The 97,410-nt window shown below is 66.7% G+C and carries 85 protein-coding genes, 4 tRNA genes, 1 other RNA gene and 2 pseudogenes; 65 read left to right on the top strand and 27 right to left on the bottom strand.

Annotated features, from left to right (window positions below; all coding sequences use genetic code 11):
- From pflA to QZZ29_RS01505, 16 genes are all read left to right on the top strand, one after another.
- Window positions 1-645, top strand: a 645-nt coding sequence (gene pflA / locus QZZ29_RS01580) for a pyruvate formate-lyase-activating protein (protein ID WP_291380864.1), incomplete at its 5' end; no start/stop codon positions are given.
- Between the two features lie 54 nt (window positions 646-699).
- Window positions 700-2,286, top strand: a complete 1,587-nt coding sequence (locus tag QZZ29_RS01575) for a class I SAM-dependent DNA methyltransferase (RefSeq protein ID WP_291380862.1) — start codon at window positions 700-702, stop codon at window positions 2,284-2,286.
- Window positions 2,276-3,565 (top strand): restriction endonuclease subunit S, encoded by a 1,290-nt coding sequence (locus QZZ29_RS01570; protein WP_291380861.1) that lies wholly within the window; start codon window positions 2,276-2,278, stop codon window positions 3,563-3,565. The genes QZZ29_RS01575 and QZZ29_RS01570 overlap by 11 nt, the downstream gene beginning before the upstream one ends.
- Window positions 3,562-5,556: a DUF87 domain-containing protein gene (locus tag QZZ29_RS01565; RefSeq protein ID WP_291380859.1), complete on the top strand. Its 1,995-nt coding sequence runs from the start codon at window positions 3,562-3,564 to the stop codon at window positions 5,554-5,556. The genes QZZ29_RS01570 and QZZ29_RS01565 overlap by 4 nt, the downstream gene beginning before the upstream one ends.
- The gene (locus QZZ29_RS01560; protein ID WP_291380857.1) at window positions 5,553-6,074 is read left to right on the top strand and encodes a type I restriction endonuclease; all 522 of its coding nucleotides are present in this window, start codon (window positions 5,553-5,555) and stop codon (window positions 6,072-6,074) included. The genes QZZ29_RS01565 and QZZ29_RS01560 overlap by 4 nt, the downstream gene beginning before the upstream one ends.
- A gap of 261 nt (window positions 6,075-6,335) precedes the next feature.
- The gene (locus tag QZZ29_RS01555) at window positions 6,336-6,485 is read left to right on the top strand and encodes a hypothetical protein (RefSeq protein WP_291380855.1); all 150 of its coding nucleotides are present in this window, start codon (window positions 6,336-6,338) and stop codon (window positions 6,483-6,485) included.
- 42 nt (window positions 6,486-6,527) lie between these two features.
- Entirely contained in the window at window positions 6,528-7,727 is a 1,200-nt protein-coding gene (locus QZZ29_RS01550) for an ATP-binding protein (RefSeq protein ID WP_291380853.1), read from the top strand.
- Entirely contained in the window at window positions 7,724-7,852 is a 129-nt protein-coding gene (locus tag QZZ29_RS01545; protein WP_291380851.1) for a hypothetical protein, read from the top strand. The genes QZZ29_RS01550 and QZZ29_RS01545 overlap by 4 nt, the downstream gene beginning before the upstream one ends.
- A 176-nt stretch (window positions 7,853-8,028) precedes the next feature.
- Entirely contained in the window at window positions 8,029-9,273 is a 1,245-nt protein-coding gene (locus QZZ29_RS01540) for an ATP-binding protein (RefSeq protein ID WP_291380849.1), read from the top strand.
- Window positions 9,270-12,401, top strand: coding sequence for a type I restriction endonuclease subunit R (locus QZZ29_RS01535; RefSeq protein WP_291380847.1), 3,132 nt, complete (start codon window positions 9,270-9,272; stop codon window positions 12,399-12,401). The genes QZZ29_RS01540 and QZZ29_RS01535 overlap by 4 nt, the downstream gene beginning before the upstream one ends.
- 62 nt (window positions 12,402-12,463) lie before the next feature.
- Window positions 12,464-12,916 carry a prevent-host-death protein gene (locus QZZ29_RS01530; RefSeq protein WP_291380845.1) on the top strand — a complete coding sequence of 151 codons (453 nt, stop codon included), beginning with the start codon at window positions 12,464-12,466 and terminating at the stop codon, window positions 12,914-12,916.
- Between the two features lie 3 nt (window positions 12,917-12,919).
- Window positions 12,920-13,261 carry a hypothetical protein gene (locus QZZ29_RS01525; protein WP_291380843.1) on the top strand — a complete coding sequence of 114 codons (342 nt, stop codon included), beginning with the start codon at window positions 12,920-12,922 and terminating at the stop codon, window positions 13,259-13,261.
- Between the two features lie 216 nt (window positions 13,262-13,477).
- Complete coding sequence (locus QZZ29_RS01520) at window positions 13,478-13,882, top strand: rhodanese-like domain-containing protein (RefSeq protein WP_291380841.1); 405 nt, start codon at window positions 13,478-13,480, stop codon at window positions 13,880-13,882.
- Window positions 13,883-14,094: 212 nt separating this feature from the next.
- The gene (locus QZZ29_RS01515; RefSeq protein WP_366478830.1) at window positions 14,095-14,793 is read left to right on the top strand and encodes an iron-containing alcohol dehydrogenase; all 699 of its coding nucleotides are present in this window, start codon (window positions 14,095-14,097) and stop codon (window positions 14,791-14,793) included.
- 225 nt (window positions 14,794-15,018) lie between these two features.
- Window positions 15,019-16,119, top strand: coding sequence for a peptide chain release factor 2 (gene prfB / locus QZZ29_RS01510; protein ID WP_366478828.1), 1,101 nt, complete (start codon window positions 15,019-15,021; stop codon window positions 16,117-16,119).
- Window positions 16,120-16,168: 49 nt separating this feature from the next.
- Window positions 16,169-17,842 carry an amidohydrolase gene (locus tag QZZ29_RS01505; RefSeq protein ID WP_291380839.1) on the top strand — a complete coding sequence of 558 codons (1,674 nt, stop codon included), beginning with the start codon at window positions 16,169-16,171 and terminating at the stop codon, window positions 17,840-17,842.
- A gap of 31 nt (window positions 17,843-17,873) precedes the next feature.
- Here QZZ29_RS01505 and QZZ29_RS01500 read toward each other — a convergent pair whose 3' ends face one another.
- Window positions 17,874-19,250 (bottom strand): aspartate aminotransferase family protein, encoded by a 1,377-nt coding sequence (locus QZZ29_RS01500; protein WP_291380838.1) that lies wholly within the window; start codon window positions 19,248-19,250, stop codon window positions 17,874-17,876.
- A gap of 292 nt (window positions 19,251-19,542) precedes the next feature.
- On the opposite strand from QZZ29_RS01500, the gene QZZ29_RS01495 reads away from it, so the two are divergent.
- The 3 genes from QZZ29_RS01495 (at window position 19,543) to QZZ29_RS01485 (ending at window position 21,847) form a co-directional block, all read left to right on the top strand.
- A complete protein-coding gene (locus tag QZZ29_RS01495; RefSeq protein WP_291380836.1) occupies window positions 19,543-19,725 on the top strand; it encodes a hypothetical protein in 183 nt (60 codons plus the stop codon).
- 382 nt (window positions 19,726-20,107) lie between these two features.
- Window positions 20,108-20,347: a hypothetical protein gene (locus QZZ29_RS01490; RefSeq protein ID WP_366478825.1), complete on the top strand. Its 240-nt coding sequence runs from the start codon at window positions 20,108-20,110 to the stop codon at window positions 20,345-20,347.
- 111 nt (window positions 20,348-20,458) lie between these two features.
- Window positions 20,459-21,847, top strand: a complete 1,389-nt coding sequence (locus QZZ29_RS01485) for an FAD-dependent oxidoreductase (protein ID WP_291380834.1) — start codon at window positions 20,459-20,461, stop codon at window positions 21,845-21,847.
- A gap of 110 nt (window positions 21,848-21,957) precedes the next feature.
- Here QZZ29_RS01485 and QZZ29_RS01480 read toward each other — a convergent pair whose 3' ends face one another.
- Window positions 21,958-23,604: a PucR family transcriptional regulator ligand-binding domain-containing protein gene (locus QZZ29_RS01480; protein WP_291380832.1), complete on the bottom strand. Its 1,647-nt coding sequence runs from the start codon at window positions 23,602-23,604 to the stop codon at window positions 21,958-21,960.
- Between the two features lie 86 nt (window positions 23,605-23,690).
- Here QZZ29_RS01480 and QZZ29_RS01475 point away from each other — a divergent pair, with 86 nt between their 5' ends.
- The 9 genes from QZZ29_RS01475 (at window position 23,691) to QZZ29_RS01435 (ending at window position 34,951) form a co-directional block, all read left to right on the top strand.
- The gene (locus QZZ29_RS01475; RefSeq protein ID WP_291380869.1) at window positions 23,691-25,178 is read left to right on the top strand and encodes a CoA-acylating methylmalonate-semialdehyde dehydrogenase; all 1,488 of its coding nucleotides are present in this window, start codon (window positions 23,691-23,693) and stop codon (window positions 25,176-25,178) included.
- Window positions 25,179-25,210: 32 nt separating this feature from the next.
- Window positions 25,211-26,551, top strand: a complete 1,341-nt coding sequence (locus QZZ29_RS01470; protein ID WP_291380831.1) for an aspartate aminotransferase family protein — start codon at window positions 25,211-25,213, stop codon at window positions 26,549-26,551.
- A 51-nt stretch (window positions 26,552-26,602) separates the two neighbouring features.
- Window positions 26,603-27,958: a 4-aminobutyrate--2-oxoglutarate transaminase gene (gene gabT / locus QZZ29_RS01465; RefSeq protein WP_291380829.1), complete on the top strand. Its 1,356-nt coding sequence runs from the start codon at window positions 26,603-26,605 to the stop codon at window positions 27,956-27,958.
- A gap of 64 nt (window positions 27,959-28,022) precedes the next feature.
- Window positions 28,023-29,387, top strand: a complete 1,365-nt coding sequence (locus QZZ29_RS01460) for an NAD-dependent succinate-semialdehyde dehydrogenase (protein ID WP_291380827.1) — start codon at window positions 28,023-28,025, stop codon at window positions 29,385-29,387.
- A gap of 170 nt (window positions 29,388-29,557) precedes the next feature.
- The gene (gene ftsE / locus QZZ29_RS01455) at window positions 29,558-30,253 is read left to right on the top strand and encodes a cell division ATP-binding protein FtsE (protein WP_291380826.1); all 696 of its coding nucleotides are present in this window, start codon (window positions 29,558-29,560) and stop codon (window positions 30,251-30,253) included.
- Window positions 30,250-31,161, top strand: coding sequence for a permease-like cell division protein FtsX (gene ftsX / locus QZZ29_RS01450; protein WP_291380824.1), 912 nt, complete (start codon window positions 30,250-30,252; stop codon window positions 31,159-31,161). Before ftsE ends, ftsX begins: the two co-directional genes overlap by 4 nt.
- The gene (locus tag QZZ29_RS01445; RefSeq protein ID WP_291380822.1) at window positions 31,158-32,477 is read left to right on the top strand and encodes a M23 family metallopeptidase; all 1,320 of its coding nucleotides are present in this window, start codon (window positions 31,158-31,160) and stop codon (window positions 32,475-32,477) included. The genes ftsX and QZZ29_RS01445 overlap by 4 nt, the downstream gene beginning before the upstream one ends.
- Window positions 32,478-32,564: 87 nt before the next feature.
- Entirely contained in the window at window positions 32,565-33,029 is a 465-nt protein-coding gene (gene smpB / locus QZZ29_RS01440; protein ID WP_291380820.1) for an SsrA-binding protein SmpB, read from the top strand.
- A 62-nt stretch (window positions 33,030-33,091) separates the two neighbouring features.
- Window positions 33,092-34,951, top strand: a complete 1,860-nt coding sequence (locus QZZ29_RS01435) for a DUF2207 domain-containing protein (RefSeq protein ID WP_291380817.1) — start codon at window positions 33,092-33,094, stop codon at window positions 34,949-34,951.
- 26 nt (window positions 34,952-34,977) lie between these two features.
- On the opposite strand, the gene QZZ29_RS01430 is transcribed toward QZZ29_RS01435, so the two are convergent.
- On the bottom strand, window positions 34,978-37,497 hold the full coding sequence (locus QZZ29_RS01430; protein WP_291380815.1) for an MMPL family transporter: 2,520 nt from the start codon (window positions 37,495-37,497) through the stop codon (window positions 34,978-34,980).
- Between the two features lie 127 nt (window positions 37,498-37,624).
- On the opposite strand from QZZ29_RS01430, the gene QZZ29_RS01425 reads away from it, so the two are divergent.
- The 5 genes from QZZ29_RS01425 to QZZ29_RS01405 all read left to right on the top strand — a co-directional run bounded on the left by QZZ29_RS01425 (window position 37,625) and on the right by QZZ29_RS01405 (window position 41,879).
- Window positions 37,625-38,197 (top strand): TetR/AcrR family transcriptional regulator, encoded by a 573-nt coding sequence (locus QZZ29_RS01425; protein ID WP_291380814.1) that lies wholly within the window; start codon window positions 37,625-37,627, stop codon window positions 38,195-38,197.
- Window positions 38,198-38,310: 113 nt separating this feature from the next.
- The gene (locus tag QZZ29_RS01420; RefSeq protein WP_291380812.1) at window positions 38,311-38,568 is read left to right on the top strand and encodes a hypothetical protein; all 258 of its coding nucleotides are present in this window, start codon (window positions 38,311-38,313) and stop codon (window positions 38,566-38,568) included.
- A 49-nt stretch (window positions 38,569-38,617) separates the two neighbouring features.
- Window positions 38,618-38,986, top strand: a transfer-messenger RNA (tmRNA) gene (ssrA, locus tag QZZ29_RS01415).
- A 174-nt stretch (window positions 38,987-39,160) separates the two neighbouring features.
- A complete protein-coding gene (locus QZZ29_RS01410; protein ID WP_291380811.1) occupies window positions 39,161-40,882 on the top strand; it encodes an EAL domain-containing protein in 1,722 nt (573 codons plus the stop codon).
- Window positions 40,883-40,952: 70 nt separating this feature from the next.
- Window positions 40,953-41,879, top strand: coding sequence for an aldo/keto reductase (locus QZZ29_RS01405; protein ID WP_291380809.1), 927 nt, complete (start codon window positions 40,953-40,955; stop codon window positions 41,877-41,879).
- 11 nt (window positions 41,880-41,890) lie between these two features.
- Here the strand turns inward: QZZ29_RS01405 and QZZ29_RS01400 are convergent, their stop codons facing one another.
- From QZZ29_RS01400 to QZZ29_RS01390, 3 genes are all read right to left on the bottom strand, one after another.
- On the bottom strand, window positions 41,891-44,743 hold the full coding sequence (locus QZZ29_RS01400) for a sulfide/dihydroorotate dehydrogenase-like FAD/NAD-binding protein (protein WP_291380807.1): 2,853 nt from the start codon (window positions 44,741-44,743) through the stop codon (window positions 41,891-41,893).
- Window positions 44,740-49,779, bottom strand: a complete 5,040-nt coding sequence (locus tag QZZ29_RS01395; RefSeq protein ID WP_291380806.1) for a 2-oxoacid:acceptor oxidoreductase family protein — start codon at window positions 49,777-49,779, stop codon at window positions 44,740-44,742. Before QZZ29_RS01395 ends, QZZ29_RS01400 begins: the two co-directional genes overlap by 4 nt.
- A 225-nt stretch (window positions 49,780-50,004) precedes the next feature.
- Complete coding sequence (locus QZZ29_RS01390) at window positions 50,005-51,081, bottom strand: acyl-CoA desaturase (RefSeq protein ID WP_291380804.1); 1,077 nt, start codon at window positions 51,079-51,081, stop codon at window positions 50,005-50,007.
- 160 nt (window positions 51,082-51,241) lie between these two features.
- On the opposite strand from QZZ29_RS01390, the gene QZZ29_RS01385 reads away from it, so the two are divergent.
- From QZZ29_RS01385 to QZZ29_RS01290, 21 genes and pseudogenes are all read left to right on the top strand, one after another.
- The gene (locus tag QZZ29_RS01385; protein WP_291380802.1) at window positions 51,242-52,204 is read left to right on the top strand and encodes a calcium/sodium antiporter; all 963 of its coding nucleotides are present in this window, start codon (window positions 51,242-51,244) and stop codon (window positions 52,202-52,204) included.
- Between the two features lie 119 nt (window positions 52,205-52,323).
- Window positions 52,324-53,088, top strand: coding sequence for an ABC transporter ATP-binding protein (locus QZZ29_RS01380; RefSeq protein ID WP_291380801.1), 765 nt, complete (start codon window positions 52,324-52,326; stop codon window positions 53,086-53,088).
- Window positions 53,070-54,671, top strand: coding sequence for a hypothetical protein (locus QZZ29_RS01375; protein WP_291380800.1), 1,602 nt, complete (start codon window positions 53,070-53,072; stop codon window positions 54,669-54,671). Before QZZ29_RS01380 ends, QZZ29_RS01375 begins: the two co-directional genes overlap by 19 nt.
- A gap of 34 nt (window positions 54,672-54,705) precedes the next feature.
- Window positions 54,706-54,984 (top strand): DUF3039 domain-containing protein, encoded by a 279-nt coding sequence (locus QZZ29_RS01370; protein ID WP_291380798.1) that lies wholly within the window; start codon window positions 54,706-54,708, stop codon window positions 54,982-54,984.
- 50 nt (window positions 54,985-55,034) lie between these two features.
- The gene (gene clpS / locus QZZ29_RS01365) at window positions 55,035-55,322 is read left to right on the top strand and encodes an ATP-dependent Clp protease adapter ClpS (protein ID WP_291380797.1); all 288 of its coding nucleotides are present in this window, start codon (window positions 55,035-55,037) and stop codon (window positions 55,320-55,322) included.
- A complete protein-coding gene (locus QZZ29_RS01360) occupies window positions 55,319-55,942 on the top strand; it encodes a DUF2017 family protein (protein WP_291380795.1) in 624 nt (207 codons plus the stop codon). The genes clpS and QZZ29_RS01360 overlap by 4 nt, the downstream gene beginning before the upstream one ends.
- A complete protein-coding gene (murI, locus tag QZZ29_RS01355) occupies window positions 55,935-56,741 on the top strand; it encodes a glutamate racemase (protein WP_291380793.1) in 807 nt (268 codons plus the stop codon). The genes QZZ29_RS01360 and murI overlap by 8 nt, the downstream gene beginning before the upstream one ends.
- Window positions 56,738-57,514 (top strand): MBL fold metallo-hydrolase, encoded by a 777-nt coding sequence (locus QZZ29_RS01350; protein ID WP_291380791.1) that lies wholly within the window; start codon window positions 56,738-56,740, stop codon window positions 57,512-57,514. The genes murI and QZZ29_RS01350 overlap by 4 nt, the downstream gene beginning before the upstream one ends.
- A 20-nt stretch (window positions 57,515-57,534) precedes the next feature.
- Window positions 57,535-58,260, top strand: a complete 726-nt coding sequence (gene rph / locus QZZ29_RS01345) for a ribonuclease PH (RefSeq protein WP_291380789.1) — start codon at window positions 57,535-57,537, stop codon at window positions 58,258-58,260.
- Window positions 58,260-58,871, top strand: coding sequence for an RdgB/HAM1 family non-canonical purine NTP pyrophosphatase (gene rdgB / locus QZZ29_RS01340; protein ID WP_291380787.1), 612 nt, complete (start codon window positions 58,260-58,262; stop codon window positions 58,869-58,871). The genes rph and rdgB overlap by 1 nt, the downstream gene beginning before the upstream one ends.
- A gap of 82 nt (window positions 58,872-58,953) precedes the next feature.
- Window positions 58,954-59,388 (top strand): hypothetical protein, encoded by a 435-nt coding sequence (locus QZZ29_RS01335; protein WP_291380785.1) that lies wholly within the window; start codon window positions 58,954-58,956, stop codon window positions 59,386-59,388.
- Window positions 59,385-60,302, top strand: a complete 918-nt coding sequence (locus tag QZZ29_RS01330; RefSeq protein ID WP_291380784.1) for a hypothetical protein — start codon at window positions 59,385-59,387, stop codon at window positions 60,300-60,302. Before QZZ29_RS01335 ends, QZZ29_RS01330 begins: the two co-directional genes overlap by 4 nt.
- A 4-nt stretch (window positions 60,303-60,306) precedes the next feature.
- A complete protein-coding gene (locus QZZ29_RS01325) occupies window positions 60,307-61,581 on the top strand; it encodes a V-type ATPase 116kDa subunit family protein (RefSeq protein WP_291380782.1) in 1,275 nt (424 codons plus the stop codon).
- Entirely contained in the window at window positions 61,578-62,015 is a 438-nt protein-coding gene (locus tag QZZ29_RS01320) for an ATP synthase subunit C (protein WP_291380781.1), read from the top strand. The genes QZZ29_RS01325 and QZZ29_RS01320 overlap by 4 nt, the downstream gene beginning before the upstream one ends.
- Window positions 62,016-62,022: 7 nt before the next feature.
- The gene (locus QZZ29_RS01315) at window positions 62,023-62,256 is read left to right on the top strand and encodes a hypothetical protein (protein ID WP_291380779.1); all 234 of its coding nucleotides are present in this window, start codon (window positions 62,023-62,025) and stop codon (window positions 62,254-62,256) included.
- A complete protein-coding gene (locus QZZ29_RS01310) occupies window positions 62,253-62,777 on the top strand; it encodes a hypothetical protein (RefSeq protein WP_291380777.1) in 525 nt (174 codons plus the stop codon). Before QZZ29_RS01315 ends, QZZ29_RS01310 begins: the two co-directional genes overlap by 4 nt.
- Window positions 62,765-64,408: pseudogene (locus tag QZZ29_RS01305) on the top strand (V-type ATP synthase subunit A); the annotation flags it as partial. The gene QZZ29_RS01310 and the pseudogene QZZ29_RS01305, both read left to right, overlap by 13 nt.
- Window positions 64,341-64,505 (top strand): annotated as a pseudogene (locus QZZ29_RS12730) (hypothetical protein); the annotation flags it as partial. The pseudogenes QZZ29_RS01305 and QZZ29_RS12730, both read left to right, overlap by 68 nt.
- A 1-nt stretch (window position 64,506) precedes the next feature.
- Window positions 64,507-65,958, top strand: a complete 1,452-nt coding sequence (locus QZZ29_RS01300) for a V-type ATP synthase subunit B (protein ID WP_291380773.1) — start codon at window positions 64,507-64,509, stop codon at window positions 65,956-65,958.
- The gene (locus tag QZZ29_RS01295; RefSeq protein WP_291380771.1) at window positions 65,951-66,577 is read left to right on the top strand and encodes a V-type ATP synthase subunit D; all 627 of its coding nucleotides are present in this window, start codon (window positions 65,951-65,953) and stop codon (window positions 66,575-66,577) included. The genes QZZ29_RS01300 and QZZ29_RS01295 overlap by 8 nt, the downstream gene beginning before the upstream one ends.
- The gene (locus tag QZZ29_RS01290) at window positions 66,574-67,011 is read left to right on the top strand and encodes a universal stress protein (protein WP_291380769.1); all 438 of its coding nucleotides are present in this window, start codon (window positions 66,574-66,576) and stop codon (window positions 67,009-67,011) included. The genes QZZ29_RS01295 and QZZ29_RS01290 overlap by 4 nt, the downstream gene beginning before the upstream one ends.
- A 46-nt stretch (window positions 67,012-67,057) precedes the next feature.
- Here QZZ29_RS01290 and QZZ29_RS01285 read toward each other — a convergent pair whose 3' ends face one another.
- Window positions 67,058-67,603 (bottom strand): DUF4916 domain-containing protein, encoded by a 546-nt coding sequence (locus tag QZZ29_RS01285; RefSeq protein WP_291380767.1) that lies wholly within the window; start codon window positions 67,601-67,603, stop codon window positions 67,058-67,060.
- 178 nt (window positions 67,604-67,781) lie between these two features.
- Here QZZ29_RS01285 and trxA point away from each other — a divergent pair, with 178 nt between their 5' ends.
- Window positions 67,782-68,153 (top strand): thioredoxin, encoded by a 372-nt coding sequence (gene trxA / locus QZZ29_RS01280; protein ID WP_291380765.1) that lies wholly within the window; start codon window positions 67,782-67,784, stop codon window positions 68,151-68,153.
- A gap of 69 nt (window positions 68,154-68,222) precedes the next feature.
- On the opposite strand, the gene QZZ29_RS01275 is transcribed toward trxA, so the two are convergent.
- Window positions 68,223-68,304: transfer RNA gene (locus QZZ29_RS01275), tRNA-Leu, on the bottom strand.
- 180 nt (window positions 68,305-68,484) lie between these two features.
- On the opposite strand from QZZ29_RS01275, the gene QZZ29_RS01270 reads away from it, so the two are divergent.
- Entirely contained in the window at window positions 68,485-69,612 is a 1,128-nt protein-coding gene (locus QZZ29_RS01270) for an EAL domain-containing protein (protein WP_291380763.1), read from the top strand.
- Window positions 69,613-69,633: 21 nt separating this feature from the next.
- On the opposite strand, the gene bcp is transcribed toward QZZ29_RS01270, so the two are convergent.
- On the bottom strand, window positions 69,634-70,101 hold the full coding sequence (bcp, locus tag QZZ29_RS01265; RefSeq protein ID WP_291380762.1) for a thioredoxin-dependent thiol peroxidase: 468 nt from the start codon (window positions 70,099-70,101) through the stop codon (window positions 69,634-69,636).
- A gap of 104 nt (window positions 70,102-70,205) precedes the next feature.
- Here bcp and QZZ29_RS01260 point away from each other — a divergent pair.
- Window positions 70,206-70,281 (top strand) — tRNA-Lys (locus QZZ29_RS01260).
- Window positions 70,282-70,340: 59 nt separating this feature from the next.
- On the opposite strand, the gene QZZ29_RS01255 is transcribed toward QZZ29_RS01260, so the two are convergent.
- From QZZ29_RS01255 to QZZ29_RS01245, 3 genes are all read right to left on the bottom strand, one after another.
- The gene (locus QZZ29_RS01255; RefSeq protein WP_291380760.1) at window positions 70,341-71,345 is read right to left on the bottom strand and encodes a glycine betaine ABC transporter substrate-binding protein; all 1,005 of its coding nucleotides are present in this window, start codon (window positions 71,343-71,345) and stop codon (window positions 70,341-70,343) included.
- 111 nt (window positions 71,346-71,456) lie between these two features.
- On the bottom strand, window positions 71,457-72,188 hold the full coding sequence (locus QZZ29_RS01250) for an ABC transporter permease (RefSeq protein WP_291380758.1): 732 nt from the start codon (window positions 72,186-72,188) through the stop codon (window positions 71,457-71,459).
- A complete protein-coding gene (locus QZZ29_RS01245; RefSeq protein ID WP_291380756.1) occupies window positions 72,185-72,853 on the bottom strand; it encodes an ABC transporter permease subunit in 669 nt (222 codons plus the stop codon). The genes QZZ29_RS01250 and QZZ29_RS01245 overlap by 4 nt, the downstream gene beginning before the upstream one ends.
- 52 nt (window positions 72,854-72,905) lie before the next feature.
- On the opposite strand from QZZ29_RS01245, the gene QZZ29_RS01240 reads away from it, so the two are divergent.
- The gene (locus QZZ29_RS01240) at window positions 72,906-73,649 is read left to right on the top strand and encodes an ATP-binding cassette domain-containing protein (RefSeq protein WP_366478809.1); all 744 of its coding nucleotides are present in this window, start codon (window positions 72,906-72,908) and stop codon (window positions 73,647-73,649) included.
- A 1-nt stretch (window position 73,650) separates the two neighbouring features.
- Here QZZ29_RS01240 and QZZ29_RS01235 read toward each other — a convergent pair whose 3' ends face one another.
- The 4 genes from QZZ29_RS01235 to QZZ29_RS01220 form a co-directional block, all read right to left on the bottom strand.
- Window positions 73,651-74,460, bottom strand: a complete 810-nt coding sequence (locus QZZ29_RS01235) for a DUF4126 domain-containing protein (protein ID WP_291380754.1) — start codon at window positions 74,458-74,460, stop codon at window positions 73,651-73,653.
- Window positions 74,461-74,582: 122 nt separating this feature from the next.
- Window positions 74,583-74,655 (bottom strand) — tRNA-His (locus tag QZZ29_RS01230).
- A 76-nt stretch (window positions 74,656-74,731) separates the two neighbouring features.
- Entirely contained in the window at window positions 74,732-75,346 is a 615-nt protein-coding gene (gene orn, locus QZZ29_RS01225) for an oligoribonuclease (protein ID WP_291380752.1), read from the bottom strand.
- A 60-nt stretch (window positions 75,347-75,406) separates the two neighbouring features.
- The gene (locus tag QZZ29_RS01220) at window positions 75,407-76,480 is read right to left on the bottom strand and encodes an NADH:flavin oxidoreductase/NADH oxidase (RefSeq protein ID WP_291380750.1); all 1,074 of its coding nucleotides are present in this window, start codon (window positions 76,478-76,480) and stop codon (window positions 75,407-75,409) included.
- A 225-nt stretch (window positions 76,481-76,705) separates the two neighbouring features.
- On the opposite strand from QZZ29_RS01220, the gene QZZ29_RS01215 reads away from it, so the two are divergent.
- Window positions 76,706-77,110: a hypothetical protein gene (locus QZZ29_RS01215; protein ID WP_291380749.1), complete on the top strand. Its 405-nt coding sequence runs from the start codon at window positions 76,706-76,708 to the stop codon at window positions 77,108-77,110.
- 253 nt (window positions 77,111-77,363) lie between these two features.
- A complete protein-coding gene (locus QZZ29_RS01210) occupies window positions 77,364-78,287 on the top strand; it encodes a diguanylate cyclase (protein ID WP_291380748.1) in 924 nt (307 codons plus the stop codon).
- A gap of 30 nt (window positions 78,288-78,317) precedes the next feature.
- Here the strand turns inward: QZZ29_RS01210 and QZZ29_RS01205 are convergent.
- Window positions 78,318-78,391: transfer RNA gene (locus tag QZZ29_RS01205), tRNA-Arg, on the bottom strand.
- A gap of 103 nt (window positions 78,392-78,494) precedes the next feature.
- Between QZZ29_RS01205 and QZZ29_RS01200 the strand changes: the two genes are divergently transcribed.
- From QZZ29_RS01200 to ettA, 4 genes are all read left to right on the top strand, one after another.
- Window positions 78,495-80,078 carry a hypothetical protein gene (locus tag QZZ29_RS01200; RefSeq protein ID WP_291380747.1) on the top strand — a complete coding sequence of 528 codons (1,584 nt, stop codon included), beginning with the start codon at window positions 78,495-78,497 and terminating at the stop codon, window positions 80,076-80,078.
- The gene (locus QZZ29_RS01195) at window positions 80,075-81,382 is read left to right on the top strand and encodes a GTPase (protein WP_291380746.1); all 1,308 of its coding nucleotides are present in this window, start codon (window positions 80,075-80,077) and stop codon (window positions 81,380-81,382) included. The genes QZZ29_RS01200 and QZZ29_RS01195 overlap by 4 nt, the downstream gene beginning before the upstream one ends.
- 172 nt (window positions 81,383-81,554) lie before the next feature.
- Window positions 81,555-82,031 (top strand): single-stranded DNA-binding protein, encoded by a 477-nt coding sequence (locus QZZ29_RS01190; protein WP_291380745.1) that lies wholly within the window; start codon window positions 81,555-81,557, stop codon window positions 82,029-82,031.
- Between the two features lie 141 nt (window positions 82,032-82,172).
- Window positions 82,173-83,855, top strand: a complete 1,683-nt coding sequence (gene ettA / locus QZZ29_RS01185) for an energy-dependent translational throttle protein EttA (RefSeq protein WP_291380744.1) — start codon at window positions 82,173-82,175, stop codon at window positions 83,853-83,855.
- Window positions 83,856-83,883: 28 nt separating this feature from the next.
- Here the strand turns inward: ettA and QZZ29_RS01180 are convergent, their stop codons facing one another.
- From QZZ29_RS01180 to QZZ29_RS01140, 9 genes are all read right to left on the bottom strand, one after another.
- The gene (locus QZZ29_RS01180) at window positions 83,884-84,051 is read right to left on the bottom strand and encodes a methionine/alanine import family NSS transporter small subunit (protein WP_291380743.1); all 168 of its coding nucleotides are present in this window, start codon (window positions 84,049-84,051) and stop codon (window positions 83,884-83,886) included.
- A 1-nt stretch (window position 84,052) separates the two neighbouring features.
- Window positions 84,053-85,627: a sodium-dependent transporter gene (locus tag QZZ29_RS01175; RefSeq protein WP_291380742.1), complete on the bottom strand. Its 1,575-nt coding sequence runs from the start codon at window positions 85,625-85,627 to the stop codon at window positions 84,053-84,055.
- 203 nt (window positions 85,628-85,830) lie between these two features.
- Complete coding sequence (locus QZZ29_RS01170; RefSeq protein WP_291380741.1) at window positions 85,831-86,745, bottom strand: glycine betaine ABC transporter substrate-binding protein; 915 nt, start codon at window positions 86,743-86,745, stop codon at window positions 85,831-85,833.
- Window positions 86,746-86,868: 123 nt separating this feature from the next.
- Window positions 86,869-87,828 carry an ABC transporter permease subunit gene (locus tag QZZ29_RS01165; protein WP_291380867.1) on the bottom strand — a complete coding sequence of 320 codons (960 nt, stop codon included), beginning with the start codon at window positions 87,826-87,828 and terminating at the stop codon, window positions 86,869-86,871.
- Window positions 87,825-89,120, bottom strand: a complete 1,296-nt coding sequence (locus tag QZZ29_RS01160) for a glycine betaine/L-proline ABC transporter ATP-binding protein (RefSeq protein ID WP_291380740.1) — start codon at window positions 89,118-89,120, stop codon at window positions 87,825-87,827. Before QZZ29_RS01160 ends, QZZ29_RS01165 begins: the two co-directional genes overlap by 4 nt.
- Before the next feature lie 268 nt (window positions 89,121-89,388).
- On the bottom strand, window positions 89,389-90,273 hold the full coding sequence (locus tag QZZ29_RS01155; protein ID WP_291380739.1) for an acyl-CoA thioesterase domain-containing protein: 885 nt from the start codon (window positions 90,271-90,273) through the stop codon (window positions 89,389-89,391).
- A gap of 224 nt (window positions 90,274-90,497) precedes the next feature.
- A complete protein-coding gene (locus QZZ29_RS01150) occupies window positions 90,498-90,722 on the bottom strand; it encodes a hypothetical protein (RefSeq protein WP_291380738.1) in 225 nt (74 codons plus the stop codon).
- 96 nt (window positions 90,723-90,818) lie between these two features.
- Entirely contained in the window at window positions 90,819-91,316 is a 498-nt protein-coding gene (locus QZZ29_RS01145; protein WP_291380866.1) for a globin, read from the bottom strand.
- Between the two features lie 38 nt (window positions 91,317-91,354).
- Complete coding sequence (locus QZZ29_RS01140) at window positions 91,355-92,437, bottom strand: mechanosensitive ion channel family protein (RefSeq protein ID WP_291380737.1); 1,083 nt, start codon at window positions 92,435-92,437, stop codon at window positions 91,355-91,357.
- Window positions 92,438-92,494: 57 nt separating this feature from the next.
- Between QZZ29_RS01140 and malQ the strand changes: the two genes are divergently transcribed.
- Complete coding sequence (gene malQ, locus QZZ29_RS01135; protein WP_291380736.1) at window positions 92,495-94,636, top strand: 4-alpha-glucanotransferase; 2,142 nt, start codon at window positions 92,495-92,497, stop codon at window positions 94,634-94,636.
- Between the two features lie 30 nt (window positions 94,637-94,666).
- Here malQ and pepN read toward each other — a convergent pair whose 3' ends face one another.
- Window positions 94,667-97,246: an aminopeptidase N gene (pepN, locus tag QZZ29_RS01130; RefSeq protein ID WP_291380735.1), complete on the bottom strand. Its 2,580-nt coding sequence runs from the start codon at window positions 97,244-97,246 to the stop codon at window positions 94,667-94,669.
- Window positions 97,247-97,410 lie beyond the last annotated feature (164 nt).

The following is a 97,410-nucleotide window of genomic DNA, read 5'->3' as shown; positions in this document are numbered from 1 at the left end:
CTGCGCTGCCAGTTCTGCCAGAACCCCGACACGTGGCGCATGAAGGACGGAGTGCGTCACACCGTAGACGAGGTGATGGCGCGTGTGACCCGCTACGCCACGATCATGAAGGTCACGGGCGGCGGGCTCACCATCTCGGGTGGAGAGCCCCTGCTGCAGGCCAAGTTCGTGACGCAAATCTTCCGTCGCGCACACGACCTCAACATCCACACCGCGCTCGACACCGCCGGGTTGCTGGGATCGCGCCTCACGGACGACGACCTCAACTACATCGATCTCACGCTGCTCGACATCAAGTCGGGGATACCCGAGACGTACAAGCGCGTGACGGGCAGGCCGCTGCAGCCGACCCTCGACTTCGCAGAGCGCCTGTCGCGGCTGGGCAAGACCACCTGGATTCGGTTTGTGCTGGTACCCGGTCTGACGGACGCCGAAGAAAACGTGGACGCCATCGGCACGTTCGTGGCCACGCTCGACGGGGTTCAACGCATGGAGATCTTGCCGTTCCACCAGATGGGCAAAGCGAAGTGGGCGGCGACGGGGGAGCCGTACCTGTTGGCGGACACTCCGACACCCACGCCGGAACTCATCGCGCGCGTGAAGGCGCAACTCGAGTTGTACGGGCTGCCGGTCAAGGTGGCCTGAGCCGGGCTCGCGCGCCCCCTACCGCCACTTGTGGATATCCGACAAGATGGCCTCATGCCCGAACCCGCAAAGACTGTAGCCACGCCCAGCAAGCCCAAGCCGGGTAGTGACCTCCCCTTCGAGGCGCAGCTGTGGAAGGCCGCGGACACCCTGCGCAACAACATGGACTCTGCCGAGTACAAGCACGTGGTCCTGGGGCTGATCTTCCTGAAGTACATTTCCGATGCCTTCGACGAGCACCATGCCTTCCTCTCCTCCCCCGCACAACAGGCAGAGGGCGCCGACCCCGAGGACGAGGACGAGTACAAGGCCAAGAACATCTTCTGGGTCCCGCCCAGCGCCCGCTGGCAGCACCTCAAAGACCAGGCCCGTCAGCCCACCATCGGCCAAACAGTAGACAGCGCGATGGAGGCCATCGAGCGCGAGAACCCGTCCCTCAAGGACGTGCTCCCCAAGAACTACGGCCGCGAGGCCCTGGACAAGGTCCGCCTGGGCGCGCTCATCGACCTCATCGCCAACATCCAGATCGGCAACGCGGCCGCCCGCAGCACCGACACCCTGGGTCGCGTCTACGAGTACTTCCTCAGCATGTTCGCATCCTCCGAGGGCAAGCGTGGCGGCGAGTTCTACACCCCGCGCAGCGTGGTCAAGCTGCTGGTCGAGATGATCGAGCCCTACAACGGCCGCGTCTACGACCCGTGCTGTGGCTCGGCGGGCATGTTCGTGCAGTCGCATGAGTTCCTGCGCGAGCACGACGCTGGCAACGGCAGCAAGAACGACATCTCCATCTACGGCCAGGAGTCCAACCACACCACGTGGCGGCTGGCCAAGATGAACCTGGCGATCCGCGGCATCGGCGCCGACAACATCGCCCACGGCGACACCTTCCACCACGACCGCCACCCGGACCTCAAGGCCGACTTCATCCTCGCCAACCCGCCGTTCAACATCTCGGACTGGGGCGGCGATCGCCTGCGCGAGGACAAGCGCTGGGATTACGGCGTGCCGCCCGTGGGCAACGCGAACTTCGCGTGGGTGCAGCACATGGCGTCCAAACTGTCGCCGACGGGCGTGGCTGGCTTTGTGCTGGCCAACGGGTCGATGTCCTCCAACCAGTCGGGCGAGGGCGAGATCCGCAAGAACCTGGTGGAGCAGGGCCTGGTGGACTGCATGGTCGCGCTTCCGGGACAGTTGTTCTATTCGACGCAGATCCCGGTGTGTCTGTGGTTCCTTGCGCGCGACCGCCGCAACCACAAATTCCGCGACCGCCGCGGCGAGGTGCTCTTCATCGACGCCCGCAAGATGGGCTCGATGATCGGCCGCACTCTGCGCGAGATGACCGACGCTGACATCAAGTTGATCTCCGACACGTACCACGCGTGGCGCGGCGAGGAAGGCTTCGGTACGTACGACGACGTGGCCGGGTTCTGCAAGAGCGCGCCGTTGGACGAGGTGCGGGCTCACGGGCACGTGCTGACACCGGGGCGGTATGTGGGCGCCGAGGAAGCCGAAGCCGATGCCGAGTCCTTCGACGAGAAGATGACCCGACTGTCTGCGCAGTTGGGCGAGCAGCAAGCCGATGCGGCGCAACTCGATGCAGCTATCGCCAAGAACCTCGAGGAACTCGGCTATGGCAACTGATTGGGTCGATTGCACAATCGCCGATGCTTGCAGTTCGATCGATTACGGGCTGACTGCTTCTGCAAACAAAGTCGACTCTGGCGCGAAGTTCCTCCGGATCACCGACATCGTGTCAGGCGCGATCGACTGGAATGCCGTGCCAACGGTCGATGCAGACGCGAAGACGCTCAGGAAGTACGCACTTGAGCATGGTGACGTCGTACTTGCGCGCACTGGCGCGTCGACCGGTGCGAGCGCATACGTGAACCATCCACCTGAAAGCGTGTTCGCGTCCTACTTGGTCCGCCTCAAGGCCAAGCCGGAATTCGACTCCCGGTACCTCGCCTACTACCTTCAGTCGGAACCGTTCTTGCAGTACATCCGTGGAGTTCTCGGCGACAAATCTGCGCAGCCCAACGCGAGCGCGTCGACCATGACACGAGCACCGTTCCGAGCTCCACGGAGCCTCGATGAGCAGCGCCGGATCGCCCACATCCTCGGGACCCTCGACGACAAGATCGAACTCAACCGCCGCATGAGCCAGACCCTCGAAGAAATGGCACGCGCGCTCTTCAAGTCGTGGTTCGTGGACTTCGACCCCGTCCGCGCCAAGGCCGAGGGCCGCGACCCCGGCCTCCCCAAGCACCTTGCCGACCTCTTCCCAGACCGCCTCATCGACTCCGATCTCGGCGAGATCCCCGAGGGCTGGGAACCCGGCACGATCGCGGCCATTGCGGCGTTGAACCCAGAGTCTTGGAAAGCGAGCACACTGCCCGAGCATGTTGAGTACGTGGATCTCGCCAGCACGAAGTGGGGCGATATCGACGAAACGGCCACGTACACCCGCGAGGATGCTCCCAGCCGTGCACGCCGGGTTCTTCGCCCCGGCGACACGATTGTCGGCACGGTGCGCCCTGGTAACGGGGCATTCGCCTACATCACGACCGACGGGCTCACCGGCAGCACGGGCTTTGCTGTCTTGCGATCGTCACGCTCGGACGATCGTGCCCTCTGTTACCTTGCGGCGACTAACAAAGAGGCAATCGATGCGTTGGCGCACTTGGCGGATGGTGGCGCGTATCCGGCAGTGCGTCCGGAAGTAGTTCTGAACCTCCCGCTCGCGATCTCCCCGCTCGACGTACGCAGCGTGTTCGATCGACTCTGCTCGCCATGGATGGACGCTGCCGCGCGAAACCGCAACGAGGGAAGGGTCCTCGCCACGGTGCGAAGCCAACTCCTGCCAATGCTCCTGTCGGAGGAAGCGTCACATCAGGAGTTGTCCGAGGGGAACCCAAAATGAGAATTCGTCTCCGCCTGTGGACGCTCGTGCTCGCGTTCTTGCTGCTGGTTGGCATTGGTAGATCCGTCTCAGGAGGCTTTGGCTTCCTCATCGACGAGTTTTGGTTCACCGCGGGAGGCCTCCTTTTCCTCCTGCTCTCCCTCGTCGACCAACCGTTCTTCTCAAAGGACGCAAACATTTTCGTGAACGCCGCCACAGGATGGGTGTCGCTGCTCCTCGTGCCAGAAACGATGCGCTCGGCCATCTGGTGGGGATTTGGATTCTGGTGCATATACCTACTGATCAGCAGCTATGCGCTGATGTGGTTACGAAGCAAACCGCTTCACTCCGAGTCAGCGCTTGTCCAGACGGTGTCCAGGGTCAACCGCCAGCTCGGCCGTCCCGAGGCTCTCTTCTCAGCCTTCTTCCTTTGGGGTGTCTTCCTGCAATACGCGTCCAGGCCAGGTGCCGCGAGCGCACTGTTTCTGTTCTGGGCGGTGTTCATGATCATCAATCTCCCCGCGCTAGCTGGAGCGATCGATTCCGCCTTCGACAAACGAACTGAGAGCCGAGCCCTGGGCATTGGTCGGCTAGAGCGCACCACGAGCCCCCGAATCGCCGAAGTGCGCATGCTCTTCGATGCTCCTCAGTATCTCGTCGGACGACGAGTTGCGCTTCAGAAAGCGGGCGGTTCCCAGGCGGCAATTGGCGTGGTTTTCGATGATCGTATTGTCGCCGGGGCTCGATTTGCCCGTGTAGGCATCACGTCAGTTGAAGGAGCGTGGGGAGAAGTCGGCGACCTATCTCACGGCCCTACGGACGTGCACCTAGTGAGCGATGACGAGGCTGAGCGGGTGCCCCTGGGTGTCGTCGATTCTGGATCAGAGATCGGAACACTCGTTTTCCACATGCACCCAGATCTTGGACTCAAGGCCGGAGATGTGGTCGTGGCCAGCACCCTGTCGGCGGCTGACACCTACTTCCAGGTAGTCGCCGCAGTCGTCGATCAGCAGCCCCTTCCCGACGGCAATGCGAAGCACTCGATACGCATTTCAGCGGGGCAACTCGGCTCATGGGACCCTGAAGCCTCCAAATTTGAACCCGTGCCAGAAGTCGCACGTCCGGGAAGCCTGATCTACCTTGCTGCCGCAATGGCCGAAGGTGCCAACGTGCTTCCAGACGGCAGCGAACTCCTCGGCCATGTGCCAAACTCGGGCTTCCCAGTCCATGTCGGACTTGATGATGTAGTCACGCACAACGTGGCGTTGCTTGGAGTCACCGGAAGCGGCAAGTCGTTCCTCGCCTTTCGCCTTATTGAAGCGATGGCGAGCCGGAACATCAAGGTCTTGATCCTCGATCCGAGCAGGCAGCACGATCTGTACCTCGGCGGAGCGGGTCCGACGGCACTGCGAACCAGCGACGATGTGCGCCCATGGATCGAGGGCGCCTCGCCGATTGGCATCCATCAGTTCGGCGTCGACCAAAACGGATACCCTCGAATCACTCGTGATTTTGTCAAGGCTGTGTTCGACGAGGTTTCAAAGACGAAGTTGGTACGTGGCAAGGACATGCCTGCTCAGTTGTGCGTGGTGCTCGAGGAGGCACACTCTCTGATCCCGGAGTGGACGCAGGTAGCGCAGAAGGAAGACTCACAGCACGTGAACGCAACCGGTCGATACATCTTGCAGGGCCGCAAGTTCGGTATGGGTGTGATGGTAATTAGCCAGCGAACCGCAAACGTCACCAAGACAATCCTGAACCAGTGCAACACAATCTTTGCGCTTCAGTCGTTCGACCAGACGGGCCTTGACTTCCTGCGCAACTACATGGGGGACGGCTACTCGCAGGCAATCTCGACCTTGCCGCGCCAGCATGCCGTGCTCGTGGGGAAGGCGTCGTCGTCAGGAAGGCCAATCCTCTTCCAAATCGAAGACATGGCGGATCGCTGGTCGACCGACTCGCCCGCGCCTGCGCCTGCGACAGATAACTCGGCTCCGGACGGCAACATATGAACGGTGTCAATGAGGCTCGTGTGGAGCGCGCGGCTCTTGAGTGGCTCAAGGACGCGGGCTGGACCACGGTCTCCGGCGAGTCGATCGCCCCAGGTGAGCCCGCCGCCGAGCGCGCAGAGTTCACCCAGACCACACTCGACGCTCGCCTTCGTGGCGCTCTCGCGCGCCTCAACCCCGACCTCCCAGCATCGGCCATCGATGATGCCCACAAGCGCCTGCTCCGCACCGAAGGCCCAGACCTCGTTACCCGCAACCGCGCCACACATCGGCAACTGGTCAACGGCGTCACCGTCGAGTACCGCGCGCCCGGCGGTCAGATTCGCGGCGCCCAGGTGCGCGTCATCGACTTCGACCACCCCGGGAACAACGACCACCTGGCCGTCAACCAGTTCACCGTGGTCGAGGGCAAGGTCAACCGCAGGCCCGACGTGGTGCTGTTCGTCAACGGACTGCCACCTGCGATGGCCTCAACTGCGGCGCCTCGGCTCGCTAGATGCGATGTCGGTGCCACCCGGTAGCGTCGAAACATGGAGACTCGGGACCAGGGAGACTCGGGACCAGCAGGTGAAGCACGTGGCGCAGGGGCTCGCCCTAGGTGTTCTTGCCCACGAACCGGCGCAGATGACCGCGAGCAAGATGACCGTCGAGTTCGCGTTCAACCACGCGTGGCGCAGGTGGGGCCGGGCGTCCGAGTTTCCGAGCATCACAGGGCACGACCCTGGCAACATGATCTGGCTCGGTATGGGAAAGTCGGAGCGACGCGCGGGCGCGATTGCCGCGTGGAGCCGGAACCGCGTGTGCTCGAACCGTATGTGCTCTACGAAGGCTGGAGTATTACCGAGCGCCTCGATCTCGTCGCCGATGAGCGCGCCAACGCGCACGACTGGATGGAACTCGGCGGTCTGTTTGTCGAGGGCATGTCGCGGTAGTGCTTGCCATGCTCGCGCTATTGAGTAAAAATACTCAGTGTGATGAGTAAACCTGTGCGCGTCTACTCGCGTCCTCTGGCGCTTGAGTTGCACGCTCGCCTGGCCGAACCTCGCCGCTTCATCCATGCCGTGACGGGGCCCCGCCAGGTGGGCAAGACCACGATGGTTCAGCAGGTCACGAGCGGGCTCAAGGTGCCGGTGCGATTCGCGAGCGCGGATGAGCCCACCCTGCAAGGTTCGGCCTGGATTGCTCAACAGTGGGAGGCGGCTCGCGCGGGCGTCGGCGAGGAAGGCGCAATCCTCATCCTCGACGAGGTGCAGAAAGTGCCCAACTGGTCGGAGGCCGTCAAGCGCCTTTGGGACGAGGACACCCGCACTGGGGTTCCGCTCAAAGTGGTCCTCCTTGGCTCCGCGCCACTCCTGATCGCGCGCGGGCTCACCGAGAGCCTCGCAGGGCGATTCGAGGTGCTACATGCACCCCACTGGTCGTACTCCGAAATGCGGGACGCGTTCGGCTTCACGCTTGACGACTACATCTACTTTGGCGGTTACCCCGGAGCGGCCCGGCTCATGGGCAAGCCAGCGCGGTGGCGCCGGTACATCCTCGACTCCCTGATCGAGACCACGATTTCTCGAGACGTGCTGCTGCTGACGCGTGTCGACAAGCCCGCGCTGCTGCGGCGGCTGTTCGAGCTCGCCTGTGAGTACTCCGGTCAGATACTCAGCTACACCAAGATGACCGGGCAACTTCAGGACGCTGGCAACACCACCACGCTCGCGCACTACCTGGAACTCCTTTCCGGGGCAGGGATGGTGACTGGGCTCCAGAAGTATTCCGGGAGCGCAGTCCGCAAGCGCGGGTCAAGCCCCAAACTTCAGGTCCTGAACACCGCTCTCATGAGCGCTATTGCCGGGCTGACACCCTCTTCGGCGCGCGCCGACAAGACCTACTACGGCAGACTGGTCGAGTCGGCCATCGGCGCGCACCTCACAAACTCTGCCGCGGCGGGGGAGTGCGAGGTGCTCTACTGGCGAGACGGCAACGACGAGGTTGATTTTGTCATCAAGGCCGGAGGGCGGGTGGTCGCGATCGAGGTCAAGAGCGGCGCGCGTGCGGGCAGGTTGTCGGGCATGGACGCCTTCGTCGCCGAATACTCGCCGAGCAAGGTTCTGCTCGTCGGCGCCGACGGCATCCCCATCGAGGATTTTCTCGCCATGCCCGTGGCGTTCTGGATCAAATGATGATTCTTTCAGACTTCACGGTGGACTTCCTGGGCGAGGCGGTCGCGGGAGATCTTGAGGGATTTCGGTATCGGACGGGCCCGGCGCTTGTGAAGTCGAGCCGGCTGGGAAGCCAGCGCGGCTGACTGCTCGTTGAGTAGGCTGGCTCAATGCGCTGAGCAGTTGCGGTGGTTGGATATCGATCTTCCGTCTCACCGGGCAATCGTCCGCCCTTGCACCGGGCAATCGTCTGTTCGTCTAACGGTCAATCGTCCTGCCGTGCTACCGGGCAAATGTCCTACACCTCGGGTAGGGTGAGGTCATGGCCGCCACCAGCTACCCGCGCTTCCTTGAGGCGCGCCTGCTCGAGTCCGTGGCAGATACCCCTGCCACTCTCATTCATGGCCCGCGTCAATGTGGCAAGACAACCTTTGTGAAAGCGTTCGCCGCTGCGCACAACTACCGGTACGTCACCTTTGACGACAACGACCAAGTGCAAGCGGCGCTCGACGACCCCATCGGCTACGTAGACAGGCTTGGCACGCTCGTCGTCCTTGACGAAGTTCAGCGAGTGCCACACCTCTTCACCACGCTCAAAGCAGCCATAGACAATGACAGAACACCCGGCCGTTACGTCATGACAGGCTCCGCGAACGTCCTCATGGTGCCCACCCTCGCCGACTCCCTCGCCGGACGCCTGGGAACCCTACGCATGTACCCCCTCGCCCAATCGGAAATTCGCGGCACCACGCCACAGTTCCTGCACCAACTCTTCACCGGCGCCTTCACACCTCAACCCGCCGAGCGCCTCGGCCTCGACCTTGTCGCAAGAGTCGCTCGCGGCGGCTACCCCGAAGCGCTCGCGCGTTCACCACACCGGGCCGCAGAGTTTTTACGCGACCACATCGACACCCAGATCCAACGAGACGTTCGCTCCCTCGCCCAAGTTCGCTCGCTCAAGACCACGCCGGCGATACTTCGGCAGGTGGCCGCCTACACCGCCGAGTTCGCCAATGTGTCGCGACTCGCCAGCGACGTCGGGGTCAAGCGGGAAACGGTTGACGAGCACCTCGCGTTGCTCGAACACATCTTCGTGATCGACCGCCTGCCCGCATGGAGCCGCAGCGAAGCCAAGCGGGCAGCCAAGACACCCAAACTTCACATCGCAGACACCGGTATGGGGGCCGCGCTACTGGAACGAGATGTCGAAGACCTCAGCAGCGACCGCACCTACTTTGGCCACCTGCTCGAGAGTTTTGTCCTCGCCGAACTCCGAGCTCAAGCAAGCTGGCACGATCGTCGCACATCGTTCCATCACTTTCGTGACGCCAATCAAAATGAAGTAGACATCGTGCTCGAACGCGGGCCCAACAGAATCGCGGGCATCGAAGTAAAGGCCGCTTCGGTGGTAGGTCCCAAAGACTTCCGCGGACTGCGTAAGCTTCGCGACATCACCGGCGACTCATTCAAAGGTGGCGCCGTGCTCTACGACGGCACCGTCGGGTACCGTCACGACGACAATCTGTGGGCGCTACCCATCTCGATGCTATGGGGGGCGAGCGAATGAGAAAGTTCACCGAATCGGCAGTCGAACAGGCCGCGCTCGAGTGGCTTGAGGCCGCCGGGTGGGCCACGGTCTACGGCGAGTCCATCGCGCCCGGCGAGCCCGCTGCGGAGCGCACCGAGTTCACACAAACCACACTCGACGCGCGCCTCTTTTCAACCCTCACGCGCCTCAACCCCGACCTCCCCGCATCGGCCATCGAGGACGCCCTGAAGCGTTTGCTCCGCGCGGAGGGCCCGGACCTTGTGACCCGGAACCGCGCCACGCACCGGCACCTAGTCAACGGCGTCACCGTCGAGTACCGCGCGCCAGACGGCCAGATTCGCGGCGCGCAGGTGCGCGTCATCGACTTCGACCACCCCGAGAACAACGACTTCCTGGCCGTCAACCAGTTCACCGTGGTCGAGGGCAAGGTCAACCGCAGGCCCGACGTGGTGCTGTTCGTCAACGGACTGCCCCTCGTGGTGTTCGAGCTCAAGAACGCCGTCAGCGGCACCGCCGACGTCTGGGAGGCCTATGCCCAACTCCAGACCTACAAGGAGCAGATCCCCACGCTTTTCCACGCCAACGCCCTGCTGGTCATCTCGGACGGAGTCAGCGCGCGCGTCGGAAGCCTCACCGCGGGCAAGGAGTGGTTCAAGGCATGGCACGCCGACGCCGCCGACCGGCTCGAGGTGGGTGGCGCCTCCGAGTTGCAGACGGTGATCGAGGACCTGTGCGCGCCGCCGCGCCTGCTGGACCTGATCCGCGACTTCATCGTGTTCGAGGACGACGGCGCGGGCGCGCCCATCAAGAAGATCGCCGGCTACCACCAATACCACGCCGTGCAGCGCGCGGTCGGGCAGACGCTGCGCGCCGCCACTGCTCCGCACCATTCCGAGGGCAACGAGACCGACGCTGGCGACCAGCGCGTCGGCGTCGTGTGGCACACGCAGGGCTCGGGCAAGTCGCTCACCATGGCGTTCTACGCCGGGCGCATCATCCGCGAGCCGCTCATGGGCAATCCCACCTTGGTGGTGCTCACTGACCGCAATGACCTGGACCAGCAACTCTTCGCCACCTTTTCCCGCTGCCACGAGCTACTACGCCAGCAGCCCGTCCAGGCCGACTCCCGCGCGCAAATGCGCGAGCTACTCACCCGCGAATCCGGCGGCGTCATCTTCACCACCCTCCAGAAGTTCTTCCCCGAGGAGAAGGGCGGCAGGCTCGAGGCGCTGAGCGGGAGGCGCAACATGGTCGTCATCGCCGACGAGGCCCACCGCAGCCAGTACGACCTCATCGACGGCTACGCCCGCCACCTGCGCGACGCCCTGCCCAACGCATCGTTCATCGGCTTCACCGGCACGCCGATCGAGCAGGCCGATGCGAACACGCGCGCCATCTTTGGCGACTACATCGACGTCTATGACATCCAGAAGGCCGTCGAGGATGGCGCAACGGTCCCCATTTACTACGAGCAGCGCCTCGCCAAGCTCCACCTGGACGACGACCAACGCCTATCCATCGACCCCGAGTTCGACGCGGCCACCGAGACCGAGGAGGCCGAAGGGCGCGAGAAACTCAAGTCCAAGTGGGCGCAGTTGGCCGCCGTGGTGGGTGCGCCCGAGCGGGTCAAGGCCGTGGCCGCGGACATCGTGGAGCACTTCGAGTCTCGCCTCACCAACGCCATGGACGGCAAGGGCATGATCGTGACCATGTCTCGGCCCATCGCCGTGGCGCTGTACGACGAGATCGTGGCGCTGCGCCCCGCGTGGCAGGGCGAGGGAGAAGACGACGGGTTCGTCAACGTCATCATGACCGGCTCCGCGAGCGACGGGCCCGAGTGGCAGCGACACATCCGCTCCAAGTCACGGCGCGGGGAGATGGCCACCAAGTTCCGCGACCCGGACGACCCCTTCAAGTTGGTCATCGTGCGCGACATGTGGCTTACCGGCTTCGACGCGCCATCGCTGCACACGATGTACGTCGACAAGCCGATGCGCGGTCACGGGCTCATGCAGGCCATCGCGCGCGTGAACCGCGTGTTCCGCGACAAGCCTGGCGGGCTGGTGGTGGACTACATCGGCATTGCTGCGGAACTTAAGGAGGCGTTGCACACCTACCGGGCCGAGGGCGGGAAGGGAGCGCCCAGTCTTGATATTGCGGAGGCGATCGCGGAAATGCTGCGGCGCTACGAGACCGTCGGCGACTTCTTCCTCAACCAGACCACATCGCGCGGTGTTGAGCCCGGGTTCGACTACGGGCCGTTCCTGACCGGCAAGCCGAGCGAGCGGCTTGCGTGCATCGGCAATGGGCTGAACTACATCCTGGGCCTGCCCGACGGTAAGCAGCGGTACATGGATGAGTTCCGCGAGTTCAAGAAGGCATACGCGCTGGCGGCGGCGACGCCCGAGGCCGAGAAGATCCGCGAGGAGATCGCGTTCTTCGAGGCTGTCAATGTGCAGTTGGGGAAGCGTTCGCTTGTGGAGCATCGGCGCGACGACGCGGAGATGGCGATCCGGCAGATCGTGTCGCGGTCGGTGCTCTCGGAGGGCGTGGTGGACATCTTCCAAGCGGCGGGGCTTTCACGGCCGGCGATCTCGCTGCTGTCCGAGGAGTTCCTGGCCGAGATGCAGCACATGCCGCAGCGGAACCTGGCGGTGGAGATGCTAGAGCGCCTACTGCTTGACGAAATCAAGGTGCGCGGGCGTCGCAATGTGGTGTTGGAGCGGCGCTTCTCGCAACTGCTCGAGGCGACCGTGATCAAGTACCGCAACCGGGCGATCGACTCCGCGATGGTCATCCAGGAGTTGGTGGACCTGGCGCGCGAACTGCGCGAGGCGGGCGAGCGCGGCGAGAAGCTGGGGCTCAACGAGGACGAGTTCGCGTTCTACGAGGCGCTCGATGCAAACGGCGACGTTGCTGGAGTGATGGGCGACGCTCAATTGGCCGTGATTGCGCGGGAACTGGTCGACAAGGTGCGCGCGAACGCGGCGATCGACTGGACACTGCGGGAGAGTGTGCGGGCGCAGATGCGCGTGATGGTGAAGCGAATCCTCAAGAAGTACGGGTATCCGCCGGACCTTGCGGAAGGCGCCGTGGCTACTGTGTTGGAGCAGGCTGAGGCTTTGAGCGGGAGCTGGGGCACATAGGCGCCCGGACGCACTCGCGGCCCACTTGATTCAGAACATATTCAGAACTATGATGGCGAGTCATGAGCACCCTGATGCATCCGCAGTCTTTCCAGTCGTCGGAACTGTCACGCAACCCGAAGGCCGTTTTCGACGCTGTCGAGCATGGTGCGGTGTCGATCACCCGTCGCGACGGCTCGCCCCTGTTGCTGATGCGCCAGGACGACGCTGATGGTCGCGACCGGCTGCTGGCATTGGCCGGCCAACTCATCGCCGCCTCGCTGGCTGGCCCCGACCACTTCGCTAGTCATCTTGCCGACAGGTTCCCGTGGATGCTCGCGCTGTCAGAGACTGAGCGCGAACAGTGCGCACAGGAGGTGCTTACTGCGGCGCGTGCGTCATTTGACACTCAGCAGCCGCATCTGGCGATCGCGGAGCTCACCGCATGGCAGGGCACGGCGGAGGCGATTGCCGCCGGACTTGGCGGCGAAACCGTCGAGTGGCTTGACGAGGACGTCCCAGTGGAGCGCCCCTGACCCATGGCTACGTCTCAACCGGTGCCGCGGCCGCGCAAGAGGGCCGAGCATCAGATCGTGTTCGCATCCCGTGGTGCGGAGAGGGGTTGGCGGGACCTGTGCGCCACTCAGCGCAATGCGATGGCCGACGCCTGGGACTTCCTCACGCGGACACCCACGGCAGTCACCGCGACCAACTACAGGCTCAAGGGCTCTCTCGCGATCGTGACCCGGGCCAACGCTGACCATGACCGCTGGCAGCACAGACCCACCCTGAAGGGCAGCGCGCGGATCTGGTTCTACGTCGAGGACGGCACGGTGTATCTCGAGCGAGTGGACACCAGCCACCCGAACGGGACCAAGTAGACCGGCCTGCCGAAAGCATCGGTGACAACGTGCTCGCGGTGACGTGGGCCCGCCCACCAGCGCGCACAGACCCGTCCTCACGCTGTGGCGCGTGCTCGGTGGGAATCAGGTAGCAGTGCCGGAGGACGTCCGCGGCTGTGCCGCGCAAAGCCTTCTCACCAGCGGCCATTGCCTGCTCACTTTCACAATACATACCCATGGGGGTATGGTTTCGGCATGATTGCTCGCCTTTTTCGTTCCGTCGTCCTCGCCGCAGTGGCGGCCGTCGCTCTCGCAGCTTGCTCGTCGGGCTCGGCCGAACCCCCCGCCTTCGACGGCTCGCACGTGAGCGCGAGCGCGTTCGCGCTGGCCGTCGATCAGCCCGGCGTCACCGTTGTCGACGTCCGCACTCCCGCCGAATTTACCGAGGGCCACTTGCCGGGGGCCGTCAACATCAACGTGGAGGACCCGGCGTTTCCGGACGCCATTGCCGCGCTCGATCCCGCCGCCGACTACGCCGTCTACTGCCGATCGGGCAACCGGTCGCGCGTGGCGGTGGACTACATGACCCAGGCGGGCGTGACACGCACGGTGGGCCTGGAGGGCGGCATCGGCGCGTGGAAGGGCGACGTCGTCCGCTAACTCTCCTCGGCTCGCAAGAGCCCGCCACCCACGCCCACAACGCGCCTGTCACGACTCGAGCACCGCGTTGCCAAAGCGCGGGCCGCCACAGCGCCACGAGCGGAAAAGCCTCAGTCGCATCTCCAGGACGGCCGGCACCTCTTATCGAGACGGTTCGCGACGCCCCGCTCGCAGTGGCGGGCGGCAGGATGTTTTGGGCCCCGGGTCCGGCAGTGACGGCGCTCACTGAAATTCCTCAGTTCTTCACCGACGGTCTGTGCCTCCAGGCCATTCGCCTGGTATTCGAGAATATCGAAGAGTCGGTCACCGTGGGCGGCACGGCAGTGAAGGCTCGCGAGAGGATGCACAACGCCGCCACGATCGCCGGCATGGCGTTCGGCAACGCGTTCCTCGGACTCGTGCACGCCATGAGCCACGTCACCGGTTCGATGTACCACGTGGCGCACGGTCGCACCAATGCGATCTACCTGCCGCACGTGATCCGCTACAACGGCACGGTTCCCACCAAGCCGACGTCGTGGCCTAAGCAGGACTCCTACGTGGCGCCCGAGCGCTTCCAGGAGATCGCCAAGATGCTGGGCCTCGCACACGAGACACCCGAGATCGCAGTGGAGGCGTACGCCACGGCCGTCGAGGAACTCCGTGCCAAGCTGGGCATTGAGCCCTCCTTCCAGGCCGTCGGCGTGGACGAGACCGACTTCATGTCGAGTCTTGACACCCTCGCGATGCAGGCCTACGAGGACCAGTGCGCGCCCGCGAACCCGCGCCTGCCCATGATCGACGACATGAAGATCATGATGGAGGCCGCGTACTACGGCGTCACCTGGGACGAGGTCAAGAACCGGTCGGTCAACGAACTCCCGTCGGACTCGAAGACCGCGTCGAAGTCCTCGAAGAAGTCATCAAAATAGTTCCTGTTCATCGCTGAAAGCACGACTGTTCGGGACCCAGGTCCCGAACAGTCGTTGCATTTGGGGGGCATGCTTTTTCGTGGGGAGACGTTGGGAGGGGACACCCAACGCCTCAAGGGGCCGGCGCAATGGGGAGCCGGCCCCTTTCCTCATGTCCGGACACTTTTGTGGCCCTCGCGGGATCCCCTCAAGGGGTCCGGAGCGACGGCACTAGACTCGGTGATCGTGGCTATCGACTTTCCCGCTGAGATCGCGGCACTGCGCAGTACGTTCGACCAGATCGAGGCGGTACTCGACCCCGCCGCGCTGAGAGCGAAGATCTCCGACCTGGAAGCCAAGGCATCGGCCCCGGACCTGTGGGACGACCAGGACAACGCGCAAGCCGTCACGAGCGCCCTGAGCGGTGCCACAGCGGAGCTGGAGCGCATCGGCGGATTCGAGCGGCGGCTCGACGACCTTGAGGTGCTGGTCGAGATGGCCATCGAGGCCGACGACGCGGAGGTGCTGGCCGAGGCCGAGCGCGACCTGAACAAGCTTCGCAAGAACTTGGCCGTCATGGAGGTGCGCACCCTTATGACGGGGGAGTGGGACGAGCGTGACGCGGTGGTCACCATCCGCTCCGGCGCGGGCGGCGTGGATGCCGCAGACTTCGCGGCGATGCTGCTGCGCATGTACCTGCGGTGGGCGGAGCGGCACCAGTACTCGGCCAAGGTGCTCGACACGTCCTACGCGGAAGAGGCCGGCATCAAGTCCGCCACGTTCGAGATCAGCGCCCCGTATGCCTTCGGCACGCTATCCGTCGAGGCGGGAACGCACCGCCTGGTGCGCATCAGCCCGTTCGACAACCAGGGGCGCCGCCAGACCTCGTTCGCCGCGGTCGAGGTGATCCCCCTCATCGAAGGCACAGACCACATCGAGGTTCCCGAAACGGACATCAAGGTGGACGTATTCCGGTCCTCGGGCCCCGGTGGCCAATCGGTGAACACGACGGACTCCGCGGTCCGGATCACGCACCTGCCGTCCGGCATCGTGGTGTCGATGCAGGATGAGAAGAGTCAGATCCAGAACCGGGCCGCTGCCATGCGGGTGCTGCAGTCGCGCCTGCTACTCCTGAAGAAGGAGGAGGAGGCCGCCCAGAAGAAGGAACTCGCCGGCGACATCAAGGCGTCGTGGGGCGACCAGATGCGCTCCTACGTGCTGCACCCCTACCAAATGGTGAAGGACCTTCGCACCGAGCACGAGACCAGCCAGACGGACAAGGTCTTTGACGGGGACATCGACGACTTCATCGATGCCGGAATTCGCTGGCGCCGTTCCCGCAACTAGGGCGGCACGGTAGCCTCGCCCGGACAGTGCTCCCAGGAAGGATCCCGCCATGCCGGATGTGCATCGCGCCGACGCGGTCTTTACCGGCGGTCTTGCCTACAGCGCCGGGTGGGGTGTGCCGCGCGCCGTAGGAGTAGCGGTCCGCGACGGCGCGATCGTTGCGGTCGCGCCCGACGCCGAGGTGAACGGGCTTGTGGGACCCTCCACGCGCGTCGTCGACCTGGGCGGCAGGCTCCTGATGCCCGGCTTCATTGACGCGCACGCCCACCCCGTTCAGGGCGGGCTCGAGCTACTTCAGTGCAACTTGACCGAGGCCCGGGACGGCGCCGAGTGTGTGGCCGCGGTCGCCGCCTATGCGGAAGGTCACCCCGAGCGCGCCTGGATCACCGGCGGCGGCTGGGCCATGTTCCACTTCCCGGGAGGGATACCGACGGCGGCGGCGCTCGACGCCATCGTGCCTGACAGGCCCGTGTTCCTCATGAACCGCGACCATCACGGCGCGTGGGTGAACTCCGCCGCGCTACGCCTGGCGGGCATCGACCGCGACACCCCCGATCCCGCCGGTGGCCGCATCGAACGCGACGCCGCAGGCAACCCCACCGGCACTCTTCACGAGGAAGCGGTCAACCTGGTGCAGCACCTGATCCCGTTCGTGACGCTCGACGAGGGCGTCGCGGCTGTGGTGCGAGGGCAAGAGGAGCTGTTCCGCTTTGGCGTCACCGGCTGGGCCGATGCCTGGGTGGGCAAGACCGGCGGCATGGAGTCGATCCTCGACGCCTACATGGGGGCGCTCGACCGCGGCGTGCTCCGAGCCCGGGTGACCGCCGCGTTGTGGTGGGAGCGTGGGGCTGGCCTCGAGCAGGTCGAGACCTTCGTGCGGCTGCGGGAGGTTGCGGTCGCGCGCGGTCGGGCGGACCTCTTCAGGGCCGATGCCGCCAAGATCATGGTCGACGGCGTCGCCGAGAACTTCTCGGCGGCCATGTCACTGCCGTACAGGGACTCTCACGGCCACCCCACCGAGAATCTGGGCCACATGTTCCTCACACCCGAGGCGCTGGTCGAGGCGTCGATCGCCGTAGACGCTGCGGGATTTCAGCTGCACTTCCACACCCTCGGCGACAGGGCGGTCACGCTGGGCCTCGACGCGATCGAAGCGGTCAAGCGTGCCAACGGGCCCGATGCGGCCGCGCGCGCCACGCTGGCGCACCTTCAGGTGGTGGGGCAGCGCGACGTGGAGCGCTTCGCGCCGCTCGGCGCGATCGCGAACCTGCAGATGCTGTGGGCGGCCGTCGATGAGCAGCTCGCCGACCTCACGTTCCCGTTCCTCGACCCCAGCCTCGTGGCGCGCCACTATCCATTCGGGGATCTGTCGCGCGCGGGTGCGCGGCTTGCCTGTGGCAGCGACTGGCCCGTGACGACGCCCAATCCGTGGGAGGCGATTGCCGTCGGCCTGACGCGCGCCGAGCAGGGCAAGGAGGCCGACCCGCGTATCGGCCTGCACCAGCGGCTCGACCTCACCACGATGCTTGACGGCTACACCGCGGGCTCGGCCTTCTCGAACGGGCGCGGCGCGGACACGGGACGCCTCGAGCCGGGCTTCGCGGCCGATCTGGCGGTGCTCGACGAAGACCCATTCACGCTCGCACCCGAGCGTCTGGCCCACGTGAATGTGGGCCAGACCTGGGTCAATGGCGAGCTGGTGGCGGGAGACGCCAGCGTCTAGCAGGGCATGGCACCCCGCCAGGCGTGACGCCCTAGTCGGACGTGATCGCGGCGGCGAACCCGTCGAACACCTCGATGTACTTGTCCACCGAATCGAAGCTGTGCACCACGGACATGGTCCACTCCTCTTCGCGGCCGGGCGTCATGAAGATGCCGTTATTCATGTTCCACAGCCATGCGAGCTCGCACAGTGCGGGGAACTGGTTCTCCTTGAAGGATTCGTAGTCCACGATCTTCGCCGAGGAGAACGTGACGCAGCCCTTGGAGCCGATGCCGACGGCGTAGCCGGGAAGGTCGTACTTGTCGATGATCTCTTGGCAGCCCTTGACGATGCGGTCGTTGAGCGCACCGAGGTGTTCGTACGCCTCGGGTGTGAGTACCTCGAACAGCGAGGCGCGCGCGGCGGCCATGGACAGCGGGTTGCCGTTGTAGGTGCCCACTTGGTAGACGGTGCCGTCCTCGACCACGGCCATGACCTCTTCGGTGCCGCCGATGGCGCCGGTCGGCAGTCCGCCGCCGAGCGCCTTGGCGAGCGTCACCATGTCGGGCCTCACGCCGAACTTCTCCACGGCGCCGCCAGCGGCGATCGTGAGGCCGGTCTTGACCTCGTCGAAGATGAGGACGATGCCGTGGCGGGCGGTGATCTCGCGCACCGCCTCGAGGTAGCCGGGCTCGGGGAGGACGACGCCCAGGTTCATCATGGCGGGTTCCATGATGACGCACGCGGGCTTGCGACCCTCGGCGTCGAGGCGTTCGATGCGGCGCTCCATGGCGGGGGCGTCGTTGAACGGCACGGCGATGGTCATGTCGACGGTCGCTTGCGGGATGCCCGCGCCGTAGGGCAGCGATGCGAGGTTCTCGCGGTCGCCGATCTTGTCGTACTCGACGCCGATCGACACCATGACGGTGTCGTGGTGGCCGTGGTAGGAGCCGAAGATCTTCATGACGGTGTCGCGGCCCGTGAAGGCGCGAGCGATGCGGATGGCGTCCATCGTCGCCTCGGAGCCCGAGTTGGTGAAGCGCCACTTGGGCAGGCCCCACCTGCGGGCCAACTCGTCGGCGACGACGACCGAGTCCTCGGTCATCGCGGCAAAGTGCGTGCCGAGCGGGTAGCGGGCGGCGACGGCCTTGCCGATCGCGGGGTGTCCGTGGCCCTGGACCATCGAGCCGAAGCCGTTGTGGAAGTCGTAGTACTCGTTGCCGTCAACGTCGACGATCTTGTCGCCCTTGCCGGACTCGATGTAGATGGGCCACGGGTCGCGGCCCTGGTAGCTGGATGCGACGCCGCCGCTCAGGTGCTCGCGGGCGTGCTCGTACATCGCCTTGGAGGCCTGGGTGCGCGCGTTGAGCGCGTCGGTCTGCTCGGCGATGAGCGTCGCAATGCGCTCGGGGTTCAGTTCAATAGCCATGATTACTCCACCCGTCCGGCCTGGCGACGGGTCCTGGGAGCTTGTCTGAGATCAACCGCCGGCCTGGCGCATGGCGATCTCGGCACTGCCTGCGCCTTTGACTGCGCGGTGTGCTATCTCGATGGTAGCCCAAAGGGGCATCGGTGCCCAGGGTCCGACTTTCGCGAGCATCTTGACATGAGGCACTACGGGGTCCTCCGCGACAACAGCCCTGAAACGCAGGGTGATCCCGCGGTAGTCGACGGGAACGCCCACTGTCGCACGTAACTTGGGCTCGGTACGATGGTACGAAGTGCTGCAACGGCAGGAGGTGATCGCGGTGACAAAGGGCCCTGTGGACCAGGCCGCCATCGCGCGCGCCTCCGCGCGGTCGACCAAGGCGTCTGCTCGACTCGAGGGCCGTGCAGTTCCCGACGGGCGTCCCCGGGCCGTGGGCGTTCAGCGTGTTCTCGATGCCAGAGAGAAGCGGTCCTGACACCGTTCGCGGCTGAATACGGTGACACCCCTCTCACGCCTGACGAGGAGGACGCTCTCCTCCCCGGCGTGCGCGCGGAGCTCGGCGCAACGGTGCTCAAGTCGGATGTCTACGATCTCGAGCAGGCCATTGGCGAAGAGGTTCAGAGGGACCTTCTCGCGGCCGTCATTGCAGCGAGTCTCAACGTGGCGGAGTTGCTCTCTGACACGTTCCTGTACGAACTTCACAGGATGCTCTACGGTGACATTTGGCAGTGGGCGGGGCTGCGTAGCAAACGGGAACGCAACATCGTAGTCGCCCAGAACGCATCGCTGTCGAGCTTCGGTCCTCGCTGGAGAACATCATCTATCGCTGGGATCACACCGATGATTGGGATGCTCGCTTGCTCGGACTTGTTGCGCACGCGGAGACCGTGCGCATCCACCCATGCGTGGACGGGAATGGCCGGGCGACGCGCTCGCTCGCGGAACTCGTATTCGTCGCGGCGCAAGACGGGCCAGATCTGTGGGCTTATGACTGGAACATCGACAAGGCCGCATACATCCAAGCCTTGCGTCAATATGACCTCGCGCGGGACGCATCGGGATTGGTCAGCCTCGTGCCGATCCTTCCGCTGGACTAACCCACCCTGGACCTTCGCCGTTGCGCCTCGAGCCCCTCATAGGCTTTGATGCGAGCAAGACACCGATGCGGCCCACGACGGGTAGTCGGGCGAGATGGAGCAGTGATATCCGTGGGCACCACGGTCTTTGAGCGTCAACCCACCCACCGGGACATCGTCGTTGCGTCCCTCGCGGACAGCGTCCTGAAGCCGTTCTGGCTCGACGACATCGAGGCCACCGAGCGGCCCGCTCTGCAAGGCGACATCGAGGCCGACCTGGCCATCGTCGGCGGCGGCTACACCGGCCTCTGGACTGCGGTGCAGGCAAAGGAGAGAAACCCCAAGCGACGGGTGGTCGTGGTCGAGGCGCGCACCGTCGGCTGGGCCGCCTCCGGCCGCAATGGAGGCTTCTGCGAGCCGAGCCTCACCCACGGCTACGAGAACGGCGCGAGGAGGTGGCCCGACGAGATGGACGAGCTTGAGCGCCTGGGCACCCAGAACATCGACGAGATCGAGCAGACGATCGCGCGCTACGGCATGGACGTGAACTTCGAACGCAACGGGTTGCTCACCGTCGCCGTCGAACCCCACCAGGTCGCCGACCTCACGGGCGACGATGTCATGGACGCGGCCGCGATTCAGGCGCGGGTGAAGTCGCCCACCTACCTCGCCGGAGAGTCGGACGGAGGCGCCACCGCGCTCGTGCACCCTGCGAAACTCGCGTACGAACTCGCCCGCGTCGCCACCGAACTGGGCGTCACCATCTACGAGAATTCGCCCGTGCTCGGCCTCGCCGCAGGACCCGTGGTGCGCACCGCGAAGGGCGCAGTGAAGGCCAACAAGGTGGTCCTCGCGACCAACGCCTTCCCCTCACTGCTGCGCCGCAATGCGCTCATGACGGTGCCCGTGTACGACTACGCACTCGTGACGGAGCCGCTGACGGACGCCCAGCTCGAGTCGATCGGTTGGAGGGGTCGAGAGGCCATCGCGGATATGGGTAATCAGTTCCACTACTACCGGCTGACGCCCGACAACCGGATCCTCTTTGGCGGCTACGACGCGATCTATCACGCTGGCGGCAAGATCAGGAAGCGTTACGAGGACAGGCCCGAGTCGTTCGAGAAGCTTGCGGGACACTTCTTCACGACCTTCCCCCAGCTTGAGGGGCTGCGCTTCACGCATCGTTGGGCCGGGGTCATCGACTCCAGTTCTCGCTTCTGTGCGTTCTTTGGCATGGCGCGGGCGGGGACGGTCGCCTATGCGGTGGGATTCACGGGCCTAGGAGTGGGCGCCACGCGCTTTGCCGCCGCGGTGATGCTCGACCTGCTCGCGGGCGAGGAGACCGAACGCACGCGCCTGAAGATGGTCAAGGACAGGCCGCTCCCGTTCCCGCCGGAGCCCATCGCCACGGTGGGGGTCAACATGGTTCGCTGGTCCATGAACCGTGCCGACCACAACGGTGGCAAGCGCAATGTCCTCCTCAAGACACTCGACGCGATGGGCATGGGTTTCGACTCGTGAACGTCCCTCTCGAGCCAGGCCCCGACGATCTGGTGCGGCTTGCCGCTGGCATGCGGACCGTGTGGACCGTGACCCAGACGTTGCGCAAGGTCTACATCGCCTCAGGAGAGTCAGCCGCGACGGCCCCTTCGCGCGAGGAGCGCGATGTGGAGTGCCGTCTGGGTCTCGCCGTCGTCGAGATCCGCATCAAGGAGCGCGGCGATGATCGCGAGGCGCTGGTAGAACACGGATCGCGACAAGTGCGAAGCCTTCGCGGCTGCCGTGCGGTTGCTGGGATAGGCGAGCATCGCCGCGAGCACGACTTCGAGGTCTCCGCCCGCCCTGGCGTCGTGCTCAATGAGAGGAGCGAGCATGCGCTCGCCGTGGTCGAGCAGCCGGTGATCGCCGCGCAGGCTGTTGAGCAAGTGGGCGAGCGGACGCTCGTCGGCCCAGCGCACCCTTCCGCCCCTGCCGCTGGCGCCGTTCGAGTCGACATCCGCCGAGTGGTCGATCGCGTCCCGCATCGACGCGAGCGCCTCGTCGATGCCGGTCGCGGCCCTCCCGATCGTCATGGTGGCGCGGGGCCCGCCGTCGATCGCCTTGAGCAGCGCCTGGGCCGAATCCTGGTCGAGTCCATGCGCGGCGGGCATGGAGAGCAGCGCGACGGTCACGACCGGTTGAGGTGCGTCGAGCGGCAGTGCTAGTGCCACACCTCCGATCGCGCGGGCCGCCGCTTCGACATCGGCCACCGACGCGCTACCGCCCGCCACGGCAATTCCATACAGGCGCTGGCCGCCGACGGGAAGCCCCGCCGCCTCGAGCCTGGCCGCGGCGTCGGCCGTGGTGGCGAAGCGACCCTCGAGGAGGCCCTCCAGGAGTCCCCGCCGCGCGATCCTGTTCCATTCTTCCGCTCCGCCCGCCGCGAGGCAGCCGATGGCGAGGGCGATCGCGCCTTGCTCGAGGACGCTGAGCCGGCCAGCGGGATGCGGGGCACCGGGCAGCGCCACGAGGTTCCCCCACCGCGTGCCCCTCGCATCGACGGGGACGATCAGCCAGTCGGTCTCGCCGGGGGACAGCGAGCCAGCCGCGCGCGATCGGCGTTCCCACTCGACCAGCAGGTCGGCGTCGGCTCCGTCGATCATGTCGGCGGCGACAACCTCGTGGGCGAGGTTCTCGAGGACGACGGGAGACGCGAGGGTGCGCGCCAAGTGGGCGACCACGTGGTCGGCCGGAGCGCCCCTGAGTGCGAGGGCGGTGAAGCGCTCGCGGACCTCGGCGTGCGCCTCGAGCGCTTCCATCTGGCTGCCGATGATGCGGCGGTGGACCGCGGCGGTGAGGTTGACGAACTTGACCTCGCGGCGCAAGACGGCGAACGGAAGGCCCCACCGGGCCGCGGCCGTGCGCGCTGCAACCGGCGCCTCCGCGTAGCGAGAACCCAGCTCAAGCACGAGCGCGGCCAGGCCCGCGGAATGCAACTGCTCGATGAAGGCCTTGAGCGCATCGTCCTCGGATGGCCACGCCGAGCCCGTCGACAGCAGCATCTCGCCGCCCTCGAGCAGCCGGGCGACATCCGCGCTGTCCGAGGTGTGCACCCAGCGCACCTTGGTCTGCAGCCGGTCGTGGCCCTCGAGGACCTCGGGATGGCCCGCCCGGAACGCGGGCTCGTCGAGCGCCTCGGCGACGGTCGGCAAGGCATCGAGCCCCAGGCGGTCCGGGCCCGCCGCGTCCGGACGGAATGTCCGAACGCTACGCACTTCGCGACGGTCGGAGGCGGTCATGGCCCGATTCTATGTGCGATTCTGAGCAGATACGCATCTCGCTGGTATCGGGCAATGTGTCCGGTCTGTTTCGTGAAGGGAAAGCCATGGGCGTACTTCGCCATCACGTCGCCGGCCAGGAGTTCGGGTCAACCGAACGCACCGGCACCATCTCCAACCCCGCGACCGGCGCGGTGGTGGGCGAGGTTGCCTACGCCTCGACGGCCGAGGCCGATGCCGTGATCGCCGCGGCCAAGGCGGCAATGCCCGCGTGGAAGGAAACCGGACTCATCAAGCGCGCCGATGTGTTCTTCCGCATGCGCAAGCTCTTGGTCGAACGCCAGGATGAGCTCGCCGCGATCGTCACGCGCGAACACGGCAAGGTCTTCGCGGACGCGAAGGGCGAGATCAGTCGGGGTCTTGAGAACATCGAGTTCGCGGCTGGCCTCGTGCACTTGCTCAAGGGCGAGTTCTCCGAGCAGGTCTCGCGCGGCGTCGACGTCCACTCGGTCAAGCAGCCGGTGGGCGTGGTCGCGTGCATTACCCCGTTCAACTTTCCGGTGATGGTGCCGCTGTGGATGACCGCCTCGGCGATCGCGTGCGGCAACACCGTGGTGCTCAAGCCGAGCGAGAAGGACCCTGGCGCGTCCGACTTCCTCGTCAAGCTCTTCGAAGAGGCAGGTCTGCCGGAGGGGGTCCTCAATGTTCTCCACGGGGACAAGGTCGCTGTCGATGCTCTTCTCGATTCGGCCGACGTCTCGGCCGTCAGCTTTGTCGGCTCCACCCCCGTGGCGCGGTCCATCTACGCACGCGGCACGGCCGCCGGTAAGCGCGTTCAGGCGCTCGGCGGTGCCAAGAACCACATGGTCGTCATGCCTGACGCCGACATCGACGGGGCGGCCGATGCGGCGGTCTCCGCGGCCTATGGCTCGGCGGGGGAGCGCTGCATGGCGATTTCTGTCCTGGTGGCGGTGGGCGACGCGACGGCCGACGCACTGGTGGCGAAGGTCAGCGAGCGCATGGCCAAGCTCGTCATCGGCGATGGCACCGACCCGGCCTCCGACATGGGTCCGCTGATCACGCGAGAGCACCGTGACAGGGTCGCGTCGTACGTGACGGGCGCGGCCGCCGATGGCGCGACCGTCGTGGTCGACGGCACCGCCAAGCACTTCGATGGCGACGGCTTCTTCATCGGCGTCAGCCTGGTGGACCACGTGCGCCCAGGCATGAAGGTGTACGACGACGAGATCTTTGGCCCCGTCCTGTCCGTGGTCCGTGTCGAGACGTACGACGAGGCGGTGGCGCTGATCAATGCCAACTCCTTCGCTAACGGCACCGCGATCTTCACCCGCGACGGCGGCACCGCACGGCGCTTCGAGGTTGACGCGGAGGTGGGCATGGTGGGAATCAACGTGCCGATACCGGTGCCCGTGGGCGCGTACTCGTTCGGTGGGTGGCGCAATTCGCTCTTTGGCGACTCGCACATCTACGGACCGGAGTCCGTGCACTTCTACACGCGCAGCAAGGTGGTGACCTCCCGCTGGCCCGAACCCAGCGAGTCGCAAGTCGACCTCGGCTTCCCTAGCAATCACTGACCCTTGAGATGAGCACACAGGGAGGTACCCCCATGACCCCAGACGAGGCCCTGGTCAGGACCAACGACCGCAGCCATGTCTTCCACTCCTGGAGCGTCCAGGGCGCCATCAACCCGATGCCGGTCGCTGGCGGGCTCGGAGCGGAGTTCTGGGACTACGACGGGAACAGGTACCTCGACTTTGGTTCCCAGTTGGTGAATCTCAATTTGGGACATCAGCACCCCGACCTCATCGCTGCGATCCAGCACCAAGCCGGGCGTCTTGCGACCATCCAGCCGGCGCTGGCCAACGACGTGCGCGGCGAGCTCGCACGCCTGGTGACGCAGGCGGCGGGGGAGTCCTTCGCCAAGGTGTTCTTCACCAACGGCGGCGCCGACGCCAACGAGAACGCGGTCCGCATGGCGCGGCTGTTCACGGGCAAGCGCAAGGTCATGGCCATGTACCGCAGCTATCACGGCAGCACGTCGACGGCGATCACGCTGACCGGAGACCCGCGCCGTTGGGCGAACGAACCCTCGGACGCCTCCGTGGTGCACTTCCACGGCCCCTATCTGTATCGCTCGCCGTTCTACTCCGTGAGCCCCGAACAGGAGACGGAGCGCGCGCTCGAACACCTCGAGCAGACCATCGTGCTCGAGGGCGCGTCGACCATCGGCGCCATCATCCTCGAGACGATCGTGGGCACCAACGGCGTGCTGATGCCCCCGCCCGGCTACCTCAAGGGCGTGCGCGCGCTGTGCGACAAGTACGGCATCCTCTACATCGCCGACGAGGTGATGGTTGGCTTTGGCCGCGTCGGCGAGTGGTTCGCGTACCAGGCGCATGACGTGGTTCCGGACCTGGTGACGTTTGCCAAGGGCATCAACTCGGGTTACGTCCCGCTCGGTGGCGTCATCATCTCCGCGACCGTCTCGGAGTTCTTCGACGACCGCATGTTCCCGGGTGGACTGACGTATTCGGGCCACCCGCTCGCGTGCGCCGTGGGCCTGGCGACCTTCGAGGTGTTCGAGCGCGACGGGATCCTTGCCCACGTGAGGGACCTCGGCGATCGCGTCATCGAGCCCATTGTCACCAGCTGGCTTGAGAAGCACCCGTGCGTGGGTGACGTGCGGGGCACCGGGCTGTTCTGGGCGATCGAACTGGTCAAGGACAAGTCCACGCGGGAGCCTTTGGTCCCGTTCAACGCATCGGGCGCCGACGCCGCACCGATGGCGGCCTTCGTGGCGGCATGCAAGGCATCGGGACTGTGGCCGTTCGCTCACTTCAACCGCACCCACGTGTGCCCCCCGCTGGTCATCACCGAGGAAGAGCTACGCAGGGGTCTCGCGATCATCGACGCCGCCTTGACCTCCGTAGACGCGGCGATCGCTTGAGCCTCACTCACCCCCTTTCACTGCACCCCCAACCGGAATAGGCTCACGCGCATGACCACAATCGATTCGATACCCGTCGTGGTGGGTGGGCCCTCCCTTCCCCAAGAGCGCAGGCTGGTCACCGCGATCCCCGGTCCGCGCTCCCAGGAACTGATGGACCGTAAGGCCGCCGCCGTTGCCGCGGGCGTGGGGCACACCGCGCCGATCAGTGCCGTGGCGGCGGGTGGCGGAGTCGTTGTCGACGCCGACGGCAACTCGTTCATCGACCTCGGGTCCGGAATTGCGGTGACGGGCGTGGGCAACTCCCACCCCGCCGTGGTGGCCGCGATTCAGGATCAGGCCGCGCGTTTCACCCACACGTGCTTCATGGTCTCTCCCTACGAGGGCTACGTGGCGGTGGCAGAGGCCCTCAACCGGGTGACGCCCGGCGACTTCCCCAAGAAGTCCGCGCTGTTCAACTCCGGTGCCGAGGCGGTCGAGAACGCGGTCAAGATCGCGCGCAAGTTCACGGGCAAATCCGCCGTGGTCGCCTTCGACCACGCGTATCACGGGCGCACCAACCTCACCATGGCGCTGACCGCCAAGTCGATGCCGTACAAGAGCGGCTTCGGACCGTTCGCTGCCGAAATCTACAGGGCGCCGATGTCGTACCCCTACCGCGACGGGCTCAGTGGAGCGGACGCCGCGGCGAAGGCGATCTCCGTGATCGAGAAGCAGGTGGGCGCGGCCAACTTGGCCGCCGTGCTGATCGAGCCGATCCAGGGCGAGGGCGGATTCATCGTTCCCGCCGAGGGCTTCCTGGAGGCCATCTCCGCGTGGTGCACCGCAAGCGGCGTCGTGTTCATCGCCGACGAGATCCAGACGGGTTTTGCGCGCACGGGCGCGATGTTCGCGAGCGAGGTGTTGGGAATCGTCCCCGACCTGATCACCACCGCGAAGGGAATCGCGGGCGGGCTGCCCCTGGCCGCGGTGACCGGTCGGGCGGAGATCATGGACGCGACACACGTCGGCGGCCTTGGCGGCACGTACGGAGGCAATCCCATCGCGTGCGCCGCCGCGCTCGCCGCGATCGATGCGTTTGAACATGACGGACTGGTCGAGCGGGCCCGCGAGATCGGTGACCTGGTGCTCAGGCGTCTCGCGGCGATGCAGGCGGCCGACCCCCGCGTCGGAGACGTGCGCGGCAAGGGCGCCATGGTGGCGATCGAGTTGGTCGAACCCGCGACAGGAGAGCCCGACGCGGCCCTGGCTGGCGCGGTCGCCAAGAGCGCGATCGCTCAGGGAGTTATCGTGCTCACGTGCGGCACCTACGGCAATGTGATCCGGTTCCTGCCTCCGCTGTCGATAGGCGACGATCTGCTGAACGAAGGCCTCGACGTAGTCGCCGCCGCTCTCGCGGGGGCATAGATACACACCTGTCAACCAAGTACACGATGATTCCTGCCGAGCGAGTGGGACGACAAGGAGAACCATGAGTGCATATGCGGTGGTCAACCCGGCGACGGGCGAAACCGAAGCCAACTATCCGACGATGGAGGACTCGGCCGTCGATGTCGCGATCGGCGCCGCCGATGCGGCCTATCGCGGGTGGGCATCAACCGGTCCTCAAGAACGCGCCGAGTTGGTCCGCAGGCTCGCCCAACTGCACAGGGAGCGCCGGGACGAGCTGGCCGCGATCATCGTGCGCGAGATGGGCAAGCCGCTTGCCGCGGCACTGGGTGAAGTGGACTTCGCCGCCGACATCACGGAATACTACGCGGACAACTGGGACAAGATCACGGGGGACACGCCCCTGGACATCCTGGCCGAGGGCACGGCGGTCATTCGCCGGTCTCCGTTGGGTGTCCTGCTCGGCGTGATGCCCTGGAACTTCCCGTACTACCAGGTGGCACGTTTCTCCGCGCCCAACCTGGTGGTCGGCAACACGATCCTGCTCAAGCACGCGTCACAATGCCCCGAATCGTCGGCCGCCATTGCCGCGATGCACCGCGACGCGGGCTTCCCCGAGGGCGCCTTCCAGAACCTCTACGCGTCAAAGGACCAGATCGCACAGATCATCGCCGACCCGCGCGTCCGCGGCGTCTCCGTGACGGGCTCGGAGCGCGCGGGTGCCGCGGTGGCGGAGCTCGCGGGCCGCAACCTCAAGAAGGTCGCACTCGAGCTGGGCGGCTCCGACCCGTTCATCGTGCTGTCCACCCATGACATGGACGCCACCGTCGAGGGCGCCGTCGAGGCTCGCATGGACAACAACGGTCAGTCGTGCAACGCGCCCAAGAGGTTCATCATCATCGATGAGTTGTACGACGAGTTCGTCGAGAAGTTCACGGCGGCCATGACGGCGTGCACGATGGGCGATCCCTTTGCCGACGACACCGTGCTGGGACCGTTGTGCTCGGTGGCCGCGGCTGAGGGCCTCGAGCAGCAGGTCAAGTCCGCTATCGCTCAGGGCGCGACCCTGGTGGCGGGCGGAAACCGCGACGGGGCGTACTACGAGCCGACGGTACTGACGGGCGTCACCAAGGACATGGACGTCTTTGGCGAGGAGCTGTTCGGCCCGGCCGCAGTGGTCTACAAGGTGTCGAGCGAAGACGAGGCGGTGGAGCTGGCGAACGCCACCAATTTCGGCTTGGGGTCGTATCTGTACACCACGGACCCCGCACAGGCCGATCGTGTGGCGGACAAGATCGAGGCCGGCATGGTCTACGTCAACCTGGTGCTCGCGGACAGCCCCGAGCTTCCGTTCGGCGGGGTCAAGCGCTCCGGCACGTCCCGCGAGATGGGGCTGCTGGCCGCCGACGAGTTCGTCAACAAGAAGCTCATTCGCGTCGCACCGTAACACCCGCGCGGGGTCGTGGGACCGTCGCTCACCGCATCGGGCCGGGGCGTGTTCGCTGGGGAGGGTGCCCGTGCACGACACGACCCGGCGGCGCGCCCTCCCCGGATCGCGCAGATTGCATACTTACGATGCGAGAGGCGTGGGTAAGACCCCCCATGCCCAAGGCTGCCGTGATCCGACTCGATAACGTCTCCAAGGTCTACGCCCGAGGAGCCCGCCCCGCGCTCGACGACATCTCCGTCGAGATTGAGCGCGGTGACTTCGTGTTCCTTGTGGGGTCTTCAGGCTCGGGAAAGTCGACGTTCCTCAAGTTGATCCTGCGCGAGGAGCGGCCCACCTCGGGCGACGTCCACGTGGCCGGCCGCCACCTCAACAAGCTGTCGAACTGGCGCGTGCCTCACCTGCGGCGCGAGATCGGAGCCGTGTTCCAGGACTTCCGCCTGCTACCCAACAAGACCGTTTTCGACAACGTCGCCTTTGGCCTGGAGGTGATCGGCAAGAAGCGCCACCATGTGCACTCGATGGTGCCCGAGACCCTGGAGCTCGTGGGCCTCGCGGGCAAGGAGAAGCGCATGCCTCACGAGCTGTCGGGTGGCGAGCAGCAGCGTGTGGCCATTGCCCGCGCTGTGGTGAACCACCCCCCGATCTTGCTGTGCGACGAGCCCACGGGAAACCTTGACCCGGGCACGTCCGTCGGCATCATGCGGCTGCTGGACCGCATCAACCGGACAGGCACGACGGTGCTGATGGCGACGCACGATGACGAGATCGTGGACCAGATGCGCAAGCGCGTGATCGAACTCAAGGGCGGACAGCTCATTCGGGACCAGGACCGCGGCGTGTACGGGGCGGAGACCTCCGTATGAGACTGAGATTCATCTTTGGTGAGGTCTTCAACGGCTTGCGTCGCAACGGCACGATGGCCCTGTCGGTGGTGCTCGTGACGTTCGTGTCCCTCACGTTTGTGGGCGCCGCCGCGCTCACCCAGATGCAGGTCGACAAGCTCAAGGACGATTGGTACGGCAAGGTCGAGGTCTCGGTCTTCCTGTGTCCGGAGCAGTCGCGACACGTGCAGTGCGCGGCGGGCCGCGCCACCACCGCGCAGGAGCAGTCGATTCGGAGCGTCCTCACCGAAGGTTCGGTCGCCCCCTTGGTGGAGAAGGTCACGTACGAATCGCGCGAGCAGGCCTTTGCGAAGCTGCGGTCGCGCGACACCGATAACCGCTTCGCACTCCTGACGGCCGACGGCATGCAGGCAAGTTTCCGGGTGAAGCTCGCCGACCCCGAGCAATTCGAGGTGGTCGCCGACGCCGTGAAGGGCCTGCCTGGAGTCGACGAGGTACAGGACCAACGCGAGATCTTCAAGGGGCTTTTCAGCCTGCTCAACGCCGCCACCTTCATCGCCGCGGGCCTCGCCGCCGTGATGTTGCTTGCGGCGGTGTTGCTCATCACCACCACGATTCGTTTGAGCGCGCTCAGTCGACGCCGGGAGACGAATATCATGAGGATGGTGGGCGCCTCCCGGGGCCTGATTCAGATGCCCTTTATGCTTGAGGGCGCGGTAGCCGCAACAGTGGGGGCCGTGATCGCGGCCTCGGGTCTGTGGCTGTCCGTGCGATACCTGGTCGAAGACTGGCTCAGGGGATCGGTAACTTTTGTCGATTACATCAGTGGAGACGACGTTCTGACCGTCGCGCCGTGGCTCCTTGCTATTGCGGTGGCGTTGGCGGCCGTGGCGTCGCTGGCCACCCTGGGGAGGTACACACGCGCATGATGACGTCATTGTGGCGTGCACGCCACGCCAGGCTCGCGGCAGCGCTCCTGCTCGCGGCGATCCTCGGCGCGAGCGTCGGCACCATCGCCCAGGCCGAAGGCTCCGTGCCCGGTTGGTCCAGCTACGACGACGAGATTGCGCAAGCGAACAAGGACAAGGCCAGGAAAGAGCAAGAGGCCAAGAGTCTCGCCCACGACTTGAGCGAGACCAACCAGGCGATCGGCGACGCCACGGTCAAATTGACTGCGCTCAACGAGCGTCTTCCGGTGGTGCAAGAGGAATACCGGCTTGCCCAGCAGCGGGTCGATGCCGCGGTGCTCCAGCAAAGCATCGTCGCCGGCAAACTTGAGGCCGCCCTGGCCCAGGACGCCGCGCTCACCACGCAAATCGAGGCGGATGACGTCAAGATCGCCGACTTGCGTGACGTGCTCGCCGAGATCGCGCGCGCTGAGTATCAGGGTTCACGTGAGGACGCGAGTCTGAGCATTTTCTTTGGCGCCCAGACATCGACCGAGTTTGTGGATGACTACGCGTATCGCGAGACCACCTCTCGGGTGCAGTCCAACACGCTGGCACAGATGGAAGAACTCGCGGCCGTCAACCGCAACCGCAAGGCTCGTCAAGAGGCGGTGCGGGCGTACATCGAGGAGCTCAAGGTCCAGGCCGACGCCCTTGTGGTGGAGACGCAGACGGCCCGCGACGCCGCCGCTCAGAAGAAGGCCGAGGTCGAGCAGTTGCTCAAGGAGGCCCAGAATCTGAAGGCCTACCTGGAGTCTCAGCGCGCCGCGTACTTGGCCCAGCAGGCCGAGGCCGAGGCCCAGGCCGCGGCGCTCAAGGCCGAGCTCGATGTGTTGTGGAAGAAGAAACTGGCCGAAGAGTCGGTGAACGGCACCGGGTCGCTCGTGAAAGGCTTCCTCAGCCCGCCCACGGAGGTGCCGTACATCACGTCGTCGTACGGCATGCGATTCCACCCGATCTACCAGGTGTGGAGGCTGCACGCCGGAACGGACTTCCGCGCGTATTGCGGAACGCCCATCATGGCGACGGCCGACGGAAAGGTGGAGTGGGCCAGGTACCGCAGTGGCCTGGGCAACCAGGTGATGCTCTACAACGGAATCGTCAGCGGCAAGGTGCTGTACACGAGTTACAACCACCTCGCGACGTTCGCCGTGTCGGCTGGACAGACGGTCAAACGCGGACAAGTCGTCGGCTACCAGGGAACCACGGGTACATCCACTGCATGCCACTTGCACTTTGAGGTCTACGTCAACGGCGACACCGTCGACCCCATGACCCTGATTGCCAATTGGTGGTAGCGCTGTTGCGCCTGCGTCGATGGCTCTAGACTGGTAGGCCGCGCTGTACCAGCGCGGTCGGACCCTGATACGCCCGGGAGGTGAGCCATGTCCGATGCAGTCAAGGTGGTGGCCACCAATCGATCGGCGCGCCACGACTTCTTCATTGAAGACGTCTTTGAGGCGGGCATCGTGCTCACGGGCACCGAGGTGAAGTCGCTTCGGCAGGGCCGCGCCTCCATCGGCGAGGGCTACATCTACATCGATGGCGGCCAGGCGTGGTGCGAGAATATTCACATCCCCGAATACACCCAGGGAACGTGGACCAATCACGCGGTGCGACGCAAGCGCAAGCTGTTGCTTCACCACCACGAGATCGACGAACTTGCGATCCGCACGCGGGAAAAGGGGCACACCATCATTCCCCTGCGCCTGTACTTCCTGAAGGGCCGCGCCAAACTGGAGATCGGGTTGGCGCAAGGTAAGAAGCTGTACGACAAGCGCCAGACGCTTCGCGAGAAGCAGGCCAATCGTGAGGCGGAGCGCGCGATGGCGAGACGCGGGCGCGAGTAGTCTTACGCGCCTGGGCAGTGCGACCGTGGGCTGATACTCGGGAACACGGCATGATGGATTCCATGCGTACTCTTGGCGCCCTTCTTGCCGCCGCCTTTCTGGCCGTGGTCCCCGTCGCAGCAGCGTCGGCCACCTCCAACCCCGACGTTCCGGGAAGAGAGATCACCCGCTGGGATCAGACCTTCGCGCTCAACGCCGACGGCTCGGCCGACGTGCGGCTGGAGATCGACTTTGACTTTGGGAACGATCCCGGCCATGGGCCGTACCTCCTGCTGCCCACGCGCCAGGGGTACGACGACGACTTCGACCGCGTCTACACGTTGTCGCGTTTCAGCGCCTCCAGCCCCACGGGTGCCCCCGCAGGCGTCAATCTCACCGAGGATCGCTACTACACCGAACTGAGAATCGGCGACCCCAACATCGGAAATGTCTCCGGCGTTCAGACCTACGTCATCTCGTACACGGTGGACCGGGTGATGAATGCCACGACGGCCGCCGAGACGGGAGGGAGCGTTGCAGGAGACGAGTTCTACTGGAACGCCGTGGGAGACCAGTGGGTCATCCCGATCTCCCACGCGACCGTCACCGTCGAGTCGCCCGTGGCCGTGACCGATGCGCAGTGCTTTGCCGGTCGCAAGGGCGTGTCCGATGCCTGCTCGAGTGCGTCGGTGAGCGGCGCTACGGCAACGTTTTTGCAGGACTACCTTTCTCCCGGGCAGCCGTTCACCGTGGATGTTCTCTACCCTGCAGGCTCATTCCAGACCACGCCCAACCTCACAGAACACAGTGACGTGAAGCGGGCCTTCACCCTGAACGCCGGAACCGGGGCGGCGACGGCCGGAATTTTGGCAGTGGGCATCTTCGTCCTCACAAGAAGGCTGCGCACCACCGCCGTGGACGAGCAGTACCTGGGGCAGATACCGGGGCTGACTCCGGTTGAAGGCGCGTCGGGCCAGACGGAGCGGCGCGACTACAGGTCGCCGGTGGCAGTGCAGTTCGAGCCGCCGCCGGGGATGCGCCCGGGACAGATCGGAACACTCACGGACGAGAAGGCGGACCCCCGAGACGTGACGGCCACTCTTGTGGACCTCGCGGTGCGGGGGTACCTGCGCATCGATGACCTTGGAGAGAAGAAGTCCGGGCTGTTTTCCAAGGAGCGCGACTACCAATTGGTCCAGTTGCGCCCCAGCGATGCGGCACTGTTCCCATACGAGGCGATGCTGCTCGATGCGCTCTTCAAGGGTCGCACCGAGGTGGCGATGTCCGATCTCAAGACCACCTTTGCGTCGTCAATGTCGTCCGTGCAGAAGCAGTTGTACAGGAACGTCACCAGCCTCGGGTGGTTCCGGGGCAACCCGCAGGTTGTACGCGGATCGTGGGCGGCCGCGGGCCTGGGGCTGCTGGTCGCAGGAGTGTTGGGCACCGTCTGGCTCGCGCAGGGCACGCGCCTGGCGTTGCTGCCGCTTCCGCTGATCCTGCTGGGCGCCATCACGCTCGCGACCACCAGGAACGCGCCGGCGAGAACGGCGAAGGGCACGGCGGCGCTGCAGCAGGCGCGCGGCTTCGAGCTCTACATCTCCAAGGCCGAGGCCAACCAGTTGCGCTTCGAGGAGGGCGAGGACCTGTTCTCCAAGTACTTGCCGTACGCCATCGCGTTTGGCGTGGCCGACAAGTGGGCCAAGAAGTTCGAGGAACTGGCGCGTCAGGGGAAGACCCTTGCCGAACCGACCTGGTACGGCGGATACGCGTATGGCACGTTCTGGCTGTACTCGGCGGGCTTGGGTGCCCGCATGAACAATTTCGCCTCCCTTGCGGACAGCGCCATGACCGCGCCCACGCCTGGCTCCTCGGGGGGCTCGGGCTTTGGTGGTGGCGGCTTCTCCGGCGGAGGCGGCGGAGGCGGCGGAGGCGGCGGCTGGTGATCCGGGCCGCCACCCCACCGATGGCGCTAGATGCGCACGGCTGGGACCGCGGCGACGACCGGGACCGGGTGCTCCCGCTCCAGCTGTGATCCCTCGACATCCACGTTGGGAAGGATGCGGTCGAGCCAGCGCGGCAACCACCATGCGGATTCACCGGCGAGGTGCATGAGCGCCGGCACGATCACCATGCGCACCACGAAGGCGTCGAACAGGACGCCGGTCGCCATGCCTAGCCCCATGGGGCGGATCATGGAAATCTCGGAGAAGACGAAGCCGCCAAATACGGCGGCCATGATGATTGCCGCGGCGGTCACCACCGCGCGCCCGTGGCGCACACCCGCGACCACCGCCTCGCGCGCCGACGCGCCGTGCACGTACGCCTCGCGCATTCCGCTCGTGATGAAGAGCTGGTAGTCCATGGCAAGGCCGAACAGGATGCCGGTCAGGATGATCGGCAGGAAGCTCAGCACCGGCCCTGGATCATGCACCCCGAAGAGGGACGACAGCCAGCCCCATTGGTAGATGGCCGTCACCACGCCGAATGCCGCGAAGAGCGACAGGACAAAGCCGGCCGTCGCCAGCACTGGCACCACGATCGAGCGGAAGACGATGACCAGGATGATCAGCGACAGGCCGACCACGACGGCCAGATAGAGGGGCAGGGCATCCGACAACTTCTGGGAGATGTCGATGCTGCCGCTCGCCTCTCCCGCGACGCCCAGCACGGTGCCGTCCTCCAGTGGCGAGCTGGAGCGCAGCTCGTTCACCAGGTTCGTGGTTTCCACGCTCGACGGACCCGACGAGGGGATCACCTGGAATGCCATGAAACCCCGGTCGTCGGACACGGCGATGGGCGCTACTGCGGCGACGTCGGCATGGCTCATCAGGGCGCCCGCAATGGAGGCCTGCGTGGCGAGCACCTCATCCTGGCTCACGGGCGCGGGAAGGTCGGCTGTCACGAGCATCGTCCCGTTGAGGCCCTCGCCAAAGTTCTGGGCAATGGCGTGGTAGGCGCGGTACTGAGTCGAGTCCTCGGGCTCTTGGGTGCCGTCGGGAAGGCCCAATCGCATCGACATCGCCGGAATGGCGACCAGCAAGAGCGCGATGGTTGCGGCAACACATGACGCAATCGCACGGCCCGTGTGCATGGGTTTCACGGGAGCGGGTGAATGGTGTGGGGCCCCAATGGTGGCGCGCTCGTTCTTGCTCAGCGCGCGCAGGCCAATGAGACCCAGGAGGGCGGGCGTGAGCGTCAGGGCGTTGGCCACCGCTACGGCGACGGAGAACGCCGCAACGGAACCCATGACGCCCAGGAACGGCACCCCTGTGACGTTGAGGGCGACAAGGGCCACCATCACGGTGGCACCCGCGAACACCACCGCGTTTCCAGAGGTGCCGTTCGCGAGCCCCACGGACTCATGCAGGCTCATGCCTGTTCGCAATTGCATCCGGTGGCGGTTGACGATGAACAACGCGTAGTCAATTCCCACGGCCAAACCAAGCATCACGCCCAGCACGGGCGTCACGGACTGCATGTCCACCACGCTGGAGAAAGCGAGCGCTGTCGCCGCGCCCACTCCTACGCCCACGACCGACGTCACGATGGGCTGCAGCGCGGGCAGGATGGCGCGCATCATCACCACCAGCACGATCAGCGCGAGCAGGACGCCCCCAATCTCGCCGACGCCTAGCACGCCGCCCACGTCGGTCACGAGGCCGGCCGAGAAGTTGACGTTGACGCCCGAGATCGGAGCGTTCTGCATACTGTGGACGACCGCATCCTTCGTGGCCTGGGACAGGCTCAGCCCGTCCACGTTGAACGTGACGGCGCCGAGAGCCGTGGAGCCGTCCTTGGCGACGGTGCGGATTTCGGAGGCGTAGTCCGCCAACTGGCGCCCGAGGCCGAGCCGGTCTTCTTGCACCTGCAGGTCCGCGCGACCCTGCTCAAGTTGGGTGCGACCGTCGGATACCTGCGCAAGGCCGTCGTCGATCTGCTGCTGTTGGGCCGCGAACTGGTCCGCCGACGCGTCGTAGACGCCCGCGGCCCGCGCGTTGGCTACTGCGGCGTCGAGTTGCGCTTGACGTGCCTCCAGTTGAGCCTGCGAGGCATCGAGTTGCTGCCCGGTCGCGTCGAGCTTGTCGCGCGCCGCTGACAGTTGGTTGGCGCCGTCGCCGAGCTGCTGAGCCTGTGCCTCGCGCTGCGCTGAGGAATCGAAGGGGTTGAGCACGCCGCTGACGCCGTCGATGGATGTCAAGGAGTCGAGCGCGGCGCCGATCTGTGCGATCTGCTCGTCTGTGAAGGCCGCGCCGCTTTCGGTGTGGAAGACCAAGCGCGCCGTGGCGCCATCGACGCCGGAAAGCTCCTGTGACACCTGTTGCGTCACCCGGTCCGTCTCGGTCCCCGGGATCGAGAAGCTGTCGGCAAGCGATCCGCCAAAGCCGAGGTAGGCGCCGGCGGCCGCGGCCACCGCGACGACCCATGCGGCGATCACGATGAGCGGATGGCGAGACGAGTCGCGACCGATGCGGAACAGGAGTTTGGCCACGTCAAAGCCTTTCTCAGCACAGAGATGAACAGGGGAGCGGCGACGATGCCGCGTCTACTGTAAGCGTGGACAGACAAGGTTTGCAACACGTGTTGGATTTCTTGGGCCTGCTGTGGATAATGGCCCCATGGACGTGAGGGTGGGACGCACGCGAAAGCGCCTGCAAGCGGCGCTCTTCGCCCTCGCGCGTGAACGAGGACTTGAAGAGATCTCCGTCAGCGACATAGCGGAGTACGCGGGGGTGAACCGCAGCACGTTCTACCAGCACTACTCGGACAAAGAGACGGTGCTCGCTGACGCACTTGACGCTCTCGCGGCGGAGGCCGGGGCGCAACTTGAGGCGATCGTCGAATGGACCCTCGTTCCGCCCGCCCCGCTGGTCACCTTTCTTGAGCACGTGGAGGCCAACGCCGACCTTTACCGGGGGGCCTTCTCGCATCCGGGCTCCACGGTTGTGTTGTCACGTCTGAGGGAGAACATCAGCTTGGCGGTCCACGACCTGGCAGATCGGCGTGCCGACCAGACCGTGCCGCTCGACATGGTGGCCGCGGGAGTGGCGGGAACCGTCATCGGGGTGATGTCGGCCTGGATGGCCCGCGATCCTCTGCCGCCCGCCCGGGACGCGGCCGTCTGGATCTGGCTCACCATCTTGGGCCCCCCTCAGGGCGGCGCCGCCCCTGTGGTCCCGCGGGTCGACTGACGCGGCGTCGGTCGCGTTCGGCCCCTGCGACGATGTTGCCCAGCCACCGGTTCAGGGGTCCGATTTCTGGCGCCAAAGGACGGTGTCGGCGGCTTTGGTGCGCCTTCCTGTCCATGCCGACCTCGTCCGACACCGTTGATGCCCACGCCGAGGCCGCACCTCACACGGTAGAACTGGGTCACAAGCGTGTTGTCCGCGGCCCTCACCATCGTGGTGTTGACGGGATCAGAGCTCGGCACCTCGGCGGCGATGATCCTGCGGCTCGGCTCAAGCACGAGGCCGCCAGGGCAATCATCGTCTTCTGGTGTGTGCTTGGCTTCGTCGCCGCGGAGCGCGCAGGTGCTCGTACTACCGAGGACGTATCGGTCTGACACTAGATGCCCTTGACCGCACCGCGTACACTGGAACTACAACTCCACAGGGGATGATCGGTTTCGACGTGTGTTTGTATCGCAGGGGAAGCGGGCCAAGGATGCTGGGTTATCTTGTGAACGCCCCCAGCAAACTATAGGTGCCGATTCTAAGCGCACCGACTACGCCCTCGCTGCTTAAGCGAGCGCAAGGTAGTCCGTCAGCCTAGGTATGTTCTCGACCTAGTTCCTGGCGTCATCTAGAGAACTTGCTGGTTGCTGGTGTCACAGCGGCAACCGGGACTTGCACTGTGACTGGGCCCATCTCACTTGCTCGCCTGATGCGGGTGGGGGGCCGAGAAATAGCTCTCAGGCTGCGCCCGGAGAAGCCCTGCTTTTGGACATGCGGACGCGGGTTCGATTCCCGCCATCTCCACTCATCCCTGCTCGTTGATGACAGCGGCCGCCGCACCCGGTTCGGGTGGGCGGTCGTTGTCGTGTGTGAAGTGATCGCGCCTCTAGGGATCGACTTCGATGAATTCTTTGTGAACGCTACGCAAGGAGGCTTACGCGGGGTCCTCCACTGCCGAAGAGCTCGTTGGAGGTGGCTGACATGATGGCCGAAGAGACCACGCTCGACCAGATGGTTGAACCGTGCCGGGTGGTCGACGCGACCACCACCTGCGCGTGGGTGGACGGGGAGTTCGCTGGCCCGTGGAATGGTTCATCGTTGCTCGTGCGGGCGACCGATGGCAGCATCGGGCTCCTCGGGCGCACCGCATTTCTCTCGCGAATGGCGGGTCGCTACGGCTATGGGAGATCCCTGTGGGGAAGGCGGCCCATCGCCGCTCTCGCGACGTGGGGAGTGCCGGTCGTCCGACGCAGCACCACGACGGTGCAGGCCGCGGCGCTGATTGTCGATAGTGCCCAGGGATACCGAGATCTTCCCGTCGTCGACGACGACGGGCAGCCCATCGGCATCGTGCGACCCATACGTGTCATGCGCGCCTTGGCAGAGCAGACCGCGCAGCGGGCGGCTACCGACGAGTTGACGGGAGTCGCCTCGAGGGCTCGCCTCATCGAGGAACTCGACCACCGCCTAGCCCGGATCGCTTCTGGCGAAGGCGCGGTAGCGGTGGCGTTCCTTGACCTTGACCGTCTCAAGCCGGTCAACGATCTTTATGGCCACACGATGGGAGACGCGCTGCTGAAGTCGGTGGCGCGCAGGCTCGCGCTGGCCATCGGGCCAGAGGGCCTGCTGGGCAGGCTTGGGGGCGATGAGTTCGCGGTGGTGATGTCGCTGAAGACTGCGCCGCAGAGGCGTCTTGAAGAGGAGGCCCTGGCACTCGGAGAACGGCTGCGCGCGGCCCTTGCGCGTCCCGATCCGACGTTGCCAACGCCGGCGGAATCCCGCGCCAGCATCGGAGTGGCCGTGACTTCGGGGCTAGCGGCAGACGGAGGTGCGTTGCTGAAAGCGGCGGACGAGGCGATGTACGCGGCCAAGGTCGCTGGCGGCGATCGGGTCCGGATCGGCGGGGCACTTGGGGGCGTTCGGCACGGCTTGCCCACCGACGACCTTGTGCTCGTCTACCAGCCATTCCTCGACGTCGAGACGGGGCGCGTCACTGCCGTCGAGGCGCTGCTGCGCGCTCGCCAGCCCGACGGCTGTCTCGAGTTCCCTGCGGAGCGGATGCAACAGGTGGCGCGCGCGGGCGCCGCACTGGAACTTGATCGGTGGGTGCTTTCTCAAGCGTGCGCCGCGATGGTCAGGTGGACGGGCAACGCCGACATGCAGGAGCCACCGCGCATCCACGTCAACCTTGCGCCGGAGTCAGTGGGCGCGCCGGTGCTGGCGGACGTGGTGTTGGAGGCCATCGACGACTCCGGCCTGGAGCGCGACCGCGTCTGCCTCGAACTGTCGGAGTACGTGGGCGTGGCCGACCTGGTGCGTGCGACGCCCCAATTGGCGACGCTTGCGGCTGCGGGAATCCGACTTGCGCTGGACGACATCGGTGCGACCCTCGGCGCTTTGAGAATGATTGGAACGTCTCTGCCGATCGAGTGCATCAAGGTCGACAGGTCCGTCATCGAGGGATGCGGCCGCGATGCGCCCTTTGATGTGGAGATGCTGTCGCTCGTGGCGCGCCTCGCGGAGCGCTTCCGGCTCGACGTGGTCGCTGAAGGGATCGAGACGGACGTTGAGGACGATGCGGTGCGCCGCAGCGGAATCCGCCAGGTTCAGGGCTTCCTGCACAGTAGACCGCTCACAGAAGAAGACCTCGTGGACTTCGTGAGCCGACGGGACGTCGCGGGCCTAGGACCCCGTGTCCGGTAATGGTTGGGCTGGCCCGGGGCGGCGGTTAGGCCGGTCCGGGGCCGTGGTGGCGTGCTGAGGGCCGTGCCTGGTGCTGGGCGGCGTCGGCCTCGGCTGCAACAACTTTGGACGCACCGGGACGGCAACGGTGACGCAAGAGGGCGCCACCGCGGTGCTCCATGCCGCGCTCGACGCAGGCATCACCTTCTTCGACACGGCCGACATCTACGGTGGTTGGGGCACGAGCGAGGCGCTCATGGCCGAGGTGCTGAGAACGCGCCGTGACGAGGCCGTGATCGCCACAAAGTTCGGACACGTGGAAATCGAGACGCCACTCGATGAGCGGGGCCCCAAGGGCTCGCGTGCCTATCTTCGCGCTGCGGTTGACGCGTCGCTCACCCGCATGGGAATAGAACACATCGACCTCTTCCAGCAGCACACGCCCGATCCCTCCGTGCCCATCGAGGAGACACTGTCGGCGCTCGCGGAACTCGTGGGCGAGGGAAAGATTCGCGCATACGGCCACTCCCAGTTCACGGCGGAGCAACTGTGGGCGGCCGACCGTGCAGCGGCGGAACTGGGGGTTCCCGCGTTCGCGACCAGCCAGGACGAGCTGAGCCTCGCCGCACGCGCCGTGGAGACAGATGGCAGGCTCGACGCCGCTACCGCGGCTGGCATGGCGTTCCTGCCATTCTTCCCGCTCGCCAACGGCCTCTTTACGGGCAAGTTCACGCGCACCGAGCGGTCGGAGGGAACCCGCATCACTCAGATCAGGCCGCACATCGCCGACGATGCCGACTGGGACGCCATGGAGGCATACCAGGCGCTCTGCGACGGGTGGGGGATTTCGATGCTCGACGCGACCATCGGCTGGTTCCTTGCCAAGCCAGTGGTGGGCTCCGTCATCGCGGGGGCCACCAGGCCTGATCAGGTGACGTCAAACGCCGCAGCTGCCTCGGCGTGGTCTCCCACGGCCGACGACATCGCGGCGATCGACGTACTGTTCCCTGCGGCCTGACCCCTGCCGGGCTAGGCGAGTCCGTGCCTGACGCGGCTCTGCTTCTCCTGAGACTTGAACAGGTTGAACCGAGGCAGGAACTTGTCCCAGTCGATGATGTGAGAGTCAATCTCGGGCCCGTCGATGCAGGCATGCTTGCGCACGGGCCTGCCATCGATCTCGACGGGAACCATGCAGGAGCCGCACATGCCGGTCGCGTCCACCATGATCGAGTTAAGGCTCGCCACACAGGGCACTCCATAGGGCTTGGTGAGGTCACTCACGGCCCGCATCATGAACGGGGGTCCGATGGTCACGACCTCGGCAATCGGGCGTCCCCTGCCCACCTTGTTCGCTTCGAGCATTTCCTCGAGCGGGCCGGTGACGAAGCCCTTGTAGCCGAGCGAACCATCGTTGGTCGCGTAGACCACGTCGAGCAGGTCGCCGTACGTGGCCTTGAGCTCCGTGACGCGTTCACCCTCGCCCACCCAGAACATCAGGTTCTCGCTGCGGAAGCCCGCAATGAGCGTGACGTGGTTGCCCAATTCGAGGTGTTTCCTGGCGATGGGGTAGACGGGGGGTAGACCGAGGCCGCCCGCCGTGAACACCACCGTGGAGTCGTCGGCGTGGCGCTCCACATGGCTGGGGAGGCCGAGGGGCCCCGCGATGCCCGCGAGGGTCTCGCCTACCTCCATCTTGTTCATGAGGATGCTTGAGGTGCCCATGCCCTGGATGACCAGGCAGATGGTGCCGGCCTTCGCGTCCCAGTCAGCCAGTGTGAGCGGAACCAGTTCGCCGCCGTCCCAGGGCAGGACGCGAACGAACTGACCGGCCTCGGCGGTGTCGGCGATGACGGGGGCGCGGACGGTGAACTCGACGATGCCGTCGCTCAACTGCCTCTTGGCCACGATGGTCGAGGCCGTCAGGCTGCGCTGCGTGTATGCGCCGGCCTTGACCACCATGTCGGCAACCTGGTCGCTTGGTACGTCAAGGTCGCCCAGGATCTCCCTCGCCGCGCTCTGACCGTCACCTGCCGCATTGACCGCTGTCGAGCCTCCACGGGCGGCATCGCCGCCGGTGTAGACGCCCTCGAGCGTGGTCTGCTGCGATCCCTCGGTCTCGAGTACGATCGTGCCCCACTTGGACGTTGCGAGGCGCGGTTCGGAGTCCTTGATGATCGGGTTGGAGGCGTTGCCCAGGGCCATGATGACCAGGTCTGCCTTGATGGTCTCGCTCTCGCCGGTACTGACGGGCTTGCGGCGACCGGAGTCGTCGGGTTCGCCAAGTTTCATCTGGTCGACCACTGCCGCCTTGACGAACCCGGTGTCGTCGCCGATGAACTCCGTCGGCGAGGCAAGCTGCTTGAGGGCGATACCCTCCTCCAACGCGTGGTGGAGTTCTTCCACACGGGCGGGCATCTCGGAGCGGCTGCGCCGGTAGACGATCGTGACGTTGCCGCCGAGGCGACGAGAGGTGCGCGCCGCATCCATCGCGGTGTTTCCACCGCCGATGATGAGGATCTCCTTGCCCTTGATCTCGGGCAGCGGGGTCTCGAACTCCTCTTTGAGGCCCTGCATGAGGTTCACCCGCGTCAGGAACTCATTGGCCGACATGACGTTGAGCAGGTGCTCGCCCGGCACATTCATGAAGCGAGGCAGGCCCGCTCCCGTGCCCACGAAGATCTTCCAGAAGCCGGCGTCGCGCAGGTCCTGGAGAGTAGCCGTCTTGCCCACCACAAAGTTCATGACGAACTTGCCGCCCAGCAGGCGGATCTTCTCCACCACATCGTCGATGAGGCCGTTGGGAAGACGGAACTCGGGGATGCCGTAACGAAGCACTCCGCCAAGCTTGTGGAATGCCTCGAATACTGTCACCGGGTAACCCTCAACGGCGAGGAGGTACGCGTTGATCAGGCCGGAGGGGCCGGAGCCGACGATGGCGACAGGCGGCTTGGTGCCCTGCTTCCAGGGGTCCGCGACGCTGGCGAAGCGCTCCTGGTTGGCGTTGGGGTAGAGCAGCTTCTCACGCTGCGGCAGGAAGAACTCGATCTGGCCAATCGACATCGGGACCTTGAGAATGCACGACCCCTGGCACTGGAGCTCCTGGGGGCACACGCGGCCGGTGACATCGGGCAAGGGGTTCGCGTCCTGAATGAGCTCGAGCGCCCCACGGAAATCGCCGTGGCCGATGAGATCGATCATTTCGGGGATGTGGATCCGCACGGGGCACCCGCCGATGCGCACATCCGTCGACTTCTGGAGGGAACCCAGTTCGCACGGGCGCTCCTCGCACTGCTTGTCACGCAGCACCTCGAGCCACACCAGCAGGTCCACCTCGCGCGCGGTGAGCCCCGTCTCCATGTAGCCGAGGTAGCCCTGATTGACGAGCTCGAAGTCCTCGGCCCGCACGTCGGGCTCACGGATGTAGGGCGGGATGGCCACGTTGGCGGGCCACGACGCGGAGAACCCCTCGAGCATCGGGTAGCGCGACGAGAGGACGCGATCCACGGCGCGAATGAACTTACGCTTCTTGCCTACGGGCAGGCCCCAGATGAAGCGCATGAGAACCGTGCTCGCATCACCCTCTCCCAGGAGCACCTTCCACAGCGTCTCGAGGAACTCGTCACTCAGTTCGGGCTGCTCGAACTCCCAGGCCACGGCCGCCACGCCATCGTCGATGAACAGGTCCCGGAACGAGGCGGGGTCTTCCACGAGCCGACGCTTCAGCAGATCGAGCTGTTGCTTGAAGGTCTCCACGCCGACCGACGTCTCCAGGCCCTCGACCTCGTCTGCGGTGGTTTCGAGCGAGCGCTGTGCGTCGAGATAGCGACGCACCTCCTCGTGACGGGTTCCGGTGCCCGCTACGGTGTCGTCGACGATGCTCATTTGATGATCTCCGCGTCACACGAGGCCTTGACCCTGTCAATGCGCTTTTGAAGATCTGGAGTCAACTGGACCGTGTCGAGCGCGCCGGGGACCATCGTCGCGACGGTGCGCGATTCGCCGTCGATGATGACGGTCTTCTTTTCGAAGAACTGGGGAAGTTCCTGGTAGCAGGTGCCGCAGTCATTGCACTTTGGCTCGTCTGCGGGATCCAGGTAGACGGGCCCCGTGCCCTCCTGCGCGACGTCGGCGCACGACGGATCCGCGGCCGTCGCGACGGCCGTCCCGCCACCTGGAGCGCCGGGCGCAGTGCCGCCGCCACGTGGTGCCACCTGGAGCGGCACAGCCGACCGCCCGCGTGCCGGTGCCTTGCTTGAGGCGGCAAGGGCCGACATGGCCGAGGCGATGTCGTCGAGCGAGCTTTCCCGCAGTTGCAGGACCTCCTCATACTGTGCCTTGAGTGCCTCAACCTCGGCGCGGTGGTCGCCTGTGAGTTGGTCTTCGTGTTGCCCGGCCAGGTACTGCAGCGTCTGCCAGAACCGCTTGCGGTCCTCAACAAGGCTGACAATCGCCTCGGAGCACGCCACCTTGATGAGGCGCTTGTCCGCGTCGGTCGCGTACACGAACGGCACGTGACCCTCGCGGTCGGCCAGGCTCATCTCGACGTAGTCGGCGATCGGGGTTGCCGTGACCTCCGCCTCGGACGTCAGCTTCTTGAACTGCTTCTTGAAGCGGACCTCGCCGAGCGCAAACTCGGCGGGCGTGAGGGGGGTGTCCATCAGTTCGAGTTGACCGTTCTCGCCGATGTACTCGATGGTGCTGCTGGTCCACATCTTGCCGGGGTCGGGGTTGCCGTCGAGCGAGAACCGCTCGCGCAGCGTGGTGCCCTTGCTCGGGTCGTGCACAAACAGCGGGCTCATCCTGCTTTCCACTGCGAGTTGTGACCGGGAGTTGGAGAGGTCCTCTGCGATGCCGTTCTCGGTACCGCACGGGGTGTAGATATCCATCACTGCAGCGCCCGACTGATACGCGAGCATCCGCATGGACGTGGTCAGGAAGTGGCCGTGCATGGCGGTCGAGGTCGCGCTCGCGAACACGCCGGGGTGGAACGATGCGAGCAGCGCGAGGTCCTTGCGGCCCTCTTGCTTTCCGCCGTGCGCCTTGCCGAACCTGCTCAGGTCGGCATCTTGGCCGATGAAGCTGGCCGTCGATGCCTGCCCACCCGTGTTCGAGTAGGCGCCCGTGTTCAGCACCAGCATCTTGACGGGGGTGCCGCTCGCGAGCACGCGGGACATCGCCCCAAAGCCGATGTCGTAGCTCGCGCCGTCGCCGCCGATCGTGAGGACGTTCGGCATGAGCTTGCGCTCTTCCTCCGTGAATTCGTGCCACGACAGCGTGCTCAGCTCCTTGCCGTCCACCGCGGGGTCGTAGGCGTCGTCGAGCTCGAGTCGGGCCTGACGGACGGCCTTCACCTCACCCACCTGCTGGGTGGAAATACCCTCGTAGATGCCCGATGCGAGTGGCTGGGCGTCCTGGAACAGGCTGTTGACCCACGGGTCGAGGTACGGCGTGAACGGCATCGTCGATGCGTACACGGACGAGCAACCCGTCGCGTTGGCGACCACGGTGGGAGCGGGGCCGCCGCCGGTGGGCCCTGCCTCGGAGAGGTACAGGGCCTTGTCCAGTTCGACCAACAATCGGCCGAGGCGATCGCGGCGGTCCTTGTCATCGTCAGCGAGGCCGTCACGCTTGGCCTCGACACGCTCGATGAGGTCCTCGAGTTCCTCCACGTACGCGGCGCGACGCTCGTCGCCGAGCGCGCGGCTCATGGAGGTGACGAGCCGGATGGCCGTGACCTCGCCGCAGCCGCGGCAGGCGCCGTGGCCACCCGTCGTGGCGTAGTAGTTGGTGTGATCGAGCAGCATGCGCTTGATGTCGCCGTCGGGGCTCGTGGAGCCCGCGGTGAAGCGCTTGGGGGTATTGGGCAGCGTGCTCATGAAGGTGAACTGCTCTTCGAGCGTGGCCAGGACGTCCTCGGTTTGGTCGACCGTGGTGAGGGCGCCTGCGCCGCACACCTCGACGCACTGGAGGCAGCCCGTGCACTTCCACGGGTCCACCGCCGCGGAGAACAGGCCACCGCTGCCGGGAACTTCCTTCTCCATCGAGTCGAAGAACGGCCGCGTGCGCGCCACGGGGAAGGTCGCCAGAGCGGTGACCATGGCGTCCAGGTGGCGGCGCGTCGACTTGTCTGTGTCGAGTCCCTTTGCTGCTTCCGCGACGACGTCGGCGAAGGTGCGGTCCGTCTTGTCCTGACGGTACGACTCGCGGACGCGCTCGGCCAGCGGGTACACCTGCGCCCGGAGGCCCTCGCGTTGACCCTCTGTCGCGTCGATGCTCGCGATGCCCGCGAGGAGCAAGTCGTGGATCTCGTGAACCGTGTTGGGGATCGCGACGTCGGGGCAGACCATCGCGCAGTCGAGGCAGCCCGTGCACTTGGACGCGTTGAAGATCGGCGCGACGCGACGGAACAGGCCCTTGTCCTTGGACGCACCCGTTCCCACCGGCATGAACATTCCGGTACCAGGCAGAACGGGAGACTCGCCGATGGTGCCCTCGCGGAAGGGGCGCGCCATCAGGTCCTCGTAGTAGGCGGGGTCGAAGAGGTTGCTTGAGCGGGGCTCGGCGGCCGTGGGGCACATCGAGGCGGAAATGGCTCCGGTGCTCAACAAGGGGGTGTAGTGCTTCTTGTCGGCCTCCACGAATTCGGCCGCGTCGTAGTCGACCAGGGCCGTCGCGGCGATGCCATCCTTGATGACGGACATGTTGGCGTCAACCACGGCGTCGCCCTTGCCGCCGAACTTCTTGGCGATCTGGGCGCGCACCTTCTCGAGGATGTCCTCCTCCGAGGCACCCGAAGACACCCGGTCGACGTGGCCAGCCACCGCGCCGATGAACGCGATGCCCATCATGCGGGTCTCAAGCTCGGCCGTCGGCGCGTGCTTCTTTGCCACGGTGAAGGCGTCGACGACCAGGAAGTTGATCTTCTTGTCGCGGATGGTGCGCCGCGCGTAGGACGGCATGCCGCGCCACACGTCGATCGGGGCCAGGTTGGACTGCAGGATGAACGTGCCGCCTTCGACCAGGCCCTTGAGCGGGTTCGTGTGGACGAAGGCCTGGTGGTCGGGGGAGATGACCACCTCGACGTCTTCGAGTTCCGCGTTCGTGAAGAGCACGGGCTCGGGGCTCAGGGTGATGTAGTAGTTGGTGGGCGCGCCGCTCTTCTCGGAGCCGTACTTGGGCGCCGACTTGGAGTGCATGTCGAGCACGCCGGCGAGGATGTCGGTCAGCAGCTTGCCCGTCGCGACCGTTCCGTAGCCGCCCACGGAGTGGAAGCGGATCCGCAGCGCGGACTCGGGGAGCAGGCCCATCGGGTTGTCTTGCGTTTCGAGCGCCATGGCCTCGGTCTCGGGGTATGCCGCACGCAACGTGTCTTCGAGCGCTGCGAGCGTCGGCACCGAGTCCTTGCCAAAGAACTGCGAACCCAGGTAGATGAGGGGGGTGTTCTTGCCGTCGGCCATGTGCTTGAACGCGGCGATCAGGTGACGCGGCTGCACGTCGTGGCCGCCGAGACCGAAGATCGCGGTGGTGAGTGACGGTGTCTGCGCCATCGCTGGGATGCCCGCGTGCTGCGGACGTTCGGCATTGGCGCGGGCCTTGAACAGCGACTGGGTCACGGCGCGGGTCAGGGCGGTTTCGTCAGAGCGCTCAAGAACCATCACGGACTTGGCCGACGCCAAGGCCTCGATGAGTTCGGCCTCGGGGAACGGCTGCAGGGCCTTGACGGACACGACGCCCACCTTGAGACCCTGCGAGCGCAGGTAGGGGAGCAGGGCGCGGACGTCGTCGGTGATCGACCCGAGGCCGATCATGACGTAGTCGGCGTCCTCGCAGTCGTATGCCATGACGGGCTTGTACTCGCGGCCCGTGAGCGCGGCGTACTCCTCCATCGACTGGCGAATGAGCGCGGGCACGGCGTTGGCGAAGTGCGTGCGGTGGTCAACGGCTCCCGCCTGGAAGTCGGGCTGGTTCTGCACGGTTCCGGTGACGCCGGGGTTGTGGAGGTCCACCAGCGCGGGAACCCGCTGCCGGGTGCCCTTCTCGTCGGAGTTGACCCACTGCCGGCGCCACTGGGCCTGCAGTTCAGCCGGGATCCACTCCAGCGTTGCCTGCACCAGGTCTCCCGCAGTGTCCGCCTCGATCGCGTCCGCTGCGCTGGCAAGGTGTTCGCGCACTGCGGCGAGCGCCTCTGCGGTGAAGTCGTTGGCATGCCGGTTCAGGTACTCGTTCAGCTGGAAGACGCGCCCCTTGGCGCCGAACAGCATCTCCTGCGCCACCGTCGGCGACTTGATGCGGCCCGAGGGGTCGCCGAGGTAGTCGCGCAACAGCTCGGGCTCCGGCAGGAGGGCCTCGCTCATCACGTGGCTGGTCGCGAATCCGTCCATCGCGTTGGTGACGGGGATGAGGGATAGCGCCGACGTGCGGTACGAGATCGCGGCGAGGTCGGCGGCTTCCTGGGGGTTGGAGCCGAACAGGATTGTGTAGCCAGACGGCAGCAACGCGTAGACGTCGTCGTGGCCCGCCATCACGTTGAGCGAGTGCTTGGACACGACGCGTGCGGCGACCTGTAGCACGAAGCCGCCGATCTTCTTGCCGACGGTGACGTAGTGAGACTCCATCGCGTACAGGATGCCTTGGCTCGACGAGGCGTTGGAGATGTACTCGCCGCCGGTCAGCGCCGCGCCCAGCGCGCCACTCTGCGCGGAGTGCTCGCCTTCGGTCTCCACAAAGAAGGGGTGCTTGCCCCACACATTGAGTCCGCCGTCCGCGCGCGCCTGCTCAAAGAGCTCCGCAATTTCGGTGGACGGGGTGATGGGATACCCGATGACCCCTCCGCAGACGTGTTTCATCACGTGCGCGACGGCACCGTTTCCGTTGATGACGGTCGGGAGGCCGGGGTACTGGGGCAATGTTGATGTCATGGTGAAGCCTGTTCGGTCCAACGCGCACGAAGCGAACAATGACGAACAGCTCCGAGAGCCGGTGGGGCCTTCCAGGAAGGCGATCCGAGGGCTGCCTCTTCGCGATCCTCACATCCGCATGGAACACCTTCAGGCTAGGTTGCGTGTCCCGAAAAGTGCGTGCCCTTGGTCCCATGTCCAGGGACCTGGTCCCAGATGTAGGGAAGCACCCCAGGTCAGTGCCTCTTAGCCGCGTCCGAGAGCGACGCGCTCGGGACAATCGAACGGGTCACGCGCGGCGAGACCGACGCGGTTGAGGTACTGGACCACGATCACGTAGGACGCGACGAGCGATGTCTCGGTGTAAGGCAGATCCAATTTGGAGCAGTATTCGCGGACGATCTCCCTGGTGCGCAACAGGTGTGGGCGAGCCATGTTGGGGAACAGGTGGTGCTCAATCTGGAAGTTCAGCCCGCCCATGAGGATCGACATGGTCCATCCGCCGCGGATATTGCGGCTGGTCAGCACCTGCTTGGACAGGAAGTCCATCTTGACGTCCTCGGGAACGATCATCATGCCCTTGTGGTTGGGCGCGAACGACGCTCCCATGTACACGCCGAAGACGGCCATCTGGACCCCGAGGAAGGCGAAGGCCATGCCGAGCGGCAGGAACAGGAACAGGGGGACGAGGTACAGGCCAAAGTGCAGTGCGATCGCAGGAAGCTCCGTCCACTTCTGACGGCGCGTGCCCTGGGTGGCGAGTGAGACGACCGACCGGTAGTGGAGGTTGAGCCCCTCCATGGTGAGAAGCGGAAAGAACAGCCAACCTTGGCGCTTCACGATCGACTTCACGATGCCGGTAGCCGTCGCCGCGTCTGCCTCAGTGAACCTGATGGTGTCACTCGCGATGTCGGGGTCCTTGCCCATCTGGTTCGGGTTTGCGTGGTGACGCGAGTGCTTGTTCATCCACCACTGGTGGCTGATGCCGACCACCAGGGTGCTCAGCAGGCGACCCACGCGGTCATTCGCGGGCCCAGACACAAAGATCGCGCGGTGCGAAGCCTCGTGTCCGAGGAAGGCGATCTGGGTGAGGACGACGGCCAACGCGCCGGCCATGAGCAGTTGGAACCAGGAGTCGCCGAGCAGGATGATTCCGGTGATCACGCCGCCCATCGCAAGCGTCAAGATGGTGCCATAGATCGCGTAAAACAGGTAGGAGCGGGCCAGCAAGCCCGTGTCGCGCACGGTGGACGCCAACTCGGTGAACGAGCGGGTCACGTGGTTCACATGCGCCTGGGACGTGGATTGGGACGTGGAAGTCATGCCTCTCCTAAAGTGTCTTGAGGCGGCTTGCCACCTGCGGTTGGAGCCCACGCGCGCGGCGCGACTGGCTTCACCCTACGTGAGCGTAGGTTTCCCGTCACCGGTGTTCGGCAAATACCCCTCCTGTGGGGGATACGCGGTCTCCAGGTAATCTCGACCGGTGAGCATCGCCATCGCAGCCACGCTCGTTGGCCTGGCCGCTCTCGCGTGGAGCGCCGACCGCTTTGTCGATGGTGCTGTGGCGGTGGCCCGCTACTTGGGCATGGCCCCGCTACTCGTCGGCATGCTCGTCATCGGTTTCGGCACCTCCGCCCCGGAATTCGTGGTCTCCGCGTTCGCCGCCGCTACCGGGGCACCCGAGATCGCGCTCGGCAACGCCCTGGGGTCGAATGTGGCCAACATCGGCCTCATTTTGGGGGTGACGGCGCTGCTCACTCCGGTGCTGGTGCACCGTGGCATTGTGCGCAAGGAGCTGCCAGTACTGCTCGGCGTGACCTGCCTCGCCGGCGGCCTCATGCTCGACAGGGAATTGGCGAGGTTCGACGCCGTGGTGCTCGTGGTGGTGCTCGCCGCGCTGGTCGGGTGGTCAATCTGGCAGTCCCGGTCGGTGGCCGACGACGCACTCGCGCATGACGTTGGGGTGGAGGCAGAGTCACACCACCTCACGCGGCGAGCGGCATGGATGTGGCTTGTCGTGGGGATCGTGCTGCTGGTGATGTCGTCACGAGTTCTGGTCTGGGGTGCCGTCGGCATCGCCGAACGACTCGGCTGGTCGGATCTCGTGATCGGCCTCACCGTCGTCGCCATCGGAACCTCCGCGCCCGAGCTGGCGTCGTCGATTGCCGCGGTACGCAAGGGCGAGAACGACCTCGCGCTTGGCAACATCATCGGCTCCAACCTGTTCAACACCCTTGGCGTGATCGGGCTGGCAGGGCTGATCACTCCCGCCGCGGTGCCGCCGGAGCTCATCACCCGGGACCTGCCCGTGGTGCTTGGACTGACGGTGGCGCTGGTGGTGTTCGCGATCTGGCCCGTGGGCAAGGGTCGCGTGACACGGATCGAGGGCGGAGTGCTGGTCGCCGCCTTTGTCACGTACCTGGGCGTGCTGCTCGCCACCGCCTGACGCTCGCCCTTGCGCGAGAACGTGCCCACGAACCCGCCGCCGGCTTCCGGTCTTCCGTATGGAGTGGGGTATCGCACCCGCATCGTGATTTTGGTCCGGCTGCGGGCTACGCTGACGCCATGTCGCTCGACGTCCCCGCCCTCGCGTTGAGGGGCCTACGCAAGCGTTTTGGAAAGACTCAGGCGGTCGATGGCATCGACCTTGACATCCCCGTTGGCTCGTTCTTTGGGATGCTTGGCCCCAACGGGGCCGGAAAGACGACCACGCTGTCGATTGCGACGGGGCTTCTGACGCCCGACGCGGGTCAGGTGTTCGTCCACGGGGTGGACCTGTGGCAGTACCCGGACGTCGCCAAGCCGATGCTTGGGGTGCTACCCGATGGGCTGCGCACCTTCGACCGACTCACCGGCGGAGAGCTGATCTCGTATGCGGGGGTGTTGCGCGGTCTGGACCCTGCGGTGGTGCGGGAGCGACGTGATGACCTCTTGGCTGCGCTCGACCTCGGGAGTGCGGCGGGAACTCTAGTCGCCGACTTCTCGGCGGGAATGGCCAAGAAGGTTGGCCTCGCGTGCGCGCTCGTGCACGCGCCCAAGGTGCTCGTTCTCGACGAGCCGTTCGAGGCGGTTGATCCCGTGTCAGGCGCCGCAATCCGCTCCATCCTCCAAGCCTTCGTGGCCTCGGGAGGCACCGTCGTCATGTCGTCTCACGTCATGGCTCTCGTGGAGCGGTTGTGTGATCGGGTCGCGATCGTCGGTGCCGGCCGCATCCTCACCGAGGGCATCCTCAATGACGTGCGCGGGACCGGCGACTTGGAGGCGCGGTTCGTGGAACTGGTGGGCGAGACCAGTGAGCAGAGGGACCTGTGGTGGTTGCAACAATCCTGAGCCTCAGGTGGCGCATCGTGCGCCACCAGTTCCAGCGTGATCGGTGGCGGCTCCTGTTTGTTGCGGCGGGGGCGATCTGGTCGGTTTCCCTGATCCCGTCGCTGCTGTTCGCGAGCCTGGCGCTGAGCACGCGCACCCCCGACATCAAGCAGGATGCGCTGGTGGCCGTTGGAACCCTTCTCGCGTTTGCCTGGGTCGCGGTGCCGTTGCTGGCGACCGGCGTGGACGACTCGCTCGACCCCGCGCGTTTCGCGCCGTGGGGGATACCTCCGCGCCGTCTCATGCCGGGAATCGTCGCCGCCGCGTTCACGACTGTTCCCGCCCTCTTCTTCGCCGCCGTCGCGGCCGTCATGGCCTCTGCGTGGAGGGGAGAGGCCCACACGACATGGGTCCTGGTGGTCGCGTGTGTGGGCGCGGCTCTGTCGCTGGCGACCTGGGTCGCGTCCGCGCGGCTGGCGGCACTGTGGGCCACCCGCTTGCTCGCGACGCGCGCCGCGAAGGCGGTGCTGGCTGGACTCGCGATCGCCGCGCTCGCGCTGGTGGGTGCGACGATCTCCGTGGTGCGCGCCGATGGCCTCGATTCCTTCCTCGGCGGCGAGGTTGCGACGGCGTTAACGGCGCTTGCCCGCACGCCGTGGGCGGCCGGATTCGCGGCGCCAAGCGCCGTGGCGATGGGCAACCCGTGGGGCGCCGTATGGCGACTCGCGATGGTGGCGGCGTGGCTCGTGACGCTGCTGGCGGCGTGGCGTTCCGCGGTGGAGCACTCGCTCGTGAATCCGGTATCGCGATCGGGAGGACCCATGCGCACGAGCGACAACATCCTCGCCGCCGTGGAGCGAAGGATCCCCGGGTGGCGAGCGACGTCCACCACGCGCGCCGTGCTCGCGCGCTCCGCCAGGTCGTGGCGGATCGACCCCAGATATGTCGCCCAGGTGGTCGGCGCCGTGGCCATGCCGACGTTCTTGGGTGGCGTCGCGGTGGCCGCACTGGGTTCGCGCGGGCCGTGGCTGTTCGCTGTGCCCATCGTTCTGGCAGTCACCATCGGGTGGGGTCGTCACAACGACCTCGCCTACGACTCCTCGGCCGTGTGGCTCGACATCGTCTCCGGCGTGCGCGGCGCCCAGATGACTCGGGGGCGACTGCTTGCGACGGCGGGATGGGCGATGCCGGCAGTGGCGGCGATGTGCCTCGTCGCCGCAGGTGTCACGGGACGCTGGGCGGCTTTGCCGTCGGTGTCGCTCGTCGCGATCGGGGTGCTGGGAGTCGGCCTCGGCATCGCCGCCGTGTCATCGATCCTGCTGCCCTATCGGGTTCCCGCCCCGGGCGAGAGTCCGTTTGGCGCGGAGACCGGCTCGATCGGCGCGAGCCTTGGCGCCCAAGCGGCGTCGTCTCTCGTCACCGGGGTGGCCGTCCCCATCGTGGTGGCCCCCTTGGTTGCCGCCTTCGCGTGGGGCGGGCCGTGGTGGTTCGTGTCGGCGGTGGTGGCTGTGGTGTGTGGCGTCGGCGGCGTGTGGGGCGGGACCCGCATCGCCGGTGCGCTGTACGAGAGACGCCAGGGTCGCCTGATCGGAATGATTTCTTAAGGCAGCTCCGGGCCGCACGCCCTACGATGGGGTCATGAGCGAGACTACTGACGCGCCCACCACGGGCGGCTCCCTGTCGACCATCGAACGTACGCGCGAGCGCGAAGCGGTGGAGCCAGGCGACGCCGAGCGATTCTCCCACTATGTGCGCAAAGAGAAGATTCTTGAATCGGCCATGACGGGCGAACCCGTGATTGCGCTGTGCGGCAAGGTGTGGACCCCCGGCCGTGACCCTAAGAAGTTCCCCGTGTGCCCCGCGTGCAAGGAGATTCTGGACGCCGCATACGGTTCGGACGACCCCTCGGCCGACTGACGCGCGATTCCTGCCCCGTGAACAGTGCTGCACGGCCGTACCCTGGTGGGGTGTCCACGCAGCAGCAAGGCTCCACCGATGTCGTCGTCGAATCGCGACTGGACGATACGTGGGTGACGATCGTGTGGAACGACCCGGTCAACCTGATGTCCTACGTGACCCACGTGTTCCAGAGCTACTTTGGATGGCCACGCGCGGTGGCGCAGGCGCGGATGCGCGAGGTCCACACCCAAGGCAAGACCGTGGTCTCGTCCGGAGGTCGGGAGAAGATGGAGGTCGACGTCCAAGCGATGCACTCCTTTGGCCTGTGGGCGACGATGCAGCGGAGCGGCCGGTGAGAGGGTTTGAGGCCCGGGGCGACGTCGCCGTGGCGGAGTTGGACTCCGAGGAACGCGCCGTGGTCGCGCGCGTCATCGCCGACGTGGGCCTGCTGCTCGACGGAGAGTCCTTCGGCATGGAGCGCGAGCAGCACGAAGATGCCGAAGAGGAGCTGTTCCGGCATTTGCGCGGCTTCGAAGCGGCGCTGAGCGACCCTGAGGATCCCGCCGTGCTACGGATTCTTCCCAACGCCGCTCCCACCGACCGCGAAGTCGCGGACGAGTTCCGCCGCCTCACCGAACCGGAGTTGCGCGCCACCAAGGTGGATCGCCTGAGGGTGATGTGGCGCGCCTTGAGCGAGGACGGCCCCGAGTGGGAAGTGGCAGCGGATCAGGCGATGGCCACGGCGGCGGCGTTGACAGATGTGCGGCTCGTGCTGGCCGCCCGGCTCGGGCTCGACACGGACGAGGACGCGGAAGCGCTGCATCGGGAGCTCGAGATGGCCGAGCGCGCGGTGGCGACGGGTGATGCCTCGAACCTTGCCGTCGATCCGGAGAGGATCTGGCTGGGCATGCTGTACCAGGCGCTGTCGTGGCTTCAGGAATCCTTGATGACCTACGTGATGAGGGACGATGTCTGACGCGCCGATCGGTGTCTTCGACTCGGGAGTGGGCGGCCTGACGGTGGCCCGCGCGATCATGGACATGATGCCGCACGAGTCCATTCACTACGTGGGCGATACGGCTCATGGGCCGTACGGGCCCCTGCCGATCTCTCAAGTGCGAGAGCACGCCCTCACGATCATGGACGCGCTCGTGGAGGACGGCGTGAAGCTCCTGGTCATCGCATGCAACACGGCGTCCGCGGCGGTGCTCCGTGACGCCAGGGAGCGCTTCTCGCGCGAACGCGGCGTGCCGGTGGTGGAGGTGATCGTCCCGGCGGTGCGACGCGCCGCGAGCCTCACCAGGTCGGGCCGCGTCGGCGTCATCGGCACGGTGGCCACCATCACGTCGGGCGCATATGACGATGCTCTCGCCGCGGCCCCCAGCGTGCGCGTGACATCCCAGGCCTGCCCCCGATTCGTGTCCTTCGTGGAACAGGGAATCACCTCCGGCCCCGAGGTGATCGCCGTCGCCCGCGAGTATCTGGCTCCGCTCCAGGAGGCGGGTGTTGACACCCTCATTCTGGGGTGCACTCACTACCCGATGCTGCAAGGCGCCTTGTCGTATGTGATGGGCGAGCAAGTGACGCTCGTCGACTCTGCCACGGAGACCGCGATGGATGTCTACCGCGCGCTCGCGGCCGCGGGACTCGAGCGCCAATCGACGGAGCCTCCCGACCACCACTTCTACGCGACGGGACCCACCGAGTCTTTCGAGGTGCTCGCCCAGCGTTTCTTGGGACCGATTGTCCGCATCGTGGAACCGTTGCGCGCATGAGGCTGACGATCATCGGCTGCGCCGGTTCCGTCGCCGGCCCGGACCAGCCCGCGTCCAGCTACCTGCTCGAGGCGGACTTCGCCGGTCGCACGTGGCGCCTCCTGCTTGACCTTGGCGCGGGCGCGGTCGGCCCGCTTCAGGCCATCGTCGATCCCGCCACGATTGATGGCATCCTCGTCAGCCACGGCCACCCCGACCACTGCGCCGACCTTGCGTCGCTGTCGGTGCTGCTCCGCTATGGCCCTGCGCAGGGTACCGACCTTGCGCCCATTCCGCTGTGGGGGCCGGAGGGCATCGACGAGCGGATACGCCAGGTGGAGGGCTCGAGTGACGATGCCGGGCTGGCGCCGTTCGCATGGTCCGCCCTCGCACCGGGTGAGAGCCGGTCGCTGGGGCCGTTCACCGTCACCGCGGCACGCGCGTGGCACCCCGTCCCCGCGCTCGCCTATCGCATCGAGGGGCCGTCCGAGTCCGGCGTTCCGGCGACCCTGGTCTTCACAGGGGACACCGACCTGTCTGACGAGGTGGTCGCGGTGGCCGCGGGTGCCGACCTCTTGCTCGCCGAGGCGGGCTGGGCCGACCGCGCCGAGAATCCGCGGGGAATCCACCTGACGGGCGCCCAAGCGGGGGAGGTCGCCAGTCGGGCGGGAGTGCGGCACCTGGTGGTGACTCATATCCCTCCGTGGGCGAGCGTGTGGGGAACGCTCGAGCAGGCCCGTGCAGAGCATGCGGACGCGACGCTGGCCAGGCCCGGCCGCGTGTTCGAGGTCTGAGCCGGCGCTAGGCTCGTCGCATGACTCGATTCGACGGACGCAACCCTGACCAACTCCGCCCGGTAACCTTCGAGCGCGGCTTCCAACGCGCCGCCGAGGGCTCCTGCCTGGTGACGTTCGGTCACACGCGCGTGCTGTGTTCCGCGTCGTTCACGGCGAGCGTGCCTCGCTGGAAGAAGGGTTCCGGAGAGGGCTGGGTGACCTCCGAGTACTCGATGCTTCCGCGCGCCACGAACACGCGCAACGACCGCGAGTCGGTGCGAGGCAAGATTGGCGGCCGCACGCACGAGATCTCGCGGCTGATCGGCCGGTCCCTGCGCGCGATCATCGACGTCAAGGCCCTGGGCGAGAACACGATCGTGGTGGACTGTGACGTCCTCGATGCGGATGGCGGCACCCGCACCGCGGCGATCACGGGAGCCTACGTGGCGCTCGCGGACGCGGTGACGTGGGGCAAGGCGCAGGGCGCGATTCCCGCCGACGCTGCAGCGCTGTCAGGCTCGGTGAGCGCCGTGTCGGTGGGCATCATCGACGGCACGCCCATGCTCGACCTGCCCTACGAGGAAGACGTGCGTGCGGAGACCGACATGAACGTGGTGATGACGGGCGGTGGACAATTTGTCGAGGTTCAGGGAACCGCGGAGCGCGCGGCGTTTACCAAGGCCGAGTTGGACGATCTGCTCGAACTGGCGACGTCGGGCAACGCCGAACTGGCGCGCCTGCAGGCGGCCGCCCTGGGCCTGTAATGGCCACGGCACCTCGGCTCGTGTTTGCGAGTCACAACCCGCACAAGCGCGACGAGGTGTGGGCCATCCTTGAGCCGCTGCTGCCAGGATGGACCTCGGCCGATCTTGCCTCGGCGAGCGACTTCGACGTGCCCCCTCCCGTCGAGGACGGCGTGACCTTTGCTGATAACGCGCTCGTCAAGGCGCGCACCGCGTGTCTTGCCACCGGTTTGCCGGCCGTGGCGGATGACTCCGGATTGGCGGTCGACGTGATGGGCGGGGCGCCGGGCATCTTCTCGGCGCTGTGGTCTGGCGTCCACGGGGCCGACGAACAGAATGTGCGTCTCCTGCTCGCGCAGTTGGAAGACATCCCCGACGCCCACCGCGGCGCCGCGTTCGTGTGCGCCGCCGCGCTCGTGACGCCCGAGGGACACGAGGTGGTGCGCGAGGGTCGCATGGAGGGGCGCATCGGGCGTGAGGCCGCTGGCGGCGGCGGCTTTGGCTACGACCCGATCTTCATTCCCGCGGGCTATGACGTGACGGCGGCGGAGTTGACGGCCGCGCAGAAGAACGCGATTTCGCATCGGGGAAAGGCCTTCGCCGCCCTGGCCGCGCGTCTCGCGGTGCTCTGACCCTGGGCACGTCCGCGACACCGGGGCTAAGGGCCCCACTCGGGGCCCTCCCCGTCCGTACGATGGGAAGCGGAGGCGTCTCATGACGTTGCTCAGCATTCTCGACCGGTTCCGCCCCGCGGGCGCGCCCGGCTCCGTCGGGGTGGTGGGTGTGCCCGCCGTCGACAACATGGGTCCCGCCAGCGAATTGGCGCCGGTCTTCGCCGCCCTCGAGCCGGAGGTCGCCGCCTGCGCCGAGCAGGTGGCTGCGGCCCGCAACGCCGCACGCTCGAGCATCGATGCCGCGCACGAGCACGCCGCTGCCCTCCTGGCCGAGGCTCACCTCCGGGCTGACGCGGCCCGCGCGGGAGCTGCGTCGGCGGTCTACGACGAGGCGACCGCCGGCGACGCCGCCCGGCTGGCACATGCCCACGAGCAGGTCGCCCACATCGAGGCCCTTGGGCAAGGGAGGGCCCAGGCCCTGGCCTCGCGCCTGGCGGAGGCGCTCGTCGACCCGGGGACGGGGACGTTGCCGTGAACGCCGACTGGGTGGCCGCATCGGTGCGTGCGCGGGCGATGGCCCGCCGCCGGGTGGGGGCGGGCGCCTGTCGTCGGATCGCCGGGCGGAGCAGTATCGCCGAAGCCCTGAAGGATCTCGAGGGCACCGGGTACGCCGAGCTTGCCGAGGAGGGCGGGCTTGAGGAGGCGCAGCGCGCGACGGCCGACGCGGTGCTGTGGCAGCTGCGGGTGCTCGCCGGCTGGCTCCCGGCAAGCGGGACCCGCCTCGTGCGGGCCGCGGCGGCCGGTCTCGAGCGGGAGAACATCCTGGACCTGGCCCGGCATCTCGACGGTGGCCCCGAGCGACCGGAGCACGCTCTCGGAGCGCTGGCAACGGCCTGGCCCCAGTTGCGCGGCTCGAACTCTCGCGAAGAGCTCGACACGGCGCTGCGGCGCTCGCGCTGGGGCGACCCGGGTGAGGGCGGTCCGGCGAACCTGGCCGATGTGCTGCGGATCTGCTGGCTCCGGGAGCTCGCCGCTGCTGCACCGCAGGCCAGGCCGTGGGCGTCGACCGCCGCCGCCCTGATGGCGGGACGACTCGTCCTCGTCGACGGGGCCCGGCCGTCTGACCGGTTGCGTCGCCTGGTCCGACCGCTGATCGGGGACGCCTGGGCTGAGGCCGCCGACCTGGCGGAGTTGCGGGCCGTGTTGCCGGTGACCCTCCGCGGCGTGCTTGAGGGGATCGATCGGCCGACGGACCTGTGGCGAGCCGAGGTGCGTGCCGTCAACGCGGTCGAGGACGACGGCTTCGGGCTACTGCGCACGGCGATGCCGGGACCGTCGGTGGTGCTCGGCGCGATCGTCGTGCTCGGGATAGACGCCTGGCGGGTGCGCGCCGCCCTGGCGGCCGCAGAGGCCGGTGGCGGGAGCGAGGTGCTCGATGCCGTGGCGTGAGGACTTGAGCCCGGTCCGGATGGAACGGGTCGCGCTCGTCGCAACCGAGCCGACGTGCCGCGAGATGCTCGTCGAGGTCGCACGAAGCGGAACGGTCGAGCTTGACCTGCCGTACCCGCCGGGCACGGATGCCGGCGAGATTGACCGTGCTCAGGAGGCGGCCATCCGGTCGGGGACCCTGACCGGGCTGGTCGGGTGGACGCCGAGCAGGCACTTGACGGCACTGCAGGCGGCGCTCGGCCAGCACGGTGCCGCCGTCGTCCCGATCGGGCACCCTCGCGGCGTGCAACCGCCGACCCTGCTGACCGCGTCGGTGTCCCGCAGCCCGCGGCTCTCCCGCACGCTTGTGGACACCTACGCGACGGTCCCTTACGCGGACGTCGACCCCTCGCGGCTCGCGGGACTGGCCTATGTCGTGATGTTCGGGATCATGTTCGGCGACCTCGGGCACGGGGCGATCCTGCTGGCCATGGGCCTGGCGCTCCGCGGGCGCCGGTCGGGGCGCCTGGCGGCCCTGGCCAGGACCTGGGCGTTCGTTGCGGGCGCGGGGCTCGCCGCGATGTTCTTTGGCGTGCTCTACGGCGAGGCATTCGGGCCTACGGGGCTGATCCCCGTCGTGTGGCTCGACCCGCTCGAGAGCCCGATCACGCTGCTCATCGCGGCCGTCGGGTTCGGCGCCGTGCTGCTCGCCATCTCGTACGGGATCGGGACGGTCAACCGCGTGCGGGAGGGCGGCTGGGGCTACGCCCTGTACGCCCGGACGGGCGTGGCTGGCTCCGCGCTCTTCACCTCGACGGCCCTGCTGACCTGGGGACTCGTCGCGGGCCTCGGCCCGGTCGTCGTGGTGGCAGTCGTGGTGGCGATCGCCGCGCTCGTCCTGGTCTTCACGGGGCTGTTTATCGAGTCAGGCGGCGGGGGATCAGGAGTCATGCAGTCGGTCGTCGAGCTCTTCGACACCGTCGTGCGGCTCGGGTCGAACGTCGTCTCCTTCGCTCGGCTGGCCGCGTTTGGCCTGACCCACGGCGCCCTGCTGATGATCGTCTGGGACGGGACCACGGGCCTGTGGGGGCCGGGCTGGCGCGCGGTCGCCGCCGTGGTGCTGTTCGTCGTCGGCAACGTCGTGACGTTCGCGCTGGAGGGGCTGGTCGCGGGCATCCAGGCGCTGCGCCTGGAGTACTACGAACTGTTCTCTCGCATCTTCCAGTCCGAGGGGCGGCCGTTCCGTCCCTGGGCACCGACGCTGCCGGAGGGCAGCCTTGCTCAAGGAGAAGAATCATGACGCTCTGGCTCATCGGCATTCCGGCAGTTGCCTTGCTCGCCGTGGCGGCGGTGGTCCTGCTGCGGCGACGCGGCAGAGCCGGGTTCGCCGTGGTGCTCGGCATCGACGCGATCGTCCTAGTCGGCGCGGTTATCCTGCTGATGAGCGCGCTCGGCTCGGGCCCCGCGGCCGCGGCGGTCACTGCGACGGCGGTGACGGCCGAGTCGGCGGCCCCTGCGGGCATCGGTGGCTCCGCCCTCATCGCGGCAGCGATCGCGGTGGCAGGCTCGTCGATCGGCGCGGCATTCGCCGTCGCCTACACCGGCTCGGCCGCGCTCGCGGCGATGAGCGAGCGGCCGGAGATCTTCGGCCGGGCAATGGTCGTCGTCGGGCTCGCCGAGGGAATCGCGATCTACGGGCTCGTCGTAGCGATGATCCTCATCGGGAAGGCATGACGTCCTGATGGCGGACGTCGTGAGCGGCATCGTCGCCGCACTTGGTGAGCGGGCCCTCGTCGAGGGCTACGGGCTCGCTGGCGCCCTTGTGCTTCCCGCGGAGTCCGATTCCGAGGTACTCCGCGCCTGGGGGGCGTTGCCGACGGAGGTGAGCGCGGTGGTGCTCACCCCGCGTGCCGCGGCAGCGCTCGGGGCGGAGCTGATGGCGCCCGGCGCGCCGATGGGGGTGGTGATGCCGTGAAGGGGCTGCGTGAGGAGGTGCTCGTCGCGCTGGACCCGCTGCGGGAGGCGCTGCGCGCCGACGCGCGGGAGGAGGCGGAAGAGATCAAGTCGCGGGCGGCGGAGGAGGTCGAGGCTGTCCTCGCCGCGGCGCAGCAGAGGGCCGATGAGGTCGTCGCCGATGCGGAAGCCCAGGGGACGGCTGGGGCCAAGGCCGCCGCGGCCCTGCGCTCGGCCAGGGCACGGCGCGAGGCAAACGAACTGGTCCTGGCCAAGCAGGAGACGCTGCGCCGCTCGCTGGTGGACCAGGTGGTGCTGGCGGTCCAGCGCATGCGCGGCGAGCGGCGCTACACGGCGTGGGTCGACCACCTCACCCGGCGCTGCCACGAGGCGCTCGGACCGGAGGCCACCGTGACGCCCAGCCCGTCGGGTGGCGTGATCGGTGAAGTCGGCAGCCGACGGCTCGACCTGTCGGTCCCGGTTCTCGCGGCCGCCACGGTCGAGGCGCACGCCGTGGAGGTGAGGCAACTGTGGACGCAGTAGAGAAGGGCCCTGTCGCCCAGCCGGCGGGGACCGTCACCAGGGTCAACGGTCCGCTGGTCGAGGTCGAGGGGCTCGACGGCATCGCGATGCGCGAGGTCCTCGGGCTTGGCCCGGACGACCTGGCTGCCGAGATTGTCGGCATCTCCGGCGGGTGCGCGACGGTTCAGGCTTACGAGTACACGGGCGGATTGACTCCCGGTCACCACGCGACGGCGACGGGAGAGGTGCTGTCCGGGCTGCTCGGGCCGGGGCTGCTGGGCCAGGCGTTCGACGGCCTGCTCCGCCCCTTGACAGGTGCCCCGGTCTGGCTCACCCCGCAACGGGTCTCCACGGCACAGGAGCGGTCGTGGTCCTTCGTCGCGGCCGTCGAGGTCGGAGCGGACGTGGCTCCCGGCCAGGTGCTGGGCACCGTTCCAGACTCCGGCTCCGTCGAGCACCGCGTCACCGTGCCGTGGGGGGTCGCGGGTGCCGTGACGTGGATCGCAGGCCCTGAGCCGCGGGCGCCGACCGACGTGATTGCCAGGGTCGACGACAGGGAGGTGCGGCTCTCCGAACGATGGCCGGTGCGCCTTCCACGGCCGTTCCGGGCACGGCTGAGCGATGTCGTGCCGCTGCACACGGGGCAGCGCGTCCTCGACCTCGTCTACCCGCTCGCACGCGGCGGGGCGGCGGCGGTGCCCGGCGGTTTCGGTACCGGCAAGACGCTGCTGCTCCAGCAGATCGCGAAGTGGTCGGACGCCGACGTCATCGTGTACGTCGGCTGCGGAGAACGCGGCAACGAGATGGCCGACGTCCTCGACGAGCTCGCCCGGATGAACGACGACCGCACCGGCGGCCGCCTGATCGACCGGACAGTGGTCATCGCGAACACCTCGAACATGCCGATGATGGCGCGCGAGGCAAGCGTGCACACCGGCATCACGGTCGCGGAGTTCTACCGCGACATGGGCTACGACGCGGTCGTCATCGCCGACTCGACCTCCCGCTGGGCCGAGGCTCTTCGCGAGTTCGCCAATCGCAACGGCGACCTTCCGGCCGAGGAGGGCTACCCGGCCAACCTCGCCTCCGAGCTCGCGGCGTTCTACGAGCGCGCCGGGCGCGTCACGACCCTCGGCGGAGCGGCTGCGTCGACCACGGTGATCGGCGCCGTGTCGCCCGCCGGCGGTGACATGACCGAACCCGTGACGACGGATACGCAGCGGTTCGTCCGGTCGCTGTGGGTTCTCGATCGCGACCTCGCGTACTCCCGGCACTACCCTGCCGTGAGTTGGAGCGGCTCCTTCGCACGTGACGTCGGGGCCATTGGGGCGTGGCGCTCGGCGCACGGCGACCCCCAGTGGTCCCAGCAACGTGCCCGCGCGGTGTCCCTCCTCGCGGAGGCCGACCGGCTCGCCTCGCTCGCGGAGATCATCGGCACGGGCTCCCTGCCAGGGCACGAACGGGTGGTGCTGCTCGGCGGTCGGCTGGTGCGGGACGGGGTGCTCCTGCAGAACGCCCTGAGCGAGAACGATGCCTTCTGCTCGGCGGAGAAGGGTGCTGCGCTGCTGGGCCTCGCGCTCGACGTCGTCGACGCCTGTCAGCGCCGAGTTGAGGAGGGCGTGGCGGCGACGACCATCGAGGAAGCGGACCTCGGCGCGGTGCTGCGTGCCCGCGAGGAAGTGGGGCCGAGCGACGCAGAGGGCGTGCGCAGCCGCCGCGCGGGGATCATCGCGATGCTGGAGGCGTTGACATGACCGACCCGAAGCAACCGACTGCCGGACCGCAGGAGCAGGTACCGCCTCCGGAGGGTGCCCCGCTCGGCCAGGTCGCGCACGGGGACGTGCGGGAGTTGCGCGGCCCGCTCCTCGTTGTCGCCGCCGAGGGAGTCGGCTGGGACGAGTTCGCGACCGTCGACCTTCCGGACGGCCCGCGGCACGGGCTGGTCCTGGAGGTGGACCGCGACCTGGTGACTCTCCAGGTGCTGGAGGGCACCGGCGGGATGGTGCCGGGCGGAATCTGGGTGCGCTTTGACGGCAGGCCGCTCAGCATCCCCGTCGGGCCCGAGTGGTTCGGCCGCGTGTGCAACGGGCGCGGAGAGCCGCTCGACGGCGGCCCGCCGGTGACGTGCGACCGGTCCCTGCCGGTGAGCGGCTGGCCGCTCAACCCCGTGGAGCGAGAACCCCCGCGCGACCCGGTCCTCACGGGGGTCTCGGTGATCGACGCGCTCATGACGGTCGTCCGCGGTCAGAAGCTGCCGATCTTCTCCGTCCCGGGTCTGCCGCACCTCGCGCTGGCGACGCAGATCGCCGCGCAGGCGACCGCCAAGGGCTCGAGCTTCCGGGTCGTGTTCGCCGGGATGGGCCTGACGCACGCAGACATCACTTTCGTCCGCGACCGCCTCGAGGAGCGTTCGGCTGCGGGCGAGCTCGTGCTGCTCCTCAATGCCGCAGACGACCCGGTGATCGAGCGGCTGCTCACCCCGCGCCTTGCCCTGACGATCGCCGAGCACCTCGCCTTTGCGGAGGGGCACGACGTGCTGGTGGTGATGTCCGACATGACGAGTTACGCCGAGGCGCTGCGGGAGGTTGCGGCCGCGCGCCGCGAGATCCCGGCCCGGCGTGGGTACCCGGGCTACCTCTACAGCGACCTCGCGACGCTGTACGAACGTTGCGGCCGAATCCGCGGCCGCGAGGGCTCGGTGACGATCGTGCCGGTGCTCACGATGCCGGCCGGGGATATCACGCACCCCGTTCCGGACCTGACCGGGTACATCACCGAGGGTCAGATCGTCCTCTCGCCGGAGGTTCAGGCGCGTGGTGTCTACCCGCCCGTCGACGTCCTGTCGTCGCTCTCGCGGCTGATGCGCAGCGGTGCGGGTGCTGGCCGCACCCGCGAGGACCATCTTGGCGTCGCGTCGCAGGTCCTCGCGGCGATGGCCCGCGCGAGGCAGGCCGCCGAACTCGGCGAACTGGTCGGTGTCTCGGCACTGAGCGCGACGGACCGCGCCTACCTCACCTGCCGTGACCTGGTCGAGCGACAACTCTTCGACCAGGGGGACACCGAGTTGCGCACGATGGAGGACTCGCTCCGCCGGGCCTGGAAGGCGCTCACAGCGTTGCCTCGGCAGGAGCTGACAATGCTGCCGCTCGCGATGCTCGAGAAGTACCTGCCGACCGGCGCGGAAGGTGGGTCCGATGACTGACACCGGGCGGGCGGGGAGGGTACGGCTGGAGCGTCGGCTGACCGTCGCTCGGCACGGTGCGGACCTGCTCGACCGCAAGCAGCGCATCCTCGCCGACGAGTTGGAGCGCCTCGAGATCGTCGCCTCGCACGCCGATGCCCAGTGGCGGGACCTGGCGGCAGTCGCGGCGACCTGGCTCCGGCGGTCGGCGGCCCTCGACGGGCGTGCGCAGATCACGTCCACCGCCCCGCTCGTCCCGGCGCGGGTCGAGGTCGCCTGGGGCGGGGCGATGGGGGTGGCCTTCCCGCTCGAGGCGCGGGGCCTGAGCATCCCGCCGGCGACAGCGGGCGGCAGTTCGGCCCTGTCCTTCGCGGTTGCGGCGCACGCCGAGGCGCTGGAGGCCGCCGTTGAGCACGCGGTGGCGACCAGGGCGGTGCAGCTCGTCTCGGCGGAGCTGGCGGCCACCCGGAGTCGGCTGCATGCCGTCGAGAAACGCTGGATTCCTCGCCTTGAGGACCGGCTCAAGGCGATCCGCCGTGCGCAGGATGCCCTCGAACTCGAGGAGAGCCTGCGGCTGCGGTGGGCCGCCGGGGCGGCGGGAGCGGACGCCCGGTCGTTGGCGCGATCGGAGGGATCATGATCGAGGTCGTGCTCGTGGCGGTGAACGACTCGACGCCTGCCTTCGCGGCGGCGGCGGTCGCCGTGGAGTACGCGGAGCGCCTTGGCGCCCGGGTGCATGCGGTGACCGTCCTCGAGCCGTGGCCCGTCGGCCGGGTGCCTGAGGGTGAGGTGTTGATCGACATCAGGCACCGTCGTGAGCAGGCCGGTGACGCCGCACTGCGGCACGTGGCCGCTCTGGGGGCATCCGCTGGTGTCGAGGTCAGTGGTGTCCGTCGCGAGGGCGCCGTCGCTGTCGCGATCCTCGAGGAGGCGGCGTCCGTGGGCGCGGGTCTCATCGTGCTGGCCCGCGTCTCCCGGCGGGGGCATGCGCTGCCCTACGTCGGCAGCGAGACCCTGCGGGTGCTGGAGTTCGCGACCGTGCCGGTGCTGGTGGTGCCGACGCACGCGCAGTGACGCGACGTCGTCGCGCCGTGACTTTGCGGGAATGGGCGCCGAACCGCTAGGCCGGCAGCACTCCGCAATACGCGAGGGCGTGACGCAGCAATACGTGTTGGCCCCCCGCCATCTGCTCCACGACATCGTCGCTTGCCGCCTCCTCGGGGGTCAGCCACACGATGTCGAGCGCGTTTTGGCTGGGTTCGCAGTCGCCGTCAACGGCCACCACATATGCCAAGGCGACCGCGTGCTGTCGCGAGTCATGAAAGGTGCCGAAGCCGTCAGTGGGGAAGTACTCGACGACGGTGAACGGCGTGGGGGAGATCGGCACACGCGGCATTGCCGCAAGGCCCAGGTCCTTCTCGAGGTTGCGTATGATCGCGTCGCGAATGGTCTCGTGCAACAGGACGCGTCCGGCCACGATGGCGCGGGACATGACACCCTCGTCGGCGCGCAGGAGGAGCCCGATCTCCGTGATCTCGCCCGTGGCGTTGGTCCGGACCGGCACGACGTTGACGTAGAGGATGGGAATCTCGGAGCGCACATGGTCAAGTTCGCGGTCGGAAAGCCAACCGGTGGGCTCTGAGGGCAGTTCGGCCATATCGGTCATGTCCCCAGTGTGCAGGTTGCGGAGGCGCCTTCCAACACCCGCGCCGTGGAAGTTTCAATCGGGGCAGCGAACCACCCCGGCGGGCCGTTTGCGGTCGGCGTAGAATTGCGGGGAATACCCCCCAGGGGTTGTGCGGTTACTTCTCTAGTCGGGCACGCGGCCCGAAGGAAAGGAAAGCATGGCAACGATCGACCTGACCACCAGCACGTTTGACGAGGTCGTCACGAAGGACGGCATCGTCCTCGTCGACTTCTGGGCCGAGTGGTGCGGTCCGTGCAAGAACTTCGCACCGATCTTCGAGGCGAGCTCCGAGACCAAGACCGACATTGTGCACGCCAAAGTGGACACCGAGGCGCAGCAGGAACTCGGCATGAAGTTTGGTGTCACCGCAATTCCGACGCTGATGGCGTTCCGCGACGGCATCATGGTCTTCAACCAGGCAGGAGCGCTTCCGGCGCCCGCGCTGCAGCAGCTCGTGGACGCTGTGGAGGCCCTCGACATGGACGATGTTCGCGCCAAGATCGCCGAGCACGAGGCTGCTGAGCACTAGGGGTCCGCTCACGTCTTCGACGACGGCCCGGCCCCGTGAGGTGTCGGGCCGTTGCTGTGCGCGAGGCGGTGCGCGAGGCGGGACTTGAACCCGCACGTCCGAAGACACTGGATCCTAAATCCAGCGCGTCTGCCAGTTTCGCCACTCGCGCGCGTGCCCACGATACCGCCGTTGCTCCCCGGCACTTGGCACGATTTGATGCAAACGTTGTACAAGTGCGTTTGCGTGCCGATAGAGGAATTGTGAACAAGCAGTCCCTGGTGGTCGCGTGCCGCGCGCCCATGGTGGGGCTGTCCCGTCCCGACCTCGACCTACCGGCTAGGGAGCGTCTATGACTACCCCCGCCCGCACGCACGCCACTGACGCGCGGTGGACTCAGTTGATCGACGATGCGATCGCTGGCGACGGTGTGGAGTGCCATTTTCAGCCCATCATCGATCTCGACCAGCGAATCGTCGTCGGATACGAGGCGCTGGCGCGTTTCGACCACCCAGACGCCGCGGGCGTCGGACCTGATGTCTGGTTCGCCCGTGCGAGGGCCCGTGGCCTTCAACCGGAGCTTGAGGCCACCGTTCTGGGCATGGCGCTCGCACGTCGCTCTGAGATGCCGCCAGACACCTTCCTTGCAGTGAATGTGGAATCAGACTCGCTGCGCCACCCTCTGGTACGTGCCATCTTCAGCGAGCTGCCAGACCTGACGGGACTGGTGATAGAGATCACCGAGCACTCCGCGTGGGAATGGGCCGACTTGGAGCCCGACATCAATGCGGTGCGGACCAAGGGCGCACTCATCGCGGTCGATGACGCGGGCGCCGGGTATTCGGGTTTGCAGCAGATTCTCGACTTGCGGCCGTCCATCTTGAAACTCGACCGCGCCATTGTGGACGGCATCGCGACCGATGAGGCCAAGGTGGCGCTCGTCGAGATGATTGGGCTTTTCGCGGCGCGCGTGGACGCCTGGGTGGTGGCCGAGGGAGTCGAGTCGCTCGCGGACGCGAAGCGCTTGTCCGACATGCGTGTGCCTCTTGCCCAGGGCTATCTGTTTGCGCGGCCGGCGCGCGATTTCGAGGATATGGACCCGAAGGTCTCCGCCCAGCTGGCGGCGTTCAGTGACCAAGCTGGCGACACCATGCACCGCCTCGTCGAGTCGGTTCCGACGATCCCCGTGGAGCAGCGCACGGCGCACGTGTGGGGCGACAAGGACGGTCACTGGGTGGTGGTTGTGGACAGCGAGCGGCATCCGCAGGGCCTGGTCAATCCGGGCGCCGCCATCGCCGGGGAACTGATTTCCACGCTCACCGTGAACGTCAATTCCACGCCGGCCGAGGTCGCGCAGCGCACCAGCGCCGCCGCCAACGAGCCGGGCGCGCCCATCATCGTCACCGATGACTCCGGTCGCTTCCTCGGAATCGTGAGCCTGCGCAGGCTACTGGGCAAGCTGAGCGACCTGGCTTCCTAGGTTCTGAGGCCTTCCAGGTATTCAGTCCAGACCGAGGTCGCGTCGCAACTTCGCGACGTGGCCGGTCGCCTTCACGTTGTACTGCGCGAGCGCAACGTTGCCGTCCGGATCGACCACCACGGTCGAGCGCAGGGACCCCGTCACCGTCTTCCCGTACATCGACTTCTCGCCCCACGCGCCATAAAGGTGCTGGATCTCAAGATCGGGGTCAGACACGAGTGTGAAATTCAAGCCCTCCTTGGCGCGGAACTTTGCGAGCTTCTCGGGAGAGTCCTTGGATACTCCCACCACCTCGTAGCCAGCCGCCTGCAGCGCGGACAGGGAGTCACGGAAATCGCACGCCTCGGTCGTGCACCCCGGGGTCATGGCCGCCGGGTAGAAGTACACGATGACGCTCTTGCCGCGGTGGTCGGAAAGTGTGAAGGTACCGGTGTCGGTGGGGGCGGTGAAGTCGGGGGCAGCCGCGCCTGCCTCAAGTCGAGTGCTCATGGTCAGAGCAACCGCACACGGCGCCTCGCCATTCCCCGCGGGGGCCGCGCCGATTTCTTTGGTGGCCTTGGGTACTGCTAAAGTTGTGGGTCGCGCCACACAATGCGCCTCTAGCTCAACTGGCAGAGCAGCTGACTCTTAATCAGCGGGTTCGGGGTTCGAGTCCCCGGGGGCGTACCACACACGAAGGCCCGGTCCAAGCGGACCGGGCCTTCGTGCTTGCTGGGGCTCATCGGTGCCTACGCGCCGAGCTCTCCGTCCGAGCTGAAGACCAGCCCGACGGCGATCTCGCCCTGACGTAGCGCGGTCTTGGTGAGCGGGCCGCCCGCATCGAGCGACGAGAAGTCGGTCACGTCGAGGCCGTAGACCTCCTCCAGGCCGATCTGGCAGAAGGTGCGCTCCGGACACTCCGGCGGGCCTCCAAGCGAGATGCCGGCGCAATTGGCGGCAAGTTCGCTCAGTGACGTCACGCCGTACTGGTCGGAGAACGCGGTGGTCACGGCGAACGCATTCTGGTCCTGTGCAGCAGCGGGCTCGCCAAAGACGACGCCGAAGTCGGCGAATCCGTCCAGGGCGGCCTTGGTCACCGCAATGTCGCCGGAGGCCACCGCCGGGGCGTCGGCGCCGTTGAGCGAACGGTTGATGAACTCTGCGGCCGTCGCGGCATACTCGGGGACCACGTCCACCTCGCCCGACACGAGCGCGGGCAGGTAGGTTTCGCGGTTGCCGATGGTGCGCACGGTGGCGTCATATCCGGCGTCGCGCAGCACGGCCGCATAGATTTCCGCAACCGTGATGTTCTCCGAGAAGTTCGCCGAGCCCACGACGGTCGAGCCGCTTCCCTGCATCGGAGCGGTAAGGCCCTCATCGGTCACGAACTTCGCCGCGACCTCTGCGGACGTCTGGCGGTCGATGTCCACGGCCTTGTTCAACTGAATCAGGGTGGGGGTGTCCAGGGCGGCCGAGACCGTGTTGACGGCCGCCATGACCGCGCCGTCCTCCGCGGTCGTCGCGTTGACGGCGGGGACGATGTTGTCCGAGTTCTGCAGCATCATGTCGTCAGCGAGAACGACGATGCTGTCGCCCGGAACGGGCAGGCACTGCTGGGCGGTAGCGGTCGCGGGCTCCGTGGTGCCCGACGCGCTGGTGGTGGAACTGGACGAATCCGACGTGCCTGCGGAACAACCGGCCAAGAACAGGGCCGATGTGGCGAGAGCCGCCAGGGGTGCAAGACGGGTGTGCATGATGCTCCTCGTGTGTGGTCAAACCGGTCAAGAGAAGTAACTCACTTGGGACGCTTAATGTTCCCTTGCTCTTCCTGCCAAGGCTTCGGGGCCGTCCGCGGCGCGGGTGGACTAGGCCGATACCAGCGGTGTCGCGCGTAACGGCGCGGGTGTGAGCCGACGTTGCAGGGCGCCCATGCCAGCATCGACCGCCAGTGTGAGTGCGGCGACCAGCGCGCCGCCGGCGAGCACCTCCCCATGCCGTTGCGTGGCCAGTCCAGTGTTGATGATCACGCCCAAGCCCCCGCCTGCCACGAGTGCGGCGAGAGGAACCGTTGCCACGGTCTGTGACGCGGACGTGCGCAGGCCAGCGGCAATGAGCGGCCAGGCAAGCGGGAGTTCCACACGCGTGGCGACCTGGAGACGCGTCAGTCCCTGGCCCAAGGCGGCCTCCCGCACGTCGGCGTCGACGTCCGCCATCCCCGTGAATGCGTTCGTGAGAATCGGGGGAAACGCGAAGATGGCGGCCGCGATGATGACGGCGCGGTTGCCGAACCCGATGGCCGATGCGGCGAACAGCGTCAGCAGCGCCAGTGTGGGCATGGCGCGGGAGACGTTGGACAGGGCGACCGTCAGGCCGCCACCGCGGCGCACATGGCCGAGCGCGATGCCGAGGGGCAGTGCGGTCAGCGCCGCGATGCCTACGGCCGCGAAAGACATGTACAGGTGCTCGATCGTCAGGGCGAAGATCGAGTCGTTCGCGAACTTCCAGCCGCCGTCGAACGTGGGCCGGGTCAGCCCGTGCTCTCCCGTCCAGTTGACGCCGGTGGAGATGTAGTCCCACGCCTCGGCCCAGATGCTCACGCCGCCCTCCTACGCCGCGCCCATGGCATGGCCGCCCGCGCGGCCGCCATGATTGCGAGGTCAAGCACGAGCGCCAACGCCAGGCAGAGGATCACACTGGTCGCGATCTGCGCGCGGTAGTTGGACTGGAAGCCGCGGAACATGAGTTGGCCCAGGCCTCCGTAGCCGACCACGACGCCCACCGTGACGAGTGCGACCGTGGTGACGGTGGCGATGCGCAGGCCCGCGACGATCGACGGCAGGGCGTTAGGTATCTCGACCCCCCAGAGCAGCCGCAACCGCGAATAGCCGAGGCCGCGCGCCGCGTCCACCACGTCACGATCCACTCCCTCAAGCCCGGCGATGATGTTGCGCACCAGCACGAGCAACGCGTAGACCACGAGCCCGATCAACACGGTGGTGCGGCCGATGCCGGTGAACGGGACCAGCAAGGCGAACAGGGCGAGCGAGGGAATCGTGTAGAGCACGCCCGTGAATCCCAAGATGGGGCGTGTCAGCCACCGCACATTGCGGGCCAGCACCGCGAGGGGGAAGGCGATCGCGAGCGCAATGGCGACGGCCTCGAGCGTGAGCGTCGTGTGAATCGTGAGTTGGTGGCTCAACTCGGTCCAGTTGCTTTCCACGTAGCGCCAGGAAAGCCACGGATTGGGCGGGGCGTCGTCCATCTGCCCCACCCTAGTCGCCGAGGCGACTTGCCTGCCCTGTACGGTAATTCGCATGGTCGGCACCGACATCGTCTTTGACAGCGTGCGTAAGTCGTATCCCGACGGCACGCACGCGGTGGAAAGCCTCAGCCTCGAGGTGCGCGGCTCCGAGGTGCTCGCGCTGGTGGGACCCTCCGGCTGCGGCAAGTCCACGACACTGAGAATGGTGAACCGACTGGTGGAGCCCACAGCGGGGGTGATTTCGGTGGGTGGGACCGATGTCATGTCCCAGAACCCCGTTCAGCTACGACGCGGCATCGGCTACGTGATCCAGCACGTGGGACTTTTCCCTCACCGCACGGTCCAGCAGAATGTCGCCACGGTGCCCGGGCTGGTGGGATGGGAGAGGGACCGCACCGCACAGCGGGTGCAGGAGCTGCTCACGCTCGTGGGACTCGACCCGGACACCTATGCGGACCGCTACCCGCACGAGCTGTCGGGCGGCGAGAGGCAACGCGTGGGCGTCGCGAGGGCCCTCGCCACGGAGCCGCCCGTGTTGCTCATGGACGAGCCGTTCGGTGCGGTGGACCCCCAGGGCCGCAGGCGGCTCCAGAAGGAGTTCGCGGCTCTGCAACGCAATCTCGGCACCACCGTCATCATGGTGACGCACGACATCAGGGAGGCCGTGCTGCTCGCGGACCGGATTGCCGTGTTGTCCAAGGGCGCCGTGGTCGAGCAACTGGACACCCCAGAGGGCGTGACCCAGTCGCCTGCCAACGACTTTGTCGCGGACTTTGTGGCCGATTTCGGAGACTGACCTACTCGGGTTTGTCCTCGTGCTGCTCGGCATCGGGCGACGCGTCAGTCTTCACCGAGCGGGACCCTTTCGAGCGCAGGCTCGGTGTCTTCGAGCGTAGGTTCGGCGCCAGGGCGGAACGATGTTCGTTGACCCGCTCGAGCCGGTCTCGCCACGATGCCCGCCACCACGCGACCTTCTCGCCTCGTTCGTGCGCCGCGACTCGCTCAAGTCGCTCTTGCGCCTGCAGGATTTCCCGCCTGCGTCGCCTGCGCTGGCCCGACGTGATGATGTAGTAGAACGCCACGCCGAGCCCGAGGATCACCACGATGACGAGCAGGGGCGCGAAGATGGCGAGCAGGCTCAGGGCCACCGACGTGGCATCCTCCGCGAAGGAGGCCACGGGCGCACCCGTGCCTCCGGTGGAGGCGTTGACTGCCGGTCGCGACGTGGCCTTGCCGGTGTGCACCACCAGCGCAATCACGGCTCCGACGATGCCAGCGATCATCGGGTTGTCGGTCCAGAACTGGCCCGCGTCCAACTCCGCAGCCGAGGCGCTCGCGGCGAAGATCACTCCGCCGACGAGCGGGCGCACCGCGGTCTGGATGAGGTCGTTCACGTGGTCGACGCCCGGGATCTTGTCCAGCACCAACTCCGACGCGAGCAACAGCAGCGCGATGATGATCGTGGGCCACTCCTGCAACCACATGAGGTTCTCGGGGAGCTCAATGAAGGTGGTGAAGCGGGCAAAGATGCCTACCAACACCAAGGGGATGAACGCATTGAGTCCCGCTGCAGCGGACAAGCCCACGCCGGTCAGTGCGGCGATCACTCGGTCCTCCCGGGTGTACGTACGTGAATCACGCCCTCACGATAGCCTGTTCAGCACCGCCAAGCGTGAGGCTCGAAGACGGACGAAGGCCCCCGACACTGTTGCCGAGGGCCTTCGCAGGGGGTGGCTAACGGGACTTGAACCCGCGGCCCCCGCGACCACAACGCGGTGCTCTACCAACTGAGCTATAGCCACCATCGGCCCGAGGGCCAGCGAAAAGTGTACCGCGAGGCGCGCGTCGTCGTGCACGCGCCCGCCTGCACCCCGGTTCCTATGCCGACGGGTCGGGGTGTGCCTCGGTCACGGCGGCGGCCGCCGCCTTCGCGGTATCCGAGTCCGGCCCGGGCTGCGGGGCAAAGATCGCTTCCCGGTAATACCGCAGCTCTTGAATGGAGTCTGCAATGTCGCCGAGCGCGCGGTGCCCGCCGGTCTTCTCGGGCGAGTTGAAGAACACCCGCGGGTACCAGCGACGCACGAGTTCCTTGATGGAACTGACGTCCACGACGCGGTAGTGCAGCAGATCCATCAGCTCCGGCATGTCGCGGTCGAGGAACGCCTTGTCCATGCCCACGGTGTTACCAGCGAGAGGCGGGCGGGACCCCTTGACCTGCGCAGAGATGTAGTCGATCAGCAGTTGCTGGGCGTCCTCCATTGTCAGGCCGCCGTCAAGCTCGGGCAGGAGCCCGGACTTGACGTGCATCTGGCGCACAAAGTCGGTCATGACCTCCACGGCATCTTTGGGCGGCTTGATGACGACGGACACGCCCTCGCCAAGGGGATGAAGGTCCGCATCCGTCACGATGCACGCAACTTCGATGAGGGCGTCGGTGGTGAGGTCGAGTCCTGTCATTTCGCAGTCGATCCAGACCAAGGGTGCATCGGGCATGGCTCTTACTGTAGAGGCAACATGTGACGTCGTCGGCGCCGACGCGGCGTGGTTCGTGCGCTACCAGCGGCCGCGCGTGTACTGGGGCGGGTAGGTGGCGTCGGCGCCCAACTCGGCGGCCCACCGCTGCGGCAAGTGTGGCTCGCGCAGGAACTGGCGCGCCACGAACACCGCGTCGGCCTTGCCCTCGGCCACGATCTCCTCGGCCTGCTCGGCGTTGGTGATCTGGCCCACTGCGGTGGTGATGATGCCGGAGCCGTTCTTGATCGCCGTCGCGTGAGCAACCTGATAGCCGGGCCCACTGGGGATCTTCACACCCGTGATGTTGCCGCCGGTGGAGGTGTCGACCACGTCCGCTCCGGCCTGACGCAACCACCCCGCGACCGTCACGGTCTCGTCGAGCGTCCAGCCTTCAGGTTCACACCAATCGGTGGCACTCACGCGGACGAACACGGGAACGTCTTCACCCGCGACTCGGCGCACCTCCCGCACCACATCCAGCAGGAGGCGGGCGCGGTTCTCCAGCGACCCGCCCCACTCGTCCGTGCGCTTGTTGCTCAGCGGGCTCAGGAACTGGTGCATGAGGTAACCGTGCGCCCCGTGAATCTCCAGGACCTCGAATCCGGCGTCGAGCGCGCGGCGCGCTGCCGCTCCGAAGTCGGCCACGATGTCGGCAATGCCTTGCGCGTCGAGTTCGACGGGCGCTTCGTACCCCGGGAAGGCGATGGCCGAAGGCGCGACGGTTTGCCACCCGCCGTCGCTGAGGGGGACGGTGCCCTTGCCGGACCAGTCGCGATACGTGGACGCCTTGCGGCCCGCGTGCTGCAGCTGGATGGCGGGCACTGCTCCTTGACCCCGAATGAACTCGGTCACGCGGGTCCACGCGTCACGCTGTTCGCGGTTCCAGATGCCGGTGCACCACGGGGTTATGCGGCCCTCGGGGCTCACGGCGGTGGCCTCCGCCATGACGATGCCGGCTCCGCCTTGCGCGAAGGCGCCGAGGTGCACCAGGTGCCAGTCCGTGACGACGCCGTCCCGGCCCTCGCACGAGTACTGGCACATGGGGCTGACCCAGACGCGATTGCGGGCTGTCATGGAGCGCAGGGTGAGCGGGGAAAACAGTGCAGAAGCCATGTGTCCATCCTGGCGCACTCGGCGGGGTGCTCGCGCGCCACTGGTCCCAGCCGTCGCAGGACCTCGGCCACGTCGGCACCATCCAACGCATCCGATCAGGCGAACAGGCATCGGTCCGGCCCTCACCGGCCCGCTGCCCGCCCCTTTGACGATCCGCGCGAGGCTTGAAAGCCTGGAGATGCCTGCCGAGGCGGTGGGTTCTCGCTGACCGCAAGGACGGCAGACATGGCAACGCATCGCACCGTGAGGGCATCCCTGGTGGGGACGATGGCGGTACTGGCCGCCTTCTCCCTGAGCGGATGCGGTTCGAACCCGGTGGACGATGCCGTAGAGAACGCGGTGGACGACGCTGCGGAGGACGCCGTCGAAAAGGCCGTGGAACACGGGGCCAGCGATGGCTCGAACGGCGACGTCAACGTCGACATCGGCAACGATGTGGCCGTCCCGGACAGCTTTCCCTCCGATTTCCTGCTCCCCGAGGGAACTCTGGTGGCCGCCGTCTCCATCGACGAGGGCACGCAGTTGCACTACGACATCGACGACCCCGCGGTGGCCGAGGACGTCGCCGCGCACTTTGCGTCCGACGCCGCGTACGAGGAGACCCTCAACTCCACCGTGGGCGGGATTTAGAACTGGACGTACACGAGCGACCACGACAGCGTGACCATCGGGCGGATTCCGGATGACCCGGCCTCGCAGATGAGCTACCTCGTTGTGCCGATATCCAGCTAGGTCCGGGACGACACCGGGACTCAGGTCCTACGTGGCTCGAGTGCCGGGGCCGATGGGAAGGTGGACAGCACACAGAGGTGAGGCGTTCCGGCGCGGCGCCGGGCGCAGGGGGTTCACAGTCCAGGAGGTGGGCGGGGCCATGAGTTCGGCGATGGATCATGCGAAATTGATCGAGGCGATGGCCGACGGGATGTACGTGGTGGACCGCACCAGGACCATTACCTTGTGGAACGGCGCGGCCGAGCGCATCACGGGCTACGACGCGGCAAGCGCCGTGGGGCGGCGATGTGGGGATGGCATGCTCAACCACATCGACGAGTCAGGCGCTCCCATGTGTGGCACCCACTGCCCACTGCTGGCGACCATGGAAGACGGACAGACGCGAACGGCGCGTGTCTACGCGCATCATCGCGACGGCCACCTGGTGCCGGTGCGGGTCACCGCGGGAGTCCTGAGGGATGAGTCGGGCGAGGTTGTGGGGGCGGTGGAGACGTTCGCCGATGACTCTGCCTTGGCGGCGAGCGAGAAGAGGCTGGAGGAGACCGAAAATCTCGCCATGACGGACCCCTTGACGGGACTGGGAAACCGTCGCTTCATGAATCAACGCCTCGCCGAGCGCCTCAGTGTTGCAGGCCCCCAAGGCAAGTTCGCCGTCCTTGTTGTCGACCTCGACCACTTCAAGACCATCAATGATTCTCACAGTCATGCCACCGGCGATGACGTTCTAGGTGTGGTGGCTCGCAGTCTCAGCACGATGGTGCGGACCGGCGATGACGTCACCCGATTCGGCGGCGACGAGTACGTCATCATCACCGGTCCCATGTCGGAAGATGCTCTTGAGGCGTTTGCCACCAGGGTCTGCATCGCCGTCAACAAGTCCTGGATCAAGGACGGACACTCACGCGTGCCCGTCACCGCCTCCGTCGGCGCGACCCTGAGCCGCGAGACGGACACACCCGAAACCCTGGTATTGCGGGCCGACCGGGCTCTTTACGAGGCAAAGCGAAGCGGTCGAGACACTTTTGCCCTCTCTCCACCAGACCTCAGGGCGTTGGTGGACGACGGCCGTCGCTGACGGTGTCCCCGGCAGTGCCCCCGGCAGCAGTGCCCCCGGCAGGATTCGAACCTGCGACCATCGGATTAGAAGTCCGGTGCTCTATCCAGCTGAGCTACGAGGGCCAAGGCCCCGCGAGGAGCCAGTACCAGGGTAGCGGCGCGCGGAAGTGTGAAGTCGACGGCACGGTAGCCTCTTGCCACACGCGTGAGGAGGCAGACTAGCGACATGGACTTCAGACCCATCAAGACGTGGTCGTACCCAGGCGCACTTCTCGATGCGCTGACGGACACCCGCCGTGTGGTCGTCGATGTGCAGATGCCGCTACCCACGGGTCGCGAGCACGAGGCGAACGCCCTCATGGAGCAGATGGTCGATCAACTCGATCACCACTTGATTCCGCGCGTCCGCGAGGAGGCCTCGCCCGCGATTGTCGTGGTGGGCGGGCCCACCGGCGCGGGCAAGTCCACCGTCGTCAACGCCTTGCTGGGGGAGACCCTGACCGCGTCGGGCGTGCTCCGCCCCACCACCAAGGTGCCGCACCTGTTCCACCACCCGGTGGATGGGTCCGTGCTCGACGAGGTGTCCCGGCGTGCTTCGGTTCACGCCACCGAAGCGGTGCCCCGAGGCTTGGCGATTGTCGACAGCCCGGACCTTGACTCGGTGCGCGGCGAGAACCGGGAGGTGGCCGAGGATCTTCTTGAGGCCTCGGATCTGTGGCTGTTCGTGACCACGCCGGCTCGCTACGGCGACGCGGTCCCCTGGAATGCGCTGCGCAGGGCCACGGGCCGCGGCGCGTCGGTAGCGATCGTCCTCAACCGCGTCACGGCAGACATTGCCGCCCAAATTAGGCGAGAACTCGTGGCGAGGCTCGCGACCGAGGAACTGTCGAACCTTCCGCTCTTTGTCATCCCCGAGAACGTCGAGGCGGACATCCCGCGCGACGTTGTCGGAAGCCTCGGCAGATGGCTCGACACGGTAGCCGCTGCGTCCGTCGACACCATCGTCGAGCGCACACTTCACGGCGGCATCGAGTCACTCAAGGTGTGGCTTGAGGAGCTGGCGGAGCACATGGACGACCAGGCGGCCGCGGCAAAGGAAGTGCGGGCCGAGGTGCGCCGATGCGCGGCGAAGGCCGAGGTGGGCGACGGCGAGAACTGGCATCAGGCCGTCGGCAAGGGCCCCGTCGAGGCGCGCTGGCGCCAGGCCACCGCTGAGCGCGGGCCGCTCTTCCGGGTCAGCAACAGCTTGTGGGTGAAGCGGCGCAGCGCGCGCGAGGCTCGCGACGCGACGTTGGTGGAGATTCACGCGGACCTGCTTGCCGCGGTCGAGGCGGCGCTGGCGCATGCGGCAGCCTCCGCGACCGATCGCATGATGGCGTCACTGAAGTCTGCAGACGGGGGTGTGGGTCCCTGGCTCGCCGAGCAACGCGACCCTCGCGATGCTCGTGTGGTGCGTGAGCGTCGCGCCGCCGACGCTGCACGCAACTGGCTCGACTCCTGCGAGAACCTGGCCGCCGAACTGCCTCACGCTGCCGGCGGCATCGCGGTGGTGGGCAGACAGGGGTTGGCCACCACCTTGGCATCGGCCGCAGTGGGCGTGGAGCCCGCGAGTGCCGTGCTGGCCGTACTCGTCAAGGACACCTCTACCGAGGCCATCGCTGCTGCGCGCGAAGCCCTTGCCACGGCGCGCCGGTTTGTCATCAACAAAGAGGCTCTGGACATGATGAAGCCGACCGACCTTGCGTCGCTCAGCACGGACGCGTCGTCCAAGGTGCGATTGCGCCGCGCCGAATTGCGGGCCTTGCTGTGAGCCCCACGTTCCAGGAACTGCCGCCTCGCACCGAGACCACGCAGTTGCAGGCCCGAGTAGACCGGCTCAAGGCGTCGATGGAATGGGCCGCGGAGGCCATCGATGCCGATGTGCGCGATGAGGTGTGGCGCACCATCAAGCGGTGCGACGAGCGGCTCGCGTTGGGCGTGGATCACACGATAGTCGCCCTCGCCGGTGGTACGGGCTCCGGAAAGTCGAGCCTGTTCAATGCGGTCGTAGGCACCGACTTTGCGGTCGTGGGGGTGGCGCGGCCCACCACCGCCGAGGTATCAGCGGCCGTCTGGGGGGACGCGGAGGAACTGCTCGCGTGGTTGGGTGTGGACGCCGACCGGCGACTGATCTTTGACGGCGGAGCGGAGATGGACGGCGTGGTGCTTCTTGACCTGCCCGACCACGACTCAATAGACCTGGCCAATCGTGACACCGTTGACCGGGTAGTGCCGCTTGCGGACCTGATCGTGTGGGTGGTGGACCCGCAGAAGTACGCCGACCACGCCCTGCATTCCGCATACCTCAAGGTGGCTTCGGATCACGGGCAGCCGTCGCTGATTGTGCTCAACCACGTCGACAGGCTGAGCGAAGCGGACGCTGCGACGGTGTCCAAAGACCTTGCGCGTCTGGTCATAGAAGAGGGAATCGATGACGCTCCCGTGATGCGCGTGAGCGCCCGGACGGGCAAAGGCGTCCGTGCCTTGCGTGGCGAGATTGCGGGTGCTGCGGCGACCCGCTCCGTGGCTGCCGAGGCCGTCCGTGCGGACCTGGTGGCTGCGGGCCGGGCTCTGGAGGGGGGCCTTGCGCGTGACGCGGACCCCGAGCTGCCCGATGTCGACGGACTCGTGGCGGCGTGCGCGCGGGCCACGGGAGTCGAGGCAAGGGCCGACGCCGCGGCCGCGGTCGCGGCCGGCAGGTCGGCGACCGTTCCGGACTCGTTGGGCGCGTCCCTGGCCGCCATCGAACAAGTGCGCCTCGAGTGGATTGACGCGGCCACGGTCGGCCTGCCGCTCGCATGGCGGATCGTGATGGACGACGCCGTGGTCCCGGCTGCCGTGCTCGCGGAGGAGATCGAAAGATCCCTGAACGCCGTGACCTGGCCGCCCGTCGTGTCGCCGAAGGGCCTGCGAGGGCTGGCGTCGCGCGCGTCGAACGGTCGGGCGGCGGGCCGCGTGGTGCGCACCCTGGGGCGCGAGGCCATCATGTCGGCTGTGGTGCCACACGTGGTCGATCCGACCGACCTGATTCATCAGGCCTATCGCAACCTCGACGAACTCACCGAACTGTCGTAGCCCCACTCAGCATCGGCACGCGGCGGTCCCACCGCACGCAGCGACGCGTCGTGCCCAGGCTGCTGCCACGGCTCGCCTCCACCGCCGGGACACGTGGCGACCGCACCGATCCGGGTTCGCATCCACAGTGGACGGACGCCGCGACTGCGGCAACGCAAGCGAGGAGGATGCAATGAACGATCTCACGATGACGGTGGCCGGCTGGGTCGCCACCGAGCCACGGCACGTGGTGGGCCCGACGGGCACCCGCCTGACGAGCTTCCGGTTGGCTTCCACGAGTCGCTACCTGGACCGTGACAAGGGCGAATGGGTGGACGGTCACACGGAGTGGTTCACGGTGCGCGTATTTCGGGGGCCGTCGATCACGGTGAAGGACTCGATCGAGAAGGGGCAGCCCGTGGTGGTGCAGGGCCGATTCCGTACCCATGAGTGGGAATCGGACTCGGGGCCGCGCACCGACCTCATCATCGACGCCACCAGCTTGGGACATGACCTGACGCGCGGCGTCGCGAAGTTTACGCGCGCCACCGGCGACGCCTCGCTGGAGGACCCGCGCTCGCGCGTGACGGCAGGCGGGGAAGGCGATGCGGAAACCGACGGCGAGATCGACGTTGCGGACGAGCCGGACGAGGTGGGGGTCGCGGCTTAGGCGCTGCACCCCGGGCGGGGCGCCGACCCGTCGACCGCCCCGCCGCAGGTGTCGGCTGGATTGCTCCACTCATGGACCGCGTAGGCTTGTACCCGGTTCTGGCGACCCCGAGTTGCCTCGTCTACAACATTCGGAGCGGTAGTGGCTGAGTTCATCTACACCATGTACAAGGCGCGCAAGGCGCACGGCGACAAGGTCATCCTCGATGACGTCACGCTCTCATTCTTGCCGGGCGCCAAGATCGGCGTGGTGGGCCCGAACGGTGCCGGTAAGTCGACGGTCCTCAAGATCATGGCGGGCCTCGAGCAGGCTTCCAATGGTGAGGCGCGGCTGAGCGACGGGTACACCGTCGGCATCCTCATGCAGGAGCCCGAGCTCAACGAAGACAAGACCGTGCTGGGCAACGTGCAAGAGGGCGCCGGAGAGACGATGGCCAAGCTCTTGCGTTTCAACGCCATCTCCGAAGAGATGGCCAGCCCCGACGCCGACTACGACACACTGCTTGCGGAGATGGGCACCCTGCAGGAGGAACTGGACCACGCGGACGCGTGGGACCTCGACGCCCAACTCGAGCAGGCCATGGACGCGCTGCGGTGCCCTCCGGCCGACTCTCCGGTGACCCACTTGTCCGGCGGTGAGCGACGCCGCGTGGCCCTGTGCAAGCTGCTGCTTCAGAAGCCCGACCTGTTGCTGCTCGACGAGCCCACAAACCACCTCGACGCCGAGTCGGTGCTCTGGCTTGAGCAACACCTCGCCAAGTACTCCGGCGCAGTCCTCGCCGTGACTCACGATAGGTACTTCCTCGACAACGTCGCCGAGTGGATTCTCGAACTCGACCGAGGTCGCGCCTATCCGTACGAAGGCAATTACTCGACGTACCTCGAAAAGAAATCCGCGCGCCTGGCGGTGCAGGGCAAGAAGGACCAGAAGCTCCAGAAGCGCCTCAAGGATGAACTCGAGTGGGTGCGTTCCAACGCGAAGGGTCGCCAGACCAAGTCAAAGGCCAGGCTCACGCGCTACGAGGAGATGGCCGCCGAGGCGGACCGGACCAAGAAGCTCGACTTCGAAGAGATCCAGATTCCCCCGGGGCCCCGGCTGGGCAATGTGGTGCTCGAGGCAAAGAACATCAAGAAGGGCTTCGGCGACCGCACCCTCATCGATGGACTCTCGTTCACGCTGCCGCGCAACGGCATCGTCGGCGTGATTGGCCCCAACGGCGTCGGCAAGACCACGCTGTTCAAGACGATCGTGGGTCTCGAGCCGCTCGATGAGGGGGAACTCAAAATCGGAGAGACCGTCAAGGTTTCGTATGTCGACCAGGGGCGCGGAGGCATTGACCCCACCAAGACGCTGTGGGAGGTCGTCTCCGACGGCCTGGACTACATCAAGGTGGGCCATGTCGAGATGCCGTCGCGCGCGTATGTGGGTGCGTTCGGCTTCAAGGGTCCGGACCAGCAGAAGCCCGCGGGCGTGCTGTCGGGCGGCGAGCGGAACCGCCTCAACCTGGCGCTCACCCTCAAGGAGGGCGGCAACGTGCTGCTGCTCGACGAGCCCACCAACGACCTCGACGTGGAGACGCTCGGGTCGTTGGAGAACGCGCTCCTTGAGTTCCCAGGCTGCGCCGTGGTGGTCTCGCACGACCGGTGGTTCCTCGACCGCGTCGTCACGCACATTCTCGCGTACGAAGGTACCGATGAGGACCCGGCGGCGTGGTATTGGTTCGAGGGGAACTTCGCCTCGTACGAGGAGAACAAGGTGTCCCGCCTTGGCGCTGACGCCGCACGTCCTCACCGCGTCACGTACCGCAAGCTCACGCGCGACTAGCACGGAGCGCCTTCGGCGCGAAGGTCGATCAGGTGTCGTGGACGATGACCGCATGTTCGGGGCGGTCGTCGTCCTCGCCCCCGGAGGGGTAGGCGGCGACCTCCGGGTGCCGGATCAGGTGAATCGTGGCGACGATGAGTCCGCCCCACACCAGCAGGGCCGACACTACGAAGAGTGTGATCGCGGTGGCGGTCATGTCAGTTCTCCTCCGTTGCGGCGACCGTCGGGTAGGGCGGCCACGGCTGGACGTCGTGCCCATTGCGGCGCCACGGAAGTGCCGTCGCCACTGCGGCGATCACGCCCATCGCGATGAGCGTGCCCCAGCCCATCACCAGCAGGAACCCGGTGGGGTAGCCTTCGTAGCCTTCGGTCGCCACCGTCACGATGCCGCGCACCAGCATGTACCCGAGCACGGCCGGAACCACGACGCCGACCAGCGCAAGCCACACCCGACCGAGTTTCACGGTCGACACCGCGTTGAGGTGGTGCAACAGTTCTGGCCCGCGGCGCAGCACCCACACGGTGAGCACCGACATGACCACGGCCGAGGCGACGACTCCGATGTTGTTGGTCCAATGGTCCGCCGTGTCCAGCGCGTACAGGCCCGACGTCGTGGAAAAGAGCGCGAATGACAGCAGCGCCGAGACAGTTCCAATCGCCATCGCACCCGAGCGTGGCGTGAGCCCAAACTTCTCTTGCACGGCGGCCGACGTCACCTGCAGGATCGACAGCAGCGAGGTGAAGCCCGCCAGCGTGAGAGTGCCGAAGAACAGGGCCCCAACGGCGGCACCGCCCGGCATCTGCGACAGGATCGCGGGGAACGTGATGAACGAAAGCCCGATGCCCGAGATGGTCTCGAGTTCAGCCACCGGGATTCTCTGTTGGAAGGCAAAGAAGCCGAGAGTCGCGAACACGCCGACGCCAGCCAGCAGTTCGAACGAAGAGTTGGCCAACGCCACCACCAGGCCAGGGCCGGTGAGGTTGGAACGGCGGCGACGGTAGGAGGCGTACGTAATCATGATGCCAAACGCGATCGACAGCGAGAAGAAGATCTGGCCGTACGCGGCGATCCACACGTTGGGGTCCGACAGCGCGCCCCAGTCGGGGGTGAAGAAGGCGTTGAGGCCCTCGGCAGCGCCGTCGAGGAACAGCGCACGCACCACCACGGCGCCGAACGTCACGGCGAGTAGCGGCATCACGATGATGTTGACCCGTTCCAGCCCACGGCTGACTCCGAGCGTGAGCACCACGATCGCGGCAATCCACACCAGTGCGAGGGGAACGGCAACGGAAGCGACGATGTCACTGGTGAGCGCCACCTCGTTGGACGCCTCGAGGTAGTCGCTCAGGAGGAAGCCAGCGGGGTCGTCACCCCAGCGCAGGTCGAAGGAGAAGACGAAGTAGCTGAGCGCCCATCCGATGATGGCCGTGTAGTACAGGGCAATCACAAAGGAGATGGAGACCTGGAACCAGCCGAGTGACTCGGTCCAGCGGCCCCAACGCCCTCCCAGGCGACGCAACGCAGTGGGGGCGGAACCGCGAAACCGGTGGCCGATCGCGTAGTCCAGAAAGAGGATCGGAATTCCTGCGGTGACAAGCGCCACGAGATAGGGGATCAGGAAGGCGCCGCCGCCGTTCTCGTAGGCCACCCCTGGGAAGCGCCAGATGTTGCCCAGGCCCACGGCCGAGCCGATTGCGGACAGGATGAAGCCCGTCTGCCCGGAGAACTGCTCGCGCGGCGCACCGGTGGACTCCTCGTTGGGTGCAGACATGTCACTCCCTCGCGATTTCGCCGCCACACTAGCAGTGCGCGCCGTGCCTCACGGAGGACTCAACGCCCACATGCTACTCGGCGGCCACGGACGACTCAGCGCTTGTCGCCGATTCAGCGCTTATCAACGAAACAGCGCCGGCCACCCGAAGGTGACCGGCGCTGCGTTCTTCACAGGCGCTGTGCCGTATGGGGAGGGAGAGACTACGCGGTGAGCGAGTCCACCCACTCCTGGTTGGCGGCGACCCAGTCGTTGACGATGCCCTCGTAAGCGGACTCGCTGTCGGCGGCCCGGAGCTTGTTCTCCAAGTCGGCCAGCAGTGCGCCGTCCATCTTGAAGTTCGCCAGCCAGGTGTTGACCTCGGGGAAGTCATCGCCAAAGCCGGTGCGCGAATAGGTGACCAGCTGCTCGGCGACGCCAAGGGTGCTCTCGGGGTCCTCGAGGTTCTTGACGTCATAGGCGCCGTAGACCCAGTGGGGCTCCCACAGCGTGACGGCAATGTTCTCGCCGTTCGCCATCGCGGTGTCCAGTTCCGCCAGCATGGCCGGGGTCGACGACGTGATGAAGTCCATGTCGCCCAGACCATAGGTCGGAATGACGCTGTCCTGCATTGCGGCGGTCAGACCGGCGCCGGGCTCGATGCCGACGATACGGTTGCCAAAGGCGTCCGCGTTATCGGCCAGGTCGGCGAGCGAGTCAACCGGGGCGTCGGCGTTCACGACGACCGTCAGTGCGGCGTTGTCAAACCAGGCGCCGACCTTGGTGATGTTGTCGCCGTACTCTTCGAGGTAGGAGGCGTGCGTGGTGGGCGACCACACATCGGTCACCAGGTCGTAGTCGCCATCGGCGACTGCCTGGAACACGGGGGCGGGGTCTGCATACTCGAGCGTGACGTTGTAACCCTTGCTGTCGAGAATGTTCTGCCACAGCAGCGACGTGGCAAGCGACTCGTCCCAGCCGTTGAACACAGCCATCGTGATGTCGCCGCCCGCAGCGGGAGCGTCCCCGCCGCCAGTAGCGGACGTGGTCGGGTCGGCCTCGGGCGACGACGAGCAACCGGCAAGCACAAGGCTTGCGGCAGCGGCCGTGGCGAGGAGCGCGGTAGAGCGCATCTTCATATGTGTTTCCTTTCTTGACGGGGAGAGTTTCTCCGCGTCTTGAGCATCGGGTGCCAAAGAACTTCCTGGCCGATGCGCGCGGCCACCCGTGTGTGGTCGCCGCGAGGTCTATGGGGTTGGGGGTTACGGAGCGGCCCTGGTGGCGCGGTTCTCGTCCACCATCTGGTCCATGTCTTCGCCGTCCGTGGTGTCGCGAGCGTCGTCGTCGCTCCCGCCGCTTGGAAGGCGGTCGGCCAGTCCACTCATGAGCGACTTCGCACGTTTGTTGCCAAACGCGCCGGTGAAGCGGTCCAGGATGATCGCGAGGATCACCACGGCCATCCCGGCATCGAAGCCGAGCGGCTTGTCAAGGGCGGACAGTGCCTTGGTCACTTCGCCACCAAGGCCGCCTGCGCCGACGAAGCCAGCGATCACGACCATGGACAGCGACAGCATGATGATCTGGTTGATGCCGGCCATGATCGAGGGCATCGCGAGGGGCAACTGGATCTGGCGCAAGATGCGGCCCGGGCTCGCACCGAATGCATGTCCGGCCTCGACCACTTCGTGGTCCACGCCGCGGATACCCAATTCGGTGAGTCGGACCCCGGGAGCCAGAGCGAACAGGACGGTCGCGAAGATGCCGGGCGCCACGCCAATGCGGAACAGCGCGATGGCGGGAATCAGGTACACCAGCGCGGGCATCGTCTGGAGAAAGTCCATGATCGGCTTGACGATGGCCGACACCACCGCGTTGCGGGCCGCCCAGATGCCGATCGGGATCGAGATGATGATGGCGAGGAACGCGGATACCAGCACGAGGGACAGCGAGTCCATGGCGTTCTCCCACTGGTCGACGCCGAGGATGAACAACAGCCCGGCTGCGGTGCCAAGTCCAAACTTCCACCCGCGTGCCAGCAGTGCTGCGATGGCGACCACAATGATGACGGCTGCCACCGGCGGAGTATTGAACACCCAGTTCACCGAGTCGTACATGCCGAGGTAGACGCTTCTCATCAAGGTGAAGAACCAGTCAAGATTGGTGGACACCCAGTTCAGACCGGACTCGATCCATTCTCCAAAGTGAATGCGGAAGTCCATCAGTTGACCTCCCCGATCTTGAGGGAACCCGAGTTGACGGCGGCATTCAGGGCCTCATCAACCACGTCGGTCGGTATGGGGTCCAGGTCGGGGCTCGCTTGCGCGGCCGCCTCCGGTTCACCTCCGAGGGTGGCCAGCAACGTGACTCGCGGAATGACGCCAATGAGGCGGCTCTTGCCGTCCACGACTCCCAGCGGCAGCGCGTATTCCAGCGACGGGATGAACAGTTCAGAGAGCGCGGTGTCATTCGGAACGGCGCCATGGTCGGCGCGCACGATGCTCTTGAGCCCCTTTTCGCCCTTGCGCACCAGATCGAGGCAATCGCGGTCAGTGACCCAGCCCACGAGTGTGCGGTCGCGGTTCACCACGTACACGCCGCTCAACTGCTCGTCGCGCATGGCCTTGAGCGCGCCGTGCGGGCCTTCATTCAGGTGGACCACGGCGCGCGGCTTGCGCATCACCGACTCGGCCGTAAGCACGCGGGTGCGGTCCACATCCTGCACAAACTGTTCGACGTAGTCGTTCGCAGGGTTGGTGAGGATCTCCTCGGGAGTTCCGATCTGGACAATGCGCCCGTCACGCATCACGGCGATCCGGTCACCGAGGAACATCGCCTCGTTGAGATCGTGGGTGATGAAGATGATCGTCTTGCCGAGCGTGGACTGCAGTTCGAGCAGCTGCTCTTGCATCTCGCGGCGGATGAGGGGGTCGAGCGCGGAGAACGCCTCGTCCATGAGCAGCACCTCGGTGTCGGCCGCGAGTGCACGGGCCAAGCCCACGCGCTGCTGCATGCCGCCGGAAAGTTCGCTCGGGTGCTTGTCTTCCCAGCCGCCCAATCCGACCACCTGGGTCACCTCGCGGGCCTTCGCCTCGCGTTGATCACGGGGTACGCCCTGAATCTCCAGGCCGTACGCGACGTTGTCGAGCACGGTGCGGTGCGGGAGCAGTGCGAAGTGCTGGAAGACCATCGACATGCGCTTGCGACGGAGATTGCGCAGTAGCTTTGCCGAGGTGCCGGTGACGCTCTCGCCAGCGACTTCGACGGTTCCGGCGGTCACCTCGTGAAGGCCGTTGAGCATGCGGATCAGGGTGGACTTTCCGGATCCGGAAAGTCCCATCACCACAAAGATCTCGCCGCGTGCCACCTCAAACGAGGCGTCGATCACGGCAGCGGTCGTGCCGCTGCCGAGCGAGTCTCGGGAGTCGCCCGCCTGCAATTTCTGCACGGCCGACTCGGGGTGTTTGCCGAAGACTTTGTACAGGCTGTGGGCCTTCAACGCAATGGTGTCAGTCACGTGATCCTCAGGTGAGCAGCCCGGGGGCACTCCGGTTGCGGTCGCTCCTGACCACGAGGGACTCGCAGCCGTCGGACGGCAGTCACGGACCCGCAGCCCCGATGGCGGGGCATGCGTGGCCAGGTTTCAACGCAATCGCAACAAGGCGACGCACAGCGACCTGGGCTTGTCTTCGCCACCTCGGAAACGCGGTGCGCATCAACAGGGTGGCCCTACCAAGGTAGCGTCATGCGACGGCAGAACCAAATATGCCTGGTAGAAGTGCCAGTCAGTGGCCTTCCGGCATGCGTAGCATGCCCTCTTGAGCGACGGATGCGACCAGCCTTCCGTCTTCGCTGAACACCCAGGAACCGCACATTCCTCTGCCGCTTTGCGCGGTCGGCGCGTCCTGCACAAACAGGAGCCATTCGTCGGCGCGGGCGGGGCGGTGCCACCACAAGGCGTGGTCCAGGCTCGCGAACGCCATCCCAGGTGTCGTCCATGAGGCTCCGTGGCGTCGCAGGGCTGGCTCAAGGATCACCTGGTCGGAGCCGAAGGCGAGCAGCGCACGGTGCATCAGGTCGCTCACGTCGAGGGCGCGGCGCACGCGCATCCATGCGGTCTGGTACTGCTTGGGCGCCTTGTCGGGCTCCATGAAGATCGAACCCTCAACGTGCCGGACGTCGAAGGGCGCCGAGTTGAGCCAGAAGTCCGCGGTGGGGTGCCCGGCGAAGGGGCTGAATACATCGATGACGGACGCCAGCGCATCCGGCGGCGGCACCTCCGGCATACGCACGGAGTGTTCCGGGCCATCTTGAGTCTCCTGGAAGGACGCGATCATCGACAGGATCGGCTTCTCGTCTTGGAAGGCGTGGGTCCGGCGCGCAGAGAATGACCTCCCGTCTCGCAGTTCCTCGACCTCAAAGCGGATGGGGCGACTCGCGTCGCCCGGCCGCAGGAAGTACCCGTGCATGGAGTGCGCCACGCGGGACTCGTCCACGGTGTGGCCCGCCGCGAGCACGGCTTGAGCAAGCGCCTGGCCGCCAAACACGCGCCCTCCCGGCATCGGCAACGAGTCGCCCTCAAAGGTGGTGTCGCCCAATCGGCGCAGATCCAGTGAGCCCAGCCCTGCAGCCACCGCAGCGTCCCCCCAGGTGTCGTCCACATGCTCCATGCTGTCTCCTTTGCTTTGGCTCTGTGATGCTGTGGTGTGGTGACGCGGTGGGTGAGCGTGCCAAGCGCGGTGCAGTAGCCACACCGCGAGCCTAGCCGCGCCGCGCGCGGTGACGAGGACGCACGTATCGTTGCTGTAGGGCAACCGCGAGAGCGCTCATGGGAGAAGCTAACGGGCACGTGACGGGCGTCGCAGGTTGGCGCCGCAAGCGCGGCGTGACGGCGCTACGTGCGGTCATTGTGGGCGCAACCCTGGCCGTCCTGGGAGTCATCGCGGTGTTCAGCGACGCGATGTTCTTCTACGGCGTCGACGATGGTGGGGAAGGCCTCGTGGCGATCGTGGGGACGGCGGCGATGCTCGCCGCCAGCTTCGGTTTCGCGGGGCTGATCTACTGGTGGGTGGACCACCTTGTCGGCTGCCGCGGAAGGGTGGTGAGTGTCACGGTCCACACGGCGATTGGCGTCGCGATTGCGCTGGTGGTGGTGCTGCCTGGGGGCTCGGGCTATGAGAGCGCAGGGGATGAGGCACTGGGGATCACGTTGATGTCAGGTGCCGTGCTCATGGCGACCTGGTCGCGGGTTTTGTGCGCGGATCGTTCGAGCCGGGGCGGGGAGCGGCTGACTGGGGCGTGCGGTGTCCTCGAACGTGTTGATCATCGAGTGAGCGGCGCGCTCAAGATAGTCGAGCAGGGTGGCTTGGTGCAGTGGCGCCAGCCCCGCCTCTTCCACCGCGACCCGCATGTGAGTCATCCAGTGGTCTCGCGCCTCGGGGTTCACGTGGAACGGCTGGTGGCGCATTCTCAGGCGGGGGTGGCCGCGTTGGTCCGAGTAGGTGGTCGGCCCTCCCCAATACTGCTCAAGGAACAGGGTGAGTCGCTCGGCGGCACCGTCCATGTCGTGTGCCGGGTACATGGGCGACAGGACTTCATCGGTGCGCACGCCCTCGTAGAAGCGTCGCACGATGCGCACGAATGTCTCGTGTCCGCCCACCGCGTCGAAGAAGGTTTGGCCCGGATGCTGGACGGGACCGGCACCGACGCTCATGCCGGGTGTCGGCTCTGCGCCGTCGGGGGTGGGCGAACTCACGTCTCGTCTTCCGACGCTGCCGCACGCTTGGCGGGGCGCTTGGGTACGCGCTTGGGTGGGGTCGTGGTGTCACGGTCCACGAGCAGCGTCTGGTCCGGAACGGCCATGCGGATTCCGCGCTCGTCGAAGATGCGCCGCATCTCGAGGCGCACCTTGCGCATGATGTCCCACTGCTTGATGGGTGCCACCTGGATCATGAGGCGGATCGCGACGCTGTAGTAGTCAAACGACTCGATGCCGGGAACCTCGGGCTCCGACAGGATGGCCTGGTCGACGTCCTCGTCGGCCTCGCGAGCGGCGGTCACCGCATCCAGCATGGCTTGGCGCGCCACCTCGAGATCGGTGTCGTAACTCAGTCGCACCTCAATGAAGACCCGCGACCACAGCCTCGTCATGTTTCCTACACGGCGGATCTCTCCGTTTGGGACGTACCAGACGGTGCCGTCCAAGGAGCGCAAACGCGTGGAGCGCAGGCCCACCTCTTCCACCAATCCGGACGCCTCGCCGAGGTCGACGACGTCGCCGACGCCGTACTGGTCCTCGATCAGCATGAACAGGCCCGCGAGCAGGTCTTTGACGAGCGACTGGGCGCCGAAGCCGAATGCCACGCCCACGATCCCGGCTGACGCGAGCAGAGGCGCCACGGGAAGGCCCGCCAATTGCAGAATCATGACGACAGTCACGGCGATGAGAACGACGGCCAGTGCCGAGTTCAGCACCGTGCGAATGGTGCCGGCGCGCTGACGTCGACGCAGCGCCTCGAGCTCGACCTCTTGAGGATCGACGGGGTCCAATTCCACGCGTGCGAGTTCGAGCGCCTGACGGGCCCTGCTGCGGAACGGAAGCCCGGTCTCGATGCTATGGGTGACCGCCCGGACCGCGACGCGTCCGAGAATCCACACCACCGTGGCACCCAGCAGGATGAAACCCACACCAATGGCGGAGGCCACCAAGTCCTGCACCCACACGGGAGCGTCGGGCAATCCCGAAGCGATCCACGCGTTCCACGGCGGCGCGTCGCTCGAGGTGGTATCGGCGGTGGAGGTGGACGAAATAAGCGCATTGTTGAAGACGTGCATCGTTCCAGAGTAATGGCCCCGGCGAGGCCTCCCGCAATGCTTCCCAAACCTGGCAGGATGAGGACCGTGAGTGACGAAGTGCACGACGGGCGGCCATCACCGGCGTTGGCGACCCTTGCCCGAGCGTGCGGCGTGGCTACGGACGTCCACCTGATCGACGGAACGCACCAGACCTCGTCGCGTGGCGCGCTGGTGGCCATCCTGGCCGCGATGGGCATCGACGCCCGTGACGACGACGCCTGCCGCACGTCGCTTGAGCAGCTCAAGGACTACGTGTGGACGCGCATCGTGCCGCCGGTCACGGTGCTTCGGGAGGGCCAGTCGCGCGAGATTCCGGTGCACCTGCCGCACGGCGCGACCGTGACGGCGCTGCTGCGCACCGAGGACGGCATCGAGCGACCGCTCGAACAGGTCGACAAGGTGGTGGAGCCGCACGGCGTCGGCTCCGTCGCGGTAGGTCGGGCGACGTTTCGGATCCCCGACGATCTGCCGCTCGGGTGGCATGTGGTCGAGGCGGTGTTCCCGGGGCGCCGCGGCCGCGGCTACGTGGTGGTGACGCCCGAACGCCTCGAGGTGCCTCCCGCGTTGGCCGCCCGCCGTCCGTGGGGCCTCATGACCCAGCTGTATTCGCTCAGGTCCAGGCGCTCCTGGGGCATCGGCGACCTCGGCGACCTCGCCGACCTGTGTTCCCTGGCCAAGATCCGCGCCGGAGCAGACTTTGTGCTCATCAACCCGCTGCACGCCAACGAGGCCGTGTCGCCGCTCAGCCCCTCGCCGTATCTGCCCTCCTCCCGGCGGTTCATCGCCCCCATGTACATCCGCGTCGAGGACATTCCTGAAGTGGCGTATGTGCCGTCTCAGCAGCGCGCGGTCATCGAGTGGGAGTCGGAGCGCCCCAGCCGCAACAACGGCACCGACGAGCTACTGGATCGCGACGACGTGTGGAGCGCCAAGGTGGAGGCGCTCGAGCACATCTTTGAGGCGCCACGTTCCCCCGGCAGGGAGGCGCAGTTCGGGGCGTTTTGCGTGCGCGAGGGCAAGGTCCTTGAGGATTACGCCACCTGGGCGGCGATCTCCGAGGAATACCAGGGCAAACCCTGGCCCGACGAACTCGCGACGGCGTCGTCCGCCGCCGTTGCCGCGTGGCGGGACCGGCACTCGGACCGGGTGCTGTTCCACGCGTGGATGCAGTGGATCGCTGACGAACAGGCCGCGCACGCGCAATCGACGGCTCGCAACGCCGGCATGAGCATCGGCGTCATCACCGACTTGGCGGTGGGCGTGCACCCGTCAGGGGCCGACGCGTGGAGCCTTCACCGCGTGCTCGCCAAGGGCATGAGTGTGGGAGCGCCGCCGGACGGCTTCAGCCCTCAAGGGCAGGACTGGTCGCAGCCGCCGTGGCAACCACGGGCGCTCGAGGCCGCCGCGTACGTGCCATTCCGCGATGTGGTCCGAGCGGCCGTCAGACATTCGGGTGCCGTGCGCGTCGATCACATCTTGGGGCTCTTTCGCCAGTGGTGGATCCCGTTGGGCCACGGAGCTGGCGATGGATCCTACGTGCAGTTTGATCACGAGGCGCTCATCGGGATTCTCATCTTGGAAGCGCACCGTGCGGGCGCGATCGTCATCGGCGAGGATCTTGGCACCGTGGAGCCGTGGGTGCGCGACTATCTCAGTTCGCGCGGAGTGCTCGGCACGTCGGTGCTGTGGTTCGAGCGCACGCACGACGGAGGGTTCACACCTCCCGAGCACTACCGGGCCGATGCTCTGGCCACCGTCACCACTCATGACCTTCCCACCACCGCCATGATGTTCGCGGGCACTCAGGTGGATCTGCGTGCGGAACTGGGCCTCATAGACGACCCAGCGTCTGCCGCGGCGCAGGCGGCCGAGGAGTTGCGAAAGCTTGTCGCGCTGTTGCGAGAGCGCGACTGGGTGATCGAGGACTACGAAGAAGAGGACCTCATCGTGGGGGTGCATCGGATGGTGCTCGCCTCGCCCGCCATTCTCACGGGCGTTGCCATCACCGACGCCGTGGGGGACCTGCGTGCGCAAAACGTGCCCGGCACCTTCGAGGAGTACCCCAACTGGAGGATTCCGCTCACGGATCGCAACGGAGTGCCCGTGTTGCTTGACGATCTGTTCGACCACCCGCGCATGCGGCGGCTCGTGGGGGCCATTCGCGCGGCGCGAGCCTAGAGGGCCGAGCGACCCGCCGACTCCCGAGTCTTACGCGCTCGCGGCCTGTGCAGCCAGCGCTCGCTGCACCTCATCAAGGCCCTCAACCACGATCTTGACCAAGACTGAGGGAGCGTCCGAGTTGTTTGCCAACCACCGCTCGATGTCCGATTCCAGGGTGGGAATTCGGCCGACCGCCCAGGTGGGGAACACGTAGCGGGCCACGCGCGCACCCACCCATCCCTCGTTGGCTTCGTAGTAGTCGCGCAACTCGGCCAGCAGCGTCGGCGCCAGAGGCGCCAACAATGCGGGGTCCGTCGCGCGGGAAAGACCCAGGGCAGTCTCGTATTGCACGGCGTTGGGCGCGGGCTCGTCGGCTGGGTGTGCGAGGGCATCCCATGCGGCACGCTTGGCCTCCGGCGTCGCGATGACGGCTCTGGTACCGGCGGCGCGACGCCGCCCGATCGCGCCCGGGTCGAGCGCTAGCCGCTGCTCGATCTCGGCGGCGCCAGCCACGCCGCACGCCGCCATCCCCGCGAGCAGGTCCCACGCAAGATCGGTATCGACCTCCACCCCAGGCAAGGTATCCGAACCGTCGAGCAGCGCGCCCAGGCGTGCCGCCTGGGCAGGGGTGGTCGCCAGCCGGGCGTACGCCTTAAGCGCCTGCAACTGCAGGTCGCTTCCGGACGCGGCCGCGTCCGCCGTCGCCCACAGGCTTTCCGCGGCGGCCTCGGTCGCCGCCGCCGCCTGGGCCGGGGGTACGTAGCGAGTCAGGGCGATCACCATGGTGCGCGCGTGAGCCTCGGCGACCTCGGAGTTGGCGATGACCGGTAGCGCGGCCAGCACGGCGTCAATGTAGTGCCGCGCGGGCAACGCGGCGTCGCGGCACATGTGCCAGAGGGCGTCGAGCACCGAGGCCTGCGCCATCGGATGCCTCAAGTCGCCCACGTGGGCGGCCACGGTGGCGAGGGACACGATGTCCAGGTGAGCCTTGGCATAGGTGCGGTCGGCGTCGTTGACCAGTAGCAGGTCGGGGCGCGGTGTGCCGATGACGTCGGGAACCTCCGTCACCGCGCCGGCGAGCGAAGCGACCACGCTCCACGCGCGCTCGAACTTGTCACCCACGTGCGCGTAGCCAGCGATGGTGACGCGGTGCGGGCGGTGCACGGGGTGGGCGTCCGGCACATCCTCGGCGACCGCAAAGGACGTGACGACGCCAGCGTCGTCCGTCTCGATGACCGGGCGCAGGGTGGTGGCGCCCGGGGTCTCGAGCCAGGCGCGAGCCCAGCCGTCCAGTGGCGTCATGGCGGCCGTCTCGACCTCGGCCAGGAACTCGGCCAAGGTGGCATTGCCAAAGGCATGACGCTTGAGGTAGGCGGCCACGCCGGCAAAGAACGCGTCTTCACCCACGTGTGCGGCCAGCTGCTTGAGTGCGGAGGCGCCCTTGGCGTAGGTGATCATGTCGAACGCGCTGACGGTCGCCTCGAGATCGGGAATCTCGGTGACGATCGCGTGGGTCGTAGGCAGCTGGTCCTGCACGTAGGCGTTGGACTTGCGGCTCGCGCCGAACGTCACCCACGCATCCTTCCAAGGCGTGACCTGCTCGGTGGCCCATGTGCCCACAAATTCGGCGAACGACTCGTTGAGCCACAGGTCGTCCCACCAGCGCATCGTCACCAGGTTCCCGAACCACATGTGGCTGAGTTCGTGCAGCACCACATTGAGGCGGCGCTCACGCGCGGCATCGGAGGGCCGCGAACGGAACAGCAGGTGGTCCTCTGAGAACGTCACGCAGCCCACGTTCTCCATGGCCCCCAGGTTGTATTCCGGAACGAACACCTGGTCGTACTTGTCGTACGGGAATTCGGTGTCGAACACCTTTTCGTACAGGGTCATGCCGGCCTGAACCGTGCCGATCATCTCCTCGGCATCCAGGTGGGCGGCCAGGTTCTTGCGGCCATAGACCCGGGCCTTGAGCGGACCCCTGCGGGTGCGGAGGCTGCCCTCGGCCCATGCGTAGGGCCCGGCCACCACGGCGGCCACGTAGGTGGGCAGCGGCACGGTGGGAGCGAAGGTCCAGCGGTTCACCCCGCCCTCGCCGATGCTCGTGGTGGCCCCGGGCACGGGCGTCGGCTCGGGGGTGGGGGAGTTCGATACCACCACCCAGTGGGCCGGCGCGAGCACCTCGATGGCAAACGTCGCCTTGATGTCGGGCTGGTCAAAGCACGGGAAGGTGCTATGCGCGTCGGCCGCCGCGTATTGGCTGTAGAGGTAGACCTCGCCATCCTCGGGGTCGATAAAGCGGTGGATGCCCTGGCCGTCGGTGCGGTACGCGAAGTCGGCTTCGACGGCGACAATGTTGTGTTCTGCCAGGCTCGATAGTTCGACGCGGCCATCCGCGGCGTACGTCGCGGGAGCAAGCGCCGTGCCGTTGAGGGTGATGCTCGTGACCGTGGCGCCGATGCAGTCCAGGAAGGTGCTCGCACCTGCCGGCGCATCGAAGGTGACGACGGTGCGGTTGCGGTAGGTATCGCCCGGACCCGTGAAGTCCCACGAGATGTCGTAGGTGGCGGACGGGATCAGCGCGGCGCGGTCGGCCGCTTCGCTCTTGGTGAGGTTCATACCTGGCATGAGGACGAGTCTGCCACCTACTCGACCAGGCCGACCGACGCGGGCGCGGCCACTGCCCGTGAGGCGGAACTGTAGACAAGGGGGGGGACGCGGCGGGCCGAGCGAGCGCGCCACGCGTAGTGCCTCATGTCAAGATGCTCGCGAAAGTTGGGTGCGTGCCTCAC

The sequence above is a fragment of the Demequina sp. genome (assembly GCF_016278765.1).
Lineage (GTDB): Bacteria > Actinomycetota > Actinomycetes > Actinomycetales > Demequinaceae > Demequina.
The sequence above is the reverse complement of the archived record's forward strand: the minus strand, read 5'-3'. Positions and strand labels throughout refer to the sequence as shown.

Coding starts and splice junctions, on each gene's coding strand:
- QZZ29_RS01575 (WP_291380862.1), top strand. CDS start 700: ATGCCCGAACCCGCAAAGACTGTAGCCACGCCCAGCAAGCCCAAGCCG.
- QZZ29_RS01570 (WP_291380861.1), top strand. CDS start 2,276: ATGGCAACTGATTGGGTCGATTGCACAATCGCCGATGCTTGCAGTTCG.
- QZZ29_RS01565 (WP_291380859.1), top strand. CDS start 3,562: ATGAGAATTCGTCTCCGCCTGTGGACGCTCGTGCTCGCGTTCTTGCTG.
- QZZ29_RS01560 (WP_291380857.1), top strand. CDS start 5,553: ATGAACGGTGTCAATGAGGCTCGTGTGGAGCGCGCGGCTCTTGAGTGG.
- QZZ29_RS01550 (WP_291380853.1), top strand. CDS start 6,528: ATGAGTAAACCTGTGCGCGTCTACTCGCGTCCTCTGGCGCTTGAGTTG.
- QZZ29_RS01545 (WP_291380851.1), top strand. CDS start 7,724: ATGATGATTCTTTCAGACTTCACGGTGGACTTCCTGGGCGAGGCGGTC.
- QZZ29_RS01540 (WP_291380849.1), top strand. CDS start 8,029: ATGGCCGCCACCAGCTACCCGCGCTTCCTTGAGGCGCGCCTGCTCGAG.
- QZZ29_RS01535 (WP_291380847.1), top strand. CDS start 9,270: ATGAGAAAGTTCACCGAATCGGCAGTCGAACAGGCCGCGCTCGAGTGG.
- QZZ29_RS01530 (WP_291380845.1), top strand. CDS start 12,464: ATGAGCACCCTGATGCATCCGCAGTCTTTCCAGTCGTCGGAACTGTCA.
- QZZ29_RS01525 (WP_291380843.1), top strand. CDS start 12,920: ATGGCTACGTCTCAACCGGTGCCGCGGCCGCGCAAGAGGGCCGAGCAT.
- QZZ29_RS01520 (WP_291380841.1), top strand. CDS start 13,478: ATGATTGCTCGCCTTTTTCGTTCCGTCGTCCTCGCCGCAGTGGCGGCC.
- QZZ29_RS01505 (WP_291380839.1), top strand. CDS start 16,169: ATGCCGGATGTGCATCGCGCCGACGCGGTCTTTACCGGCGGTCTTGCC.
- QZZ29_RS01500 (WP_291380838.1), bottom strand. CDS start 19,250: ATGGCTATTGAACTGAACCCCGAGCGCATTGCGACGCTCATCGCCGAG.
- QZZ29_RS01480 (WP_291380832.1), bottom strand. CDS start 23,604: ATGACCGCCTCCGACCGTCGCGAAGTGCGTAGCGTTCGGACATTCCGT.
- QZZ29_RS01475 (WP_291380869.1), top strand. CDS start 23,691: ATGGGCGTACTTCGCCATCACGTCGCCGGCCAGGAGTTCGGGTCAACC.
- QZZ29_RS01470 (WP_291380831.1), top strand. CDS start 25,211: ATGACCCCAGACGAGGCCCTGGTCAGGACCAACGACCGCAGCCATGTC.
- gabT (WP_291380829.1), top strand. CDS start 26,603: ATGACCACAATCGATTCGATACCCGTCGTGGTGGGTGGGCCCTCCCTT.
- QZZ29_RS01460 (WP_291380827.1), top strand. CDS start 28,023: ATGAGTGCATATGCGGTGGTCAACCCGGCGACGGGCGAAACCGAAGCC.
- ftsX (WP_291380824.1), top strand. CDS start 30,250: ATGAGACTGAGATTCATCTTTGGTGAGGTCTTCAACGGCTTGCGTCGC.
- QZZ29_RS01445 (WP_291380822.1), top strand. CDS start 31,158: ATGATGACGTCATTGTGGCGTGCACGCCACGCCAGGCTCGCGGCAGCG.
- smpB (WP_291380820.1), top strand. CDS start 32,565: ATGTCCGATGCAGTCAAGGTGGTGGCCACCAATCGATCGGCGCGCCAC.
- QZZ29_RS01435 (WP_291380817.1), top strand. CDS start 33,092: ATGCGTACTCTTGGCGCCCTTCTTGCCGCCGCCTTTCTGGCCGTGGTC.
- QZZ29_RS01425 (WP_291380814.1), top strand. CDS start 37,625: ATGGACGTGAGGGTGGGACGCACGCGAAAGCGCCTGCAAGCGGCGCTC.
- QZZ29_RS01420 (WP_291380812.1), top strand. CDS start 38,311: ATGCCGACCTCGTCCGACACCGTTGATGCCCACGCCGAGGCCGCACCT.
- QZZ29_RS01410 (WP_291380811.1), top strand. CDS start 39,161: ATGATGGCCGAAGAGACCACGCTCGACCAGATGGTTGAACCGTGCCGG.
- QZZ29_RS01400 (WP_291380807.1), bottom strand. CDS start 44,743: ATGAGCATCGTCGACGACACCGTAGCGGGCACCGGAACCCGTCACGAG.
- QZZ29_RS01395 (WP_291380806.1), bottom strand. CDS start 49,779: ATGACATCAACATTGCCCCAGTACCCCGGCCTCCCGACCGTCATCAAC.
- QZZ29_RS01390 (WP_291380804.1), bottom strand. CDS start 51,081: ATGACTTCCACGTCCCAATCCACGTCCCAGGCGCATGTGAACCACGTG.
- QZZ29_RS01380 (WP_291380801.1), top strand. CDS start 52,324: ATGTCGCTCGACGTCCCCGCCCTCGCGTTGAGGGGCCTACGCAAGCGT.
- QZZ29_RS01370 (WP_291380798.1), top strand. CDS start 54,706: ATGAGCGAGACTACTGACGCGCCCACCACGGGCGGCTCCCTGTCGACC.
- murI (WP_291380793.1), top strand. CDS start 55,935: ATGTCTGACGCGCCGATCGGTGTCTTCGACTCGGGAGTGGGCGGCCTG.
- QZZ29_RS01350 (WP_291380791.1), top strand. CDS start 56,738: ATGAGGCTGACGATCATCGGCTGCGCCGGTTCCGTCGCCGGCCCGGAC.
- rph (WP_291380789.1), top strand. CDS start 57,535: ATGACTCGATTCGACGGACGCAACCCTGACCAACTCCGCCCGGTAACC.
- rdgB (WP_291380787.1), top strand. CDS start 58,260: ATGGCCACGGCACCTCGGCTCGTGTTTGCGAGTCACAACCCGCACAAG.
- QZZ29_RS01335 (WP_291380785.1), top strand. CDS start 58,954: ATGACGTTGCTCAGCATTCTCGACCGGTTCCGCCCCGCGGGCGCGCCC.
- QZZ29_RS01320 (WP_291380781.1), top strand. CDS start 61,578: ATGACGCTCTGGCTCATCGGCATTCCGGCAGTTGCCTTGCTCGCCGTG.
- QZZ29_RS01315 (WP_291380779.1), top strand. CDS start 62,023: ATGGCGGACGTCGTGAGCGGCATCGTCGCCGCACTTGGTGAGCGGGCC.
- QZZ29_RS01300 (WP_291380773.1), top strand. CDS start 64,507: ATGACCGACCCGAAGCAACCGACTGCCGGACCGCAGGAGCAGGTACCG.
- QZZ29_RS01295 (WP_291380771.1), top strand. CDS start 65,951: ATGACTGACACCGGGCGGGCGGGGAGGGTACGGCTGGAGCGTCGGCTG.
- QZZ29_RS01290 (WP_291380769.1), top strand. CDS start 66,574: ATGATCGAGGTCGTGCTCGTGGCGGTGAACGACTCGACGCCTGCCTTC.
- QZZ29_RS01285 (WP_291380767.1), bottom strand. CDS start 67,603: ATGACCGATATGGCCGAACTGCCCTCAGAGCCCACCGGTTGGCTTTCC.
- trxA (WP_291380765.1), top strand. CDS start 67,782: ATGGCAACGATCGACCTGACCACCAGCACGTTTGACGAGGTCGTCACG.
- QZZ29_RS01270 (WP_291380763.1), top strand. CDS start 68,485: ATGACTACCCCCGCCCGCACGCACGCCACTGACGCGCGGTGGACTCAG.
- bcp (WP_291380762.1), bottom strand. CDS start 70,101: ATGAGCACTCGACTTGAGGCAGGCGCGGCTGCCCCCGACTTCACCGCC.
- QZZ29_RS01255 (WP_291380760.1), bottom strand. CDS start 71,345: ATGCACACCCGTCTTGCACCCCTGGCGGCTCTCGCCACATCGGCCCTG.
- QZZ29_RS01245 (WP_291380756.1), bottom strand. CDS start 72,853: ATGGACGACGCCCCGCCCAATCCGTGGCTTTCCTGGCGCTACGTGGAA.
- QZZ29_RS01240 (WP_366478809.1), top strand. CDS start 72,906: ATGGTCGGCACCGACATCGTCTTTGACAGCGTGCGTAAGTCGTATCCC.
- orn (WP_291380752.1), bottom strand. CDS start 75,346: ATGCCCGATGCACCCTTGGTCTGGATCGACTGCGAAATGACAGGACTC.
- QZZ29_RS01220 (WP_291380750.1), bottom strand. CDS start 76,480: ATGGCTTCTGCACTGTTTTCCCCGCTCACCCTGCGCTCCATGACAGCC.
- QZZ29_RS01215 (WP_291380749.1), top strand. CDS start 76,706: ATGGCAACGCATCGCACCGTGAGGGCATCCCTGGTGGGGACGATGGCG.
- QZZ29_RS01210 (WP_291380748.1), top strand. CDS start 77,364: ATGGATCATGCGAAATTGATCGAGGCGATGGCCGACGGGATGTACGTG.
- QZZ29_RS01200 (WP_291380747.1), top strand. CDS start 78,495: ATGGACTTCAGACCCATCAAGACGTGGTCGTACCCAGGCGCACTTCTC.
- QZZ29_RS01190 (WP_291380745.1), top strand. CDS start 81,555: ATGAACGATCTCACGATGACGGTGGCCGGCTGGGTCGCCACCGAGCCA.
- QZZ29_RS01180 (WP_291380743.1), bottom strand. CDS start 84,051: ATGACCGCCACCGCGATCACACTCTTCGTAGTGTCGGCCCTGCTGGTG.
- QZZ29_RS01175 (WP_291380742.1), bottom strand. CDS start 85,627: ATGTCTGCACCCAACGAGGAGTCCACCGGTGCGCCGCGCGAGCAGTTC.
- QZZ29_RS01170 (WP_291380741.1), bottom strand. CDS start 86,745: ATGAAGATGCGCTCTACCGCGCTCCTCGCCACGGCCGCTGCCGCAAGC.
- QZZ29_RS01155 (WP_291380739.1), bottom strand. CDS start 90,273: ATGGAGCATGTGGACGACACCTGGGGGGACGCTGCGGTGGCTGCAGGG.
- QZZ29_RS01145 (WP_291380866.1), bottom strand. CDS start 91,316: ATGAGCGTCGGTGCCGGTCCCGTCCAGCATCCGGGCCAAACCTTCTTC.
- QZZ29_RS01140 (WP_291380737.1), bottom strand. CDS start 92,437: ATGCACGTCTTCAACAATGCGCTTATTTCGTCCACCTCCACCGCCGAT.
- malQ (WP_291380736.1), top strand. CDS start 92,495: ATGAGGACCGTGAGTGACGAAGTGCACGACGGGCGGCCATCACCGGCG.
- pepN (WP_291380735.1), bottom strand. CDS start 97,246: ATGCCAGGTATGAACCTCACCAAGAGCGAAGCGGCCGACCGCGCCGCG.